Genomic DNA, 110,504 nt, shown 5'->3' with positions numbered 1-110,504 from the left:
CTTCCGTGGTGGCTACGCTGGTGATGCTGCATCTGTTTTTCCGCAAAGAGATCCCGGCAACCTATGACCTGGCGAAGCTGAAAGCGCCAGCGGAAGCTATACGCGACATGCGCACCTTTCGGGCCGGATGGTTTGTTTTACTTCTGCTGCTGGTCGGATTTTTCGGCCTTGAGCCCCTTGGAGTACCGGTCAGCCTGGTAGCAGCGGTAGGGGCGTTTGTTCTCTGGCTGGTTGCCCAAAAAGGACAGGTTATCGACACCCGCAAAGTGCTGAAAGGCGCGCCCTGGCAGATAGTCATTTTCTCGCTGGGCATGTACCTCGTGGTATATGGCCTGCGTAACGCCGGCCTGACGGATTACCTCTCTGCTGCTTTGAACCGTTTTGCTGAGCACGGCGTCTGGGGTGCCACACTTGGCACCGGCTTCCTGACTGCGGCACTCTCTTCCGTAATGAACAACATGCCTACCGTGCTGGTTGGCGCGCTTTCGATTGACGGCAGCACGGCTCAGGGTGTGGTGAAAGAGGCAATGGTATACGCCAACATCATCGGCTGCGATCTCGGCCCGAAAATCACACCCATCGGCAGCCTGGCGACACTGCTGTGGCTGCACGTGCTGGCTCAGAAAAACATCACCATCAGCTGGGGCTACTACTTCCGCGTGGGCATTGTGATGACCCTGCCGGTACTTTTTGTGACGCTGGCGGCGCTGGCCCTGCGCCTGTCTTTTCAACCTTAACCCCGGGGCTGCGTCTGTGCAGCTCCTTAACGGAGTACCGTTTATGACTGATATCACTATTTATCACAATCCGGCCTGCGGAACGTCCCGTAATACTCTGGCGCTTATCCGTAACAGTGGCGTGGAGCCAACAGTGATTTTGTATCTGGAGATGCCACCATCCCGCGACGAGCTTAAAAAGCTGATAGCTGATATGGGTATTAGCGCACGCGCCCTGCTGCGCAAAAATACAGAGCCGTATGAGCAGCTGGGGCTGGCAGAAGACCGGTTCAACGATGATGAACTGCTGAATGCGATGCTGGCTCACCCTATCCTCATAAACCGCCCCGTGGTTGTGACGCCGCTCGGCACAAGACTCTGTCGTCCGTCTGAAGCGGTTCTGGACATTCTGCCTGACCCGCAGCAGGGAGCATTTACGAAAGAGGACGGCGAAAAAGTCATTGATGAACACGGAAACCGGATGAGCCACTGATTTTTTCAGTGTGCTGCCGGCAGGAAGGGAGACGCAAAAACAGAAGCCGGCAGATGCCGGCTTTTTTCATATACTGCGCTGATTAACCCGCTCAGAGAGCTGCGCGGTACTTTCTTTCCTTTCGCTGTAGCGATCGGTCAGGTAGTCACTGCGCCCGCGCGTCAACAGAGTGAACTTCATCAGCTCCTCCATTACGTCCACGATGCGATCGTAGTAAGGCGAAGGCTTCATGCGACCATCTTCATCAAATTCAGCCCAGGCTTTTGCCACGGATGACTGATTCGGGATAGTAATCATACGCATCCAGCGCCCCAGAATGCGCATCTGATTAACTGCGTTGAAAGACTGCGAGCCGCCGCTGACCTGCATGACAGCCAGGGTTTTTCCCTGCGACGGGCGAACCGCACCTGACGTCAGCGGTATCCAGTCAATCTGCGCCTTCATGATGCCGGTCATAGCGCCGTGACGCTCCGGGGAGCACCATACCATGCCTTCCGACCAGAGAACCAGTTCGCGCAGTTCCACAACTTTGGGATGCGTTTCAGGGGCATCATCAGGCAGCGGCAGACCGGACGGATTAAAAATTTTGACCTCTGCACCCATTGCCGTCAGCAGCCGGGCGGCTTCTTCCGTCGTCAGCCGGCTATAAGATCGTTCCCGCAGCGAGCCGTAGAGCATCAGAATGCGGGGCGGGTGCGCCACTTCTGCAGCCCTCAGCTTATCTTCCGTCAGCGGCACGTCCAGGAGTGAAGTATCAACATTTTTCAGGGTATCGTTCATGTTATTCACAATGAGGTCTCTTTGTGAGTCGTCGCGGGTGACAGGCTGCAGCTACTGCCTGCGCAGCATTCCTCTGTAAGAAAGGCCATCAGTTGTTCAAGCTGCGTATAGCAAGGTCTGCAAAACAAGGTACGGCTCTGCCGTTCCTGGCTGATCAGGCCCGCGGACATCAGCGCCGAAATATGATGACTGAGCGTGGAGGGCGGAATACCGAGGCGCTTCTGCAGAACACCGACTGGCAGGCCGTCATGACCCGCTCTCACCAGCTCCCGGTATACGCTAAGACGGGTCGGGTGCCCCAGCTCCCGAAGCGCATTTGCTGCTGTTTTTAAATCCATACGCCCTCCTTGAACTATATTTCCAGAATAATAGAAATATAATCAGCGTCAAATATTTTTCCCCGGAATGGATGGCTCGCCCTTATCCCGGTTCGGTCCAGCAGAGGAAGGATGACGACGCCAGATCACTATGGAAATCGCCATGATGAACAGGGTAAGGATGGCAGATAAAAGCAGCGTGCCGGGTGTGCCGTATTGCTCCAGCAGTATTGCGTAAACTGACGGCGCGAGCGCCGCGAGCAAAAAAGCGGGTGACAGCAGTAAGCCTGTTTTACGGGCATACTGCTGCGGATCAAACAGCACAAGAGGCAGGACGGCCTTAATGATCGTACTCAGTCCGTTTACAGCCCCGTAACTCAGAATAAAGATGGCTGTAGCCACCGGGGTAACATTCCCTGCAAGGCCAACCAAAAAGCATAATGGCAGAATAATGCCGGTAAACAGGCTCAGACGGATCGCTGAAGTACGTGCACCGGAAGCCACGTCCAGCAGTCTGGCGCTCACCTGTCCCACCCCCCACAACATACCCGCTACGGCGGGCATACCATAAGCGGCCAGTATCTGAGGAAAATGAGCGGACACGCCGGTGGAAACAAAGCTTATCAGCGCTATCAACGTGGCGTACCACAGGCCGCTGATAAAGGCTTTCCGGTCTTCTGCTGGTCCGATCGCCTGAAGAGCGGGCTGCCCGGCAACGGGAGGTTGACGCCGATAACCTGCCGGAACGGTGGTCAAAAAAAGCAGGCTGACAATGCCTGCACAGCCGTAAACGATAATGGCATGCCGCCAGTCGGTAAAGTGCAGTAGCGCAGCGCCAGCAGGCCAGAACGCGACTGACGCGAGACCACCCAGCAGTGTGACCAGGGTGATTGCCCGGCGGGCCTCTGCGCCTGCAATTTCTACAAGCAGCGCAAATGCGGCATCATACAGGGCAAGTCGCATGCCAGCTCCCATCAGGAGCCAGACGGCAACCCACGATGTGGTTGAATGGGTAAAAGCCATCAGAAAACAACCGAGGACTATGACGAAGGTTCCCACCATCATCACCGTACGCCCGCCGGTACGTGCTATAAGGGGGCCGGTAAGTGGCGAGACAAGCCCCATAACAAGCATGGCAATAGTCAGCCCGGAGAATGTCACAACTGGTGACCGGCCTGTCTCCGACATGATGGCGGTCCCGAAGACCCCCGGCATATAGAATGTGATACCCCAGTTGATTAGCTGCGTCATGCCAATGCAGAAAATGGTGCGGCCTGTCAGATACCCGTCAGTCAACCCGTGCTCTCCGGAAATGTGGCGTCGCCCTGCCCGAGCGTACGCTGCAGGATGACCGTATCAAGCCAGCGTCCGTGCTTGAAGCCCACAGATCTGAGCGTTCCTGTAATGCTGAAGCCTGCCGCGCGATGCAGGGCAAGAGAGGCGCTATTTTCGCTGTTTCCAACTACGGCCACGAGCTGGCGAAAGCTACGGTCCTCTGCCCATGTGACCGCACTCAATAACAACTTTTTTCCGATCCCCTGGCCCTGAAAATTGGGGGCAATATATACAGAATTCTCCAGGGTGAATCTGTAGGCACACCGTTCCCGGTAGAGTGACAGGTAGCAGTATCCGCGGACATTGCCGTCCTCAACAGCCACAAACCAGGGCAGTCCTGCTGCACGCACCTTTTTCAGGCGGGCTGTCATTTCAGCCGGATCCGGCGGTTCAGTTTCAAAAGTGGCGGTGCCATGCAATACGTGATAAGCATAAATCTGCTGGATGGCAGGAATATGTCGTTCATCTGCTTCGGTTATTTCCATCGGTACGGCTCCTTCTGCGGTCATAAGCAGAGACTAACCGGAATGAACAATTTCAGACAGGCAGCAGGACTTATCAGCGGCATAAGGAAAATTTTGGCATGACAAACCTGAACCTCGATCACCTGGCTACTTTCAGACTGGTCGTCAGCCGGGGCAGTTTCTCCGGGGCGGCTGAAGCACTTGGTCTGTCGCAGCCGGCAGTGAGCCTGCATATAAGACAACTGGAGCAGGCGCTTCAGGTCCGGCTTATTGAGCGAACCAGCCGGGGAGTAAGGCCCACGCCAGCCGGGCTGACTCTCGTTGAGCACAGCATGAAAATTGATGCAGTGGTAAGTACAGCAGTTGAATCGGTGTGCCAGCATTCTGATGAGATAACCGGCACTGTTACTGTTGGCACAGGCGCAACGGCCTGTATTCATTTACTTCCCCCCTTACTACAGCAACTGCGGCAGGCCCATCCCCTGCTGAAGGTGGACGTACGCACAGGTAACACTTCCGATATAGTGCGGGGCGTGGAGGAAAATCGTATAGATATTGGCCTGGTGACTCTGCCAGCTGCAGGTAAAAACCTGAGCATCATCCCGCTGGGTACGGATGAGTTTGTTGTCATCATGGAAAAGGATGCATCAGAGCCGAGTGCGAAAATATGGAATCCGGGCGCTTTGTTGCCGCTGCCGCTGATTATCTTTGAACCGGGAAGCGGGACACGCGCCCTGATTGACCAGTGGTTCCGGGAGACGGGACATATTGCCTGCCCGGTCATGGAGCTTGGCAGTATCGAAGCTATTAAAAGAATGGTCCGTGCCGGTCTTGGCTACAGCATTGTTCCCAGAATGTCCGTTGCATGCATTGAGGAAAGATCGGGGCTCGATCTTTACTCTGTGACGCCCTCTCTTCACCGGACTCTCGGGACAGTCATGCGGGAAGACCGGATTGTAAGCAGAGGTATCAATGAAGTGCTGAAAAACCTAAACAGCAGTTTTGCAAAAAACGAAATCAGATAAATATTCTTCGATATCTAAACCGGACAGGTCTACTCTCTCCGGCGAAGTATCACTACAGCTTTTACCAGCTACCAACGTCCGCTTCTGGCACAGAGCGGACATTGACAGTACGCTCACAATGACGGTCAGTCTGGGAATAAATGAATCTCCTTTTAAATACTTGATAATTTCTGGATGTTTGTAACTACCGATTTAATATTTCTGATAGCTGGGAGTGTGCCAGATGGGTCCGAACAGACAGATTAGGCAATGACAGTGGTTTGCCCAACAATTCCCTACTGCTTACGACCCAGCCAAGGGCATTTTTATGACTCCGGTGACACTATGTGCCTATTCTGGGCTAACCAGTAAGACCAGATTTACCTTGGAAAGCGCGTTTCTCCGGTGCTCAACTTTATCGGTTCAGCTAAATGCCTTTTGTACTGCCTGAATAAAACTACGGATCTTCACCGTTTGGCGTAATCCCGCGGGTGTCAGCACATGCATTGGTCGCGAAGGTCCTTCGTAATCAGGCAACACCTGAACCAGTCGTCCCGCCCTGATTTCTTCACTCAGTACATCTTCCGGCCCCAGTGTGACACCGTATCCGTTTACGGCAGCGTGCAACAGCGCGCGCCAGTCGTTGGATCGCAGACGGCCTTCCGGCTGGGTCTCCTGCATTTTACCATCCTTATGAAATTGCCAGCGGCAGGGAGCCTGAGGTGACCAGATACCGTAAACCAGACACGAATGCGCGGCGAGCTCAGTAGGTGTTTCCGGCACGCCATTCTGCGCGAGATAATCGGGCGATGCACAGGCAATCAGCCGGTAGGGCCGCAGCGGATAAGCAATCATCTGGCTGTCGCTGAGTTCCCCAATCCGCAGAATCACCTCGTAACCTTCCTCAACCGGATCGACCATCCGGTCGCTGAGCGTCAGCTCCACCTGCGTTTCGGGAAATTGCGCCAGATAGTGCGTAATGAACGGCGCCAGCGATGACGTGCCGAATGTTACCGGCGCATTAACGCGTAGCGTGCCGGAGGGCGTGGCTTTCATTTCCAGCGCGATGGCATCCGCAGCCTCGGCCTCAGAAAGAACGATTTTACAGCGTTCATAATAGCTGCGCCCAATGTCTGTCAGGTGCTGACGCCGCGTCGTACGGTTGATCAATGCCGTCCCTAGCCGGGATTCCAGCCGCGCAATATGCTTCGCCACCATCTGCGGAGAAATACGTAACGCTTCTGCTGCTGACGCGAAAGAGCCCAGGTCAGCGGTTTTGACGAATACATTCATGCTGGTTAAACGATCCACGATTCCCTCTTATTTGTTGTTTGTCTGTGTCGATAGCGAACATTTATCAATATTGAGTGTGGAATTATTCTTAGCCTATCAACAACAAAATGAAAGGTGATAATCATGAAAATAGGCATTATTGGTGCAGGATTTGTAGGCAGAGCGGTAGCTAAACTGGCGATAAAAGCCGGATATCAGGTGATGCTCAGCAATTCTCGTGGGCCGCAAACGCTGTTCAGCCTTAAGCCGATGATCGGCAGTAAAATCGGTACGGCGGCCGAAGCTGCGGCATTTGGGGATATCGTGATGATTGCTGTGCCGCTGACGGCTATCGGGCAACTGCCGGTGGCGGAGATTGCCGGTAAACCGGTGATCGACGCGGTGAATTATTATCCTGAGCGCGACGGGCAGGTAGCTGAACTTGATAGCCGGAGCACAACCACCAGTGAATACCTCGCCGGTTTTCTGCCGCAGTCGAAAATCACCAAAGCGTTTAATGCGATTCAGATGACCGATCTCGAAAACGAAGGCTTGCCGGCTGGCGATCCACAACGTCGCGCTTTGCCGCTGGCAGGTGATGATACCGAAACGAAAAACGCAGTCATTGCGCTGTATGACGCCTTTGGTTTTGACGCTGTAGATGCAGGCGCTCTTTCCGAAGGCTGGCGCTTTGAGCGCGGAATGCCGACGTATTGTGTGCGAATGACAGACAGTGAATTAAGGGCGGCGCTGGAAGGGGCGGTAAGGCCACAATAGTTCTTACGGTGTAAGAAGACGCAGAGTTATGCGTCGCCTATGGTGCCGACGGGGTTATCCTCTCCAATCATGGGGGGCGTCAGCTTGAATATAACCTGGCACCGATTGAGACCCTGCCTGACGTCGCCAGCCGGATTGAGCAACCGATCCTGGTTGATAGCGGATTCCGTCGCGGATCAGACATCGTCAAGGCACTGTGTCTTGGCGCAGAGATGGCGTTATTGGGCAGGGCGACACTTTATGGGCTGGCAGCGCGCGGGCAGCACGGGGTTGACGATGTCATAAGACTGCTTAAAGAGGATATCGATCGCACTCTCGCTCAGATTGGCTGCACGTCAGTCGAGGATCTGTCACCCGCGTATCTCCGCCAGTCTGGCTGATGCGGGTGATGCCGGCCGCTCCGACGGCAGAATGGCATTGAGGCGCGCTGGACGCGCCCAATAATTGGGCTGGGCCGACCAAATAATGGCAATCCTTCGCCATTTAATGATCAATCCGGGCGATGCGCGGTCTCTTTGGCTTTCCATAAAGCAAACAGCGTAATCGCCAGCGCCAGGCAGACGTACAGGGAAACCCACAGCGTGCTACCCATCTCCTTGAATAACGTGGTGATGATCAGTGGCGCAAAACCGCCGCCGATAATGCCCGCCAACGTGTATGCCAGTGAGGAGCCCGCGTACCGCACGTGGTCAGGGAACTGCTCAGTGACAAACGCCGCCTGCGGGCCGTACATCATCGCGTGTATCAGCAATCCGCCAATGACTGCCAGCACGATCAGTACCGGTTGCGTGCTATCTAGCAACACAAAGAACAGAAACGACCAGACCATCGCCAGCAGCGCACCAGTGATGTACACCGGGCGTCGTCCCCACTTGTCTGAAAGCGCGCCAAACATTGGCACCGTAATCGCGTTACCTATCGCGCCCAGCATCGTTGCCATTAACGCCAACGGGCGCGGCAATTGCAGTACGGTCGTGACATAGGTCAGCGTAAACACCACCACCAGCGCGTAAAGCACATCCGAGCCAATACGTGAGCCACCCGCGATCAACAACTGCTTCGGGTAGTTGACGAACACCTCTTTCAACGGCGTGTGCGTGGTTTTCTCCTGGGCCTGCATCGCGACAAAGGTCGGTGTCTCTTCTACACCACGGCGCAGCCACAGGCCAAAGATCACCAGTAACAGGCTGAGCAAGAAGGGAATGCGCCAGCCCCATGCCTGAAACTGATCCGCGCTCATCATCACCGTGACCAGCGTAATAAAGCCGGTACCAATCAGCGTGCCGCAGGAGGGGCCGACCTGTGCAAACGAGGCATTACGCCCGCGTTTATTGGCATCACCATGTTCCATCGATAACAACACGGCTCCTGCCCACTCACCGCCCAGCGCAATGCCCTGCACAAAACGCAGTGCGACTAACAGAATCGGGCTCCAGATGCCCCATACCGCATAGCCGGGCAGCAGGCCCATTAACGCCGTGGTCACGCCCATGATGACCAGCGTGATGATCAACACGGCTTTACGCCCCGCCACATCACCAAGGTGCCCGAACACGAAACCACCCAGCGGACGTGAGATGTAGCCGACCGCATAGGTCGAGAACGCCAGAATGGTGCCAACCAGCGGGTCAAAACTGGGGAAAAACACATGGTTGAACACCAACGCGGCCATGATGTTGTAAACGGTAAAGTCGTACCACTCCAGCGCGGTGCCAATCGAACTGGCGGCCGCCAGACGCCCGGTTTGTGACTTGGTGCGCTCAGCGCGCACCGTCTGTTGCAGAGAAGGGGTATCAGCCATGTGCCAACTCCTGTTTCGTTAACTGCCAGTTGAGAGCGTAACGTTGGATGTCTCCTGCAAAAGCCTGTGCCGCGTCGGCGGCAAGGCGATCGCAACAGGGCGCATCGCTGCAATGAATCAACAGCATCGGCTGCATGGTGCGGTGCTGCTGGCTCTCCTTCGGTAATGGCGAACTCAAGTTGCCATCAGGCAGCAGCACGCTGGAGGCGATGTAGCCCGGCGTCTGGCTTATCTGCTGTTGCCAGGCGCTTAACGCATTGGCATCGATCGCTTGCAGTGTCAGCACCGCCAACTGGTTGCCCGTGCCCTTGCCATGCTTATGCACTATTGCGCTCACCCGGCGCATTGGGTTCACCATTTTTTGCAGATTCTTCACCGACCACGCCGTCTGGCGCGTGAAGGCGGCGTGATAATCGGCGCTGGTAAAGGCTTCCAGCGAGTCGGTTTCATACAAACCAAGATATTTACGCTCGGCGTTTACTGCCTGATACCGTGTCCCGCTCAAAAATCCCTTGATCGCTACGCGCTCCTCTACGTGTTCATGGTCATACCATTGGTTAAAGTCTGCTTCATCTTCAGCGCCAACGTTGGTGGCGACAAACAACATGCCGTGGGGTTGAGTCATTATCGGGATCTCCAGTTAAGGGCAGTTTCCACGGCCAGCGCCCAGCTGATTAAGCGGGCGTCATCACCATGAATCGAAGCAAGGCTCAGGCCAACCGGTGCACTGCCGGGTTGGTGGCAGGGTAAAGAGAGGGCACAACCGTCCAGCATGTTGATAATGCTGGGGTTACGTAGCATCAACGCGTTAACCTCCATGTAGCGCTGTGCATCATTGAGTGACGCAATGGTCGGTGCGATAAGAGGAACGGTGGGCATGATGAGCGCATTAACATCGCCCAATGCCGCGTTGATGCGTTTCTGCCAGGCGCTGCGCTGCTGGTAAAGCTCAGCCGCATCCTGCTCGGTGAGAGGGCTGCCGCGCTGGACGCGCGCCAACACATGGGGATCGTACGCATCAGGTTGTGCTTGGGCGGTGTTTTTATGCCACTGCCAGGCTTCATACGCCGTGATGCCGCCTCGCGCATTCATGGCGTTCAGCGCATCCAGCTCAGGCAAAGCGATGTCGATAATCGTAGCGCCAGCCTGCCTCAGGATAGTGATGGCACGCTGCCAGGCCTGCGCCACATGCTGATCCAGCCCCTCCAGCACACGCGTTTGCGGCACGGCAAAACGCGCGTCATGCAGGTCAAGCGACTGTAGCGCCAGTGGCTGGTCGGCAATGATGCTATCCAGCAACCAGCAACTGCGCACGTCATCAGCGATGACGCCAATGCTGTCGAGTGAAGTTGACAGCGGCAAGGTGCCGGTTTGGTTGATGCGCTTAGCCGTGGGTTTGAAACCGGTCAGGCCACACAGTGCGGCAGGAATGCGCACCGAACCGCCGGTATCGGTGCCCACCGCGCCAAGGCACATGCCCTCAGCCACCGCAACGGCGGCGCCAGAGGAGGAGCCGCCCGGAATGCGCTGCTGATCGCGCTGCCACGGATTGACTGGCGTGCCGTAATGGGGGTTGATACCCAAGCCTGAGAAAGCGAACTCCGTCATATTGGTTTTGCCGACGATGGCGGCACCCGCGTGCAGCAGCTTATCGACGACGCTGGCATTGGCGGCCGCAACCGGCGCATCAGCCAGCAAACGTGAACCGGCCGTTGTCGCCTCGCCTTTGACATCGAACAGATCCTTGATGCTGATCGGCAATCCATCGATTGCGCTTAACGCCTGCTTCGCTTGCCAGCGGGCCTTGGCCGGGCTGCCCGAGGCGGTGTAGCGTTGGGTGAACACCAATGCGCCCTGTTGTTCAGGATCGTGCGCGGCCTGCAACGCGGCTTCAGTGAAGGCGTCGGGCGTGGCATCACCGCTCTGCAACTGTTGGCTTGCTTGCCAGAGTGTGGTCATCGGCACTCTCCTTATGCCACCACCGGCAGTGCGCCGGTGCTATAAGCGTGTTCCAGCGTGCGGTTGAGCACCGGATCATGTAGCGCCATACGGAATTCGCTGGATGGGCGGATACCGCCAATTGCGCCCAGCGTGCCGCAGGACATTGCAACGCCCTCTTCCGCTACGCCGCCGTTGAGATAGCGTGCGAGCAAATCCTGTGGTGTTAGCAGTGATGCCAGCGTGCCCTGCTGATAAACCACCCATTCGCCCTGTTCTTTGATCCATGATGTAAGTTCAAGCGCATCCCAATGTGCGGCGACGTCACTCATGCGCCACGCAGTGCTGGCGACCGGCTTGATACACGCCTGCTTGGAGAGCGCGACACTGAAGGTTTCCAGATGGCGGTCGGTGTGATCCGACGTGAGGGAAACCCACAACTCGCCGCGGTATGAGAAGACAAACGGTTCGGCTTCGCCGGAGGTCTGCTCGCCAACCACTTCAAGTTGCGCTTGCTGGCTGAGCTGGTTGGTCGCGACGCGGTAAAAGAGCGGCACTGCACCGGGAGCGGGCACGCCGAGTGCCTCCAACTCCCTGATATGGTGCAGCACCGCCTCCATATCGCGGCCGGCCCAACCGGCAATAATGAAATGCGTAACGTTGACGTTCAGGGTGGTCGCGGCTTTGTCGCCGGTTATGAACTGCAAGTGCATGAGAAAACCTCCGATTGAAAAATTACAGTGAAATTTCACACTAATTTCAACTAAGCGATTTTCATGCCAGATTTTTGTGTACTATGTCTTCAGGGCAACAAACAGGATGGTGGTGATGAGTGAATCTATGGCGGCAAAGGTAAAATCAGGCAGTGTTGATAAGGCCCTCTCCCTCAATGAGCAAGCCTATCTGGCCTTCAGGCATAGGTTAATTACGCTGCGCTACAAACCCGGCGAGTACCTGAACACCGCGCAGGTGATGGATGATTTAGAGATCGGCCGTACGCCGGTGAATCAGGCGGTTCATCGCCTCGCGACCGAAGGTCTGCTGCAAATTATTCCGCGCAAGGGGGTCATGGTGGCACCCTTATCGATTGATGATGCGCTGGAGTTAATTGAGGTGCGGCTGGTCAATGAAACCCTCTGTGTTGAGCTGGCCAGCCAGAAGGTGGGGGAAGCACAGCTTCAACACCTGCGATACCTTAATCAGCAAATTGCCGAGGCAAGCCAGTTACGCAGCCGCGAGCAGATGATGCTGCTGGACCGCGAATTCCATCAGGCGTTGGCCGAGATTGCGGGCAATCGTCGTCTGGTCGATATCCTTAGCGTGATCCATGCGCAAGCACAGCGCTTTTGGGCCACTACCCTTTCCAACGTGGCACATATGGATGAAGTGATCGCCGAACATAATGAAATCATTGCCGCGCTGGCATCTGGCGATACGCAGCGCGCCGCCGAAGCCGCGCGGGCGCATATCTTCTCATTCAAGCGCGCCCTGCTCTCCGCATAACACCCACTGCGCCAGCATCTGGCAGAGGCGTAGCCCCTGCCAAAATGCGATAAGACCGCCACGTTGGGCGAGAAGCCCGATCCGCACTCTTCAGCTCCCCGGCATTTCCGCTGCCTTAACTCATTGAGCCACTATACTGACTAGTGCAGTTGCAATGTGCATACGAGGCTGCGCAGAGTGAATTACCTGCCCCCAGCCTCCCCATGACCATCAGGAGAGCAAAATGCAAAAAAGTAAAACCTTGAAAGGGCTGCTTGCCGCATCGGCAGTCGTGGCGATGTTCAGTGCTGTCGGCGTGCAAGCCCAGGCGCCAGCAAGCGCCGCGCAGGGCAGTGCCGCCAGCCAGGCCGCGTCGGGCGCCACACTCAGCGCCGGTGATGAAAAAGCGATAAAGGATATGGCGCAGGCCAATATCAACGAGATCGCCGCCGCCAAGATCGCGCTGAGTAAAGCCCAAAGCAGCAACGTCAAAGCATTCGCTCAGAAGATGATCGAAGACCACGGCAGTGCCTTGACCAAGGTACAGACGGTCGCCCAGCAAAAAGGCGTAGCACTGCCGACGGAGCCGGACGCGAAACACAAGGCCATGGCCACCAAACTTGAAGAGCAGAGCGGCAGCGAATTTGACAAGATGTATATGGAAAATGCCGGCACCAAAGACCACAAGATGGTGCTGTCGGAGTTGCAGAGTGACGCCAAAAATATCACAGACCCGGATGTGAAGGCACTGGCCGAGGCGCACACGCCGGTGGTTGAACAGCACCTGAAGTCCGCCCAAGAGATGTCGATGTAACCCAAGTCAGCGAACAGGTGGTTCGATGGGCATACGCGCCTGCGACATGGGCTGCCCTTGGTTAAACGTGTTGCAGAAAATCACGACAAGAGTGTCATTGTTGTCAGGGTGAAGCATCGGGACGGCCCTAAAGGTAAAAGTGCCGACCAATGCTCGCTCCTGTGCCGTCGCAAATTGGCACTCACTCTACGCTGCGATGTGAGGCCTCGCCTCAGCAGACAAAGCGTCATTCATTACATTAGGGGCGGAAAACCCTTAGCTCGGCGGCACGCGCGGGCGAAGCGGCTGCCATGTCGTCCAGCAACCAGCGTGATTCTTCCGGGCCAAATGCTCCCGTCTGCCGAACCAGCTCTGTCCGGCTAAATCCCCATAGAAAAGCAGCCCGCATGAGGGAGGGCATACGTGACAGCATCGCGATCATGTTCGGTCTGAAAGGGTGCCCGAGACTTTTCACCAGCGCAAAGCCAATGCCCCAGACTTTCTCCAATTTCCGCGCCTCGCGCCATGTCAGTCCGTAATTTCGGTTCCAGGTGCTAAGCGCGGCGAGAAAAAACGGTACGGCCAGCGCCACATGGCTGCGCAGAAAGGCGTCCATATCGCTTTCATATTCAGCCGGCAGACCTGCGTCTTTGAAAAGGCTGACCAGCGCATGATCCGTTAGCGTACTGACCATACCGGGGCCATCGGCCCGAAAACTCAACCGGTGATCATGCAGGGAAGCCGCCATATTCGGAAACCCGAACGCGAAACGCGCCACCCCTACCCCTGCCCGGTAAGGCTCACAGCCACGGAACGTGTTAAACATGAACAGAACCTGCTTCGCCGAACATGTTGATAGATCCGCCAAAAGGGGCTGAATCTGATGTTCTGGCACCGTGACGATGACCAGATCATACACAATGTCCGTTAAAAGCGATGAAACCGCCTTCACCGGCGCACAGTCACCCTGTGTGGTCATCAGGGTGCCATGACGCCTTAGATGATCGAAACGGGCACCCCGCGCCACCAGAGTGACATCATGTCCGGCCTTGCTCAGAGAAAAGGCTATTGCGCTGCCAATGCGGCCTGCGCCTATCAGTGAAATTTTCATGGCGGTGAGTTTAACGGGCGCTGTAGTATCCGGATATGCACATTAAAGGTAATTGAATTCCCGAATATGGAAAGACTCTCTTGGGACGATCTGCGTATCCTGCTCGCGATACACCGGCATGGAAGCTTGCTGGCCACCGGAAAAGCGCTACGCATCTCAACATCCACCACCGCCCGGCGTCTTGATGCACTGGAAGCAGCCGCAGGCAGGCAGTTGGTTCACCGCCACCAGTCCGGAACCACCCTAAATCAGGAGGCACTCCGGTTGGTTCAGCTAGCGGAGCGCTTTGAGTCCAGCCTTGCCGCGCTGGAGCGTGACCAGACTGAAATGGCTGGCACTATCCGTCTCAGCGCACCGGGAGGGTTGGTGCCGACGCTGGCTCGTGCACTGCTGCCTTTTCAGCGGGAGCACCCCCGGATCTGCATAGAACTCATTGGGGAGAGCCGGACGGCTGACGTCGCTGCGCGCGAGGCTGACATGGCGGTTCGACTGGTGCGTTCAGACTCAAACGTGCTGGTTGAGCATTTACTGGGCGAATTGCAGTTTGGTTTGTTCGGATGCCCGGAATATCTCAACCGCTACCTGCCGTCACGACGCCTCAGTGCGGAGACAGTGTCTGGGCTAACGTTTGTCGGTCTGGAAGAGAAGTGGAAGCATCTGCCGCACGAACAGTGGCTCAGGACGCTGGGAGCCACACGTTTTGTCTTTCGGTCGGACTCTGTTGAAACCTTGATTGACGCAGCGCGATCGGGAGCTGGCCTTGGTGCCTTTGCGCGCGCCGATCCGCGTATGGCAGATCTCATGCCGGTTGAAACGGCCATTACAGCGCCCTCCCAGTCCTGTTATCTGGTCTGGCACGGAGAGCTGCGCGGCCAGCCCCATATCCGGGCCGCGGTGGCCGCCGTCAGGGCTTATTTCGCCGACCATCTCTGAGCCAGCAGTAACCGATAATTCGCCAATAGAAACATCATCCTGCATTTGAGCGACTAGTCGGTAAATCTCTATCCCTTCAATTGACCAACTAGTCGCTCAAATGATAGCGTGCAGCTTTCGGGGTCTCCCGCTTCTTTGAGATGAAATCAAAATGACCGAGTGCAAAGCGTTTTTATCGATGCAAACCGAAGCGTTAAACCAAAGCCTGTCGCTGGCCGTTGAGGAAGGCGTGGCACCTGGCGTGGTCGCCATGGCGGCCACACCAGAGGGCGTGATTTATGAGGGTGCCGCGGGCCTCACCGGGCTGGGCAGCCCCTCGCCGATGACGCCCGATACCATTTTTTGGGTGCTTTCCATGACGAAAGCCGTGACGGCGGTTGCCTGTATGCAGCTTGTTGAGCAGGGCAAGCTGCACGTTGACCAGCTGGCGGCGGATTTTCTGCCGGAACTGGCGGCACCGCAGGTGCTGGAAGGATTCTCTCCAGACGGCACCCCCCTACTGCGCCCGGCAAAACGGCCAATCACAGTGCGCCACCTGCTTACCCATACCTCTGGCTATACCTATTCACTCTGGAGTAAAACCCTGGCCCGCTATGAAGAGGTGACGGGCACGCCCGCTGTCTTCTCCGGGCAAAAAGCGGCGTTAGGCGTGCCGCTGGAATTTGACCCCGGTGAGCGCTGGCAATATGGGATGTCGATCGAATGGGTGGGCATGCTGGTTGAAGCCGTCAGCGGGCAGGGGCTGGAAGAGTACTTCCGCGACAACATCTTTTTGCCGCTGGGTATGCATGATACCGGGTTCATGATCAGTGATGAGCAGCGTGCCCGCACCGCGACGGCGGCCCAGAGGGAAGCAGATGGCTCCTTAACCTCCGCGCCCTATGAATCCCCACAGCAGACCGATTTTTCACTGGCTGGCACCGGCCTGTTCAGCACGCCGCGTAACTATATGGCTTTCCTGCAAATGCTGCTTAATGGTGGCAGTTTTAATGGGGCTAGCATCTTGGCACCTGAGACCGTTGCCTCAATGTTGAGCAATCAGATGGGTGAACTGGATGTTGCTGAGATGGTGAGCCATTACCCCTCCCGCTCCAACAATTTTGACCTTTTCCCCGATATGCCGCACAAGTGGGGGTTTTCATTCGACATCAATACACAGCCCGGCCCTTATGGGCGCAGTGCAGGCAGTGCTGCCTGGGCAGGTGCGCTCAACACCCACTACTGGATCGACCCGGTCACCAAGGTGGCGGGCGCGCTGTTCACCCAAGTCTGGCCGTTTTACGATGAGCGGATCATGGCGCTATTCAATGGGTTTGAGCAGACGCTGTATCAGGGCGTTCAGAAAAACTGAACCGCCATACTTTTTGACAGGAAATGTTAGATGCCTAGATCACCAAAGCGTGAAAAATTGCTGGAAGCGACCAAAGAGCTTCTCTGGGAAGTGGGGTTCGAGTCCATGTCGCCGCGCGACATTCAGGAGCGCAGCGCGGCCAGACCCGGCAGCCTTTATCACCATTTTCCATCGAAACTTGCCCTCGCTGGCGAGGCCATGAATGAGATTGCGGAAAGTGATATAGCCCGCATCAATGCCTTTTTTGAGGAAGACGGCCCACCGCTTGAAATCGTACAGCGCTATCTGCAGCTTAAACGGGACAGTGTGCGCGGCTGCCGTTTTGGGCGGCTGGTCAATGAAGCTTCGATTGAGCACGATGAGTTACGCGGCCCGGTTAAGGCCTTTTTTGACGCGATACACACCCATTTGACGCGAAAACTCATGCAGGCCAAGGATGAAGGCGCATTGCCAGAACAGGTCAACCCGGAGCATCTGGCGGTTTCGCTGCTGGCCCTGATACAGGGGGGTGCCGTACTTGCACGCGCCTACCAGGATGAAGAGCGCTATGTGAAAGCCATCGACGGGGCGATCGCTTTGCTGAATGCCTCCCTCCGTCAAGCGAAGTGACACACAAAGACCCCGCCAAAAGGCTCGCCGTTTTCCAAGAGGGCTGAATTCAGGCGAGCCATGCACTTTCTCAACGATTAGTCAGATGCAGGGGGGAGCGTGAGCAATCTGTGCCCTCTCCAGAGCGGCGATGTGAAGCAAATTCATTCAACTCCCCTGCCCGCCTGCCGATAACCAACCTGTATACAATAATCACAATGAAAGGTTTACATGTTTTCCACTATTACATCAGGAATTTTGTCACGCCTTGCGTGGCAGAAAAAAACGCATTCAATGGCGACGCTGAGTTCGTTGAATGATTCCATTGCCATGATTGAGTTCACACCCGATGGCACCATCATTACCGCCAACCCGCTGTTTTTGGACTGCATGGACTATCAGGCCAGTGAGGTGATCGGCCAGCATCACAGCATGTTCTGCCCGCCCGATCTGGTGCACTCGGCGCAGTACCGCGATTTTTGGCAGCGGCTGCGGCGCGGTGAAAAATTCAGCGATAAGTTTATGCGGCTGGCAAAGCACAGCCGCCCGGTCTGGCTGGAGGCCAACTATGTGCCGGTGCCGGATCGTCATGGTCGCGTGATCAAAATCGTCAAGCTGGCGACCGACATCACTGCCAGCATCATTGATGCGCAGGAACAGCGCGCCATGACCGCGGCCATTGAGCGTTCGATGGCGGTCATCGCCTTTAACCTGAAGGGCGAAGTGCTGACCGCCAATGATAACTTCCTGAAGACCATGGGCTATCAGGCCAAAGAGATTGAGGGAGTGCACCACAGCCTGTTCTGTTCCGAGGCGCTGCGCACCAGCCCGGAGTACCGGACGTTCTGGCAAAAGCTCAACCGGGGCGAGTTTATCTCTGGCCAGTTCTCGCGCGTAGACAAGCAGGGGCGCACCATCTGGCTGCGCGCCACCTACAACCCGGTATTCGACAATAAGGGTGCGCTCTATAAAGTGGTGAAGTTCGCCACCAACGTCACCGCGCAGGTGGAGAAGAACAAGATGGAGCGGGACGCCGCCCAGCAGGCGTACCATACCGCGTTGCAGACCAACGAGAGCACGCGCCTTGGCGCGAACGTGATTGAAAACAGCGTGCAGAACATCAATGCGCTGGCTGGCGAACTGAATGGCATCTCCGGCGACATCTCCGATCTGAGCGACTCCTCGGAGCGCATTGGCAGCCTGGTGGAGAGCATCCGTAGCATCGCCAGCCACACCAACCTGATTGCCATCAACGCGGCGATTGAGGCGGCGCGTGCCGGAGCACAGGGACGCAGCTTCGCGGTGGTGGCGAATGAGGTGCGGACGCTGGCCGCCAACATCAACCGCTCCACCAGCGAAATTGAAAACATGGTGCAGCAGAACCACCTGCTGGCAGCGAAAGCGCTGAAGGGGATTGAATCTAACCTCAAGCGCGCCGATCAGGGGGTCGATCTGGCCCATCAGGCGGGCGGGGTGATCAGCGAAATCCAGCAAAGCTCTGAACAGGTGGTACGTGCCATCAGCAACGTCACCAATGCCCTCGAGCAGGAGTAAAAAGAAGCCGGCAATTGCCGGCTTTTTTGTACCCATTTCAGTCTATGCAGTGAATTTAGGCGTCGCTATTGCCACGCCCGCACGTTCACCGGGCGCGGTAGTCCCAGCGCAATGAACAGGCCAAGCACCATGCCGGCCGCCGCCAGATAGAAGGCGTGCTGGGCAACCAGCGCGAAACTGTGCGTCGCACCGTTGGCGCAGGCGATCAGGAGCGCGATGCCAATGGCGTTACCGACATTCAGGGTGGTGGAGGCCATGCCCGAGGCGACGCCCTGCTCCTGCGGGGTGACACCGGCGGAGGCCGCGATCCACATGGCCGTCCAGACAATGCCCTGCCCGACGCCCGAGATGATCAACCCCGGCACGATGGACGCATAGCCCATGCCAGCCAGCGCCGCCAATGCCAAACCCAGCGTGCCGGCAATGCCGGTGATGAAGCCCACGGCGAGGGCGGTGCGCACCGGCAGGCGGTTCGCCAGTCGCGCCCCACACTGCGTGCCAGCGAAAATCGCCAGCGAAGGCACGATAAACGCCAGCCCGGTCTGCAAGGCGCTGTAACCCCATACTTGCTGGAACAGCAGCGTCAGGAAGTAGGGCAGCGCGCCAAAGGTGCCCATGTAGACGAAGGTGATGAGCATGGCGATCACCAGATGGCGATTGGCGAACAGGCGTACCGGCATCAGCGGGTCATGGCTGCGGCGCTCGGCCACCACAAAGGCCAGCAGGGAAAAGGCCGCCAGCAGCAGCGCTGACAGAATCGGCGCGGAGCCAAAGCCCTCCTCCGGCCCCTGTACCAGCGCGTAGACCAGCAGGGTCGCGCCGACAGTGACGGTCAGCGCGCCAGCAAGGTCGAAGTGGCGGCGCACAGTGGGCAGTATATCTTTTGGCAGCACCACGCAGGCCGCCGCCATCGCCAGTGCGGCCAGCACCACGTTGACGTAGAAGACCGCCGGCCAGCCCCAGAGGCTGGTCAGCAGGCCGCCCGCCAGTGAGCCTAACGTCAGGCCGCTGGCCCCTGCCCCGCCCCAGATCGCCAGCGCCCGGTTGCGCGGCGGCCCTTCGGCAAACAGCCGGTTGATCAGTGACAGCGTGGCCGGGAACAGCAACGCCGCGCCGATGCCCTGCACCGCCCGCGCCACGACGATCACCATCGGGTTCCAGGCCAGCCCGCCCATCAGCGAGGAGAGCGCATAGATCGCCAATGCCACCATAAACATGCGGCGCTGCCCCAGCAGATCCGCCGCCCTGCCGCCCAGCAGCAGGAAACCGCCACAGCAGACGGTGTAGGCACTCACCACCCATTGCAGGGTCTGCCCGGAGAACCCTAGCCCCGCGCCGATCTCCGGCAGGGAGACAAAAACGATATTGATGTCCAGCGAGTAGATGAGCTGGGCGAAGGCCAGCAGCGCCAGGCTTCCCGTGCGGTTGGCAGCTAGCAAGGGCGAAGGAACAGTCATGAGGCAGATCTCCATATGCGGTTAAAGGACTACGGTACGAATACATTCGTACTATCAATGTACGTATATACTCGAACAATAGTCAATGGAGGAATTTTAAAGTAGATTACGTGGAGCGTGTCGAGTCCCTGGAGCCATTGATGATTGTGAACCACCCTGAGCGTGACCAGATCCGTCTGGAGAATGTGCTGACCGCGCTGGGCAACCCCCTGCGCCTGACCGTGGTGCGGGTGCTGGCCGGCGGCGGCGAACACCCATGCAGCGCCGTACTGAGCGGCATCCCAAAATCGACCCTTACCCACCACTGGCGCGTGTTGCGTGACAGCGGGGTGATCTGGCAGCGGCCCTATGGCCGGGAGAACTTGTTGTCACTGCGGCGGGAGGATCTGGACGCGCGTTTCCCCGGCTTGCTGGATGCGCTGTTGAATGCGGTTCAGGAAGATGCCCTGACACAGGCGGTCACCACCCAGAACCTGCCGCCACGTCAGGGCGCGTAACTACCCGCCGGGGCGCGGGGTTGGGTAATCCTCATCAATGCGCAGTGGCGCGGCGTAGGGGCTGTCCCATAACTGTTGGTAGAGCGCATCAAGCCGCCGCGCCATCGTTGCGTCATTCAAGACCAATTCCAGATTGCGCGAGTTGTCAAAATAGCCGCCGCTCCAGTTGCTGGTGCCAACCCAAGCCAGCTCGCCATCAATGGTCATGATTTTGCTGTGCACCACGCGGGCAAAAGGGATGAAACCGGCCTCAGCGGACGGCAGCGTCACCACTTTTATTGTCACGCCGGGCACCAGCGCCAGACTCTTCAGCCACGCAATTTCCGGCTTTTTGGTACCCCACGCCGAGACCATCAGCGCCACCGGCACGCCGCGCGCCGCCGCCGCGCGCAAGGCGCTATCAACCACGCCATAAAAGGGGCGCGATCGCTTTTCGCCATAGGCCAGCGGTGCGTACTCCATCACCTGCACCCGGATGCGGCGGCAGGCGGAGTCCAGCAGGCGCGGCAGTATCTCCTGGGCGTCTGCCACGCCGCGCGGGTTCCAGTCACGCGGGCTGGCTACCAGATAGTTACCCTGCCGCACGTCGCCTCGTGGGCCATGCCCTACATGCCGTGGCACCGTCTGGCCAGCCACCAGCCGCGCCTGCGCGCGCCAATCCTGCTCGAAGATGGCCGCCACCTGGGCCACCACCTCACCCCCGGTGATCAACAGGCCAGTCTCCTGAATATGCTCCAGCGCGCGCCAGTCAAGATTTTGGCTGCCGACAAATGCCTGCTGCCGATCCACCACCAGATACTTGGCATGGAGAATGCCGCCCGCCAATCGGCTAAAGGGAATCACTCGGAACGCCAGCCCCGGCATCGCCTGCAACTGCGCCAGCGTCTCCGGGGTGCTGAGTCCCACCCCCTTCTCATCGATCAAAAAGCGAATCTTTACGCCACGCGCTGCCGCACCTTCCAGCGCCGCCAGTACCGCGTCCAGCCGTGAGCCGGATTGCCCGGCCACATAAAACTGCGCGATGTCGATGCGCTGCCGCGCGCGGGCGAACATCTCGCACCACACCTCCGCGCTATTGCGCAGATCTGCCGCATGAAGCGTTGTCTCAACGGGTGCGTCATACACCAGCTCAAAACCGGAAGCCGCTGGCGTACCACGCACCCTCTGCCTCAGGCGGTGAAACAGGCGGGCCAATGGGGTGTCAGGCATGGGTCAAAACCTTTTCATGTAAATGCATCCATCCAAGCCCATATGGCGCCCAACATGGCGCACTGTTGAAACACTCCATTTTTAAGCCTCGAATGAGTGGTGGCCGATAAGCCATCGACTGTTTTGACAGGATACGGGGAGAAACAGCGCGATGCCGATAAATTTTCACGCTAAGAATAGTCCGTAAAAGCCGCCATGCTGCGATGATTCAGGTTGGCTGCCTGACGGGGTTTTCTCGCGTTTTTGACAGGCGGAGCCTTTTCGCATCACAGGCTTTTATGCTGTTCCCACGCAGATAAATGACATAAGAAAGGTATCTAAATGGCATCACAAAGGCACATTTATAGTACCAAAAATACATCACCAAGGCACCAATAGAGCATCATTTTGATTCCGCACTTTTCTGGTGTTTGCTCATCTTTTTTCACCCTGTGAGGGGGCGCGTCTTTACGATTCCTTAAGCTGTGCGGCATATACAGTCCCTGATGGAGCGACTATTTTTGTAGAGGGCGCATATATTCAGAACACTATTCCAAAAATGGCATCTCCCCGTGCCTGTCCTAATGCCCACTCTCTCCTGTTGACGTAATTGAACGGCACACAGCACCGGATTTCCCGCTCAGTAAACCAGAAGTTGTTAGCCATTTATGGGGCAGCCTTGTGATTGCCAAAAGGGGCAGTCGATGGTGTCTGCATTGTTGGATCACTGATTACGTGAGAGCTACCATGTTCTATCGACGTTTAGAGAGATTGATTGACGTTTTCCAGACCGCGCCCAGTGAAGCGCCGCCCAATAAAGTCCTGCCGTTCTATCTCTACTATCTGCGCCAGGTGTGGCCAAGTTTTATCGCGCTGCTGGTGGTCGGCCTCATTGGCGCATTGATAGAGGTGGTACTGTTCAACTACCTCAGCCGGATTATCAATATCGTCAACACCACCACCATGAGCGAGTTGTTTAGCGAGTATGGCGGCGAGCTGCTGTGGATGGCAGTGGTGGCAATGGTGATGCGCCCGCTCTGCGTCGGCCTGCATGATTTGTTGATTCACCAGACCATCAGCCCCGGCATGGGTAGCCTAATCTGTTGGCAGAACCATAACTATGTGATCAAACAGAGCGTCGATTTCTTCCAGCGCGACTTCTCCGGGCGCATCGCCCAGCGCATCATGCAGACCGGCAATGCCCTGCGTGACTCGGCGGTACAGGCCGTAGACGCCCTCTGGCAGGTGCTGATCTTTATCATCAGTTCGCTGGTGCTGTTCGCCTCCGCCGACTGGCGGTTGATGCTGCCGCTGATCGTCTGGCTGGTGTGCTACACCTTCACGCTCTACTACTTCATCCCACGCCTGAAGAGAACCGGCGTCCGCTCCTCTGATGCCTATTCGCGGCTGGTGGGCCGCATCGTGGACAGCTACACCAATATCACCACCCTGAAACTGTTTGCCCACACCTCGCTGGAGCAGCAGTACGTCCGTCAGGCGATTACCGACCAAACCCAGAAGGCGCAGCAGGCCGGGCGCACCATTACCACCATCGACACGCTGATTACGGTGCTGAACGGTATGCTGATTGTTGCCACCACCGGGCTGGCGCTCTGGCTCTGGACGCAATCGCTGCTCAGCGTGGGCGCGATTGCGTTGGCGGTTGGGTTGATGCTGCGGATTGTCAGCATGTCGGGCTGGCTAATGTGGGTCATCAATGGCGTGTTCGGCGGCATCGGCATGGTACAGGATGGGCTGGAGATGGTGGCGCAACCGATCCATGTCGCTGACCGCCCCCATGCCCCGGCGCTCACCATCCCGCGTGGCGAGATCCGCTTTGAAGCTATCCACTTCCATTACGACAGCTACAACTCCGTGGTGCAGAACTTCAATATGACTATCCATCCCGGCGAGAAGATTGGCCTGATTGGCCCCTCCGGTGCCGGTAAATCCACGTTGGTGAATTTGCTATTGCGCTTCTACGACGTCAAGAGCGGCCAGATCCTGATTGATGGGCAGAACATCGCCGACGTCAGCCAGGAGAGCCTGCGCGCACAGATTGGCGTCATCTCCCAGGACACCTCGCTGCTAAACCGCTCGCTGCGTGAGAACCTGATGTACGGCAACCCCAACGCCTCGGATGCGGCCATCATGGAGGCGCTGCGCCAGGTGCAGGCTGACGAATTCATCACCCAACTCAGTGATAGCGAAGGGCGCACCGGGCTGGATGCGCATGTCGGCGAACGCGGTACGCGGCTCTCCGGCGGCCAGCGCCAGCGCATCGCCATTGCCCGCGTACTGCTGAAGGATGCGCCGATTCTGGTGATGGATGAGGCCACCTCCGCCCTCGACTCCGAAGTGGAGGCGGCGGTGCAGGAGAACCTGGAGCCGATCATGGCGGGCAAGACCGTCATTGCCATCGCGCACCGTCTCTCCACCATCGCCAAGATGGATCGGCTGATCGTGTTGAACCAAGGGCAGATTGTTGAGATGGGCACCCATCAGGAGTTAATGGCGCTCAACGGGCTATATAGCCGACTATGGCGACACCAGATCGCCGGTTTTGTCAGCGAATCCGCCTGATGTTAAAACAGCGCCCTTTATGTGCCTTAACAGCGCTTTAATGGTACTAAAAGGGCATTACTTTTATGCATTTAAGGTGCCGAATTGGCACCCTGATTTTATGGCTGACTAGCTGGCTACAGCGTCAATGGAATGCTGGCTCAATCAGCGGATCCGCCTGATGACAAAACAGTGCCCTTTATGTGCCCTAACAGCACCTTAGTGGTACTAAAAAGGCATTAATTTTACGCAACCAGGGTGCCGAATTGGCACCCTGATTTTATGGCTTTCGTGAATGATTTTTAATCTTGGTATTGATAATAGTGATTGACGACCCTCAGCAAGTAGGTAGACTGGTCTACCTACTCATTTGCTTTGGGGGGTTGCCATGAGCGACACGCTGCACGAGAAACCGGAGAGCGCCCGTGACCGCCTGCTGGGCGCGGCGCGGGTGCTGTTCTACAACGATGGCATAGCCGCCACCGGCATTGACGCCATTACCAAACGGGCTGGCGTCGCCAAAAAGAGCCTGTATAACAACTTCGCCTCCAAGGCGGAGCTGATTGCCACCTATCTGCAAATCCGCCATGAGGAGTGGCTGGCGCTCTACGCGCTGCGCCTGCAACAGGCCACCACGCCACAGGAGCGGGTACTGGCGGTGTTCCTCGCCTATGAGGATCATGCGGAGTATGCCTATGAGCGCGGATTCCGCGGCTGCGGGCTGCTGAACGCCGCCGCCGAACTGCCCGCCGGTGCGCCGGGGCGGCAGGCGGTGCGCATCCACAAGGAGGAGGTGGAAGCGATTCTCGCCGGGCATCTGGCCGAGATGCTGGCCGGGGACAGGGAGCGGGCCGCGCTGCTCGCCCGCCACTTTGCCTTTTTGCTGGAGGGTTCGATCTCCCGCGCCGGGCTGGAGGGCAACGGTGAGTGCGTGCGCCAGGCCAAAACCATGGCGCTCGCCATGATGGAGGCGCTGTGAACCCGACACCACAACAGCGCCTGCTGGGCGTCGCCGGGGTATTGGTCGCCTCCCTGCTGTGGGGCACCACCGGCACTGCCGCCACCTTTGCGCCAGACGTCAGCGCCGCCGCCATTGGCGCAGCGGCGATGGGGTTGGGCGGCCTGTTACAGGCGGCCATTGCCTTTCGTGGCATCGCACGCCAGCGCGCCCACCTGCGCCATTCATGGCAGATGTTGCTGATGGGCGCGCTGGCAGTGGCAATCTACCCGCTGGCCTTCTACGCCTCGATGCGCTATGCCGGCGTGACCATCGGCACCGTAGTGTCGATCGGCTCTGCCCCGCTGCTCTCGGCGCTGATTGAGTACCGGTTGGATGGGCTGCGCCTGACGCCGCGCTGGATGGTGGGTGCCGCCCTTGGCGTTGGTGGGCTGGTGCTGCTCTGTCTGGCGGAAGCGGCGGTACATACGGATGGCGGCTCCAGCGGGGTGATGGTCGGCATGGCGCTGGGGCTGGTGGCGGGCTTTACCTACGCCTTCTACTCATGGTCTGCGCGGCGGATGATGCAGCGCGGCATCGCCTCAGGTGCGGCAATGGGCGCCACCTTCGGCCTTGGCGGCCTGCTGCTGCTGCCGGTGTTGCTGGTGACCGGTGCACCGCTGCTGGCCTCCTGGGGCAACGCCGCGGTCGGCCTCTACATGGCCACGGTGCCGATGTTTGTTGGCTATCTCTGCTACGGTTACGGGCTGGCGCGCATCCCGGCCAGCACCGCCACCACCATCACCCTGCTGGAGCCGGTGATCGCCGCGCTGCTGGCGGTGGTGATCGTCGGTGAGCGGTTGCCAGCGCTCGGCTGGGGCGGCATCGCGCTGGTGGTCGCCAGCCTGCTGGTGATCACCGTGCCGCTCAAGCGCCGCGCCGCCCGCCGCGCGACTGCCTGACACCTAACGCGCTGGCGGGGCATCATGCCCCGTCAGCGCCCCTCCTCCCCACTCTCGCCAGAACGCATCGCCGCCAGCCGCTCACGCAGCGCCGCCAGCTCCAGCGGACGATCCACCAGATAGCCCTGCATCTCGTCGCAATCCAGCATCTTGAGTTTGTCCAACTGCGCCTGAGTCTCCACCCCCTCGGCGGTGATGCTCAGGGAGAACGCCTTGCCCAAGCCAATGATGTTCTCCACCACCGCGTTGGCGTTCTCATCATGGGGCATCGCGTCGATAAAGGATTTGTCCAGCTTGATGCCGTCGAACGGGAAGCTGCGCAGATAACTCAGGGAGGAGTAGCCGATGCCAAAATCATCAATCAGCAAGCGCACGCCGAGCGCCTTTAGCTCCTGCATCAGCGCCAGGCTCTGCTGCGGGTTGTGCAGCGTCACCCCTTCCGTCACCTCAATCTCCAGCCGCTCGGGCGACAGCCCGGCGGCCGCCAAGGCTGCCTTGACCCGCTCAATCAGCCCGCGTGAGCCAAACTCCACGGCAGAGATGTTCACCGAGATGGCGAGATCGCCCAGCGCCTGTGCCGCGTCCCGGCAGGCGGTGCGCAGTACCCATTCACTGATGGCGCTGATAAGCCCGGTCTCCTCCGCCAGCGGGATAAACTGGTCAGGCATAATCACCCCCAGCTGCGGGTGATCCCAGCGGATCAGCGCCTCGACGGCCGTAACGCGCCGCGAGTGCAGATCGTAGCGTGGCTGGTAGACCAGCCGGAACTGTTGCAGGCGGATGGCGTCCCGCAGGCTCTCCTCCAGCTCGCGGCGCTGCACGATCTGCTGCTCCATCTCTGGCGCGTAGAAGCGCCAGGTGTTGCGGCCGGCGTTTTTCGCCTCATAGAGGGCGATGTCCGAGAAGCGCAGCAGTTCGCCCGCGTCCACCGCGTCCTGTGGCGCGAGCGCGATGCCCATGCTGACGCCGATGAAGATCTCATTGCCGCTGACGATGAATGGCTTGCGTACCTCAGTCAAGATGCGCGCGCAGATTGCCTCAATCTCCTCGCGCCGCATGATGTCCGGCAGGATCAAGATGAACTCGTCACCGCCCTGCCGCGCCACCAGATCATACTCACGCAGGCAACTGCGCAGGCGCGCCGAAACCTCGTGCAGCACCGCATCGCCCGCCGGGTGGCCGAACAGGTCATTCACCGGCTTGAACTTGTCCAGATCCAGGCTGACCATCGCCAGCGGGTGCTCGTTATCTGGCAACGCCTGCAATTTTCCCTCCAGGAACTCGCGCATCCGCGTGCGGTTTGGCAGGCCGGTCAGCTCATCGTGCAGGGAGAGGTACTGCACCCGCGCCTGTGCCTCCACCTCCAGCGTGACGTCGGTGGCGGTGCCACGGTAGCCCGTCGCCCCACTCTCGGTAATCACCGGTTTCAGGGCGATGTGGCAGTAACGTGGGTGCCCCTGCGCGGAGAGGTAGCGGCAGTGCAGCAGGCGGCGGTGGCCGGTCTGCCCCGGCTCGGTGATCCAGTCGCCCAGCGACACGTTGTCCGCCTGCATGAACTCCGTCACTGGCTGGCCCAGCCACGCGGCGATGCGGTGGCCAGTGATGCTGGGGAAGCGCTCGGAGAGGTAGGTGAAGTTAAGCTGGGCGTCGGTCTCCCAGATCCAGTCGGTGGTGGCTTCCGCCACATCGCGGAAGCGGCGCTCGCTGGCGGTCAGCGCCTGCCGGTGCTGCTCCAGCAAGAAGTTGTTCTCATCGTAGAGGCGCGCCTTGTTGAGGGCGCTGCGCATCATAAAGACCGCGCTGAGGCCGGTTATCACCCCCAGCGCCAGCAGCAGCGGCAGGATGTAGCGCAATAGCTGGCGGCCCGGCTCCGCGCTGCGCCACGCCAGCGTCACCTCGCCACTGGGCAGTGGCACCCGCAACGTCCCCAGCCGGGGGCCATGCGCGGTGTCGCCCTGTGCCACCCTCACCTGCTGGATGCCATACTCGTTCCCCAGCGCCGCCAGCTTCTGTGGCCCCAGCACGTCCACAAACACCAGCAGCGACGGCGGCCCCGTCACCGGGCTGACATGCCCCCCATTGCCCGCCGAGAGGGTGGAGGCCGCCAGCAGCGCCAGATTGCCGTTCAGCAGGAACCGCGCGCTGGTGGAGGACTCACTTTCGTCCGGCTTCAGGCCAGCATGGATCAGCGGCAGCGGATCGCTGCCCAGCCACTGCGTCAGGCTCAGGGAGGAGAGTTTGCCCCGGATGACGCTATAGCGGGTGTGGCCCTGCCCATCGATCACAAACAGCCCTTCGTAACCGAAATCCGAGTACTGGGAGGCACCCAAATTCTCACGGCTGTAGGCCCAATCGGTATTCACCTCAACATGCAGGTTCTCATAGGCTTCGCTCCACCACGCGTTGTCATTGGTGTGGGTCACCAGCCGCTCCAGCCGGTTGTCGAGGGCTTTTTTCAGCAGCAGCGCACTCTGCGCGTCGGCCTGATCGTTAAGGTTGTTGGCAATGCTGACCAGCGCGCCAATGGCGATGGCGAACAGCAACGCCAGCAGCGCCATCATCCAGCGCAGGGTGCGCCGGATAAAAGTGGTGGTGGTGTGATGGTCGCCGTCAGGCGCCAGAAAACGCTTCACAGAGATGTTTTTCTTCATTCACTCTTACCAAATCAGGTTTCGGATGGGTGCGAACAGCGGAGAGGCCGCGCGGCGGCTGGCCCCCTTCCGGCCAACTGCAAGGCGGGCCGCTCTGTTATCGGCACAGCGGGCGAAAGCCTGAAGGCTCAACGGATTAAGCTAAGTATAGTGAATGGCGGGCGGGCAGGGCCTGCCAGCGGCAGGCCCGTCAGGATCAGGGTTTCCAGCGGCGCAGGGAGGTGTCGGTTTCATAAGGCAGTGGTGAGGGCAAAGAGATCAGCTCAATCACACTGCCCCAGGGCGTCTGCCCGTAGCAGAAGAGGTTACCCTCGCCGCGCTCGGTCGGGAACATCAGCGGCTGCGGCGCGGTAAACATCTGCCCGCCCGCCGCCTCGAAACGGCTGACCGCCGCTGCCATGTCATCGACATAGACGGCGAAGTGTTGTAGCCCGTAGTCGCTGGGGCGTACCGGGTCACGCTGCTGGGGGCCAGCCATCTCAAACAGCTCCAGGCCCGGCCCGTGCTGGAGCGCCAGCATCCGCACCGCCTTGATGCGGGTGCCGGGCATCAGGTTAAGGGTGCGCTCGGTCTCATCGCCCTGTACATCGTCGGCAGCGGGGGCGACCGAGTCATAGATCACCTGCGCGCCGAACGCCTGCTGAAAGAAACGGGTGGCCTGCTCCAACTCCGCCACGGTAATGCCAATATGATCCATGCCGCGTACTGGGTGCTTCTCCATACCTTCTCCTTGGGTGAGGGCAGAAATCTGCCGAATGAATATCAGGGTTAAAGGTGGTATAGATATTAAGATTGATAAACACCGTTTCCGTCGCCACAGAGTCAACTTTATGTCTACCCTTTTTTCTGCCGAGTCCCTGCGCGGCCTCACCCATTTTGTCATTACGGCGCGTTCACGCAGTTTCACCGAGGCCGGCGAACAACTGGGCATCACTAAATCGGCGGTGGGCAAAAGCATTGCCCGGCTGGAGGAGCGACTGGGCACGCGGCTGTTTCACCGCTCAACCCGCAAGCTCAGCCTGACCAGCGACGGCGAAGCCTATTTGGCGAGCTGCCTCTCCGCGCTAGAGATCCTGGACGCCGCCGAACATACCCTCTGCCGCCGTCAGGCCAGCCCGGCAGGCAATGTGCGCATCGACATGCCCGCCGCGCTGGGGCGCACGCTGATGATGCCGATTTTGTTGGCGCTGGCGGAGCGCTACCCGGCGCTGCGCCTGATTTTGACCTTCAATGACCGGCTGATTGACCCGGTTGAGGAGGGGGTGGATCTGGTGTTGCGGTTGGGCGAATTGGAGAGCACCGATGAGCTGATCGCCCGGCGGCTGGCCGTCCAGCCATTGCGGCTGTATGCCGCGCCGGGCTACCTGTCACGCCACAGCGTACCTGAGACGCTGGAGGCGCTGAAAACCCATCGCTGCATCATGGGCTACCGGCGCGGTGCGCCGCTGGCTTGGCGGCTGCAATCGCCAGAGGGCAGAGAGATCCGTTTCACCGCCGCCAACGCGCACCAGATGGGTGACGGTGATGCCATGCTCAACGCCTGTCTGGCGGGGTTGGGCATCGCCCAGTTCCCGGATGCGATGGCGAGCGACCATGTGGCGCGCGGTGAGCTGGTCACGCTCATGCCCGCGTTTGCGCCCGCGCCGGTGGCGCTGCATGTGCTCTGGCCCCGCGCCCGGCACCTGCTGCCAAAGGTGCGCTTTATTGTGGATGAGCTGGTTACACTGGCCGCCGAAGGGCATTTCGGCCCGCAAAAGTAGCGTTTTTGTCGCCACTGCGACGAGCGCAGGGCGGTTTATCCCCCTTCCCCTCCCCTTTACACTTTTCGCCACGGGGCCATAACAGCCCCGGCAGACGCCGCTGGCGTGTGGCCATCTGGCGCACGCCCCGGCTTTCCTTTTGATTTAACACAGGATGATATGATGCCAGTCGCGCTCTGGGCGCTGGCGATAGGTGCATTCGGCATTGGTACGACCGAATTCATCATCGCTGGCCTGCTGCCCGTTATCGCCCACGATTACGGGATAACCATCCCGGTCGCCGGGAACCTTGCCACCTTTTATGCGCTAGGGGTCTTCTTTGGCGCGCCAGCGCTGATTGTGCTCGGCGCTCGCGTGCCGCGCAAAGCCATGCTGGTGCTGCTGATGGGGCTGTTCGTCATGGGCAATGCCCTGACCGCGCTGGCCCCCACGCTGGCGGTGGCCCTTGTGGGCCGCGTGGTCACCTCCCTTGCCCACGGTGCCTTTTTCGGCATTGGCGCGATTATTGCGGCGGATATGGTCGCCCCCTCCCAGCGCGTGCGCGCCATTGCCGCCATGTTTATGGGGCTGACGGTGGCGAACCTGCTGGGCGTGCCGGCTGGCACCTGGATTGGGCAGCACCTCTCATGGCGTGACACCTTCATCGCCATCGCTGGCATTGGGCTGCTGGCCGCCGCCAGCATCGGCTGGCTCATCCCACACCAGCCACGGCCGAAGAACCCGCGTTTTGCCCATGAGTTCAACGCGTTCCGTAATCTGGATGTGCTGCTGGCGATGGGCATTACCGTGCTTGGCCCCGGCGCGTTCTTCACCTCCATCACCTACATCGCGCCAATGATGACCAGTCTGGCCGGTTTCAGTGAGGGCAGCCTCACCTGGCTGATGCTGGTGTTTGGGCTGGGGCTGTTTGTCGGCAACCAGCTGGGTGGGCGCTATGCTGACCGGGCATTGATGCCGATGCTCTATGTCACGCTGGCGGCGCAGGCGGCAGTGCTGCTGCTGTTCAATTTTGTGGCCTATAGCCAGTGGCTGTCGGTGGTCTGCATCTTCCTGATGGCGGCCTTTGGCTTCGCCACCGTCTCCCCGATCCAGAAGCTGGTAATGGACAAGGCAAGTGCCGCTGGCGCGCCGACGCTGGCCTCGGCGGTGAACATTGGGCTGTTCAACCTCGGCAATGCCCTCGGTGCCTGGCTGGGTGGCTGGGTGATCGCAGCAGGGTTTGGTTTGCAGTCGCCCAACTGGGCGGGTGCACTGCTCTCGCTGGGGGCGCTGGGGCTGGCGGTGATCTCAGGCCGGAAGGCGCGATCGCCAGAAACAGCCGCCGCAACCAGCGGCCGGTGAGTTGACAGGGGGCGGCTGGCCCGCCCCCTGTCAACTGGCCCTCAGGCAAACTCCGCAATATGGGAGAAAAAGCTCTCTTCAGTAAACGGCACTACCGGCTTTTTGTTGCTGCCATCGATGATCGCCCACTCATCGAAATCCGCCCGGCTGTCATGCAGGCGGCACTCAAACAGCGTTCTCTCCTGCTCATTGATGCTCAGTGAAACCCGCACGCACCCGCGCACGCCACCGGGGAAGTAAAGCCCCCGAGGGGTGATGTGCAGGCGTTTGGTTTCATTGATGAGCGTCATGGCGGGCATGTGGTAGATCACGTCAGGTGCGCAACTCTCGATCAGGCTGTTCTCGGTCTTTTCGGTCTGGATATGGGTGTTCTGGAACCACTGCTGTACCATGCCCAGTAATCGCTGGGTCTCCTGGCGAAACTGGTCAATATCCTCTTTCAGGCCATCAGTGGCCGATCGCTTGCGCTTCAAATTCTCTTCCGCATGTTTAAAGAACATCGCTCTTGCAGACATACCCCCTCTCCTTCCCCCCGCTTAAGAGGTGCTGGTGGATCGTTTCTGGCTCGCCAGAGTGATTGATGCCATCGCAGGAGAAGTGAGGCGACAGAATAAACAGCAAATCAGAAATCGTCATTTCTCTGCAATTGAGGCAATTATAACCGCGCCGCCCCGCCGGCCCTTTGGCGGGCGGGCGATGTGAGGAAAAATGATAACAGTGAGAAATATGATAAGGCCGATCTCCTGCTGGAAACCGGCCCTAAAGGGGGCCATTGTCTGGCCGGGGAGGGATTAGCGGTGGCTGGGGAACGCGAACTGCGCCGCTTCCTGACTCTGCTGCGCGGGCCAGCGCTGGGTGATGGTTTTGCGGCGGGTGTAGAAGCGCACGCCGTCCGGCCCATAGGCATGGAGATCGCCAAACAGCGAGCGTTTCCAGCCGCCAAAGCTGTGGAAGGCGACCGGCACCGGCAGTGGCACGTTGATGCCTACCATGCCCACCTCAATCTCATTGCCAAAGCGCCGCGCCGCCTCGCCGTCACGGGTGAAGATGCAGGTGCCATTGCCATACTCATGGTCGTTGATCAGCGCGATGGCCTCCTCCAGCGAGGCGGCGCGCACGATGCAGAGCACCGGGCCAAATATCTCCTCCTGGTAGATGCGCATCGCTGGCGTGACATGGTCAAACAGGCAGCCGCCAAGGAAGAAGCCCTCCTCATGGCCCGCCACCTGGAGGGTGCGGCCATCCACCACCAGCGTCGCGCCCTCGGTGAGGCCGGTCGCGACATAGCCCGCCACCTTGTCACGGTGGGCGGCAGTCACCAGTGGCCCCATGTCCAGCCCGCACTGGCTGCCCGCGCCCACCTTCAGGGCAGTGATTTTCGGCGTCAGACGGGCGACCAGCGCGTCCGCCACCTCATCACCGATACAGACCGCCACGGAGATGGCCATGCAGCGCTCGCCACAGGAGCCATAGGCCGCACCCATCAGCGCGCTAACCGCATTATCCAAATCGGCATCCGGCATCACCACCGCATGGTTTTTCGCCCCGCCCAGCGCCTGTACGCGCTTGCCGCGCCGCGTGCCTTCACTGTAGATATACTCGGCGACCGGCGTGGAGCCAACAAAGCTGATGGCCTTAACGTCCGGGCTGTCGAGCAGCGCGTCCACCGCCTCCTTGTCGCCGTTCACCACGTTCAGCACCCCGGCTGGCAAGCCAGCCTGCTGGAACAGCGAAGCGATCAGCAGTGTGGAACTGGGATCGCGCTCGGAGGGCTTCAGCACGAAGGTGTTACCACAGGCGATGGCGAGCGGGTACATCCACAGCGGCACCATCGCCGGGAAGTTGAACGGCGTGATGCCAGCCACCACCCCCACCGCGTGGAAGTCGCTCCAGGAGTCAATCTCCGGCCCGGCGTTGCGGCTGTACTCACCTTTCAGCAACTCCGGCGCGGCACAGGCGTACTCAACGTTCTCAATCCCACGCTTCAGCTCGCCCGCCGCATCCTCCGGCGTTTTGCCGTGCTCCTCGCTGATCAGCGCGACAATCTCCTGCTCATGCGCCTCCAACAGCTGCTTGAAGCGGAACAGCACCTGCGCCCGTTTGGCCGGCGGCAGGTTACGCCATGCTGGCAATGCGGCCTTGGCGGCGGCAATCGCCTCCTGGACGGTGGCGGCGCTGGCCAGCTCCACCTGGCGGATCACCTCGCCGGTGGCGGGGTTGTAGACCGCGGCGGTGCGGCCATCGGCCGGGCGCATCTCGCCATTGATCAAATGGGTAAGGGTGGTCATGTCAGGTTCCTCAATCAATATGGTGCAGGGCGTCGCCCACGGCATCAAACAGCCGATCCAGCTCGGTCGGCGGGGTGTTGAACATCGGGCCAAATTGCAGGGTATCGCCGCCGAAACGCACATAGAACCCGGCTTTCCACAACGCCATGCCAGCATCGAACGGACGCACGATCGCATCGCCCTCACGCGGGGCCAGCTGGATGGCACCCACCAGCCCGCAGTTGCGGATGTCCACCACGTTCGGGCAGTGGCGCAAGGCATGGAGTGATGTCTCAAAGTGCGGTGCCAGCTCTGCCGACTGCGCGATCAGCCCCTCGCTCTCCAGTAAGCCAAGCGTCGCCAGCCCGGCGGCACAGGCCACCGGGTGCGCGGAGTAGGTGTAGCCGTGGCCAAACTCCACGGCGTGCTCCGGCAGCGGCTGCGCCATGAAGGTGTCATAGATCTCGCTGCTGGCGACCACGCCCCCAAGCGGGATCGCCCCATTGGTGATCTGTTTGGCAAAGTTCAGGAGGTCTGGCGTGACGCCGAAGTACTCCGCCCCGCTCCAGCGCCCCATGCGGCCAAAACCGGTGATCACCTCGTCGAAAATCAGCAGGATGTTGTGTTGCGTGCAGATCTCGCGCAGGCGCTGGAGATAGCCCTGCGGCGGCACAATCGCCCCGGCCGAGCCGGAGAGCGGCTCAACGATCACAGCGGCGATGTTGGAGGCGTCATGCAACTCAATCAGCTTCAGCAGCTCATCCGCCAGCGCCACGCCACCGCTCTCCGCCATGCCGGGGGTAAAGGCCAGGTGGGGTTGCAGGGTGTGCGGCAGGTGATCGACATCCATCAACTGCCCGAACATTTTGCGGTTGCCACCGATGCCGCCGAGGCTGGTGCCCGCCACGTTGACGCCGTGGTAGCCGCGCGCGCGGCCAATCAGCTTGGTCTTTGCCGGCTGCCCTTTGGCGCGCCAGTAGGCACGCGCCATCTTCACCGACGTGTCCGCGGACTCCGATCCAGAGCCGGTGAAAAAGACGTGGTTGAGCGTGCCCGGCATACGCGCGGCGATCTGCTCTGCCAACCGGAAAGAGAGCGGATGGCCGTACTGGAAGCCGGGCGAGTAGTCCAGCGTCCCGAGCTGTTTGGCAACCGCCTCCTGAATGTCGCGGCGGGTATGCCCGGCACCGCACGTCCACAGCCCGGAGAGGCTGTCATAGATCTGCCGCCCCTTGTCGTCGGTCAGCCAGCGCCCCTCGGCGGCAACAATAAAGCGCGGGTCACGCTGGAAATTGCGGTTGGCACTGAAGGGCATCCAGTGCGCTTTCAAGTTCAGTGATGAGGTGTCAATGGCGTCAGACATGATGTTTCCTCCCAACAAGTGTAGGAAGAGTTTGCATCCAAGCCTTAGGTAAGTTAAATCCATATAAACACATCTTTGGTTATGGAATTCCTCACCTATATGAAAAACAAATCGCTGGCTCAGGTGACAGATTTTGAGATCCGGTTATTGCGCATTTTCAAGGTGGTGAGTGAGTGCGGCAGCTTCTCGGCGGCAGAGGGATTGCTCGGCATTACGCGCTCGGCCATCAGCCTGCACATGAGCGATCTGGAGAAGCGGCTGGGGATGCGGCTGTGCCAGCGCGGGCGCGCCGGCTTTGCCCTGACGGATGAGGGGCGGGAGATCCTGCACCACAGCGACACCATGATGGCGGCGATTGAGACTTTCCGTCAGCAGGTCAACCAGATGCACAAGCATTTACGCGGTGAGATCAATATCGGCATCATCAACAATCTGGTGACGCAGCCGATGATGAAGATCACCTACGCGCTGGAGGCGCTGCGGGAGAAAGGGCCGGAGATCCGCATCAACCTTAGCATGAGCACCGCGGCGGAGATTGAGCGTGGCCTGATGGATGGGCGACTGCATGTCGGCGCACTGCCGTTCACTGCGCCCATTTCCGGGCTGGACTACCGGCAGCTCTATGATGAGCAGTCAAACCTCTACTGTAGCCATACCCACCCGCTGTTTGCGCTGGAGGGCGAGCCGGATGACGCGCAACTGGCGCGGCATGACGCCATCGCCCCCAGTTTCCGCATGACCGCACAGGCCATCGGGATGCACCAGATGCTGAACTGCACCGCCACCGCCTCTGACCGTGAGGGCATCGCCTTCCTGATCCTCACCGGCCGCTTTATTGGCTTTCTGCCTGACCACTACGCTGCCCAGTGGGTCGCCAGGGGGATGATGCGCGCCATCGCGCCCGAGCGCCTGACCTTCAGCAGCAACATCGCCATCGTCACCCGCAAAGTGCGTCGCGCCAATGCCATTCTGGAGCTGTTCCTGAACGCGCTTTAACCCCTGTGATTACCGGGGCTTCACCTTAGGAGGAGAAACGCTTCAGGTAATCGGCCTGGAACAGGCACATGCGCATGACGTCACGGTATTTGCCGTTGATAAAAAATTCCTGCTTCAGTACGCCCTCTGTTTCAAAGCCAATCTTGTTGTAGATATGGATGGCATGGGGATTCTCTTTATCCACGATCAGGTAGATTTTGTAGAGGTTCAGCACGCTGAAGCCGTAATCCATCGTCAATTTGATGGCCTGAGAGGCAATGCCCTTGCCGCCAAACTCCGGTGCCACGATGATCTGGAACTCCGCGCGGCGGTGGACGTGGTCTATCTCCACCAGCTCCACCAGCCCGGCATTCAGCCCCTGATGCTCAATCAGGAAGCGGCGCTCCCGCTGGTCATGGATATGCTCATCATACAGCGCGGAAAGCTCGGCAAAAGTCTCGTAAGGCTCCTCGAACCAGTAACGCATCACATTGGCGTTGTTGTCCAACTGGTGCACGAAACGCAGATCCTCCCGCTCCAGCGGACGCAGCTTAATTACTGGCGCGTTTTTCTCCTTGGCTTTGGCGGCCTCACCCTTCTTCGCCAGCTCGTTTTTTTCAGTGTTGGTTATTTCCATATTCCACTCTCCTGCCTGATTAGGGTCTTTTGGCAGTGTATAGCAGGGTGCGCCCGCGTTATACCACTTTTCCGAGACGGGCCGCCCGTGGACGGTGGGCGCGAGCGCTCCTATCATTAACGCTGGATCTGACGTGGAGGCATGATGAGCGTATCAATCAAGGCAGCGAGGTTTAACGATGGCAGAATGTGGCTGGAGTTGAGTGATGACCGTACCCTGGGGGTGCCCCTGAAGCTGTTCCCGCGCTTACGGGAGGCCAGCCCGGACCAGCTGAGCCAGTATGAGCTAAGCCCCCGGGGCATTCATTGGGATGCGCTGGATGAGGATCTCTCGTTGCAGGGGCTGCTCTCTACGCAGCCATTGGTCGATCTCCCTATCCGCCCCTGACAGCAAAAAGCCCGCAGATTGCGGGCTTTTTTCTATTGCATTACCAGTGGGCTGGCAGTCAGCGCCAACGGCGCATCAATCGATTCCGGTTTCAAGGTGTACATCCCGCCGTTGAACGGGTCTACCAAGAGGTAGCCAATCACATTGAAAGAGACCAGGTTACCACCGATGTACCAACCATTGGCCTCAGCCTTAATGGGCAGCGTGGTGGGTTGGTAGTTCTTTCTGGTAAAGGTGACCTGATAGCCCTTCTTGCCAAAGTAGTCACCGTTGGATTTTTCCAGCGTCACGTCCTGTGGAGTAATGCCTTGGGCAACCACTTTTCCTGTCTCATCGGAGATGGCAAAGTGCGCCCCGGTCGGGTTGCTGTTCACCTGCACCCGCTGCGTATCATCACACACAATGGTTGCACATCCTGTCAAAGACATTGAAGCCAACAGTGCCAACATCACTAAATATTTCATACTTATCCCTTTGATTATTTTCTATAAACTTGTTTTAACATTGAAAGCGGCACTTATAAAACCTGACAGTAAGTTTAATCCCAAGATAACTGGGCAAGTGTTTCGTGTCCGAATTGCAGGTTCGGCCAAAGATAGGCTCATCCTTTGCCCTAAGAAACAAGGTTCGGAGATATCCATTATCTGACGCAATATGCCGCCCGTTGAACATAAGCTGTAGTGAGTAATCTACTCACTACAGCTTATGTTGCTCACTACAGCTTATATCTCGGTGTTGCTCGCTTACCGGCACACAACGTCAGGGCATAAGCTGAAGTGAGCCGCCGGGCGCTGAACGGCAAGCAATTGGCCCGCTATAGCAGAGCTATCGGCAACCTTTGGGCGGACTTTAGGCGTTTGAGCGAGAAAGTGATCGGGCAATATAAGCTGTAGTGAGTAACCTACTCACTACAGCTTATATTCAAAATATCGGTGAGAAGCCTGTACCGCGTGGGGAGTGAAAGGGGGGCCAGCGCAGAGGCAGCGCGGCAGTGGCGGCAGAAGATAAGCTATAGTGAGTAGCCTTACTCACCAGCCACTATAGATAAGCTGTAGTGAGTAACGGCCTGACAAATGCCATTGCGTTACTCACTCCAGCTTATGCCGCTATTGGTTTTTGAATAGCTTTTCAAGGTCTTCCATGGTGATGCCCAGCTTTTCCAGCACCTGGAGCTTCTTCGCCAACGCTGGATCCTGTTCGGCCACGACGGCCGGGGTAGTTGGGATCACCTCTTCACTGGCGTTCTTTGGCGCTTTCAGCTTCGGCCGGCGGTAGTGGACGTTGAAAAAGACCGCCCGCCCGCGCTGCACCTCGGTGTAGTCCAGATAGCCAATCTCTTTGAGCTGCTCCATCGCCCGGCGCACCGTCTGGTTCTGGGAGAAGACCGGAGATTTCAGGTTCAGTCTGGCCCGCAGCCGCGCCAGTGAGATGGGGGCGGGGTTCTTCGGCAGGCTCTCAATAAACGTATAGATGGCCTGAGCCGACTCCCGGCGCTTCAGCACGTTGATGGCCTTGAGCTGCAAAAGGACTTTATGATCAAACTGATAGAGTTCAAACAGCCGCGGATCGGCCTGGAGGATCACAATATCTTTGGCGGTGTCGTAGTAGGCCGATTGAACGAGATGGGTGACGTACTCTTTTGTGTGCTCTTTGGTATTGGCAGTGAACGAGATCACCGTACCGGCAATCCGTTTCAGGGAGGGACTGATACGCTCCCGCAGCTTTTTGGACGAGCGACTGGAGGGAATGCCACACAGCTTGGCAAACTCGACAAACGGAAGCTGTACCTTATCGCCAATGACCTTATGCTTGGCAAAGGAGTGAATAATCCCCACCCACGTTTTGAAATCGTTGTCCATGTCCAGCCGGGGGCCGACAATTTCAACCTTATCAAAGCCTTCGGCCTTAGCCAGCGTCAGCCGTGACAGCTCTTCAGTGGCATCGGTGACTGACAGGGTGTTCTTTTTGCTGTTCTTGAGGGACTTGAGCGTCGGGACAAATACTCCCAGCCGCATCAGCGCCACCGGCTGCACCGTGTTGTTGGCATTGGGAGTCAGCGTCACCAACTCACCGGTGACCTTATCCACTTCCTGGAACAGGTTGTCAAAATCAATGCTGTCGTTATCCATGGGACTCCAGGTAGGTACGGTGGCCTGACTACAGCAGAAAATGGCCAATTAACGCCGCCTGTTGTGCGCCCCGCGCGGTGGGCACTTTACGGCAAATCTTGCAACAAAAGGGATTTCTGGAGATAAGCCATTGTAAATAAATGATAAAATCTATCCACCGGATGGATGCGACTTTTGCCCCTCCAGCTCACTATAGCTTATGTCACCCGCTAATTATAGCTTATATTCAGCCACCTACAGCTTATCGGTTACTCACTACAGCTTATATTCTACTGTTTTCCGCTTATGTGAACCCCCTGCCAGCCCAGACGTGGCGCGGCCTGCGGCGATCGGGGATCTCTTTTGGATCTTAAAGGGATCTTATACGGATCTTATTATTAGGATCTGGCCGGTGGATAAGTGGATAACCTTTTTGGCAAAAATGGCGTCGGCATCGCTAAAAAGCAGAAAGGTGCCCTGAACCTACCCAAGCCACTTTTGCTACGGCCATACACTCCAGTGTTCATCTCAGGCTATCAGGAATAATTATCCATCAATAAAACTTAACTGTCCCAGCATTGCTTTCTCTCGGAAATAATAACGGGCTGGATCAGGAAAAATTAAAGTGTTACTCAATTATGACATTTTCGTGACATCGTATCAGAGGGTATTGTGTTTTGTGTTAACAATGCTCTATTTTAGTAAGCCAAATTCGGTTTCAGTTGTAATAAAAGTTTAATAAAGGAGTATTCTGTGAGTGACATGACTTCTCTTACCATCAAGATCCCGGTGCCACTCAAAGAGCAACTGCGGGAATACGCAGAACAGGAGCAGGAAAGCTTAAGCCGTATTTCCGAACAGCTGCTGCTGTCAGCCCTGGAAAACCGCGGCGCGGCAGAGCTTATCAATGCTGAAGAAGTAGATAACCAGCATATTCAGGAAGCAGCTGAACCTGAAGACGCCGTGCTGACGGTCAAAGAGATCAAGGCGTTAAAGAAACTGTTGAAGAAAAAAAAAGGCTAATAAAAAGGCCGTCTCTTACCTGGCTTTGATAACGTGTGTTTCATAGACACGCCATCAACGGGTAACAGGAGATGATATTCAGGACGCCATGTTTTGGCGGCCAACAGGCTACCCAGGATGCTTAATCGCAGATTTACCCTAATCTGATATTCCAGCTCTCTTTCTTTAACGAACAATCCCCAAGGATTATTTCGTTACCGTGACACAGGTCGCAAGAAATAGGGCTGGAACTGCTTTCAATTATTTTCCCCTGCCCTTCCACGGTCGTTTCATTTCCTGTTTTTTGCCCCTCTGAGTTAAACAAAATCGCATAGTGAAGCCAGCCTGAGTTTTGTTAGGCTGATTATCAGGTTTCCCCTTCACTCATGGAGCATAATAACGATGGAATCCGCCTCTCTACTGCTTATCCAGGTTGGTACCCCTCCAGAGACTATCCGCACTGCCCATGGCGATCTGCCAGTGTGGTTTACCCGTGCGTTGGCGTGCGAACCCGCGTCCGTTCAGGTTGTCCGGGTGTTTGAAGGGGATCCCCTGCCCCCACCCGATGCCCGCAGAGTCGCTATCATCACTGGATCGTGGGCAATGGTAACGGAACGCCTTCCCTGGAGTGAACGCACTGCCGAGTGGATCCGTGCCGCGATGGCCATCAATATGCCGCTGTTTGGGGTCTGCTATGGCCATCAACTGATGGCACATGCACTGGGTGGTGAGGTGGATTATCACCCAAGGGGGCGTGAGATTGGCTGCCACCAGATCCGCCTGCGACCAGAGGCGAAAAGTGACCCAATGCTCTCTGGCTTGCCCCCACGCTTTGCCGCACACCTGACGCATATGCAGAGTATCATCCGTTTACCCCCCGGTGCCGAAGCACTGGCAGATTCCGATCACGATGCTTTCCAGATTGTCCGTTATGGGCCGTACGCCCTCTCCACCCAGTTCCACCCAGAATTCACTGCCGAGATACTGGCTGCCGTGATCACCATGCGCGCCGATCTGTTGCGTGCGGAAGGCAAAGATCCAGACGCACTCTTGCAGGCATTAGGTGGCACGCCCCACGCGACCCGCCTGATGCAGGACTTTGTCACGGCGGCGGTTGCCCCACCGGCGGCCTGAATGCAGCTCTGTCAGTAGGCCACTCTGTTCCTACTGGGAAACAAAACAGGGCATTGACAATCTTCCTGTTAAAATGGTTGTATTATACAACAATAATACAGCGAAGGTTTTCCATGTCCTCTAATCAACTGGTTGTAGAACATATCCGAGTCTCTTCACGCCTGATGGTGCGTGAGTTAGGATTTATGAATGCCACTCTGGCGGCAACCCCCTACTCTCCCTCTGCCGTCCATGCCTTGCTAGAAATAGAGAGCCATACGGCCATGACGGCCGTGCAGCTGGTGCAGTTACTTGGGCTTGAGAAGTCCAGCGTCAGCCGGATGCTCAGCAAATTGATCCAGTGTGGGGAAATTGAAGAAGTTGCTGCGCCAGATGATGCCCGCCTCAAACAGCTTCAGCTGACCCCCAAAGGCCGTGAGACGGTTGCCCGCATCAATGACTATGGCTCTATGCGAGTGCTTGACGCCTTGGCACATCTGGATGCCGCCCAGCAGCACTCCGTCGCCCAAGGGCTGGCGGCCTACGCACAAGCCTTGAAAGCCTGTCGGGATGAACCTGCTTCTCCCGTGCCGGCTGGCATAACAATTCAGGCCGGTTATCAGCCGGGCATGATTGGCCGGATTGCCGAGATGCATGGCCGCTACTACGCCAGGCATCATGGTTTTGGGCATTTCTTTGAAGGTAAGGTGGCTTCGGGTCTGGCGGAGTTTGCTGGCCGTCTGGAGGCCGCAGACAATAATATCTGGCTGGCAATTCATCGTGGCCAGATTGTCGGGTCAGTGGCGATTGATGGTGAAGACTTAGGTAACAATGAAGCGCACCTGCGCTGGTTTATTCTGGATGAGGGGTGCCAAGGGGGTGGCGTGGGCAGAAAACTGCTGGCTGAAGCGATGGCCTTCTGTGACCAGCGCGGGTTCTCCGCCGTGCATTTATGGACGTTCAGCGGCCTGAATGCTGCCCGCCGACTCTATGAGTCCTTTGGCTTCACGCTGACAAAAGAGTGGCAAGGCGACCAGTGGGGCAACAGCATGTTGGAGCAGCAATTTACCCGCTCCACCACCTGATCAAGCGCGATAACGGCCCCAACTTGCAGGAATCAAAAAGGCATCCTAAAGATGCCTTTTTAGTACCAATATGGTGCATTATTAGTATTTATTGGGTGCAATTTTGACTCATGAAATTCTGTCCCAAGCACTGACAATGCAATTGCGCCCCGAGCGCTTGGCGGTATAGAGCGCGGCGTCTGCGGACTGCTTAAGTGTCAGGGCATCACTGCCAGTAATAGAGGTACTGATACCGGCACTGAGCGTAATGATCTTCTCCGGTAACAGCGAGGCATGGTGCGGCAGCGCCGCCTGACGGATGGTCGCCAGAATACGTTGCGCCAGCTGTTCGGCAGCCTCAATGTCGGTGGCCGGCAGGATCAGCGCGAACTCCTCACCCCCGTAGCGGGCAACAATGTCAGTGCTACGGCGCGGCAAGTATTTCAATATATCTGCCACTCTTTTCAGGCACTCATCCCCGGCAACGTGGCCTCGGCTGTCATTGTAGCTTTTGAAAAAATCGATATCACACATGATCAAGGAAACTGGCTCCCCGGTCAGGGACGCACGGGCCAGACTCTGCTCCAGACAGATATCAAACTGGCGGCGATTGCCCAATCCGGTCAGCCCGTCAATCAACGCCAGATCGCGCAGTGTCAGGTTGGCGCGCGTCAGCTCATCCCGCGCCAGTAACAGCTCCTGCCGATGCTCGAGCGTTTTGCGGAACTGCTTCAGCATCAGGCGGCCCAACAGCACCACGGTCAGCAGCAGCAAGATATTGGGAAACAGGATAGCGATATTATTTTTGAGCCACTGGCGTTTCAATACGCTCTTATCCAGCCCAACCGCCACCACCAACGGATAACTGGTTCTTATAGGCACAACGGAAAATCAATAGTTTACGTTGTTTTTCATGGGCTTATATTGCCAGTATATACAATCGATTTGCCACAGTTAGCCAGTTTTGCCGCCATTTTGCCGCCACTCTGTATCAAGGGGATTAAGCTTTACAGCATCCTCTAAATGATCAGGCGCAAAGTGGGAGTAACGCATCGTCATCTTGATGTCAGTGTGTCCCAGAATTCGTTGCAATACTAAAATGTTACCCCCGTTCATCATGAAGTGAGATGCAAAGGTATGCCTCAGAACGTGTGTAAGCTGGCCCGCTGGTAGTTCAATTCCTGTGCGCGCAAGGGCCGACCGAAAGGCACCGTAACAATCACTAAAAAGGCGCGCGTTCCGATTGGGTAATGACTCATATAATCTAGGGCTAATAGGTACAGACCTATTTTTACGGCCTTTGGTGTTAGTGAAAGTAATTTTGTATTTTGAAAGCTGCGTTTTTTTCATGCTTTCAGCTTCAGACCAGCGCGCACCTGTTGCCAGGCACACTTTTACCACTGCCTCTAAATCTGGTTGATCAGACTTTCGACATTCATTAAGTAGAATATCAATTTGCTCTGTTGTCAGCCATGCCATTTCCATCTCTTGAATGCGGAAAGGGCGGACGTTTTTTAAAGGATTCTCCCCGCTCCACTCTCCTAATCTAGATAGCTCATTGAAGACTGCTCTAAAATGAGCCAGCTCTAAATTAAGGGTACGAGGTGAAACTTCCTTAACTCTATTCGAACGGGGGAAGTCACCCACAAGACGTCTCTGCCGATAACGTGTGAACATCTGAGCATTGAAATCAACAGCGAGCGGCTCACCCATGCACTCAAAAGCATGATGCATTGCTGATTGACGGTTTAACCCATCCTTCAATGTCACCCCGTGAGATTTATACCAAGCATCTACAAGATCTTTGACTGTACGGCGTTCTTCTTTTTCGCCCTGCCAAGGCTGATGTGCTGAATATTGTTCGAATGCAATCGCCTCTCCTTTAGTCGCAAACTTTTTTCTAATACGTTTACCATCGCGCCCGTTAGGGTAAATTTCGCAAACCCAACCACCTTCTGCATTTCTACGGATCGTCATTAACTCAACTCGCTGTATATGCCTATAACCCTACCTAGGGTTTTGATGTCATCAAAGGCGCAGTCAAATGATACCTTTCCACCAGTAACGTGTACTTTTTGACCTGGCAACACTGTTAACTCTCGAATGCATATGGTGCCGCCAATATCAACTAGCTTCATACCATCTGAGATAACAGTGGTTTCCTCTACAAGGTGAAGATTGTGTTCCGAGGAAACGCATATGATTTGAGCATTAGCTTTACCAATAACGCTACGGTCAATGCAGAAAAGGCTATCTTTAACCAACTTTCCTTCACTTAATGTGAACTTTTGAAGTTCAGCAAACTCACTGCCGTCATCATTTACTACTCCTTCTCCTTCAAAACGTTCGCCTTTACCCGTCAGAATCCACAGTAAGCTTGCGCCAGTTTCAAGCGCGCAAAGTGCTGCGAAATCGTAGGAAATGTTCCCTCTGGTGTAGCGATTCGATAGGGAACTAGCTGCAATCTCGAAATGATTCGCAAGCTGTATCTTCTGATGGAAGCCATACACCGAGCAGATCCGATCTAAGATTTTCACGTTGTCCAGATTTGAAGTATCGAATTTCATTGTCTAATCCAAGTTGACCAATTAGGAAATTGGTAGTAAATTTTGACGCAAGTGGAGTCCGCTGATGGCAAAAGTTGGCAAACAGTGGCAAGTAAAGGTTAAAAATTGTCAAACGGGGAATAATGCATCATGGCATCTGAAATCGCAATCATCAAACTACCCGCTCCTATCGTTTCTCTGCGACAGTTCGCAGAGTTAGAAGGCGTCTCTGAGCGTACTGTTTACCGCTGGACTACTGGCGATAATCCTTGTTTACCAATCGAACCACGCGTTATCCGAAAGGGCTGTAAGAAGGCTGGCGGCCCCATTCGCATTTACTATGCGCGCTGGAAAGAAGAACAGTTACGCAAATCGCTAGGTCATTCTCGCTTTCAACTCATTATCGGTGTTTGATTCACACTAAGGGAATAGGGGAAGTAAGGATATGTTTGATTTTAGGATTTCCACCCAATCACATTTCGATGATGCGTGTCGCAAATTCGCTTTAGCACATAACATGGCCGATCTGGCTAAGCGTGCCGGGATGCACACCCAGACGCTGCGCAATAAGCTCAACCCAGAGCAGCCGCACCAGTTAACCGCTGTTGAGGTGATGAAGCTCACGGACATTACCGAGGATGCAACGCTGGTTGACGGCTTTCTGGCCCAGCTTCAATGCCTGCCATGTGTGCCGGTTAATGAGATGGCCAACGAGAAGCTGCCTGTTTATGTCATGAAGGCCACCGCAGAAATCGGCCAGCTTGCAGCGGGTGCCATTAATACCGAGCGCCTGACTGAAAAATGTAAGCGTAGTCTACTTCAGAATGTGAACAGCGGTATTCGCTGCCTGACATTAGCGGCCCTGGCCGTACAGGCCCGTATTCAGGCCAATCCCACGATGGCCTCAACGATGGACGCCATTACCGGCCTTGGCGCAACCGTGGGATTAAGTTAATCACTATGCCCATCTCAATTGCGCCGTTATTAACGCGGCAAAGCCCGTCACCCTCTTATGGTCACGGTTGGATCATGGGGAAGCAAGGCAAGCGCTGGCACCCCGCCTGGCAACAAACCACTCTCACCCAGCATCGCAATGCGAAAATAAAGGAATCATCATGGCTATTGAAGCTGCTGCCGCCCTTGTGGAAATGAGCGCCGGAGAGCGTGCCGCCGGTTTAAATAAAGTGGCGTCATTACGTGCGACCCTGTGGGGCTGTGATAATGAGAAAAGTATTGCGCGCTTTTTCGCTGAGATGCGTGATGTGACCGATATTAATTACCAAGATAATAAAAGAGCATTGAGCGCTATTTTTTATCTGGCAAATATTAAAACCGAGCGCCACGACGTTGCATACAGTGAGCTGACCACTGATGAAAAGGCCGCGCTTATCCGTGCAATGAACCATTTTCGTGCAGTTGTGAGTTTATTCCCTAAGCGGTTATCACTCCCTAATTAACCCCAAATTTAAATAATGGCGTTAACTCGCCGGGCATTCTATTGCCAAAATTCAGGAAAATAACATGCGTAATAAACAAGTATTGAATATTGAAACCGGTAATGATGATGCAGGGTTTTTTAACCTGCTTGAGCAGACCCGCCTTGATGAGCGCCGCAACCGCGCCGAAGCAATGGCGGCCAGACTCGACAGCCTGGCGGCGCGCATCACCTCACGCCAGTTGAGTTATGTTGAGGCGGCAGAGCTGCTGCGCGCTGAAGCCGAGCGCATTAACCTTCAGGCGGCGGAGCTGCACTGATGGACACAATGGATCTGGCTCAACAGCAAGTCGCCGAAAACTTGGCTCATCACCTGGCCGTGGCAATCAGCCGCCCGCAACGTAGCAGCGCTTTTTTCTGCGAAGATTGTGAAGGCGTGATCCCTGAAGCCCGTCGCCGCGCAGTAATGGGCGTGGTCACCTGCGTCAGTTGCCAAGCAACCCGCGAAGCCTACGCCCGGTGATGAGCGAACAACAGTATGCCTACCCGTGGAATGCGCCACGGGAGGCCATCGCCAGTCCTTACCTGACCCATCAGGAAACCCACCGCCGCGACAAGATGATCGCGGCGCTTTCACATGCGCAGGCGCTGCTGAGCGTGCAGCCCAACATCGTGAAGCTGGATGTCACCCGCCGCACCAGTGAGCTGGAGAGCACGCACGGAGTTCAGCGAGCCAATGCCTACTTGACGAAGACCTTTGTCGAGCGGACATTGCCGCGCCTTGAGCTGATTAGCCAGAAGTACAGCCTGACCCTGAATGATCCGCAGCACTTTGCTGCAACGTCATTCCAGCGCCCGGCCAACACCACCGCCGATGTGCAGCTGATCCAACTGATGCGCCGTTTTAACCGCCTGCCGGATTTGGCCCGCGCCGACATTGACCTGCTGGCCGGCGACATTGCCAACTTCATTACCAGCGAGCTGATCCAGGTTAACGAGGAGACTCATCATGCCTCGGATTACAAAGTGCTGTTCTGCATGTATATGGCCGCCGCCCGCATCACCCGCCTGCTGGGCCAGGATGCGCCGCAGTGGGAACGTGTGACCGGCAAGTTATTCAATGAAGACGAAGTGACCCCGGCCATCCTGAAAATGAAGTCGGATCGTTGGTGGTTGAATCGGCTGCGTCGCGTGGCGGCAGAATGGCGCGAGCATATTCACATCGCACTCGCGAACGTCAGCAAAAAGATGACGCCCTACGCCAGCAACATGACCGTGCATGAGTGGCGCGAGCAGAAGCGCCGCACGCGTGACTTTCTCAAGGGCATGGAGCTGGAGGACGAGGAGGGCAACCGCATCAGCCTTATCGACAAATATGATGGCAGTGTTGCCAATCCGGCGATCCGGCGCTGTGAGCTAATGACGCGTATCCGCGGCTTTGAAAATATCTGTAATGAAATGGGCTACGTGGGGGAGTTCTACACCCTGACCGCGCCGGCCCGTTATCACGCCACCATCAAGACCGGCCACCGTAACCGCAAATGGAACGGCGCCAGCCCGGCAGAAACCCAGCGCTATCTGCGCCGGGTATGGGAAAAGGCCCGCGCCAAGCTTCACCGCGAAGACATTCGCATTTTTGGCATCCGCGTAGCTGAACCACACCACGACGCGACCCCGCACTGGCACATGCTGATGTTCATGCTGCCGGGCGACGTGGATCGCGTGCGCACCATTCTGCGCGATTATGCCAGTGAGCAAGACGCGCATGAGCTGACCAGTGATAAGGCTCGCAAGGCCCGCTTTCATGCCGAGGCTATCGACCCGGAGAAGGGGAGCGCAACGGGCTACGTGGCGAAATACATCAGCAAAAACATTGATGGCTATGCCCTTGATGATGAGCTGGATGATGAAAGCGGGAAGCTGCTCAAAGACTCTGCCGCCTCGGTGTCTGCCTGGGCGGCCCGCTGGCGTATCCGTCAGTTTCAGTTCGTCGGTGGCGCGCCGGTCACGGTTTACCGTGAGCTGCGCCGCATGGCAGACAGCGAAACCGCCCACGGGCTGTGTGTTGAGTTTGCCGCCGCGCATGATGCTGCTGATGCGGGTGATTGGGCGGCCTACGTGAACGCCCAGGGCGGCCCGTTTGTGCGCCGTGATGATCTGGCCGTACGCACCTGGTATCAACCTGCGACCGACCTTAATGAGTACGGCGAGGAAACTCACCGCATCCAGGGGCTGTATGCCTCATTGGTAGGTGATGGCTCGCCGATTCTCACGCGTCTGACGCAGTGGAAGATTGTGCCGAAGCGTGCCGTTGACCTGGGGGTTGACCTTCAGGGCGCGCCCGCGCCCTCTCGGAGTTCTGTCAATAACTGTACGGAGAGAGAAGGGTGTGAGGACATGATGAAACCGGAAAGTTATCAAGAGATCGACTTTACCGGCCTGGACAGGAAAGCGCAGCGACAGCTTTTGAACCGGGTAAGGGAAAGCAAGGTTAAGAAAGCACCAAAAATGCACCGGCGATCGGCTGCTGTTGAAGCCGCCTGTGAGCGGGCCATTGGTGAGATTAAGGATACAACCGGCGAAACCATCAGCCGGGCTTTAGCCGTGCGGGTAGTAAGTGGCATTAGCACGAAAATAAATGGGTTATGGGTGCGAGGCACCTATAGTGGTGAGGTATTCAGCGCTCCTACTTCTGTCAAAAAGCCTGATGCCGCGCAGATACTCGTCAGGTTCAAGCGATTAGCAGAGAGTGCTACCAAAAAATAACCACAATCTAACAAGCGGGTAAAGTTTGGCTTTAGTATCAGACAGATAATTGATTATGAAGCGTTTTGTCAAATTTCTTTTATAAATCAGCATGGCTATGCTACTGTATGCATAAACAGTACTAATAAAAAGGGGGGAGTTTTATGGATGACGAGTTAAAAGCGCAGGTAGTACTTGAACGGGTGGAGTTGATTGCGCGTCTTGCCGCTGAGAAGGTAGTGCAAGAAAGGGATCGGGAGATTGCATTAAATTTAATCGCTGATTTGGCGCAGGGTATGGCCTTGCAGGGCGGCGGTTTTCAGGTGGCTTTCACGGCTAAACAATGAACAAAAAAGAGAGCCAAGAAACTACTTCTTGAGGGGGCGGGGAAAATTTAGCGGTGCATGCATAAGTGCATGGATCTGCATGTAGCGCATCATGCTGACGAACGTCAAAGGCTCCAAGGCTGGGGCCTTTTTTATTGGGTTTTGCACCTGCATGAAAAGCGATGCACAAAGCGGGCAGGCGTGGCGGGGATAGCATTGCGCGCAGAGAGTGCAAACATGGCTGCTTAATGAAAGCGTTTATCTTATAATATAAAAAAATTCTTAATAGAGGTCTTGATAAATGCCAGCATTTTTAGTGAGTGATTGCCAGCGCTGTAATGCTAAGAATATTACTTTTACTATCTTTGGAGGAACTCCATTTAAAGATGAAATTGACCCAGATCTTCGGCCAACCGCTGAAATAGTTGGTATGTGCAAAGCCTGTTATAAGAGTTCGATATTCGAGGTGAGTCGAAGAGAGCAATTTTATTCACCAGCTGCTGTTGAATGGCGAACTGCAGATTATAATGTGTCCAGTGCTTGTAAGGTTATTGGTGTTATTACACCTGCAGATTTAGCGATTACTCCTTCTCCAAAACATTTGCCTTCTCACATAGAGGCTGCATTTAATGAAGGATCAAAGTGCCTGAGCATTCATTGTTATAATGCAGCCGCAACCATGTTTCGTCTTTGCCTTGATTTTGCAACTAAAGGACTCCTTCCGGATGGCGATGAGCCATCGGCAAAAGTACGCCGTAGCTTAGGGCTTCGCATGGAGTGGCTTTTTGATAAAAATATAGTGCCTAGCGCACTGCGAGACTTAGCGGAATGCGTAAAAAATGATGGGAATGATGGTGCTCATGAAGGTATTTTAGATCAAGCTTCAGCGTTAGATTTAGAGGATTTTACACGGATATTTCTTGAAAGAATTTATACTGAACCAGCGCGAACGAAAGAGGCTATGAATAGAAGGGCCGCGCGACACGGTAAGGAGTAAAAGCGGCTCTAAGTAGAGCCGTTAATGTTTAGTTTTCAATTTCGAGGCTATATGGCCTGAAGGTGATCACCTCCTGCCCCAGCCAGCTATTCAGCTCTTTCATGCGCTCTTGTAGCGGCGTCAGCTCATTGCGCACAAACACTTGCGCCGCCTTTACCGCATCCCCAAAGCCGCCGGAGTTGTCCGGGATAATGCCCATCATCTGCGGCGGCACGCGGTGCGCGCTTAACAGGTCGTCGCGGCTGGCCTTCTTGATGTTGAAAAAGTCGTCTTTGGTGGCGACCTCGCTGAGCGGTAAAATCTTGATGCCGTCCGGCTTGCCGTTCGGCGCGTACATGAACAGGTTGCGGAAGTTCCCCAGCCCTTTGGTGTCGCGCATCGCCTGGCGCATCCGCTCCACGTCGCTGCTGCTCTGCGCGGCGTCGGTCATATACAGGATGTACCCCGCGTGTGCGCCGTTCTGGTAGTACTTGCGACGAAACAGCGTGGCCGACTCATTCAGCCAGGCCGAATTCAGCGCGCTGAGGTATTCCGGCAGGCCGTACAGCTCCTGATTAATGTCCGGCTCTACCAGATGAAACACGCTGCCCGGCGCAAAGGCGTGCGGCTCCTTCCAGTCATGCACAAACCAGTATGCTCCCTCCTCAATGCCCCGGCGGGTAAACTTGGCCGGCGAGTTCTCCAGGCGCAGCGGCTTACCCAGGGCATTTTTACGCAGCTCCATAAAGGCATTGCCGAATACCAGGTAATCCAGCGCCATGCGGCTAAATTCCTGCTGCGTCAGCAGCGGGTGCGGGATAAAGGTCGAAGCCAGAATGTTGCGCTTCACATAAATCGGTGAGCTGTGATGCACCGCCGATCGCAGGCTTTTTGCCAGGCCGTGAAAGCTCACCGGCGGCTCATACCAGCGCCCGTTGCCGATGCACTCGGCATAATCCAGAATGTCGCGCTTGTCCATCACCGGCGTTGGCTCACCAAAGCTGAACGCCTGCGGGCCGGCGGCGGTGGCCGGGGCGACCTGCGGTGAAGGGAGTGCCTTGCGGCCTTTGCGTTTGCTCATCAGTAAAATTCCAGAATAGAAGGGGTCGCGCCGCCGTTCGCGGCGGTCAGCGGTTCGTTAAGCAGGGCGTGCATGATGGCCCACGCCACATCGGCGTGACTGGCGTCCTCACTGCGGCTGGCCTCGTAGGTGGAGCGGTTGCCGCTGGCCGTCATGGTTTTGCGGATCGCCATAAAAGACTGCGTGATGTCGGTGTGGCCCGCGTCATACTCCAGCCGTCCGCTGCTGATGGTGTCTTTGGCCTTCAGCACCATCGCGGTTTTAATCTCCGGGGTGTATTTGATTTCGCGGGCCGCCGGGAAAAACTGTCTGACCAACTGAAACACGCCCTGTCCGATGCCGGTGGCGTCCACGCCGATATACTCCACCGTGTATTTTTTAGTGAGTTCCTCAATGGATTTGGCCTGGGCGGCAAAGTCCATGCCGCGCCACTGGTGGCGCTCCAGCACCCGAAACTTACCGCCGGCAACCAGCGGCGGCGCAATCACCGCGCAGCCGGCGCTGTCACCGGTGTGCGAGGGATCGTAGCCAATCCATACCGGACGATAGTCGAACGGGCGCAGCGCGTAGGGGTTGAAGTCCGTCCACTCCTCCAGGCTGTCAATCATGCAGCCTTGCAGCTCCTTGAACGGGAACACGCTCGCCTCATCATCCACAAACTCGCACATCAGCAGGTTCTGGTACTCCGCCGGGCTGTACTCCAGCGAGAGCTGATCCAGGTCAAACAGGTTGCAGCCGCCGGTCAGCGCATCCTCGACCGTGACAATCTGCCGCCACTGACCATCCCCGCACAGCGCGCCGGTAGAGAGGTGGCTGTGGCTGAGATCCAGCTCAATGCGATCCGACTTATTGCGCCGCCCCTTGTTAAACAGCTCACCTGACCAGAACGGATAAGCGCTGTGCGACAGGCTCGACGGCGTGGAGAAGTAGGTAGAGCGCCATTTCTTGTGCAGGGACATCCCCGACGCCACTTTGCGCAGCTCCTGGAACTTGGGTATCCAGAAATATTCATCCAGGTACAGGTTGCCGGTGTAGCTCTGCGCGGTGCGCACGTTGGTGCCCAGGAATATCAACCGCGCGCCGTTGGGGAGCACAATCGGATCGCCTTTCAGGTCAACATCCACCTGGCGCGCAAAGTCGATGATGTAGTTTTTGAAAACGTGCGCCTGCGCCTTGCTGGCCGAGAGGAAAATCTGGTTGCGTCCGGTGGTCAGCGCATCAATCAGCGCCTCGCGGGCAAAGTAGAAGGTGGCCCCTATCTGGCGCGACTTGAGGATGTTGCGGATGCGGTGCGCCAGGCCGGCCCGGTGCCAGTTGCGCTGATACTCAAAGCAGTTGTCGATAAACAGCCGGTTGAGTTTATCGGTCTGCTCCTCGCTAAAGACATTTTTACTCGCCGGCTGGCGCTCGCCTTTGTTGCGGTTGCGCACGTTCGGATTGAGGTCAGCCTCATTGCCGGAGCTGCGATAACGCTCGACGCGGGCCAGGCGCTCAATCTGGCGGCCCAGCGCGTCTATCTCCTTGTAATCCCCATTGCCTTTCACCTCTTTCATGATGAGTTGGATCAACCGCGCTTCCATGCTGGCCTCGACGCGGCTGATAGGCGCGATGTCCTCCCAGGCGTCGCGCAGCTTCCAGCTCTGCACGGTTGGCGTTTTGATACTGAGCGTCTCCGCTATCTGGCGTACAGAAAAGCCCTGCCAGTAAAGCAGGGCCGCCTGGCGGCGCGGATCGCTAATAAGGGTGTTGGGCGTCGTTGTCATGACCGCAAGGCTACCGGGGCAACTTCCCCCGCGCTCGCTATGTCTGTTGTGTGACAAAACAACAAGATGGCTTTCGTTGAGAGGGCGGGCAAAGACAGGGACACTGCCCCTGAACTGATGACCCCTGACTAACCGGAGCCTGATTGATGGCAACAAAAGCAAAGCGTTTTCGCATCGGCGTAGAAGGTGCCACCACTGATGGCCGCATGATTTCCCGTGAGTGGCTGGTACAGATGGCCGCCCAGTATGACCCCGCCGTGTACGGTGCACGCATCAACATGGAGCACATCAAGGGCTATACCCCTGACAGCCCGTTTCGCCGCTATGGCGATGTCACTGCGCTGACCGCCGAAGAGATCACCGAGGGCGCGCTGGCCGGCAAGATGGCGCTCTATGCCGACATTGACCCCACCCCGGAGCTGGTTGCGCTTACCCAGGCCCGCCAGAAAATTTACACCTCAATGGAGGTCAACCCGGAATTCGCCGACACCGGCAAAGCCTACCTGGTGGGCCTGGCCGTGACCGACGACCCGGCAAGCCTTGGCACGGAAATGCTGAGCTTCAGCGCCCGCGCCCAGCTCAACCCGCTGGCCGCCCGCAAACAGGACACCGCCAACCTGTTTACTGCTGCCGAGGAAACCCTGATTGAATTCGAGCAGGTCGCCGATCCTGCGCCCTCGCTGCTGGAGCGCGTCACGGCCCTGTTTGCAGCCAAAAAGAAAACCGATGCCGAGCGTTTCACGGATGTGAACACCGCCGTCACCGCCGTGGCCGAGCAGGTACAGCAAAGTGCAGACGAGGCCGCGCAGCAATTTACCGTACTTGAAACCGCGCTGACCAGCCGACTGGAGGCCCTGGAGCAGCAGAGCACTGAAGACCGTGCCGCCGTGCAGGCGCTCACTGAGCAACTGGCCCAGACAGACGGCAGTTTTTCCCGCCGCTCGCGTGCCAGCGGCGCAGACGCCCACGCCGGCCTACAAACCGATTGCTGATAGACCTCAACCTAATAACGAACAGGAACGCCCATGCGCCCCACTACCCGCTTTAAATTTAACGCCTTTATGTCCCGTCTGGCCGAGCTGAACGGCGTCGACACCGGCGATATGAACAAAAAATTCACCGTGGAACCCTCGGTGACGCAAACCCTGATGAACCGTGTGCAGGAGTCCTCTGAGTTTCTGACGCGCATCAACATCGTGCCGGTGCCTGAGATGAAGGGCGAGAAGATTGGCATTGGCGTATCTGGCTCAATTGCCAGCACCACGGACACCGCCGGCGGCGATGAGCGCGAAACCGCTGACTTTGCCGCCCTGGACGCGGAAGGGTATGAGTGTGCGCAGGTGAACTACGATTTTCACATCCGCTATAACAGCCTCGACCTGTGGGCGCGTTATGAAGATTTCCAGGCGCGCCTGCGTGACGCGATTATCAAGCGCCAGTCCCTCGACCGCATTATGGTGGGCTTTAACGGCACCTCCCGCGCCAAGACCTCTAACCGCGTCAAAAATCCGCTGCTGCAAGATGTGGCCGTGGGCTGGTTGCAGAAGTACCGCGACCACGCGCCGCAACGGGTAATGAGCAAAATCATGGCCGAAGATGGCACCACCGTGGCCTCGGAAAAAATTCGCATCGGTCAAGGCGGCGATTATGCCAACCTCGACGCGCTGGTGATGGATGCGACCAACACCCTGATTGAGCCGTGGTATCAGGAAGATCCAGAGCTGGTTGTAATTTGTGGCCGCCAACTGCTGGCTGATAAATATTTCCCGCTGGTTAACCAGACGCAGGCCAACACCGAAACTCTGGCCGCTGACCTGATTGTGAGCCAGCGTCGTATCGGCAACCTGCCGGCGGTGCGCGTGCCGTACTTCCCGGCCAATGCCCTGATGGTGACCCGCCTCGATAACCTGTCGATTTACTGGCAGGAAGGCACTCACCGCCGCCTGTTGGATGAGGTGGCAAAGCGCGACCGCATCGAAAATTACGAGTCCATTAACGAGGATTACGTGATTGAAGACTATGCCGCCGGCTGCCTGGTTGAAAATATCGACGTGGGCACCTTTACGCCGGCCACCGGAGCGTAAGGCATGTTAAGCCCGGCCCAACGTCACCTGATGCGCCAGCAGGCCATTGACGCCGCCCAGCAGCGGGATAACCCGCTGCGCCATGCCAACGGTTACGAGCTGATGCTGATGCGCCTGAATGAGGACAAGCGCCGCCTGAAAAAACTGCACTCGGTTGAGCGCAAGGCGGCCCTCAAGCGCGAGCTGCTGCCCGAATACGGACCGTGGGTGGCCGGCGTTCTGAGTGAGGGACGCGGCGCACAGGATGCGGTGTTGATGACCGTCATGATTTGGCGGCTCGACACCGGGGACATTCCCGGCGCGCTGGACATCGCCCGCTATGCCCTGCATCACGGCCTGGTGCCGCCGGACACCTACCGGCGCAACAGCACGGCCTACCTGCTGGCCGAGGAGGTGGCCGACGCCGCGACCCGCGCCCGGACGTTGGCGCAGCCGGTTGATATTGACCCGCTGCTGGCAACCCTGGCGCTGACCGAGGGCGAAGATATGCCGGATGTGGTGCGCGCCAAGCTGCACAAAATCATTGGCTATGTGCTGCGCGACACGGACAGGGCCACGGAAGCCATGCAACACCTCACCCGCGCCTTGCAGCTTGATGACCGCTGCGGCGTGAAAAAAGACATAGAGCGACTGGCGACCGTGCTGAAAAAGCAGGCGCTCGCCCGCCGCTAACGAACGCGCCCCGCGCCGGGCGGCAGAGCAGCCAGTGCCAGCGGTATCTGCGCAGCTCTCCACCGCCCACCCTTTTAAGAAGGCCTTATATGAGCATTGTGATCCCCGCCCCGCGACCGGCAGACGCTGCCGAGCCGCCGATTGCCAATACCTTTTTTTGGCCGGATGTCGACGTGCAGCGCCTGCGGGAAACGCTGCGCTATGAAGGCACCGTGACCGCGCAGCGCCTGCGGCTTGCCATTAAAACGGCGATGTCCGAGGTCAACGCCGAGCTGCATGACTACCGCGCCGCGCAGATGGCGACCGGTTTCGCCACCCTGGCCGCCGTGCCGGCGGAGACGTTCGACGGCGAGAGCGAAAAGCTCGGCCACTACTTTGCCGCCGTCAGCGCCCTGACCGCCGCGACCATCGTCGAACGTTACCGGGGCTATGACGCCAGCGGGGCCAAAAAAGCCGCCGATGTGGAGGCGGCCGCCGATGAGTACTGGCGGGATGCGCGCTTTAGCATCAGCAAGCTGGCCGGCCAGCGGGCGTGCATCATCGGGCTGCTGTGATGAAGGTGTATGCCCAACAGGGCGAAACCGTAGACGAGATTTGTTATCGCCACTACGGGCGCACGCAGCAGGTGCTTGAACAGGTGTATGCCGCCAATCCGGGGCTGGCGAGCCAGGGGGCGATTTTGCCGCACGGCTACCCGGTTGCGCTGCCCACGCTGGCCTCGGCGGGCACCAAAGAAACCCTTAATCTGTGGGATTGAGTGAATGGATAAACACAGCTCGCTAATCAGCTACCTGGTGGGCATCGTCATGATGTGGTTTAGCCGGCACACCCTCCAGGACATCGCCTTTATGGTGGGGGCGGCGGTGGCGGTGGCAACGCTTTTTATCAACATCGCCACCTTTTTTGTGAACTGGCACTACCGCCGCAAAACCTACGAGCTGCACCGCCAGGCGGCGGAGGGGGTGACCAGTGGGCCAGACAGGTAAACGTTGCGCCGTGGCCGCCGTGCTGGCGCTGGCCGCGCTGCTGCACCAGGCGCCTCTGCTGAAAACCTCTGACACCGGGCTGGCGCTGATTGCCGATCTGGAGGGGTGCCGCACCTCGCCCTATCAGTGCAGTGCCGGCGTCTGGACAAACGGTATCGGCCACACGGCGGGCGTGACCCCGCACAGCCACCTTACCGAGCGTCAGGCCGCCGTTAATCTGGTGGCGGATGTGAGGCGCGTAGAACATGGCATTGATGCCTGTATGCCGGTTGCCATGCCCTCGCCGGTCTATGACGCCGTGGTGTCCTTTGCCTTTAACGTGGGCGTGCACGCCGCCTGCACCTCTACCCTGGCCGGCTTTATCCGACAACAGCACTGGCGGCCTGCCTGCGGCCAGTTGGCGCGCTGGGTGTATGTGCGCGGCAAGCGCAATCAGGGGCTGGTCAACCGACGCGCCCGTGAGACGGCGTATTGCCTAACGGGGGCCAGATGATGCGCGTGCTTGCCGTCCTGCTGGCCCTGGCTGTGGCCGGGCTGGCCTATACCCTTCAGCACGCCAGCGGCCTGCGCCGCGACCTGACCCAGGCGCAGGGCATCGTCGGCACGCTGTCCGCCGGCCTTGAAAGCCGGGATAAGGCGATTGCCCGCCTTCAGGATGAGGCCCGCACGCGGGCCGACCAGGAGCAGGCGCTACGCCAGGCGCAAAGCCAGGCCGGTGCGCTGGCCCTGCAACGCGAATTACAGATACAGAGAGAACATGATGCCGATGAGAGCCTGCGCGCCTGGTCTGCTGCTGCTTTGCCTGATGCTGCTAAGCGGCTGCACCAACGGCCCGCCTTCAGCAACGCCCGCGATTATCTGGCCTGGCTGTCCACGCGTGACCAGTTGCCCGATCCCCGCCAATAGCCTGCGCACCAACGCTGACCTGGCCGCCGACAACCGGCAGTTAGAGGCGGCTCTGGTGGCCTGCGGGCTGCAAGTTGAAACCATCAAAGCGTGCCAGGAGCGCCATGATCAAACCCACCCAACTGCGCGAGGCGCTAACGTGCAGCGTGCCGCTGCTGCAAAGCAGCCCTGACTGTCTGCATATGTTCATCGACCACGGGCGCATCGTCTCGACGCTGGCCGCCTCGCTGTCCTTTGAATATCAGTACCAGCTCAACCTGGTGATAACGGACTACGCCGGCGACATTGACCTGATTGTGGTGCCCGTGCTGGCCTGGCTGCGAGAGCACCAGCCCGACATCATGGCAACCCAGGAACGGCGCAACACCGGCTTTACCTACAAGGCCGATGTCATCAGCGATACCTTGTGTGACATCAGCATTGACCTGCAACTGACCGAGCGGGTATTGGTCAAGCAGGTAGAGGGCGCGCTACACGTTGACCATGTGCCGGAGCCGCCGATTCTGGCGGGGCAGGCATGAGCGAGTTACGCCCCTTTGAGGCCCGGCTGGCCGCCCTGATCGCCAACCTCTCCCCGGAGGCGCGCAAGGAGTTGGCAAAGGGCATCGCCCGCCGGCTGCGTGCCGGCCAACAGCAGAACATCAAGCGCCAGCAGGCCCCCGATGGCACGCCTTTTGCGCCCCGCAAGCCTGCGCCGCCGTCACAGGTGCGCACGAAAAAAGGCCGGGTAAAGCGGGAGATGTTCGCCAAGCTGCGCACGGCGAAATACCTCAAGGCCAAAGCCAACGTAAATGAGGCCGTGGTGGAGTTTACCGGCAACGTGCAGCGCCTGGCGCGGGTGCATCACTATGGCCTACGTGACCGGCCCTCCCGGCATGGCGGGGCCGTGCGCTATGAGGCCCGTCCGCTGCTGGGGATAAACGAGGCGGAGCAGCGCCTGATAGAGCAGGAGGTGATTGCTCACCTGGCCGGCTAATGTTGTTGTGCCTTTCTTCAGCGAGCCGCAACACATTGCGGCTATTCCCCCCCGACGTAACATTACCCCCATGAATGAAAAACTCTCTGACATCCAGCGCCTGCTGCGCAACCTGATCCGTATTGGCACCGTGTCCGCCGTCAATGTTGAGGCCGGGCTATGCCGTGTTGAAACCGGCGGTAACCTCACCACCTGGCTGCACTGGCTGACCAGCCGCGCCGGGCAGGTGCGCACCTGGCACGCGCCAAGCGTGGGAGAGCAAGTGCTGGTACTGGCCCTGGGCGGCGAGCTGGATACGGCCTTTGTGCTGCCGGGCATTTTCTCTGACCAGTTCCCGGCCCCGTCCGCCTCGGCGGACGCGGTTCACTTGTTGTTCCCGGATGGCGCGGTGATTGAGTATGAGCCGGAAACCGGCGCGCTGAGGGCTGAAGGCATCCAATCCGGGCTGATTAAGGCGGCCACGAAAATCACCCTCGATACGCCGGAAGTGGAATGCACGCAGCACCTGAAGGCGGCCACGCTGGAAGTCACCGAAGGCGGCACGATGAAGGGCAATGTCACGCACAGCGGCGGCCGCTTCAGCTCAAACGGCATTGTCGTGGACGCCCATAAACACGGCGGCGTACAGAGCGGCGGCAGCACATCAGGCGGCCCGCAATGAGCACAGAAAACTATATCGGCATGAGCCGGGAGAGCGGCAAGGCCGTGGCTGACCTTGAGCATATCCGCCAGTCGGTGCGTGACATCTTGCTGACGCCAATCGGCACCCGCGTGATGCGCCGCACCTACGGCTCGCTGTTATCTGCGCTGATTGACCAGCCGCAAAACGCCGCGCTGCGCCTGCAAATTATGTCGGCCTGCTACACGGCCATCCTGCAATGGGAGCCGCGCATCACGCTGACGGCCATCAGTTATGAATCGACCTTTGACGGCGGCATGGTTGTGGAGATTACCGGCAACCGCACCAACACCGCGCAAGGGTTTTCTCTTACCGTACCCGTGAGCTGACTATGCCAACCATCGACTTGAGCCAGCTCCCCGCCCCGGATGTGGTGGAGGCGCTGGACTATGAAACCCTGCTGGCCGAGCGCAAGGCCACGCTGATTTCCCTCTACCCGGCAGACCAGCAGGCGGCCATCGCCCGCACCCTGGCGCTGGAGTCTGATCCGCTGGTGAAGCTGCTTCAGGAGAACGCCTACCGCGAGCTGATTTTGCGCCAGCGCATCAACGAGGCCGCGCAGGCGAATATGGTGGCCTACGCCACCGGCGCTGACCTTGACCAGCTGGCGGCCAACACGGGTCTGGCCCGCCTGATCCAGACGCCCGCTGACCTCACCACCCTGCCGCCCACGGCGGCGGTGATGGAGAGCGACGAGGATTTTCGCGTGCGCACGGCGGCGGCCTTTGAGGGACTGAGCGTGGCCGGGCCAACCGGCGCGTATGAGTACCATGCCAAAAGCGCCGACGGGCGCGTGGCGGATGCGTCCGCTATCAGCCCGTCGCCGGCCTGCGTCACCGTCACGCTGCTGGCGCGCGAGGGCAATGGCGAGACCAGCGCTGACCTGCTGGCCGTGGTCACGGCGGCGCTCAATGATGAGGATGTACGCCCGGTAGGCGACCGCGTGACCGTGCAATCTGCGCAGATTGTGCCGTACCAGATAGAGGCCGCACTGTACCTCTACCCAGGGCCGGAGGCGGAGCCTATCCGGGCAGCGGCGGCGGCCAAGCTGGCGGCGTTTATCACCGCGCAGGCCCGCCTGGGCCGCGACATTCGCCGGTCTGCGCTCTATGCCGCGCTGCATGTGGAAGGCGTGCAGCGGGTAGAGCTGCTGCAACCTGTTGCTGATGTGGTACTGGATAAGACCCAGGCCGCCTACTGCACGGCCTATCAACTGACGGTAGGAGGGGTCGATGAGTGACCGCCTGTTGCCGGCAGGCGCCAGCGCGCTGGAAATGGCCGCCGCCACGGCCTGCGCCGAGATTGCGCGCATTCCTGTGCCGCTGCGCACCCTGTGGAATGCGCAAACTTGCCCGGTTGATTTGCTGCCTTATCTGGCGTGGGCCTGGTCGGTTGACCGCTGGGATGCCAACTGGTCGGAGAGCACCAAGCGGGCAGTGGTGGCGGACTCGGCCTATGTGCACCGGCATAAAGGCACAATTGGCGCGCTGCGGCGCGTAGTCGAGCCGCTGGGCTACCTCATTCGCATTACCGAATGGTGGCAGACCCATGAGACGCCCGGCACCTTTCGCCTGGAGGTGGGCGTGCTGGATACCGGCATCACCGAGACGATGTATCACGAGCTGGAGCGGCTGATTGCCGATGCCAAACCGTGTAGCCGTCACCTGGTGGGGTTGTCTATCAACCTGGATGTCACCGGGGCGCTGCCGGTTGCCGCCGCCTGCTATAGCGGTGATGAGCTGACCGTGTATCCCTATTTCCCTGAAACCCTGATTGTGACCGGCCCGGGCTATACCGGCGGCGCAGTCCACGTTATCGACAGCATGAGAGTGAACCCATGACGGCTAAATATTACGCCCTGCTCACCAATCTGGGCGCGGCCAAGCTGGCGAACGCTGCCGCCCTTGGCACTAAATTGCAAATCACCCAGATGGCCGTGGGTGACGGCGGCGGCACGCTGCCGACCCCGAACGCCACACAAACGGCGCTGAAGGGGGAAAAGCGCCGGGCGGCGTTAAATACGCTGAGTATTGATGCAGCCAACAGCAGCCAGATTATCGCCGAGCAGGTTATTCCTGAAAGCGAGGGCGGTTTTTGGATCAGGGAGATTGGCCTGTTTGATGCCAGCGGGGCGCTGATTGCCGTGGCAAACTGCCCGGAAACCTATAAGCCCCAGCTCCAGGAGGGGAGCGGGCGCACGCAAACCGTGCGCATGATTTTAATCGTTAACAGCACCGAGGCGGTGACGCTGAAGGTAGACCCGTCCGTGGTACTGGCAACGCGCAAATATGTCGATGATGCGGTGATTACCGTTAACGCCCACACCGACGATGCGATGGCCAAGCACCTGGCGGCTAAAGATCCGCATACGCAATATCTGAAGGCGGCCGGTCAGTTGAGCGAGATCAAGGCGCAGGGTAGCGCTGCGATGGCAAAGGCCCTGAACAATATTGGTGCCATGCCGTTTTATGCCACGGCCTTGAATGTTGACCTCAATACGCTCGGGCCGGACAGTGCCGGGGTGTATTACAAAGAAATCGACAGCTTAGCGACGCCTGAACTGCACTACCCCGAAAAGATGTCTGGCACCCTGTTAGTTATCCCATCCGGGTATGGGGTGCAGCAGGAGTACACGACGCGCATCGGCAATAAATACGTGCGTGGCTTGAGCGGCACCTGGAACGGTAGCGGGCCGTGGCGCGCGTGGACGCCCATCTATTCCTCTGGCAATCCGCCAAACGCCGCTGAGGTGGGGGCGTTGCCAGTGATCGCAACCAGCATCGGCAATACCAGTATTGATGCCTATGGGTTGGATCACCTCGGCATTTATCAGCAGTCCCTGGCGGCCAATGTCACCACGGCCAACGGCTTTCCTGCTGCGGCGACGGCGGGCGGCACGCTGGAGGTTATCCTTGGCCCCTATGTCGGCGGCGTGCTTCAGCGCTACACCGAAAAGCACACCGGGCGCACGTGGGTGCGTACGCTGACCGGCAACTGGAACGGCAGTAACGGGCCGTGGTCGGCCTGGGCGGCGATGTATTCTGAAAACAATCCGCCAAAGGCGTCTGATGTGGGGGCATTGCCATTAACGGGCGGTGATATCACTGGCGCGCTGGGCGTAGGTCAAAATCTCAACGTGAGCGGAGATATTTCTGTCACGGGCAGGCTCGTGGCAAATAATCGCGTGGTGTCGGCAAATTATGTTTATGCAGGCGGCGGCACCAGTTATCTGGCCGGGGATGGAAATATTTATGGAGATAAATGGGGCGGTTGGTTAACAGGCTATCTATTAAGGACTTACATCACCTCCGTGCGTTTTGGTGCGGCTACCTGGACAGATAACCTTGGTAATAATGCGTATAGCTTTGAGAGCGGCGTAGCGATAACCGGCATTCAGGCGACAGCAAACTATGCCACTAACCTGAAAGTGGCGTATCGGCCCATTCAGGTTTTCATTAACAACACCTGGTATTCCATCAACAGCCTGTAGGTTTTCTATGAAACTCATTTCACTTGTTAAATACACCCCTGACAATCCGCTTACTATTCCAGGACTAGATATTAATTATCTGCGCGATGAAAACGGTCACGACTGGTACGAGGCGCAAAAGGATTTTGCTATTGATACCCTGAAAATTGCCTATACCTCGGATGGCATTATTCGCCAGTGCAGTACAGATATTTCTGCGCTCTGGCCGGAGAATATGTCTGTTGATGAGATAGCAAGGCCGGAGGCCCCTGAAGCCTCACTGAACGATGGCAGTTGGTCATTTGATGGCGTCAACCTCACGCAGACGCCGACCGATTACGTGGCGCAGTCCACTGCCAAGAAGGCCGAGCTTATCGCGGATGCCACCTTGAACATTGACCCATTGCAAGATGCGGTCGACCTGGAGATGGCAACCGATGAAGAGGCGGCGCTCCTGGTCAGTTGGAAAAAATACCGGGTACTGCTGAGCCGGGTCGATACCGGTACCGCACCGGATATTACCTGGCCGCCCCTGCCTGAATAAGCCTTGGCGCCTATCGCGGCAGCGGCATAATCGAGGGTGCTCACATCGACAACGGCCTGGAAGATGATGCACTAGATATGTAGAAGCTCACACTGTGTGAGGGCATATGCACAGGCAGAGGCAGTGATGCCCCTTAGCCTAGATAAAAATTTATAAAAGAAACATTAAGTAATCAAAAAATAAGGCACTAAAAAAATGCCGCCAGAGGGACTGGCGGCAAACCATTCGAAAACGCTTCGTTCAACGATAGTGTGTGTCTATGCACATTTATAGAATAGTTGATATTTTTTTTCTTGCTAAGAAAAATCATTTTAGTTTTTAGCATCATTCTCCTGCTGTCACTTCAGTGTAACTTTAAATAATCACAAATAAAAACAACGTTCCTGGAGAGATAAAAATAGGCTTGCCTACCTCTTGCAAACGCATAAAGGAATCAAAGAAAAATCGAATCATTTAGTAAATAATACAATTTAATACCATTAGTTTCGATCAATCTTTTTTAGATTTCTTTGAGTTATAGCTCTCGTCGCCAATAGAAACCGCCAGCAATGCATCCCTTGCTATCGTAGCTATATTTTTCTCGCAGAAAGATAGATGCCTATACCCTTCTGGGCTGATGGCAATTAGCTCACCACTTGCTGCCATAAGACGCCACCGCCAACAACCCTCTTTATCTAAATAAATGTAATAATAAGGTATTTCAAAGATCTTCATAATTACACCCCCTTATCTGATTGTCTAGAAAGTTAACTATCCTTTCAATGCAATCATAATTACCACTGAATTTTATAATGCACTTACGAGAGCGCGCCAACATTATTTTTACAATTGCTGCCCAGTACACAATTTTTCGCATCACTTATTTTTTTAGGTGAATTTTTAAGTTTTACAATAGAGCCGCCAGCAATAAAAAATCATTCACAGCATTGTTTTCATAAAACGAAAAATATTACTTATTGATTGGAAAGTTAAAAATATATGTTGTGTCGATTACTAGCAAGATGCAATCACATGCGCCCGCCCCTCAGGCTTGGCACTCTACGTGCTCACACAACACGGAGCGCACTAGATGGCCGATTATCATCATGGTGTCCGCGTCGTCGAAATCAACGACGGCACGCGCACCATTTCCACCGTTTCCACTGCCATTGTTGGCATGGTCTGCACCGCTGAGGATGCGGACGCCACGGCGTTTCCGCTCAACACGCCGGTACTGCTCACCAACGCACAGGCGGCTATCGCCAACGCCGGCACGACCGGCACCCTGGCCGCCGCCCTGCAAGCCATTGCCGACCAGGCCAAGCCCGTCACCGTCGTGGTGCGCGTGGCCGAAGGCGCAACCCAGGCAGAAACCACCTCCAACATCATCGGCGGCACTGATGAAAACGGCCAATACACCGGCATGAAAGCGCTGTTGAGCGCGCCGACCCAGCTCGATGTGAAGCCGCGCATTCTGGGCGTGCCGGGCCTCGACTCGCTGGAGGTGGCGACCGCGCTCGCCAGCATCTGCCAGCAACTGCGGGCCTTTGGCTATGTGTCCGCCTACGGGTGCAAGACCCTGAGTGATGCCATGACCTACCGCGAGAACTTCAGCCAGCGCGAGCTAATGGTGATTTGGCCGGACTTTATCGCCTGGGACACCACCGCTAACGCCGCCCGCACCGCCTACGCCACCGCCCGCGCCCTGGGGCTGCGTGCCAAAATTGACACTGAAACCGGCTGGCATAAAACCCTCTCCAACGTGGGCGTCAATGGCGTCACCGGCATCTCGGCGGGCGTCTTCTGGGATTTGCAGCAGACCGGCACCGATGCTGACCTGCTTAACCAGGCCGGCGTCACTACGCTTATCCGCAAAGACGGCTTTCGCTTCTGGGGCAACCGCACCTGTAGCGATGATGCGCTGTTTGCCTTTGAGAACTACACCCGCACCGCACAGGTAGTGGCCGACACGATGGCCGAGGCGCACATGTGGGCGGCAGATAAGCCGCTGACCCCGACCCTGGTCAAAGACATCATCGGCGGTATCAATGCCAAGTTCCGCGAGTTGGTCAGCGCCGGCTATCTGCTGGGCGCAAGCTGCTGGTATGACGACAGCGCCAACGACAAAGACACCCTGAAGGCGGGCAAACTGCTGATTGATTACGAGTACACGCCTGTACCGCCGCTGGAAGATTTGACGCTGCGCCAGCGCATCACCGACTCCTACCTGGCGGATTTTGCCGCCGCGGTTAACAGCTAAGGAGCTGAATTAATGGCACTGCCGAAAAAACTGAAGTACCTGAACTTGTTCAACGATGCCAACAGCTACCAGGGCATTGTCTCCTCGGTGACGTTGCCGAAGCTCTCGCGCAAGCTCGACACCTATCGCGGCGGCGGCATGAACGGGGCCGCCCATATCGACAACGGGCTGGAAGATGATGCGCTAGATATGGAGTGGAGCATTGGCGGCCTGGATGAGCGTGTGCTGGGCCAGTGGGGCGGTGGCACCGTGCCGCTGCGCTTTGTTGGCTCTTACCAGCGTGACGACACCGGCGAAGTGATCGCGGTAGAGGTGGAGGTGCGCGGCAAGCATCAGGCGTTTGATTTTGGCGAGGCCAAGCAGGGCGAGGACACCGAAACCAAAATCACCACCAAGTGCACCTACTACAAACTGACCTGGAACGGCAAAGACCTGATTGAAGTCGACACCGTCAACATGATTGAGAAGGTCAACGGCACCGACCTGCTCGAGCAGCACCGCAAAAATATCGGGCTGATTTAACCCCTACGCCAGCGCCTGGCGCTGGCCCTCATAGAGAGCACTTACATGGAAAACCAAAACCGCATTACCCTGGAAACCCCCATTCAGCGCGGTGAACTGACGATTAGCCAGATTGAGCTGATGAAACCCAATGCCGGCACGCTGCGCGGCGTGCGTCTGTATGACCTGGTGCAGTCGGATGTCGATGCGCTGCTCACGATTTTACCGCGCATCACCACCCCCAACCTGACTAAAGCCGAGTGCCTGACGTTAGATCCGGTTGACCTGGTAGAGGTAGGCGGCAAGGTGATTAGTTTTTTGACGCCGAAGTCGGTGATGTGAAATGGCCAGCGGGCCTGACGGTCAATGACCTGATGGCCGACATCGCCATGATTTTTCACTGGCCCCTCTCTGACCTCACCAACCTGCCGCTGGCCGAGCTTCTCGACTGGCGGCACAAAGCCATGATCCGCAGCGGAGCAACACCGGATGAGTAACAGCCTGAAATTGCAGGTTCTGCTAAAAGCCGTTGACCAAGCCAGCCGACCTTTTAAGGCTATCCAGAACGCCACGCATACCCTGTCCGGGGAGATCCGTGACGCGCAGGCCAACATCCGGGCGCTGGATGCACAGGCGGCAAAAATTGACGGCTTTCGCAAAACCAGCGCGCAACTGGCGGTCACGCAGCGCGCCCTGGCCTCTGCCAAGGAGCGGGCCGCCGCGCTGGCCGTGCAGTTTCGCAACACCGCGCGCCCCACGGCGCAACAGGCCAAGGCCCTGGAGAAGGCCCGCCAGGCGGCGGCGGAGTTGCAGACCAAAACCAACAGCCTGCGCCTGTCTGTGCAGCAGCAACGTGATGCGCTCAATGCTGCCGGTATCTCAACGCGCAACCTGAACAGCGCCCAGCAACGCCTGCGCAGCGAGTCGGCGCAGGCTACCCTGGCGCTCAACCAGCAACGCCAATCCTTGCAACGTCTTGACCAGCAACAGGCGCGGCTCAACCAAACCCAAGCGCGCTATCGCCGGGGCCAGGAGTTGACCGGCAGCGTGCGCAATGCCGGGGCGGCCGGTGTGGGAACGGCGACCGTGGGCGCAGTGGCCGGCATGACCCTGTTAAAGCCGGGCTATGACTTTGCACAAGCTAACTCCACGCTTCAGGCCGTGTTGGGACTGGATAAGCATTCCGCCGAGTTTCAATCCTTGCGCACCCAGGCGCGCAGCATTGGTGACAACACGGCGGCCTCGGCCAACGATGCGGCCAACGCGCAGATCATCATTGCTAAATCCGGCGGTACGGTAGACGACATCCGGGCGGCGACGCCGGTCACGCTAAATATGTCCCTGGCGAACAACCGCACGATGGAAGAGAGCGCCAAGCTGCTGATGAGCACCAAAAGTGCCTTTGGCCTGGCAAACAGCGAAGTTGCACACCTGGGGGATGTGATTTCCGCCACGATGAATAAAACGGCGGCGGACTTTGACGGGCTGAACGACGCCCTGACTTATATCGCCCCGGTGGCAAAAAACGCCGGCGTCAGCGTAGAGCAGACCACGGCCATGATTGGCGCGCTGGCACAGGAGGGCACCACCGGCAGCATGGCCGGTACTGCCGTGCGGGCGATGTTGCTGCGCGTGCAGGCACCCACCGGAGAAGCCGGGAAGGCGATAAAAGAGCTGGGCGTAAAGACCGCCGACAGCAAGGGCAATATGCGGCCCTTCTTCTCGGTCTTGAAAGAGATGAAAAGCGCCTTTGAGAAAAATCACCTCGGCACCGCACAACAGGCGGAATACCTGAAAACCATTTTCGGGGAGGAGGCCGCCGCCGCCGCCGTCACCCTGATGAAGGGCGCCGCCAACGGCCAACTGGATTCGCTGACGCGCACGTTCCAGCAGTCAGACGGCAGCACCGCCAGGCTGGTAAGCGTCCAGCAGGACAACCTGGGCGGCGACCTGAAGGAAGGGCAATCCGCCGCTGAGGCCGTGGGGACTGACCTGTATGACCAGCTCGACGAGAGCCTGCGTAAGCTCACCCAGGACACCACGAAATATATTCTGAAAGTCGACCACTGGATACAGAACAACAAGGCGCTGGCCGGCGGGATCGCCAAGATAGCGATCGCCGGCACGACCTTACTCGCCATGCTGGGCGCGGTGGGCCTGATGGTCTGGCCGGTCATGGCCGGCATCAATGGGTTAATCGCCGGGGCGGGGATGCTAAGTGCGGGCTTTTCGCTTGCCGGCGGAGCCATCGCCACGGCGTTAGGGGCTGTCTCCTTGCCTATCGTGGCCGTGGGGGCGGCGATTGTGGGCGTGGGGCTGCTTATCCGCAAATACTGGGAGCCGCTCCAGGCATTTATCACGGGAGTGGCCGAAGGATTTACCGCCGCGATGGGGCCAGTGAGTGAAGCCTTTGCCCCGCTTAAGCCGCTGTTTACCTGGCTTACAGAGAAGCTGAGCGGGATATGGGACGGGTTTAGCAAGCTGATTGAGCCGGTGAAGTCCACCCAGAAAGAGCTGGCCGCCGCCGGCAACATGGGCCGGCAATTCGGTACATTGCTGGCAAACGGCCTGCAAGCCCCCATGAAGATTCTAGGCAAGCTGCGCGAGGGCATCGATTGGGTATTAGAAAAGCTCAACATTATCCATAAGGACTCCAGCGATCCAGAGGATAACGAGCCGGCGGCAGATGATGGCCCCGGTGCTAAGCCAGATGGCAGGCCGCTCGCTCTGGGCGGGGCGGGCTATAAACCTGTAGTCATGGCTTACCAGGGCGGGCCGGCACCACAAAACACTTACCAAAGCAGTTACGTGCTGAACATGCACCCCGGCATGACCAAAGATGATGCGCTGGCACTGATGGCCCAGCAGCGTGAGCGCGAGCAGCGCCAGGCCAATGCCCGGCAACGTAGCCAGATGGGGTGGGAGTAACGAACAATGATGATGGTTTATGGCCTGATGGTATTTATGCGCCAGACGCTCCCCTATGCCGAGCAGCAGCATACCGTTGATTACCGCTGGCCGACCAATAGCCGGGTCGGCGAGCGGGCGGCGGCGCAGTTCCTGGGGGTGGGCGATGAGAAAATTACGCTGACCGGGGAGCTATGCCCGGAAATCACCGGCGGCACGCTCTCGCTACTGACCTTCAAAGCAATGGCCGATGAGGGGTGCGCCTGGCCGCTGATTGGTGGCAACGGCACCATCTACGGGATGTTTGTTGTGGAGAGCATCAGCCAGACCCACAGCGAATTTTTCGCCAACGGCGCGGCGCGCAAAATTGGCTTTACCCTGAGCCTCAAGCGCGTGGATGAGTCGTTAACCTCCATGTTCGGCGATGTGAAACAGCAGGCCGATAGCCTGATAAGCGGGGCCGGCAACCTGCCGGGCCAGCTCACCACCGCCATGAATAACGCGGTATCCTCGGCGGGCGAAATGGTCGGGGGGCTGTTGGCATGATGGGAATAGGCGATCTGTCCTTTACGCCCAGCGCGCCCATGACGCCGGATTTTTTGCTGAGCGTGAATGCCAAGGATGTCACCACCAATATTCGGCCTCGTCTTCTCTCTCTGGCGCTGACCGACAATCGGGGGTTTGAGGCTGACCAGCTCGACATTGAACTGGACGACAGCGACGGCAAGCTGGAGATGCCGGCGCGTGGGGCCGTGGTGCGGCTGTACCTTGGCTGGAAAGGTGGCGCGCTTATCGACAAGGGCAGTTTCACCGTGGATGAAGTCGAGCACCACGGGGCGCCAGACACACTGACCATTCGCGCCCGGAGTGCTGATTTCCGTGGCACGCTTAACTCTCGGCGGGAGGTGTCTTACCACGACACCACCCTGGGGGCCGTGGTGGCCCTGGTAGCCGCCCGCAATCAACTTTCGGCCACCCTGGGGGCCGGGTTGGGTGAGCTGGCCGTGGTGCACATTGACCAGACCCAGGAGACGGATGCGGCCTTTTTAACGCGCCTGGCCTCGCTGTATGGGGCTGTGGCAGCGATAAAGGCCGGCGCGCTGCTGTTTATCCGGCCCGGTGGCGGCCTGACGGCCAGCGGCAAGCCCCTTCCCCAGCTCACCCTCACGCGAGAGGATGGCGATCAGCATCGTTTCAGTATCGCTGACCGGGGCGCATATACCGGCGTGACGGCAAGCTGGCTGCATACCAAAGACCCGGCCCCGAAAAAAGTGAAGGTACAGCGTAAGACGGCGGAAAAGCACCTGCGCGCCCTAGAGCATCCCGCCGCTAAAAAGGCCGCGACCACCGCCGCCAAAACCCCGGAGGCCAGCGAGGGCGAGTATCTGGCCGGCACCGAAGATAACGTGTTTGCCCTGACGACCGTGTACGCCACGCGGGCAGCCGCGATGCGCGCCGCCCAGGCCAAGTGGGAACGGCTACAGCGCGGAGTAGCGGAATTTTCCCTGACGCTGGCGCGGGGCCGGGCGGATCTCTTCCCGGAAACGCCGGTGCGGGTAAGTGGCTTCAAAGCGGTGATTGATGCGCAGCCGTGGATCATCAGCAAGGTGACACACAGCCTGAGCGGCAGAGGCTATACCACGATACTGGATTTTGAAGTGATGATTTCTGATATGGAATATTCAGCAGGGGAAGATTCCCAATAAGTGAATATTCTTTGCGTTTTTGGGTTTTTAGTGTATTAAGGCATCATTAGCTCAGGGAGACAAAAAAATGATGCATTGCCCACTTTGCCAGACTGCCGCACACGCTCGCACTAGTCGCTACATTACGCCTGAAACGAAGGAGCGTTATCACCAATGCACCAACATCAACTGTAGTTGCACCTTTAAGACTCATGAAGTAGTTGCAGGATTGATAGTTCAACCGGGGGACGTTAAGCCAGTGCCGCCGCATCCCAACGGTAGAACCCAACAAGGCACATTATGGATGTGAAAAAAGCCCTGCTAAGCGGGGCTTTTTTATGGGGAATTTAGACACGACTGAAAATCTGCCGCCATTTTGCCGCCACTCAAAAAAGACAGGAAAAAATACCGCATAGTTCTTCTTGCATAACATTTTGATCTTAAAGGTAAAATTTTTAGAATCTTATTGGGGTTGAACCGAATACCAAGAGATAACTGGTCAGTTGCGCATAACCAAAAATGCGCGTCACGCCATCAACGGGTGACCGCCAGGTGCCGCCGCCTAAGGGTGAGGCTTTCAGCAACTGGCGATAGAGCGGCGTCGAGGCCATGCTTCTATTAATGATGGTATCCGGGAATGGCCGGACATACAGCACGGTGGAATCCAGGTGGGTCAGGCCGAGCAGGTCGGTCGGGGCCATCTCATAGTAGCCGTAGAACTGGCGGAAAAAATCGACCCGCACGGTGCCGAGCACCACGCCGCGAAAGTGGCCCGTGGCATCATTTATTCTTAGGGAAACCGGGATAATCAGATCGCCCGTGGAGCGGCTGGCAATCACATGGCCAACATGGATATGGGCATCCGTATGGCTACGGTGCCAGCGGAAGTATTCACGATCGGCATTATTGGCATGGGGCAACATTTTTTTGCCAGAGGTCGCGAGCCAGTTCCCCTGCGCATCATAAACAAACAGGCCGTGCAGCTGCGGCAAGCGGCTTTTCTGGATACCCAACAACCCCTGTGGGCCAATATAGTGCTCAGGGTGGTTAAAGATGTCATCGCTATGGCGGAGGATATCCTCCAGCGTGATCTGCACTTGCAGGAAAGTGTCTTCGGCCTGACGCGAGAGGGAGACGGACTGGTTTCTGGCCTGCTTTTCGGTATCTTGCAGGGTGTGCTGCCAGGATTGCCACATGGACCACCCGACTACAGCAATCACGGCGACACTGATAATGAGCAGAAAAATTGCCATGACACGATCAGGCGATTTGAAGCGGGATAAAGCCAAACAGTCCTCCGGGAAGGTTAAACGTCGTGCGGCATCATGCCGCCAGTGCGTCCGGTTTGCAGCCTGCCGGCGTGATGAGCGCTGCGGCATCGCAGGCCCATTTCCCTCGGCCTGCCTTTTGAGGGCGCTACTTTAACAGGAAGTCATCACGAGAGTGGTTGGTTGAGCAGGGTTTCTCCCGGAGTTATCCACTGATTCTGTGGATAACCCTGATGGGCAGAGTACGGCGATACTCGTCAACATTGGCAAAAATGCCTACCTTTATCATACCAAAAAGGCACCTAATAGGTGCCTTTTTGGTACTAAAAATATGCCAAAAAAGTATCAAGACAACTCATTCAGGCCATGTTCGGCGTAGAAAGCCAGCGCGTAGCGGATCATATTGAGTTTGGAGCGCTGGGTCTTCTCACAGAGCGCTTCCAGCTGGGCAAACTCATACTCGTTGAAAGGAACGCGGATCGCCTTATAGTCACGCTTGGCATCCTTATCTTGCGAAGGTGCCACCGCCACACTGTTATCGGCTTGGGCGGCAAAGGCTTCAATTTTCTTCTCTACCGGTACAACCGGTGGCTCGCGACGTTTTACCATGTGATCAACTCCTGTACCAGACACTGGATTTCTGCTTTGGCCTTGCCATTATCCATCTCCACCACACCTTTACCTTCTGACATGCAGTCACGGTAAATTTTGCGATCGCGGATAACGGTGTTGAGCAGCTTCAGTACCGGGAAGTCGGCCAAATAATCTTTGGCTTCCTGAGTCTCATTGACCACCGGGTTGGTGGGCGCCATGGTCAGCACCGCGCAGGGGCGCAACGCATCATTAATATCCAAGGCCTGAGTAATGATGTCGTTCAGTTTCGGCAGGGTGTCGAGATCGGGTTGGGAAGGGCGGAAGGGTACCAGCAACACATCGGCGGCAGTCATACCGGTACGCAGTTCCCGGCTGTCGCGGCCAGCGGAGTCCACCACTACATACTCATAACGTTTGGCAAGGTCGAGCAGGGTTTCACGGATGTTGTCGAACTTCTGGATACTGTGGACAACCGACAGCCCCTCCTGACTATTGCGATCGGTCACCCAATTCGACGCGGTGCCCTGACGGTCAGCGTCCACCAGAATGACATCTTTCCCCTGACGTGCCAGCTCTGCACAGATATTGGCGGCCGTTGTGGATTTCCCACACCCGCCTTTTTGACTACCAATGAGTATAATCATGACACCTTCCTGGAGTTAAATGAGTGCTTAATTAGTACCAATTGAATATCAAAAAGGCTCATATTTCAACTTCTTTGATGACCGCCTGGATTGTCCGTGATGCGTTTGCTGGCAGCGGGAAAAGCATTCCCTATAAAGGAAGGGAATCAGGCACGCTGACAGTGCGCGCCTGAGGGAGGGTTTTCTTCTTCTATATAGAGGAGGAAAAAGGGATCAATTATCCGGCACGCAGACGCGCAGGCGATGCCCGTCAGGATCGCGTGCCACAAAAGTGCGGCCAAACACTGCATCCAGCGGTGCCTGCTCGATATCAACGCCGAGTGACAGCCATTGCTGATACAGCGCTTCTACTTTTTCAGGGCTTTCCACCATAAAGGAAAGCTCTGAACGATGGCCGCTGCCATCGGATACGAAGTCACGCGCCTGTTTAGACCACAGCCCCAGATGGAGGCCATTGTCAAAAGAGAAGGCGGCCCAGGTGGGAAAGCAGTCATCCGGCGCTTTGCCCAGCAGGCGTTGGTAAAACTCACTGCTTGCCACAGGATCATCGACATACAGGATAACGAGATTTGGCATCAACATAACGGCTCCTTGTCGTTACATGAGTGAAGGGTCAGGCACATTGTATGGCCGGTGGACAGTATCGTCATTATCCGTGCGCAGGAATACCACGCCCCCTGAAGTACAGTTTGCATAAAAATAGCGCCAATCGGGCACCTTTTAGGTATAGAAATAGTGGTGTAAAAACACCTTATTAGTACCAATATAGTGCCTTTTAGCGCACTGAAATGTGATAGGATTTGCGGTAGTGAGCAAATGCTTACTTGCGCCAAACATCTATCCTCATGTCATCTCCATCTGACCTCAACAGCACCTCCAGCAAGAGCCGCGTTTTCATTGGAAAGAGCAATATCCCCACAACGTCAAACGGGCAGTACTATAATAAGCATGAAGCAAGATGAAAAAAGTACCGCTTTGGCATGGCTTTAGCCCGTTTTTAGTACCAAAAAGGTATGATTTTGACGTTACTTTAAGGCTTAACGTGAGAAGATTTGCGGTCTCCAGACAACATCTGCGCCTTGCTGCTGCGATCGTCTTCACAAACGTGATAACTTTTCGGGCTTTCAACATCCCTCGGTAATTAATTAGTTAAATCAATAATATAAGCAAAAATAGTGCCGCGCGAAACGTGATAACTTTTGCGGTAAGGGGAGGCGGCCCGTATCGGCCACGGCGGCCAAAGGTGATAACTTTTGCGGTGATGCTGAAGATGGCCTTGCTGGACTGTCTTACCACAACAGTAAGCCCGGCCTTACGAAGTGATGCTTTATTGCACAGCGCACCTCTGGCCTGTCGTGGCGTTAAACGTGATAACTTTTGCGGTAGCTCGCAGGGGAGCTATCTCCGGAAACAGACCAGCCTTCGTTGTAAGTTTGTTGTAAAACGGTTGCAGAATAGGTTTTGCCAAAATCGGGGGGATCTCACTGGTACAAAAAACAAAAAAACAAAGCGAAGCTGCGTTAGTTTGTTTTTTTCTCTGTTTCTTGTTTCTCTTCTTTCTTGTTTCTAGGGGTGTTTTTCCTATTATGAATCAATCTATTACAAGACAATAGGTGATAGGATTTGCGGTCTCAGGTGATAAGATTTGCGGTCAGACGTGATACTTTTTGCGGTCTAAGGTGACATGATTTGCGGTCAAACGTGATCTCAGGATCTGTTGATAACTTTGGCTAAGGTGATATATTTTTGAAAAATATCACCTGCCGGAACACCCATGTCGAATAAGCTGGATGTTAAAAAACTGTATGTAACACAGGATAACAAGCTGCTTGAGGGTGCCTACAGCGCCACGCTGGACGAGATGCGCTTGCTCTACCTGGCACTGGTGCAAATTGACAGCAAAAAAGCCCAGCCTGACGGGCTGTATACGCTCTATCCCGCTGATTTTGAAAAGATGTTTGGTGTGCATCCTTCCCATACCCACCAGCAACTCAAGCGGGCCGCAGACTCTCTCGGCAGCAAGCCAATCGTGACCTACGAGTGGGACGAAAAGAAAAAACGCCTCGATAAGGTTAAGCGGTTTTGGTTCTCTTCGATTCGCTATGACGCCTCCGACAATACCGCCGATGTCACCATCCGTTTCTCACCAGACGTGGTGCCCTATCTCTATGACCTGAAACGCGAATTTACGCAGGTAGATTTCGAGCATGTGTCACGTCTGGACACGCCTTTCGCTTTCCGGCTTTACAGCTGGCTGGTAAAATTCAGGAAACTTACGCGCAATTCACGGGATCAGGGGATCATCGAGACGGATCCTTTCGAAATCGATTGGATGAAAGAGCGCACCGGGTTGGTGGGCAAGTACGAGGAGTACCGCTTTTTCAAACGTGATGTGCTGGTGCCAGCGATCGAAAGGATCAACGCCAATACCGACATTTCGGTCGATTGGCAGCCGGTTAAGTCGGGTCGATCCGTCAAGGCGATCAAATTTTTCTACGTGATCGAATCCAGCGCCAGTACAGCCAAACCCCTGCGCCCGCGTCTGCCGCGCCGGCCACATGTCCTGGCTGGCTCGGATCTGGAGGGCAAATGGGCGCGCCGCTGCATCGGCTTGATGGATGAGTACCGTACCAAGCTGGAAGCCTATGATCCCACTGAAAAAATCGCGCTGGCGGATCTGCGTAAGTGGCTGGATTGGTACGGGATCATCGGGGACGCCGCTAACATGACACGCTTGAAAGATGAGATAAAAGTACGCAGTAACCGCAAAAAGGGCGCCTGAGAGCGCCTGTAATGCATCCAGACGCGTTTTTTACCCCCACGCAAGGTAAGGGGAGCCGCAAGGAAGAAATCCCCGCCTAATGCGTTATAGTGCGTTTTAAAGCCATGATCCACAAGTGTCCCAAAAGGATCCTTTGAGCATAGATCCTTGGATCGTGCCAGGATCCGTCGACCTTCTCCCTGTCACAGCACGCCAATGCCGCCCTTTCCACCCTGATGAGAAAAAATGATTAAAGCTATTAACCAATACGCGGATGAGCGTTCCATCAGCTGATTTGACCATTCCCTACCTCGAAGCAGGTAATACCCCTCCCTCTACCCCTCAAATAGAGGGTTTCACCTTTTCACTTTACCCTCAATATTCTCAATAAGAAGTTATTTAAAGTATTAATATTTCAATTCCGTTATCATTTACTGCCATATTTCCTCTCACAAGCCTCAATTTTTCTCTTTTATTCACATCCACGTGATAAATTAAAGACAATTAAAAATAAATTATTCAAAGGTGAGTTGGTGAAATAAAATATTTTAGTTAATCTTACCTTGTTCCTTCAAATAACCTGATGGGGGGCGAGTGAACCACTGTAATACCACTGGATATTTAATAGGTAAGATTAAGGTGAAGATATGACATCCATTCCATACTTTTATATTTTTAAAGATCATGCCAACGAATGGCGTTGGCGTTTTAATGCCTCCAATGATGAGGTGATCGCAACCAGCTCAAGGGGTTATCACAAATTTGAGGATTGCGAACAGGCAATTAAGTTGCTGTCAGTAGACGCTAAACGCTCTGTAACCATTGGTGACAGGAGTTACGTCTCACACAGTGACAGCAGCCTTGGATTGTGATGTCTCACTACAGCGTAGAGAGCGGAGTGTTTGATTGAAATCAACAGCAGTGAGTTATGAGGGGCAGAGGTATAGGGATATATATCTGTGAGGGAAGGTAATCACACGCTCTTCCTTGGGCATTTAACGCACCTATTTGGCATTCAGGGTGCAGTCATATTTTCCATGCGCAAGGGCGTGACAATAATAGGGAACAATAGAACACTTTTGATGAATCATCCTGACGGGGACCGCATAAGCCGTGTGTCCCCCTTTGTTTTTCCTCCCCGCATCCATTCCATATCAATATCCCACCGGCACCAAAATTGGGTGCATCGAAATAGAAATCACAACAGGGTTCGTACAAGCAACCCATCGATAAAACATGAATTTGTTTTATGTGGCTATGCTTTTGATGCTGGAGCGCCATTTCTCGATCAGGGCACCGACACCCCCATTGCATGAATCACAAAGAGCAGATGGGATCGCCATCACACTCAAAATTTTTTTTCTATGTTTTTATTAGGCGGAATTTTAATTTCATTAAGGGAGTATAATGGACGCGCTATCACCCGCACTGCTGTTGCAGCAGGAAACCGAAAGCCGGTTGGCTCATTTTGATTTCTCGACGGCGTGGGCATTGGGTCGGCATCTTCACGATCGGGCAGCAGAGCGCGGCGCGCCGGTGGCGATTGAGGTCTATGCCTTTGGTCAGGTGCTGTTTCTCTCGGCGTTGCCCGGCTCCGTGCCTGATAATTTGGAGTGGATGCGGCGCAAGCGCAATACCGTGTTGCGTTACGGCCACTCCTCCATGTATGTCGGGATGTTGAACCAACAACGCGGCGAAGCGATGGCCCAATACGCTTTCCTCAGCCAGTCTGACTACACTGACCACGGCGGCAGCTTTCCGCTGCTGAACAGCAGTGGCGCGGTGCTGGGGGCGGTCAGCATCAGCGGCTTGCCGTCAGAGGAGGATCACGCGTTGGCGCTGTGGGGCATCCAGCAAGTGGGTCGCCAGGGTGCAAACAGCCAGTGATGCAGTGAGGGTAAAAAGCCTGATGGTCAATCAGGCTTGGGAAGGCGATAGGTTTATCCCCAGCCAAGCTGGGCTTTGATGGCACGCCGGTAGGGCGTATCCAGTTGGGCGGGCACCTGCTCCAGGTAATTCATCGCGTGCTCGCGGGTCTCACCGGTCAGGCTACTCAGGTAGGCCACCGCCTCCTCACTGGAGGGAATGCGCCCTTCAATATTGTGGATGCGTGGCGGCAGGGCCGTCCAAATCACCACATCAATGTCACGTGCCAGCGCCCACTCGGCCAGCGGCCCGACGGGCGACGCGGCCAAAAACAGCGCGCCTACGCCATCGTGCCGCTGCTCCGGGATCCCCTCACGCTCCCGCAACGCGGCAATGGCCTGATCCACCCCCTCTACCGCCAGCTCTGCCCAAAACACCTGAAGCAGCGGCGCATTCAGGGATACTGCCGTGGAGAGTTCGCCACTGTCTCCCACTCGCGAGAACTCTACCGGTACTTCCGGGCCATCACTGCGCCATTCGCCTGCCACTGGCAGTGGCCCCGGCTTCCAAATAAGCGATCCCCATCCCAGACAGGCAATTTTCATCGGTAACTCCTGTGCAATGTCATAAACAGCGGGGCCTGATGCTCCCGTTTGATCTATAGCATCTGCCTTGTCATCCCTCCACGCGCCAGCGTAAGTAGTGTGTAAAGAAATAAGAAACGCATCCGGTGGCTGGCCGGATGCGTGCGCCCTTGGGCGATCAGGAGGGCATTGGCTGCCCGGTGCGGTCGCGCAGTCCCCAGAGCGCCAGCAGGCCGAGCAGGGCGCCGCCCATCAGGTAGAGGGCAGGAATAATGGTCAGGCCGGTCTCCTTGATCAGCCAGGTGTTGATCAGCGGCGCGGTGCCGCCCAGCGCAGAGACCGAGACGTTGTAGCTGATGGCGAAGCAGCTGTAGCGCACGGTTGCGCCGAACATGGAGGTGAGCGTGGCGGGAATGGTGCCCTCGAAGAATAGCATTGCCAGAATCAGCACCGCCATGCCGAGGATAATCGCCGCCAGCCCCTGCGTCTGGATGGCCCAGAAGATCGGCAGTACGCAGAACAGCATCATCAGACAGCCGGTTACCAGCATCCGCTTGCGGCCAATGCGATCGCCGAGCATACCAAACAGCGGGATGAACAGCAGCAGCGCCAGGGTGGCGGTCATCGACAAGGTGGCGCTGAACTGCTCGGAGCGGCCAAGGAAGCTCACCAGATAACTGGGGAGATAGCCAAGCACAATGTAGTAGTTGATGTTGAAGGTGGCGACCAGCCCGGCGCTGCGCAACAGTTGCGGCCACTCGCTGGCGACCAATTTCCAGAAGGGGGGCCGGGCGGGCTGGTGCGATTTATTGGCCTGCATCTGCCGGAAGACCGGGGTCTCATCAACCCGCAGGCGAATAAATAGCGCCACGATGCCCATCAGCCCGGCAATCACGAACGGCACGCGCCAGCCCCACGCGAGCATGGTCTCCGCGCCCAGCAGGCTGCTGATCAGGTTGACAATCACCCCGCCGACCAAAAAGCCGGCGATGTTGCCAAACTCCAGCCAGCTGGTGAAGAAGGTGCGCCGTTTGTCTGGGCTATGCTCGGCGATGAAGATGCAGGAGCCGCCATACTCGCCGCCGGTGGAGAGCCCCTGCAACATGCGCATCACCACCAGCAGGATGGGCGCGGCCAAACCAATGCTGTGATAGCTGGGGATCAGCGCGATCGCCAACGTGGCCGTCGCCATCAGGCTGATGCTGGCGACCAGCGCGGTGCGGCGGCCATATTTGTCGCCAATCGGGCCAAACAGCAGCCCGCCCAGCGGCCGGATCAGGAAGCCGGCGGCGAAGGCGGCATAGATGGCGATCAGCTCGTTATAGCTGTTGCTGGTGGGAAAAAAGACCTTGGCCAGCAGTGTGGACATAGAGGAGTAGATGGCGAAGTCAAACCACTCCACCATGTTGCCAAGCGTGACGCCCGTGACCGCGCGGGTCAATGTCCGGTCGGGTGTGGCCGGGCCGCGATGATCCTTCACCTCTTCGGCAGTGCTTGCATCCAGTGTTATCTCTTTCATGGTGATGCCCCTGTCAGGTTAAAAGAAACCGGGAGTGCCGTCCCCTCAGCGCATATAGGCCCCGCCGGAGACCACGAAGGTTTCGCCGGTGACATACCCCGGCTCGGCGCTGAACTTCCATACCCAGTCAGCGATCTCCTCCGGCCGGGCGGCGCGCTGCAACGGCACCGCCTTCACCCCCTCTTGCAGGCGGCCGCCCGCCAGGGTGCCCTCGGTCTCCACCCAGCCGGGCGCGATGGCGTTGACCACCATGCCGCGTCCCACCAGCTCTATTGCCAGCGATTTGGTCAGGGAGACCACCGCCGCCTTGGAGGCGCTGTAGAGCAACTGGTTATGGGAGACGGCAAAGGCATCCACCGAGGCAAACAGCAGCAGGGTGGCGCCCGTCTCCGCCACCCGGTCGGCCGCCACCCGCGCGATGTTGAGGGAGCCAAGCACATTGACGTCAAAGATGCGGCGGTACAGCTCCTCGCTGTAGCTCTCCAGACTGGAGACCGGGAAGATGCCCGCCGCATGGACAGTGGCATTAAGGCGGCGATCGCCCAGTGCCGCGTCAAGGCGTGCCGCCAGCTCATCATGGCGGGTGATGTCAGCCTGCACCGGCGTCAGGCCGGGCTGCGGCGGCATCTCCGCCAGATCTACGGCGATCACCTCCCACTGGCGGGAGAGAAAATGGGCAGCCACGGCCCGGCCCATGCCAGAAGCTGCGCCGGTCACCAGTACCATAGGGGAAGAGGGCATTGTCATAGGATCCTCGCGGTGGTGGAAAGGGAAGGGGTGGCGCGGCGCTGCGGGTGCACTTTCTCCAGCAGATCCAGCGTGCGCCAGGTGTCGTCGTAATCTTGCTGCCACAGGCGGCGGACAATATCGATGCGGGCGTCATGCGGCTGTTGGCCAGCCAGCAGCCCGGCCAGATGGGTGATGCCGCCCTCTTGCAGCTGGATCAGGCGGGCAATCAGCCGCGTCTGTTGGCAGTAGACCGGCCACTGCGGGCCGCGCGGCGCGGCCAGCCCGACAAAATAGAGGTTCTCCAGCGTGGTGGGCAGCGTCATGGCCGCGGTGCGCAGCGGCACGCCCTGTTGCCAGCTCAGCAGGGACGCCTCGAGGAAGGGCAGCCGGGTATGGAAACCGGTGGCCCACAGGATGCTGTCATAGTCGGCACAGGTGCCGTCGCTGAAGGTGACACGCTTGCCCTCAATGGCGAGGATGCCGGGACGCACGCGGATGCGGCCATGCTGGATCCAGTAGAGCAGCAGGTTATTGACCACCGGCGGCTGCTTCTCCAGATCCCAGCTCTCCGGCTCCGGCATACCGGGGTAGTTTTTCCAGTTGCCGAGGGAGGCCATGATCAGCATCTGCGTCATGGCGTTCTGCAACTCGGGCGGCAACTGGTTGAGGAACGGCAGCTCGGCGCGCGGCAGGCCGAACAGCGCCTTGGGCTGGAACACCTGCCCCCGGCGGATCACCACGTCAGTCTCGAAGCGGTGCTGGGCGGCATCGACGGCCAGATCGCAGCCAGAGTTGCCGCAGCCAACCACCAGCACCTTGCCCTGCAACTGGCCGGGGTTGCGGTACTGGCAGGAGTGAAGTGAAATGCCGCTGAAGCGTTCGGCCTCCGGCGGCAGCGCCGGATCCCATAGGTGGCCATTGGCGACCAGCACGCCTTGGTAGCGGCGCGTTTGCTGATTGACCGTCACCTCCCAGCCCTCCTCGGCCTGTGCGCCGAGCGGGGTAAGGCGTTCCACCGGCGCATTGAACGTGATGTGCTGGCGTAGGCCAAAGTGATCGGCATAGCTGTCGATGTAGTGCCGCACCTGATCGCGGCTGGGGTAGAGCGGATAGGACTCCGGCATTGGGTAGCCGTCGAAACAGGACGAGTTCTTCGGCGTAATCAGATGCAGCGCGTCGTAATCGTGGTGCCAGTGGCCGCCGACGTGGTCGCTCTTTTCAAACACCTCCGCCTCAATGCCCAGATCGCGCAGCGTCTTGACGGCCGCCAGCCCGGCCGCCCCGGCACCGATAATGCAATAGCGTGGAACCTCACTCATAGCGCCCTCCTGCAATGGGTTTGCAACAAACGTGTAACCTTATTGACTCATTAATAGGCGGTTATGGCGAGGGAATGAATAAGCTTATTCGGTTGGTTCATATAGGCCGCGCCTATAGGCGCGGCCAGCCATCAATTTTCAATATGACGGTAACGCGCCTGAACCAAATTCAGGGACTGGCGCATCAGCTGCATCAGTTCACGGGTGGCGGAGGAGATGGCGGTATCCGCGCGATAGATAAAGGAAAAGACCTCGAAGATGGGCGGATCGACGGGCACCCAGCCCAAACGGTCATGGTAGCCGAGGTGGTGGAGGATGGGGCGGGTAGCGATAAGATCTCCCAATCCTTGGGCGGCCAGTTCGAAGGCGGTGCTCTGGTGCTCCACCTCGATCACCGGCTCAAAATTGCCGCGTACCTGCTGCGCCCGGCGGTTGAGCAGGGTACGGATCGGGTCAGTGTTGTGCCATTTGGCCTCGCTCAAAATCAGCGGGGCGGCCAGCAGCGCATGGATATCCTTCCGGCCCGCCAGCCGGGCGGGGTCAGCGCTGATATAACCGACCTGCGCTGACCACACCGGCTCACTGACCACCAGACTTTTATTGTTGACCGGCAGCATCACCAGCCCGGCCTCAATGTCGCCATTGATCACCGCTTCCGCCACTTCTGACGAGTTTAGCCCCACCAGCCGCAGCCGCATCTCCGGGTAGCGCCGCCGGAACTCGGCAATCAGGCCCGCCAAAAAGTACTGGTGGGCAGTACCAAAAGTGCCGAAAGAGGCCACGCCGCCGCGCAGCTCGCGCACCGATTGCACCGCCTCAAAGCCGCGCTGTGCCTCCATCAGGGTAGCGCGCGCGTAGGGCAGCAGCCGGCGGCCCGCCTCGGTCAGGATCAGCTTGCGGTTGGTGCGGATAAACAGGTGGGTGCCCATCTCCCCCTCCAGCCGCAGGATCTGTTCAGAGAGGGAGGGCTGGGCGATATGCAGCTGCTCCGCGGCGCGGGAGAGCGTGCCATGCTCGATGGCCGCCAAAAAATAGTGCAACTGTTGCAGGGTCAAGATGCTGGTCTCCGATAGGTGGCAGGGAAATGAACCATAAACATCAGGGCATTGCCTGCTTACCATACCTGAAACAGCGCGTAGCGCAGGGGATTATTTGCCGGGGGCGGGAAGGGAGCGCGCGCCGACCGGCGCGCGCGTCAATCACAGGCGGGTAAACAGCATGTAGAGCAGCGCGGAGATCAGGATGGAGACCGGCAGGGTCAGCACCCAGGCGATCAGCAGGTTGCGCAGCGTCGCCATCTGCAAGCCGGAGCGGTTGGCGGCCATGGTGCCCGCCACGCCGGAGGAGAGCACATGGGTGGTGGAGACCGGCAGGCCGAAAGCATCCGCCGCGCCAATGGTGGTCATTGCCACCAGCTCGGCGCTGGCCCCTTGGGCATAGCTGAGGTGGTTTTTGCCGATGCGCTCGCCGACGGTGATCACAATCCGCCGCCAGCCGACCATGGTGCCGAGGCCCAGCGCCAGCGCCACCACCACCTTCACCCACGGCGGGATAAAGCGGGTGGCATTGTCCAGCTCACGTTTCAGGGCGTCGAGGTTCTCCTGTGTCGCGGCAGGCAGCGCCACGCCAGCGTGCTTCAGCGCCCGGATGCTCTCTGAGGCCAGATACATATCATTACGGGTGTTGGCAACCAGCTCCGCCGGGATGCGATCCATCGAGCCATAGGGGCGGATTTGGCTGTTGATCTGGTGCAGCATCTGCCCCAGCGCTGGCAGTACCGCCGGGGTGTTCTCGCCGGAACTGACGAACTGGATCAGCACGTCACGCGGCGTGCCGTTTGGTGCCGGGGTCGCGCCATTCATCAATTGCTGCTCTGTCACTTGTGCCAGCGCCGCCACCCGTGGGATCTGCTCCGGCGGGATGGAGCGGTTGAGCGCATAGACAATCGGCATGGTGCCGACCAAAATCAGCATGATCAGCCCCATCCCTTTCTGGCCATCGTTGGAGCCGTGGGCAAAGGAGACGCCGGTACAGGTCAAAATCAGCAGGCCACGGATCCACGGCGGCGGCGGGCGCTTGCCCTCCGGCGACACATAGAGCTGGCGGTTGCGGATCACTTTTTTCATCAGCAGGAGCAGCAGCGCGGCGCAGGTAAACCCTACCACCGGCGACAGCAGCAGTGCATAGCCGACGTTCAGCGCCTGATCCCAGTTCACGCCATCCCAGCCGCTGCGGCCGTGGTTCAGCGCATTCGCCACCCCCACGCCGATGATGGAGCCAATCAAGGTATGGGAGGAGGAGGAGGGCAGGCCAAGATACCAGGTGCCGAGGTTCCAGATGATGGCCGAGAACAGCAGCGCGTAGATCATGGCAAACCCGTTGCCAGCGCTGGCCTGCAAAATCAACTCCACCGGCAGCAGCGAAATGATGCCGAACGCCACCACACCGCTGGAGAGCAGCACCCCCGAGAAGTTGCACAGCCCAGACCAGAGGATCGCCGCCCCCGGCGGCAGGGAGTGGGTGTAGATCACCGTCGCCACCGCATTGGCGGTGTCATGGAAGCCATTGACGAACTCGAAACCCAGCGCGATCACTAATGCCAGCCCCAGTAGCACAAACGGGGTGTAGCTGGTGACCACCTGGCCGGAGTCCGCCACGTCGCTGAACAGGTTGAAGCCGGCGAACGCCAGCCCCACCAGCGCCACCACCGCGATGACCACGCCATTCAACTTGCTGTTCTTGCTCACCAAATTGGGACGGGCGTCACCGGCGGTCGTTGCCGGCGGCATGACTATTTTTTCACTCATCTCTTCCTCGCCATTAAAAAAGGGTAAAGGTGTCCGCGCTGAGTGTTACCGGTTAACTATGACAGAGAGATGAAATTGTGAACGAAATTTGACTTAAGTGCGGCGGGGAAGGGAGGGAAAAACAGGGGGAAGGCCCCCCTGTGGTGTTCAGGATCAGTGGGCGAGGGTGTGGCGTACCTTCTCGACCTGCTCCGCCTTGACGGCCGGGGCGCTGTTGCTCCAACCCTGACGGATAAAGGTCGCCAGCTGGGCCACCTCCTCATCGCTCAGGCGGTTGGCAAAGCCCGGCATCGCCAGCGTGGAGGGCGCTTTGGCGGTGGAAGGTTGCTGCGCGCCCGCCAGGATGGTGTGGATCAGCCCGGTCGGGTCATCCGCCATCACGATGGAGGCTTGGTCAAGCTGCGGGAAGACGCCCGGCGCGCCCTGGCCGTTGACGAAGTGGCACGCGCCACAGTTGTCGAGGTAGAGGCGCTCACCAGTGGTGAGATGCTGGGCCGCGGTCAGCTTGGCCGCCGTGGCGGCCACCGCCTGCTCATCACGCTTCTGCAACGGCGGGTTGCCGCCAAGGAACTTCAGGTAGGCCGCGACCGCGTGCAGATCGGCGTCGGTCATGTGCGAGGAGCTGTGCTCAACCACCGATTTCATCTCGCCGCCGACCGCCGCCTGATCATTGCGCCCGGTTTGCAGGTAATCGACGATCTCCTGCTCGCTCCAGCGCGGCATACCACGCAGCGTCGGCACGCCCCAATCATTCAGGCTGCCGCCCGCCAGGAACTGGCTGTCGCCGCTGTCGAGCGCCTTCTCGTTCATGCCGAAGCCGCGCGGGGTGTGGCAACTGCCGCAGTGGCCGAGGCTCTCGACGATGTACGCGCCGCGGTTAACTTCGGCGGAGGCGCCGCCAATCGGCTTGAACGGGGTGTCCGAGGTGAACGCCCAGTTCCAGAAACGCATTCCCCAGCGCTGGCTGAACGGGAAGCTGAGGCTGGTCTCCGGCGGCTGCTCGGCGCTTGGCGCGACGCCCTGCATAAAGTAGACGTAGAGCGCGTGCATATCAGCGTCGCTGATCTTGGCGTAGTCCGGGTAGGGCATCGCCGGGTAGAGACGCGAGCCATCCGGCAGCACGCCCTTGCGCACCGCGTCAGAGAATTGCTGTTCGCTGTAGTTGCCGATGCCGTGCGCCTTGTCCGGCGTGATGTTGGTCGAATAGATGGTGCCGAGGTTCGACTCAATCGCCAGCCCACCGGAGTAGGCCGGTTTACCGGGCAGCGAGTGGCAGGCCATGCAGTCGCCAAGGCGTGACAGGTACTCACCCTGTTTGATCAGGGCCGCATTATCTTCCGCCTGCGCGTGGGCGGCCACGCCAGCCAGCAAAACCGGGGCGATAAAAAGGCTTTTCAGAGTTAAGGATTTCATACGCTTACACCTGCACCAATGGACCGGGGTTTTTCAGATACTGTTCTTTGATCGCCTGTGCCGCCATCAGGGTGATCGCGCCGATGGTGTCGGTCGGGTTCGCCTGGAAGTTCTGCGGGAAGGCGTTGCCGCCCGGCACGAAGACGTTGTGCACGTCCCAGCTCTGGAGGTAGCGGTTCAGCGCGGAGGTACGCGGATCGTCGCCCATCACCGCGCCGCCCACGTTGTGGGTGGAGACATACTTGGTGAGGTCGAAATTGGCGTCCATCGGCAGGAAGCTCATGCTCATACTGTCCGGGTTCAGCTCCTTGGCGATGTTGCCGACGATGCCCTTCAGGTACTGCTGGAGTTTCAGCTCGTTCTGCTTCCAGTTGAAGGTCATGCGCAACAGCGGTTGGCCGTGCTCATTGGTGTAGTTCGGATCGAGATCCAGATAGATGTCCCGATAGGACATGCAGGTGGTGGTGATGCTGATCTTCATCGAGTGGCCATACCACTCCTCCAGCCCCTCTTTCCAGCCCGCGCCCCAGCTCGGGGTGCCCTTGGGCAGCGCGGTGCCGATAGGCGTGCCGGTGGCCTGTGAACTGTGGATCTTGGCACCGCCGATGAAGCCCAGCCCAGGGCCATCAACGTTGCCCGGCGAGATGTCATTGAACATCTGCCCGGTCGGGCCGGAGGTGGCGAACGGGTTGAAGTTTTTGTCCTTGAAGAACAGGGTCGCGCCGCCGTTGCTCAGGAACGCATAGTTGCGCCCCACCACGCCCTCTTCCGTGATCGGGTTGTAGGGCTTGCCGATGCCGGAGAGCAGCATCAGGTGCACGTTGTAGAGCTGGAAGCTGCTCAGCACCACGATTTTCGCGGGCTGGAAGCACTCGTTGCCCTGCTCGTCGATGTAGATCACGCCTTTGGCGGTCTTCTTGTCATCATGCAGCACCACTTTCAGCACGTTGGCGTTCACTTCATAGGAGAAGTTGTCCATGCGCTTCAGGGCGTCCATTACCGCGGTCTGCGGCGAGGCCTTGGAGTAGTTCAGGCAGGGGTACTTGCTGCAATAGCCGCAGTAGTTACACGGGGCGATCTGGTTACCATACGGGTTGGTCCAGGCGCGGGAGACCGCCGCTGACGGGTTGGGGAACGGATGGTAGCCCAGCTTTTTCGCCGCCTCGGCGAACATCACGTTGTTGAGCGTATCCTCCAGCGCTGGCAGCGGCATCGGTTGGGAGCGCGGGCCTTCAAAGGGATCGCCGCCCTCCAGGATTTTGCCGCGCAGGTTGCCGGTGTTGCCGGACTGGCCGCAGATGCGCTCAAACTTGTCGAAGTAAGGCTCAATCTCATCCCAGGTGAACGGGAAGTCCATGACGCGCATGTCTTCCTGCAAAATGCCCGGCTTGTAGGCCTCATCGGCGTAGGTTTTCAGTTTCAGGTCGGTCGGCGTCGGGCGGATCAACACGCCCGTCCAGTGCAGGCCAGAGCCGCCCACGCCGCCGCCCGGCACAAACGCGCCCCATTTACGGGTCGGCAGCGCCGTGTCATTCATGGTGTAACGCACCGTCACCGCTGACTCGGCGGGCGTGGTCATCACGCGGTTGCGCACCCCATAGGCATACTCGTCCGCCGGTTTCGGGTAGGCGAACTCCTCATAACTGCGCTCCGGGCCTTTCTCCAGCGCGCGCACTGTCAACCCTGCCATTGCCAGTTCGATGCTCATCAGTGAGCCAGCCCACCCCAGGCCGACCACGACAACATCGACTTCTTTTTTATTTAGCTGTGCCATTGTTTTTTCTGCCAATCAAAAATAGAAATGTTCTGCCCACGCCTTAGGCGCGTTCGCCCTTGATGCTGACCGGGCCAAGCGGATAAGGAATGTTGTGCTGCTTGACCCACTCCAGGTAACTGGCGCGCGCGCCGGGGAACCCGATGGCGATCCAGGCTTTCATGCCTTTGTTGCCGCCATACATCGGGTCGGAGAGGTAGCCATGCTTGGTATTGGAGAGCAGCTCACTGAAGAACTGGGAGGCTTTCAGGTCTGGCTCGCCCAGCGCGGCAAAGTCCACGTCGTTTTTTTGCAGCTGGGTCAGCACCGCGTCTTTGTCCTGTTGGGAGAGGGCATGGAACGGCTGCTGGTGGGCCTGCTGGCAGTGCTGGCTGGTCAGGGCAATGCCCTTTTTCAGCACCTGCTGCGGGGTGTACGGCAGCTGATAGCCCATGGCGGCCGGGGCGTGGGCATTGAATGGCCCCTGCATGTAGATCTCCTGCCCCATGTCCGTGTGCATCTGCTGGTCGATGAAGATCGGCACATTGGTCTCCAGCGCGCCCGGTGCCTTGCCATTGCCGCCGGCCGGGATCAGCCGGTCAGTAGCGGCCAGCACAAACTGCCACTCATCGGGGGTAAAGAAGATCGGTTTATAGTCAGCCAGTTCCGGCGCGGCCATCTCAGCGGCTTGTGCGGCGGTCAGGCCCTTGAAGATCATGTCGCTGACGGGTAACGCGACAAGTGCCCCAAGCAAGAACTTGCGGCGGGTGGTTTCCTTCTGGAGCAGCATAAATCACACACTCTCACATTAAATAAATGTTAATTGTTTTTAGAAGTTTTTAAGAACGCGTTAGTTTACATTCTAAATAATTAACGTAAAGGCATGAAACGCAGGAGTGTTACGAACAAAAGTAACAAAATGATGCGGAATTTAACTAAATTATTTCATTAAAAATAGTTAACTTAGTAAACTGGTTTACCTTCTGTTGAACTATGGTGTGATTTCGAACGAAAGATGGTGGTTTATTAACCGGGTCAGGCGGGCAGTGGGGCGAAGATGTTACAGAGAGGGTCGGGAACGGAAATAATAGGCGGAAGCCAGAGCCTCCGCCCAGAAAATTATTTTTTGGTGCCGAAGCCCTGTTTAATCACTGCCGGCAGAACCTGCGGGAAATAGATGTTTTTATAATAGCCGCCGACGCTTTCGCTCCAGCTATCGCCATCATTACGGCCAATATTTTTCCAGTGCTGCTGGATGTCAGCGTTATATTTTTCGATCTGCTCAGCCAGGCCGTCAGTGCGGTAGGCTTCCTCATGGCGGAAGGTCGCCATCGGCAGGCGCGGTTTCAGGTGCGCCGGTTGGTCAACATACCCGATTGCCAGCCCCACCACTGGGAAGGTCAGCGTCGGCAGCGCCAGCAGCTCAATCATCGCCTCCGGGTCACGACGGATACCACCGATAGGCACCACGCCCAGCCCTTCCGCACGGGCGGCCGCCATGGCCGACGCCAGCGCGATACCGATGTCTGTGCTGCCGGAAACCAGCGCCTCAATGCTCTCATGGGCCAGCTGCTCACCGCCGTGGGCGCTGATCGCCTGCTCAGACTTGTGCATATCCAGCACAAAGGTCAGGAACAGCGGGGCTTGCTTGATCCACGGCTGGCCGCCTGCGATCTCAGCAATCTTATTGCGGTTCTCTTGGGCGCGGGTCACTACCACCGACACCTGCTGGGAGTTGACCGAGGTCGGCGCACGGTACGCGGCCTCAATGATATTGTTGATCACCTCTTCTGGAATGGCCTTATCAAGGTAACTTCTTTCGCTGCGATGGTTAGTCAAATTTTTAATTGTAGAATTCATTGTTATCTCCGGGTTTATTCATTGATCACTCTAGCAAGCAGCTTAGTGAATTAATTGTTTCATTGTGCGCAGCAATTAATTAACTTTTTTTCAAAATGTAAACTAAAAAATAAATAAACACGCAGTGAACAACGTAATAAAAGCATTACTGCAAACGCAGTGAAATAACGTTCCCCAAGACGTGATGACGCAGGCAACCACCGCGTTAAGGCCGTGGAGAAAACCCGGCCCCACTATGGTGAGGCTTCGGCCGGGAGTTCAGCTTTCATCCATGCCAGGAACTGTTTGACGCGCGCCAGCTGGCTGAAACCTCGTGGATAGACAATATGGTGCGCGCTCACTGGTACGCTCATCTCCGCCGGGAAGAGCCGCACTAGCTTGCCCTGTTGCAGGTAATCCTGCGCCAGCAGCTCGCTCTCCAGCACGATGCCGTGGCCGAGCGTGGCCGCCTCCAGGCTCATGTAGGAGCGGTCGAAGCTGAACAGCCACGGGGCGGAGGGTTGCGGCAGGTGATGCGCGGCGAACCACTGCGGCCACTGGATCAGCGGAGTCTCTGACAGGATCAGCGCCGGGTGGTGGCACAGCGCCTCTGGCGAGGGGACGGGCTGGCGGGCCAGATAGTCCGGCGAGGCCATCACTGACACCTGCTCGCGGCGGATGGTGCGGATCTCAAATGCCTGCCACTCCGGGAAGCCGTGGCGGATGGCGATATCAATGTTGTCGCGGCTGAAGGAGAGGTTCTCGTAGGAGCAAGAGAGCGTAACCTGCAACTCCGGGTGGCGCTCGCGGAAATCCTTCAGCCGCGGCAGCAGCCACAGCAACCCGAAACTGGGCGCGCAGTGGATGCGCAGGGCGCGCCGCTCCCCCTCGTTACTAATGCGCTCGGTGGCGTGCGTCAGTTGCAGCAGCAGCGCGCCGATCTCACGCAGATAGCTCTCGCCGGTCAGGGTCAGCGTCACGCCGCGCGCGCTACGGTTGAACAGCGATCCGCCCACCAGCCGCTCCAGCTTGGCCAGCTGGTGGCTGGCCGCTGACGGCGTGATGCTCAGCTCCTCCGCCGCGCGCGCCACGTTGCCAAAGTGCGCCACCTGTTCGAACACCTGCAAGGCCTTGATGGAGGGCAGGCCCCCGGCTTTTTTCTCTGTCATGCGACTTCTCTCCTGTGGGCGGGCGGCAATCGTCCCGGTTCATGTAGCAAAAATGTTAACCCCATCAAACCCTGAAGTGAATTCAGCATCAACTGAATTTTTTTATATTGCCTAAAAGGCCGCCGCCTTCAATCCTGAACGTGACCCTACCGGTAGCCACTACCGACATAACAAAATAATTCAGGAGTGAACCATGTTACTGACCGATAAAGTTGCTGTGATCACCGGTGCCGCCTCGCCACGCGGTATCGGCCGTGCCACCGCGCAGTGCTTCGCCCAACAGGGGGCGAGGGTGGTGGTGCTGGATTTGGATGAACAGGCTTCGCAGGCGGCGGCCGAGAGCGTTGGCAGCGGCCATCTTGGGCTGGCGGCCAACGTGGCTGATCCCGCCTCGGTGCAGCAGGCGGTGGCGCGCATCCTTGACCACTATGGCCGCATCGACGTGCTGGTGAATAACGCGGGCATCACCCAGCCAGTGAAGACGCTGGAGATCGGTATGCAGGATTACGACCGCATCCTGGACGTCAACCTGCGCGGCACGCTGCTGATGTCACAGGCGGTCATCCCGGCGATGCGCCAGCAGGGCAAGGGCAGCATCATCTGCCTCTCCTCCGTCTCGGCGCAACGCGGCGGCGGCATCTTCGGCGGGCCGCACTACAGCGCCGCCAAGGCGGGCGTGCTGGGGCTGGCCAAGGCGATGGCGCGCGAGTTCGGCCCCGACCAGATCCGCGTCAACTGCCTCACCCCCGGCCTGATCCAGACCGACATCACTGGCGGCCTGATGCAGGATGAGCGCCGCCACGCGATCCTCGCTGGCATCCCGCTCGGCCGGTTGGGTGCCGCGCAGGATGTGGCGAACGCCGCATTGTTCCTCGCCAGCGATCTCTCCAGCTACCTCACCGGCATCACCCTGGATGTCAACGGCGGCATGTTGATCCACTGACGGGCGCGCCCAACGCTGGCTTGCACTGGCCTCCCGCCGTGGTGGGAGACTCTCCGCCTGTCTCAGGAGTGAACCATGACAACGCTAAACATCAGCGCGGTTTCGGCCGCGCGCGATAACGCCTATCGCAAAATTGCCTGGCGGCTGATGCCGTTTTTGATGCTCTGCTACCTCTGCGCCTACCTTGACCGGGTAAACGTCGGCTTCGCCAAATTGCAGATGATGGACGATCTCCACTTCAGCGAGACGGTCTATGGACTGGGCGCGGGCATCTTCTTTATCGGCTACTTCCTGTTCGAGGTGCCGAGCAACCTGATCCTGCATCGCGTCGGCGCGCGCCGCTGGATCGCCCGCATCATGATCACCTGGGGGCTGATCTCCGCGATGTTCGCCTTCGTCGAAACCACCTGGCAGTTCTACCTGCTGCGCTTCCTGCTCGGCGTGGCCGAGGCCGGGCTGGCACCGGGGTTGCTGCTCTATCTCACCTACTGGTTCCCCTCCAGCCGCCGCGCGCGCATGACGGTGCTGTGGTTCATCGCCATCCCGCTGTCAGGGATGATTGGCGGGCCGCTCTCCGGCTGGATTATGTCGAGCGCCCACGGGGTGCATGGCTGGGCCGGCTGGCAGTGGATGTTCGTGCTGGAGGCGATCCCCACCCTGTTGATGGGGCTGGTGGTACTGATGGTGATGAAAGACCGGGTGGAGGATGCCCCCTGGCTGGATGAGCATGAGAAGCGGCTGGTGCGCGAGGATCTGGATGCCGACAACCAGCACAAGCATACCCACGGCAGCGTGGCGGCCTTCATTCGCGATCGCCGACTGTGGCTGCTGGCGATGATCTACTTCTGCGTGGTGATGGGGCAGTACGCGCTCACCTTCTGGCTGCCGACGCTGGTGAAGAACGCTGGCCTCTCCGCGCCGCTCGACATTGGCCTGATGACCAGCGTGCCCTACCTGTGCGCGATTGTGGTGATGCTGCTGGCCGGGCGCAGCGGCGACCGCCACCGCGAGCGGCGCTGGCACATGATCATCCCGATGTTCGCCGGGGCGGCCGGGCTGGTGCTGGCGACGCTGTTCGGCCACAACGTCATGCTCTCGGTTGGCTTCCTCTGTCTGGCGGCGGCGGGCATTCTCTCCGCCTCCTCGCTGTTCTGGATGTTGCCGACCAACCTGCTGGGCGGGGTCTCCGCCGCCGCGGGCATCGCCGCCGTCAACTGCTTCGCCAACCTGGCGGGCTTCTTCTCGCCCTATCTGGTGGGTGGCATCAGTTCGGCCACCGGTTCCCCAGCGTGGGGCATGTACCTGATCACCCTGATTCTGGCCGCCGGTGCCCTGTTGGTGCTGCGCATTCCGGCCGCCCAAGTTAACCGCTGATAGAGAGGTATTTCATGAGTTCAACCCAACCACAGCCACAGCCGCTCTCGCTGGCGCAGCGTGCGCTGAATATCCGCCGCCATGCCCTGTTGATGGGGCAGGTGCAGGGGCAGGGCTATATCGGCCAGGCGCTTGGCGTGGCCGATGTGCTGGCAGTCAGCTATTTCCATGCGCTTAACTACCAACCGCAGGAGCCGGAGTGGGAGGGGCGCGACCGCTTCTACCTCTCCATCGGTCACTACGCCATCGCCCTCTATGCCGCGCTGCTGGAAGCGGGGGTGCTGCCGGAGGAGGAGCGCGAGACCTACGGCACCGATGACAGCCGCCTGCCGATGTCCGGCATGGCCGCCTACACGCCGGGCATGGAGATCACCGGCGGCTCCCTCGGCCACGGGCTGGGGATCGCCGTGGGCGCCTGCCTTGGGCTAAAGCGCAAGGGCAATCCGGCCTTCGTCTATAACCTGCTCTCTGACGGCGAGCTGAATGAAGGCTCTACCTGGGAGGCGGTGATGTCCGCCTCGCATCTGAAGCTGGATAACCTGATCGCGCTGGTGGACATCAACAACCAGCAGGCGGATGGCCACTCCTCGGAGATTCTGGCATTCGAGCCGGCGCTGGCGCGCTGGCAGGCGTTCGGCTGGTTCGCCCAGCGGGTGGATGGCAATGATCTGGAGGCGCTGGTCAGCGCGTTTGATGCCGCGCGCCGCCATGATGGGCCGCAGCCGCGCGTGATCCTGTGTGATACCAAAATGGGCAAGGGCGTGGGCTTCCTTGAGAACCGAGAGAAGACCCACTTTATCCGCGTCGATGAACATGAATGGGACGAGGCGCTGGCGGTACTGGAGAGAGGAGGGAAGGCCCATGGCTGATTCTGTGAACCTGCAAGAGAGCAAAAAACGCCTGACGACGTCGGCGATGATCGCCTCCATCGCGGCGGAGGGGCAGCCAACGCAGGCCGCGCCTTTCGGCCATGCGCTGGTGGAGCTGGCGCGGCGGCGCGAGGAGATTGTCGGCCTCACCGCCGATCTCAGCAAATACACCGACCTGCACCTGTTCGCGCAGGCCTTCCCGGATCGCTTCTACCAGATGGGGATGGCGGAGCAGTTGCTGATGAGCGCGGCGGCGGGCATGGCGCGCGAGGGCTTCACGCCGTTCGTCACCACCTACGCGGTCTTCGCCTCACGCCGCGCCTATGACTTTATCTGCATGGCGATTGCCGAGGAGAACCTGAACGTCAAAATCGCCTGCGCCCTGCCGGGGCTGACCACCGGCTATGGCCCCAGCCATCAGGCGACGGAGGATCTGGCCATTTTCCGCGGGATGCCGAACCTCACCATCATCGACCCCTGCGACGCGCTGGAGATCGCCCAGGCGGTGCCCGCGATGGCGGATCACGACGGCCCGGTCTATATGCGGCTGCTGCGCGGCAAGGTGCCGCTGGTGCTCGATCGCTATGGTTATGAGTTCAAGTTTGGCAAAGCGCAGCGGGTGCGCGACGGGCGGGACGTGGTGGTGATAGCCAGCGGCCTGATGACCATGCGCGCGCTGGAGGCCGCCGAGGCGCTGGAGAGAGAGGGCGTCAGCGTGGCGGTGGTGCACTCGCCCTTTATCAAGCCGCTGGATGAAGAGACGATCCTGCGCGAGGCGGGGGTTGCGGGGCGATTGGTGGTAACAGCGGAGAACCATTCCATCGTCGGCGGGCTGGGGGAGGCGGTGGCCTCGCTGCTGCTGCGCAACGGCGTCACCCCCACCTTCCGCCAGATTGCGTTGCCCGACGCCTTCCTGGATGCTGGCGCGCTGCCGACCCTGCATGACCGCTACGGCCTCTCAACCAACGAAGTGATCCGCCAGATCCGCAGCTGGCTGTAACCCCTCTCCCGCCGGTTGCCCGGCGGGTTTTCTTATTAATGGATTCTCTAATAACCCTGCGTCACGATGCGTGCGGCGTCTGCCAGCACCGCTTTGTTGCCTGCGGCGTCCGGCAGGGGCTGGGTGAAGTAGGTGACCAGCACCAGCGGGGCGTGGTTTTTCGGCCAGATCACGGCGATGTCATTGGTGGTGCCGTAATCGCCGGAGCCGGTTTTGTCCGCCGTCTGCCACTCCGCTGGCAGGCCGGCACGGATGCTGGCCTTGCCGGTGGTGTTGCCCTTCATCCAGACCACCAGTTGTTCGCGCTGGGGGGCAGCGAGCGCACTGCCGAGTGCCAGCTTGCGCAGGCTCTCCGCCATCGCCACTGGAGTGGTGGTGTCACGCGGATCGCCGGGCAGGGCGGTGTTGAGCGTAGGCTCGGTGCGATCCAGCCGGAACTGGGAGTCGCCCAGCGTCCGGGCGAAGGCAGTAATGTGCTGCGGCCCGCCCAGCCCACCGAGCAGCTTGTTCATGGCGGTATTGTCACTGTATTGCAGTGCCGCGGCGCTCAATTCGCCCCAGCTCATGCTACCGCCGACGTGCTGCTGGGTAATGGGGTTGTAGTTCACCAGATCGCTGTCGTGGATGTCGACCCGCTGGCCCAGCAGGCCCGGCTCATGCTCACTCTGTTTCAGCAATTTCCCCGCCACCATAACCTTGCTGGTGCTGCACATCGGGAAGCGCTCCGCGCCCCGGTAGCTGAACTGCCAGTTATCGGCCGTATCAATTAGCGCCACGCCTAGCCGCCCGCCGCTGCGCTGCTCCAGCTCTGCCAGCTGCTGCTGGAGTTGTGAATGGGGAAGGGAACTTTTGGCCTGCAGTGCCGGTGCCGCCAGCAGCAGGGCCGTGGCGATAAAAAGTGAACGTCTCATGGTCATCCTTGGGGGTTATTGTGGCGGCAGCTTAAAGGGTTGAATGCAGGGAAACTATCTGAAAACGAATTACAAAAGCGGGTTAATACTCTAAACCCGCTCAGGGCAGGTTCTAGCCTCAAGCCTGTTTTTTGATATTTTCAATAAAGTCGGAGACAGGGGAGGTGTCGTCCAACGCTTTCTCTGCGGCCTGTACCTGGCTCAGACAGTCAAGCAAGTATTTCTTTTGTTCTGCTTGGGCAAATCGGTTGAGCAGGTCACGCACCATTGGCTGATAGCCGATTTCATGGCGGGCGGCAATCTCCTTGAGTTGGACAATCAAGGATTTAGGCAACCGGATTGAAATTGCCTGAAGACCCAGTTGGTCATCAATGGCTGCATCTTCCTTGTCAGGAACGACGGCAACGTGCTCTTCCGACGCACCCAGATCACGGTTTTCCCATTGTTCGGCATCTTTCGCAATAAGATCAAAGTCAGTTTTCATCATGTTATTCCTCTGAACGTATCAACACCCTATTCCGTAGGCAGGGCATTCAGACGTCGCGATTATATAGGGCGATAGCCATATTTCTGGTAGAGGGAAATCTCCTGCTCATTGGGAGGGTAAGCCGTTTTCAGGATGGGTTTACCCACCGGGTTTCCTTCGCCACAAGGAATAAAGCAGACCTTTATCCATCTTCCCCGGTTCGTCTCGGCAATGAACCATTGGGTCACAGGTACTGTCAGGTTTTTTTCCCGGGTATCATAAAGCAGTCGGCCAGTGCGGTTATAGAAACATTCCCTAACCTCATCCACGGAAACACCATGTGCAACCGTGATTTTGTGCTCAATGCCAGCATCAACATGAAGCTCCATATCTTTCCCCTTGATAAGTATAGCCCAACTGTATATACAATTGTAATTTTTAATAAATTGATTAATATCAATATATTAATCATTAATTTTTAATCTTTTATTATGATGTATATACAGGGTGCCATGCCGGGGATATTACGACCTCATCTCCTCCCCGTTGGCACCAGTACGCCGCTGGGGAAGTGGGTGGCCAGCGCGTCGATAAAGGCCCGGACGGCGGGGGGCAGGCCGCGGCGGGTGGTGAAGACCAGATGCACCAGCCCCTGCTGGCCGCGCCATTGCGGTAACAGGTGCACCAACTCCCCGGCCTCCAGCGCCGCGCGGCAGATATGGTCTGGCAACAGCGCGATGCCCAGATTATCGATGGCTGCCGCGCGTACCGCGGTAAAGTCGCCGCAGGTCATGCGCGGCTCATGGCGCAGGGTGTGGGTGTCGCCGGTGTCCGTCTCCAGCTGCCACTCCATCTCACCCGGTTCGTCATGGGTGCCGAGCGTGGGGAGGTGCGCCAGTGCCTCCACGCCCGCACCCAGCCGCGCGGCCAGATGTGGCCCGGCCACCAAAATGCGCCGGGAGTGGCCGAGGGAACGCATGATCAATTCGGCATCGCTGGTCAGGGAGGTGCGGATACGCAGCGCCACGTCAATGCGCTCGCCAATCAGATCGACTGGCCGGTCAAGCGCGATCAGCTGGAGCTTGACGCGGGGGTAGCGGTGGAGGAACGCTGAGACAATGCCGGAGACCACCTCCACCATGCCGGTCGGGCAGCTAAACCGCACGCGGCCATGTGGCTCGGCGCGGCTTTCCGCGATCGCCGCCTCGGCCCGCTCCGCCTCCAGTAGCATGGCGCGGCAGTGGGCATAGAATGCCTGCCCTACCTCGGTCACCTGAAAACGTCGGCTGGTGCGCTCAATCAGCCGCACGCCCAGCCGTGCCTCCAGACCCGCCACCCGACGGCTGAGCTTGGATTTTGGCTCATGCAGCGCCCGCCCGGCAGCGGCAAAACCGCCGTGCGCCACCACTTCCGCAAAGTAGAGATAGTCGTTCAGGTCAGTACGCATTGCCGCTCCATCGTTCCATGAAAAGAACGATGAGTACCATAATTGCCTACTATTTGCACGATCAAACCAGTGTTAGTCTGTTTTCAACGCAACACACTCCCCCAACACATCATGAGGAATACGAAAATGGCACAGACCTTCGACAATAAAGTAGTAGTGGTTACCGGTGGCACCAGCGGTATTGGTTTGGCAACGGCACAGGCTTTTGCGGCGGCAGGCGCCTCCGTGTTTATCACTGGCCGTCGTCAGGAGACACTCGACCGCGCAGTCAGCCAGATCGCCGGTAAGGTAACTGGCGTACAGGGTGACATGAGCAAACTGGCAGACATTGACCGGCTGTATGATGCCGTGCAGCAACAGCATGACCAGATTGACGTGGTGGTAGCCAATGCCGGCGGTGGGGAGTTCGCGCCACTGGGGGCGATCACTGAGGAGCACTACCAGCAGACCTTTGATACCAACGTCAAGGGTGTGCTGTTCACCGTACAGAAGGCGCTGCCTCTGCTGCGCGACGGCGCGGCGGTGGTGCTCACCTCCTCAACCACCAGCATCTCCGGCACACCGGCGCTGAGCGTCTACTCCGCTACCAAGGCGGCGGTACGCAACTTCGCCCGCAACTGGATTTTGGATCTGAAGCCGCGCCACATCCGCGTCAACGCCATCAGCCCCGGCGTCACCGAAACCGCTGGCCTGAACGAACTGTTCGGCGGTGGCGATCAGGCCGAGGGCACCAAAGCCTCCCTCTCTGAGCTGATCCCGGCCGGGCGCGTTGGCCAGCCCGAGGAGATCGCCAAGGCAGTGCTGTTCCTGGCCTCTGAAGATGCCAGCTATATCAACGGCGTCGAACTGTTTGTTGACGGCGGTATGGTACAGATCTGATGGTTGCGCCTCCCCCCTGATAGGCCGTCCGGCCTGTCAGGGGCCTCTCCTTTATGGGACGTTCAGGGCAATGCCCTCCCTTGCGATTTTTCCCTTTATCCGCACTGACCACAAATCCAGCAAAATGTACCCACATGATTCGAATGGGGTGAATTGGGCGGCAAAATAAGCAAATGAAAGATAAGGCTTACGACTCTGTTGTCACTGGAATGTTACACGCCATTCCGGCAGAATATTTCTCTGCATCCCTGTCATACCGGCATCCCTTTGTTCTTCCTCTCACTTCGGCAAAAGAATTACCGTTTTTTTGTAGCAAAATTGCTATTAACAGGTAGCCTTACTGTTATGGGTTATTCACTTTAATATGTACCAAGTGGTACACTCTTGCCGCTTTATGGGGCACCCCGCAGTTATCACTCTTTTTTGCCTCATGATGTGTTTACCTCGGAAACAATCCGTCTTTTTTATGTCCCGAAATAACGTGCTGAACATCCACGTCTTCGCCGTCCGGTGAAGGGATGGACGCCACGCGATTTCTCCAGGAGTTAGTGTTATGGCTGAAAATACTGCCCGCCGTTCTAAGGCGCTGGGCATATGGTCTGTACTGTTTGGGCTGGTGCTGCTCGCCACCGGCCTGTTCTTCGCCATCGGCGGGGGCAAGTTGGCTGCCCTTGGCGGGAGCTGGTACTTCCTGATTGCGGGTATCGTGATTGTGCTGTCGGCAATCCAGTTCTTCCGCCGCAAATCCACCGCAGTGGCGCTGTTCCTGGCGGCCTTTGTCGGCACCCTGATCTGGGCGCTGGCGGAAGTCGGCCTCGACTTCTGGCCGCTGGTTTCCCGCCTGATGGTGCCGGCGGGCATGATGGTCGTGGCATTCGCCACCTGGCCTGCGCTGCGCAAGCGTGAAGGCAAAGCGCCGCTGGCAACCTTCTCCTATGCTTCGGCGGTCGTGATCGCCCTCGGCATGGTGGTGACCCTGTTCCAGATGTTCCAGCCGCACCCGACAGTGGCGTTTGAAGGTAAACCGCTTCCGTTGGTGCCGGTTGAGAAGGCCAAAGAGCAGAAGAACTGGGAAAACTACGGCAACACGCCGGGCGGCAGCCGCTTCGCCGCGCTGGATCAGATCACCCGTGACAACGTGAAAGATCTGAAAGTAGCCTGGACCTTCCACACCGGCGACGTGCCAGAAAGCCCGACCGGCAATGGCGCGGAAGACCAGCAGACCCCGCTGCAAGTGGGTGACCGCATCTTCCTGTGTACTCCGCACAACAACGTGATCGCCGTGAATGCCGACAGTGGCAAAGAGATCTGGCGCCATGAAGTGAACGCGCAGGCGGAAGTGTGGAACCGCTGCCGTGGGCTGGCTTACTTTGATGCCACCCAGCCGCTGACCCAGCCCTCCGTGCCTGGCTCCACGCCAGTCCCGGCGCCGGTACTGCCAGCGGGTGACACCTGCCAGCGCCGTCTGGTGATGAACACCATTGACGCGCGCCTGATCGCCATCAACGCGGACAACGGCCAGATCTGCCAGACCTTCGGCAACAACGGTGAAGTTGATCTGAAAGCAGGTCTGGGTGATGCGAAAGACCCAATGTACCAGCTGACCTCCGCGCCGACCCTCGCGGGCACCACTGTGGTGGTGGGCGGCCGTATCGCGGATAACGTGCAGACTGACATGCCGGGCGGCGTGCTGCGCGGCTTTGACGTGATCACCGGTGCTATGCGTTGGGCGTTCGATCCGGGCAACCAGGATCCGAACATGCGTCTGCAACCGGGCCAGAACTACGCGCGCAGCACCCCGAACTCCTGGGCGCCGATGTCCTATGATCCGTCGATGAACACCGTGTTTATCCCGATGGGCAGCTCCTCCGTTGACCTGTGGGGCGGCAACCGCACCCCGCTGGACCACAAATACGCCACCTCCATCCTGGCGCTGGATGCCGCCACCGGTAAAGAGAAGTGGGTCTACCAGACCGTGCATAACGATCTGTGGGACTTCGACGTGCCGATGCAGCCGAGCCTGATCGACTTCCCGCAGAAAGCGGGCGGCAGCAAGCCAGCCGTGGTGTTTGGCACCAAGTCGGGCCAGATCTTCGTGCTGGATCGCCTGACTGGCCAGCCACTGACCGAAGTGAAAGAGCTGCCGGTCAAGAAGGGTGATATCAAGGATGAGCAGTACCCGGATACCCAACCCTTCTCGGTAGGTATGCCGCAGATTGGCTCGGAGACCCTGAAAGAGTCTGACATGTGGGGCGCAACGCCGTTTGACCAGCTGGTCTGCCGCGTGGCCTTTAAGTCCATGCGTTATGACGGCCTGTTCACCGTGCCGGGCACCGACAAGTCCCTCAGCTTCCCAGGTTCCTTGGGTGGCATGAACTGGGGTAGCCTGTCGACCGACCCGAACAACCACTACATCTTCGTCAACGATATGCGTCTGGGCCTGTGGGTGCAGATGATCCCGGCTGACACCAGCGCCATCTCCCGTGGCAGCAACGGTGGTGAGGCGATCAACACCGGCATGGGCGCGGTACCGCTGAAAGGCACGCCGTATGCGGTGAACAAAAACCGCTTCATGTCGCCGCTGGGCATTCCGTGCCAGAAACCGCCGTTCGGTACGCTCTCCGCGATTGACCTGAAGACCCAGAAGATCGTCTGGCAGGTGCCGGTGGGTACGGTGCAGGACACCGGCCCGTTTGGCATCAAGATGAAAGCCCAAATGCCGGTCGGGATGCCGACGCTGGGTGGCACGCTGGCAACCCAAGGTGGTCTGGTGTTCATCGCCGGTACGCAGGACTACTACCTGCGTGCGTTTGACTCCTCCACCGGTAAGGAAGTGTGGAAAGCGCGTCTGCCTGTGGGCAGCCAGGGTGGCCCGATGAGCTACGTCTCACCGACCACCGGCAAGCAGTACATCCTGATCTCCGCGGGCGGCGCACGCCAGTCCCCGGATCGTGGTGACTACGTGATCGCTTACGCACTGGATAAGTAATCGTCCACGCGTTGTGACCCTGACAACGGCCCTCCCTGTGGAGGGCCGTTTTTTTTGCGTTTCTTCCAGCGGCAAAATTTGTTATTGCTTAGCGCTTTTCCATCAAGAGGGAGGCTGCCATGCCGCCACTGCCCCCCACGCCGGGGATTGTTGAAGGGTGCCTGCCGGGCCACTACGCACAGATTGCGGCGCAGAACACCTATCCCGGCTCCTGGCTCGCCAACCAGTTTGAGGACTTCGCCGAGTGGCGCGCGCAGACGCGACAGACGCTGCGCGCCGCCCTGCTGATGCCGGAGTCGCACCGCCCCTTCCAGCCGAGGCTGGTGGATGACCAGCCACGCGGCAGCTACCGCGCCCGCAAGATCCACTTCAACATTACCGACGAGAGCCGCGTCCCGGCGCTGTTGCTGCGCCCCAACCGTCCCGGCCCGCGCCCGGCGGTGCTGCTGCTGCACGATCATGGCGCGGAGTTCAGCATCGGTAAAGAGAAGCTGATCCGTCCGTGGGGCGACCGCGCGCAGCTGGCCGCCGCCCACCTCTGGGCGGATCGCTACTACAGCGGGCGCTTTATCGGGGACGAGCTGGCGAAACGTGGGTACGTCGTGCTGGCGGTGGATATGCGCGGCTGGGGCGAGCGCGGCCCGTTAAGCTACGAGCAGCAGCAGGCGTTGGCCTGCAACTACTTCTGTCTGGGGCGATCGCTGGCCGGGGAGGTGGCCTATGAGGATATGCGCGCGCTGGCATTTTTGGCTTCGCTGTCAGGCGTCGATCCACAGCGCGTCGGCGTGCTGGGCTTCTCGCTGGGCGGGTTCCGCGCCTGGCAACTGGCGGCGCTCTCCGAGCAGGCCGCTGCCACCGCCGCCCTCGGCTGGTTCGGTAGCTATCCGGGGCTGATCGCGCCGGGCAATAATTTGCTGCGCGGGCAGTCAGCCTTCTACACCGTCCATCCCGGCATCCCGGCGCAACTTGATATCCCGGACATCGCCGCGCTGGCCGCACCGCGGCCACTGCTGTTGATCAATGGGGAAGAGGACGCCATGTTCCCGCCGGAAGCGGTCAGGGCAGGCTATGAAAAGGTGGCGCGCGTCTGGGCTTCCCAGCAGGTGCCGGAGCGGCTCGACACGCGCCTCTGGCCGGGGCTGGGCCACCGGTTTGACCGCCCGCAACAGCAGGCGGTATTTGAGTGGTTTGAGCGCTGGCTCAAACCTTAGCAGCGGGAGCCGGGCCTCAGTGTTTGGTGTTGCCGTGCTCCTGCCAGTGCGACTCGCAACGCTCGATGGCCTCACCCACCAAATCGCGCAGCGCCGGTGCGCTGTCGCTGTAGCCATAGTCCATGGTGCTACTGGCCTCCTGTTTCTCCTCCTGCACGGTCAGGCTCAGCGTCTCATGGCTCTCCACCCAGCTATGGCCATCGGGCTGGCGCTCCAGGATCAGCGCGTACTCCGGGGTCTGTTTATCGGTGCCGTAGATTTCATATTTATGGCTGGGGTGGTTGTCTTCACCAATCAGCACGGTCTCAATCAGTTGTACGCGTTTCATGGATGGCTCCTTCGGTTAAAGGGGTAAGTGTAGCAACCACCGGGAAAATCGGTGGCGAAGCATTACCCTGCAAATAATTACAACATACTTATTTATGCCAACAATGGGTGATTATTGCAGACATTAATGACAGCAATAAGTCGCCAAGGGCGACACCTTTGCGTCAGGCGGTCAACAGTGGTAATTGCGACAACCGGCTCAGCGTGCGCTGGATATCGGTCAGCTCCACGCCCTCGCCAAGCTGTGCCAGCGGGCAGGTGGAGGTGATAAACAGGCGGCACTGCTGTTCATACAGCACGTCAATCACGTTGATAAACCGCTGCTGCACCGCCGGGGAGACCGTGCCCAGCGGCGGCAGATCCTCAATCACCCACTGGTGATAGGTTTCGCACAGCGTGAGGTAGTCCATGATGGCGGTGGGCGCGTCGCACAGCGCCGCAAACGCAAAGTGCAAAAAGGCGTCGGGCGGGGAGAGGGTAAAGAGCGTGCGGCTGCCGACCGGCACCGGCGTTGGCTCCGCCGCTGGCGACGGAAGCTGGAGGGCATCACGCTGCGCCGAAGTGCCGGGCAACAGGTAGCCGCCCTGGCTGAAATCCCCGTGCGTCTCACTCTGGTGAGTGCGGTAGTCCGTTTCGCCATTGAGTGACACCACATCCATATGCTGTTTGATCAGCGCGATGCCGGGCAGGAAGCGGGCGTGGTAGAGCGGGTTGGCGAGCAGCCCATCGGGCGGCTGGTTGGAGGTGGCAATCAGCAGCATCCGGCGCTGGAACACCTGCTCCAGCAACTGCTTGATCAGCATGGCGTCGCCAATGTCATTGAGGTGAAACTCGTCAAAGCAGAGCAGTTCGCACCCCTTTAACTCGGTCGCCAGTACCTGCTCCAGCGATTTGCCGGTGACCGCCATCTGCCGGTGCAGATCACGGAAGAAGGCATGGAAGTGCACGCGCTTTTTGCTGGCGATGGGCGCGGTGGCAAACAGGTAATCGACGATAAAGCTCTTGCCGCGCCCCGGCCGCCCCCAAACGTAGAGGCCATCAAACGGCGGTGCGCCAGCCAGAAAACCCTCCACCAGTTGCGCCAGGTGCGCAATCAACACCTGCTGGTCAGCATCCAGTGTCAGGTGATGCGCCGCCGCATGGGCCTGCATGGCCTCGCCAAACTGATACTCCACGCTTCTCTTCCTGCGCCACATGGCTTCTCTCCTCCATTCATCCTTATGGTGAATAGTAACCGCTTCGCCATAAATGCGATAGCGGCGAAAATTGCGTCAATCAGACCACCCAAATGAAAGATGAAAGATTTTACCTTTCATTTAATCTTTCAAAATAAAAGTTTTTGGTGTCGTTTTGTGATCTGAATGCTTTTTTATGCTCGGTTTCTGATCTAACTTATCTTCGCGGTGAATAAGAATCTTCAGCTGTTCCCTACGCGAAGGAGTTTCACAATGATTGAAAGTATTACGCACGGCGCCGAGTGGTTTATCGGGCTGTTCCAGAAGGGCGGGGAGGTGTTCCTTGGCATGGTGACTGGCATCCTGCCGCTGCTGATCAGCCTGCTGGTGATCATGAATGCGCTGATCGTGTTTGTCGGCCAGCGCCGGATCGAGGCACTGGCGCAGCGTTGCGCTGGCAACCCGGTGTCACGCTACCTGCTGCTGCCGACTTTCGGCACCTTTGTCTTCTGCAACCCGATGACCCACAGCTTGGGCAAATTCATGCCAGAGCGCTATAAGCCCAGCTACTACGCGGCGGCCTCCTACAGTTGCCACTCCATGAACGGCCTGTTTCCACACATCAATCCCGGTGAGCTGTTTGTCTACCTTGGCATCGCCAGCGGCCTGACCACGCTGAACCTGCCGCTCGGCCCGCTGGCGATCAGTTACCTGCTGGTCGGCATGGTCTCGAACTTCTTCCGTGGCTGGGTCACTGACCTCACCACCACCTACTTTGAACGGAAAATGGGCGTGCAGCTTGAACGCCAGGTTCGTCTTTAAGCGCGGAGTGCAACATGGCCAACACCATTGAGATTCACAAGGGCGAGAGCGGCTGGGGCGGCCCACTGTTCCTGAACGCCACCCCCGGCAAAAAAATTGTCTACGTCACCGCCGGCTCCCGGCCAGCCATCGTCGATCGGCTGCGCGAGCTGACCGGCTGGGAAGCGGTGGACGGCTTCAAGGAGGGCGAGCCGCCGCTGGAGGAGATTGGCGTGGCGGTGATCGACTGCGGCGGGACGCTGCGCTGCGGCCTCTACCCGAAACGCCGTATCCCGACCATCAATATCCACGCTACCGGCAAATCCGGCCCGCTGGCGCAGTTCATCACCGAGGACATCTATGTCTCCGGCGTGCGCGCCACGGACATCCGCGCGGCCAATGACGCCGATGCGCCCGCGCTGCGGCCGGTGCCGGAGCGCGCCCCGGCCACCGGGCGGGAGTATGACAGCAGCAAAAAGATCACTGAGCAGAGCGACGGCCTGCTCGCCAAGGTGGGCATGGGCGTTGGCTCGGTGGTGGCGGTCTTCTTTCAGGCCGGGCGCGAAACCATCGACACCGTGATCAAAACCATCCTGCCGTTCATGGCCTTCGTGGCGGCGCTGATCGGCATCATCATGGCCTCCGGGCTGGGGGATCTGCTGGCGCACGGCCTGACGCCGCTTGCCAGCAGCCCGGTGGGGCTGGTGACGCTGGCGCTGATCTGCTCCTTCCCGCTGTTGTCGCCGTTCCTTGGCCCCGGCTCGGTGATTTCACAAATCATCGGCGTGCTGGTCGGCGTGCAGATTGGCCTTGGCAATATCCCGCCGCATTTGGCACTGCCAGCGCTGTTCGCCATCAATGCGCAGGCGGCCTGTGACTTCATCCCGGTCGGCCTGTCGCTGGCGAACGCCAAGCAGGAGACGGTGCGGGTGGGCGTGCCCTCGGTGCTGGTGGGGCGCTTCCTGACCGGCGCGCCCACTGTCCTGCTGGCGTGGGCGGTGTCCGGCTTTATCTATCAATCGTAAACAGGAGTGACCATGCAAACCCTTTATGAATCCACCTTTACCGCCGTCGGTGCCTGCGCGCGTGAGTCGCTGGAGGAGAACTTCCTTATCACCTTTGGCGAGGGCGCGCCGCAAGAGGTGGCGGAGTACTGCTTTATCCACCGGCCAGCCATCAACCAAGGCGGGCCAGTCGCGGCCGGTGCAGTGGTTGCCATCGGTGAGCAGCGTTACCCGGTCACGGCGGTGGGCGAGGTGGCAACGCAAAACCTGCGTGAGCTGGGACACATCACCCTGCGCTTTGATGGGGCAGCGGTGGCTGAGTTTCCGGGCTGCGTGCATGTCGCTGGCACCCTGCCGCGTACCATCGCACCGGGCCAGACCTTTCGTGTATTGAGCGATTAATCAGGAGATTAAAATGAATCAGGTTGCAGTAGTCATCGGGGGTGGTCAGACACTGGGGGCTTTCCTGAGTGAGGGGCTGGCAAAAGAGGGGTATCGGGTCGCGATTGCCGATCTGAATGTCGGCAATGCCCACGCGCTGGCGGAGGAGATCAACCAGCGTTACGGCGCGGGGCGCGCGGTGGGGTTGCGCGTGGATGCCACGGATGAAGAGAGCGTCATGGCGCTGGCGCGGGCAGTGGATGAAACCTTTGGGCGCAGCGATCTGCTGGTCTACAGCGCGGGCGTCGCCCGTGCCGCGCCCATCACCCAGTTTATGCTGAATGATTTTGACCTCTCCTTACAGGTCAATCTGGTCGGGTACTTCCTCTGTGCCAGAGAGTTCTCCAAGCTGATGATCCGCGACGGCAACGGCGGGCGGATTATCCAGATCAACTCCAAGTCCGGCAAAGTGGGCAGCAAACACAACTCCGGCTACAGCGCCGCCAAATTTGGTGGCGTGGGGCTGACCCAATCACTGGCGCTGGATCTGGCGGAGTATGGCATCACCGTCCACTCGCTGATGCTGGGCAACCTGCTCAAGTCGCCGATGTTCCAGTCGCTGATCCCACAATATGCGGAGAAACTCGGCCTCGCGCCGGGGCAGGTGGAGCAGCACTACATCGACAAGGTGCCGCTCAAGCGGGGCTGCGACTATCAGGACGTGCTGAACATCCTGCTGTTCTACGCCAGCGAGAAGGCCGCCTACTGCACCGGCCAGTCCATCAATGTCACCGGTGGACAGGTGATGTTCTGACCCATCCGGCAGCCGCGTGCTGCCGTTGTTTTCAGGAGGTAGGGAGTGGCATCAGTCAACGCGTTAATCCTCTGCGCCATGCTGGCGTGGTTGGGGCAGATTGGCCTCGGGTGGCTGCAAATCCGGCGCTTCAACCGGGCGCTCTCCACGCTGGCGGCACAGGGGCGGGTCGGCATTGGCCGTGCGGGCGGTCGCTTCGCCCCACGGGTGGTGGTGGCCGTCAGTCTGGATGAGGATGACCGGGTCAATGGCAGCTTTATGCTGCGCGGCCTGACCGTGTTCGCCCAGCCACGCCCCTTAACGGAAGTGATGGGCCTGCCGCTGGCGCAAATTGATCCGCCGTCACTCTTTCCGCATCACCCGGCGCTCTCGGACGCTCTGGCGTTAGCGATTTTAAATAAAAGATGATACCTTTCATTTTGAAAGCTTATCCCAGTCTGCGCGCCCGATTCGGGCCGCCCATGCCGCTGGGAAACGTCAGGATTGAAAGGGCCGCTTAATGAAACCAAAACAGCGTCAGGCACAGATACTCGAATACCTCCAGGGGCGGGGCCGCACCACCGTAGAGGAGCTTACGGTGCACTTCGCCACCACGGGCACCACCATCCGCAAGGATCTCTCCCTGTTGCAGCAGGAGGGAGCGGTGATCCGCACCTATGGCGGGGTGATGCTGAATCGGGATGAGGGGGACCAGCCCATCGACCGCAAGACGTTAATCAATATTGAGAAGAAGAGGCGCATCGCCGCCGAGGCCGCCGCGCTGATCAACGAGGGCGACTCGCTGATTTTTGACGCTGGCAGTACGGTGTTGCAGATGGTGCCGCATTTGGCGCAGTTCAACACGCTCACCGTGATGACCAACAGCCTGAGCATCGTCAATGAGCTGGTGGAGCTGGACAACGATCAGGTGATTCTGATGCCGGGCGGCACCTACCGCAGCACCTCCGCCTCCTTCCACGGCAGTCTGGCGGAGTCGGCATTCAGCCACTTCAGCTTTGACAAGCTGTTTATCGGCGCGGACGGCGTCGATCTGGAGGCAGGCGTCACCACCTTCAACGAGGTGTTTGCCGTCAGTCAGGCGATGTGCCGCGCCGCGCAGAAGATCATCCTGCTGGTGGACGCCTCCAAATTTGGCCGCAAAAGCCCGAACGTGGTCTGCCAGCTGGACGCGGTGGACGTGCTGATCACCGACAGCGACCTGCCGGAGGCCACCGCCGAGCGTTTGCGCGAGAAGGGCATTGAGCTGATTATCGCCGCGCCATCGGCCTAAACCGTCTCGCCCATCGACCGCTGGAGCGCATCCAGAAACAGCGTCACCCGCGTGGGCAGGTAGCGGTGGGAGGGGAACAGCGCCCAAATCGCCAGCTTCTGCGGGCTAACATCCTCCAGCGCGATCGCCACCAGCTCCCCACGGTGTAGCTCATCGCGCACGTCCCAGGCGGTGAGCTGCGCCAGCCCCATCCCGGCGGTGCAGAGCGCCCGCACCCCCTCCACGTTGCTGCTGCTGAACCGCCCCTCCACGCTGATGCTGGTGGGCTGCTCCCCATCCAGAAAACTCCACTGCAACACATTGGTCAGCCGCAAGCAGGCGTGGTGCGCCAGATCCTGCAACACCCTCGGCGCGTTATGTCGCTCCAGATAGGACGGGGCCGCGCAGAGGATGCGTGGATTGTCGGCAATCTTGCGGGCAATCAGGTTGGAGTCGCGCAGCGGGGCGATGCGGATCGCCACGTCATAGCCCAGCCCAACGATGTCCGTGATCTCATCACTCAATTGCAGGTCGATGCGCAGCGCCGGGTTGGCGGTGAGCAGCGCGGGCAGCAGCGGCATGATGGTGCGACGGCCAAACCCTGACGGCGCGGTAATGCGCAGCAGCCCGCTCGCGCCCTGTTGCTGCGGCGAAAAGAGGCCGAGCGCGCCCTGTTCCGCCTCGGCCAGCGTATGGGCATAGGGCAGGAAAGCCTCGCCCTCCGGCGTCAGGGAGATGGCGCGGGTGGTGCGGTGCAGCAGCCGGACGCCGAGCGTCTCCTCCAGCGCCGCCAGTCGGCGTGACACCGTCATCGGCGTCATCTCCAGCCGGCGGGCCGCCTGCGTCAGGCTGCGGGTGGTGCTGACCATCAGGAACACATGGATCTCTTTCAGGTTCAT

Annotated in this window: 119 protein-coding genes and 1 pseudogene (1 of these 120 running past the window's edge); 72 read left to right on the top strand and 48 right to left on the bottom strand. The window is 58.4% G+C overall.

Going from position 1 to position 110,504, the window contains the following annotated elements; all coding sequences use genetic code 11:
- Positions 1 to 737, top strand: partial view of an arsenic transporter gene (locus C1N62_RS18285; protein WP_019106253.1) — the 3' portion only. It extends 553 nt beyond the left edge of the window; only the last 737 of its 1,290 coding nucleotides appear in the window; the start codon falls outside the window, past its left edge; its stop codon occupies positions 735 to 737.
- 43 nt (positions 738 to 780) lie between these two features.
- A complete protein-coding gene (arsC, locus tag C1N62_RS18280; RefSeq protein WP_028722307.1) occupies positions 781 to 1,209 on the top strand; it encodes a glutaredoxin-dependent arsenate reductase in 429 nt (142 codons plus the stop codon).
- A 66-nt stretch (positions 1,210 to 1,275) separates the two neighbouring features.
- On the opposite strand, the gene arsH is transcribed toward arsC, so the two are convergent.
- From arsH to C1N62_RS18260, 4 genes are read right to left on the bottom strand one after another with little or no spacing between them, the layout of a single operon-like run.
- On the bottom strand, positions 1,276 to 1,989 hold the full coding sequence (gene arsH / locus C1N62_RS18275) for an arsenical resistance protein ArsH (protein WP_028722789.1): 714 nt from the start codon (positions 1,987 to 1,989) through the stop codon (positions 1,276 to 1,278).
- A 5-nt stretch (positions 1,990 to 1,994) separates the two neighbouring features.
- Positions 1,995 to 2,327, bottom strand: a complete 333-nt coding sequence (locus C1N62_RS18270) for a helix-turn-helix transcriptional regulator (RefSeq protein WP_028722790.1) — start codon at positions 2,325 to 2,327, stop codon at positions 1,995 to 1,997.
- Positions 2,328 to 2,375: 48 nt separating this feature from the next.
- Positions 2,376 to 3,602: an MFS transporter gene (locus C1N62_RS18265; protein ID WP_137765151.1), complete on the bottom strand. Its 1,227-nt coding sequence runs from the start codon at positions 3,600 to 3,602 to the stop codon at positions 2,376 to 2,378.
- Positions 3,599 to 4,126 carry a GNAT family N-acetyltransferase gene (locus tag C1N62_RS18260; RefSeq protein ID WP_014606056.1) on the bottom strand — a complete coding sequence of 176 codons (528 nt, stop codon included), beginning with the start codon at positions 4,124 to 4,126 and terminating at the stop codon, positions 3,599 to 3,601. Before C1N62_RS18260 ends, C1N62_RS18265 begins: the two co-directional genes overlap by 4 nt.
- 98 nt (positions 4,127 to 4,224) lie before the next feature.
- Here C1N62_RS18260 and C1N62_RS18255 point away from each other — a divergent pair, with 98 nt between their 5' ends.
- The gene (locus C1N62_RS18255; protein ID WP_101826943.1) at positions 4,225 to 5,130 is read left to right on the top strand and encodes a LysR family transcriptional regulator; all 906 of its coding nucleotides are present in this window, start codon (positions 4,225 to 4,227) and stop codon (positions 5,128 to 5,130) included.
- A gap of 402 nt (positions 5,131 to 5,532) precedes the next feature.
- Here C1N62_RS18255 and C1N62_RS18245 read toward each other — a convergent pair whose 3' ends face one another.
- On the bottom strand, positions 5,533 to 6,420 hold the full coding sequence (locus tag C1N62_RS18245; RefSeq protein ID WP_137765150.1) for a LysR family transcriptional regulator: 888 nt from the start codon (positions 6,418 to 6,420) through the stop codon (positions 5,533 to 5,535).
- Between the two features lie 105 nt (positions 6,421 to 6,525).
- On the opposite strand from C1N62_RS18245, the gene C1N62_RS18240 reads away from it, so the two are divergent.
- Both C1N62_RS18240 and C1N62_RS18235 read left to right on the top strand, forming a co-directional pair.
- Complete coding sequence (locus C1N62_RS18240; protein ID WP_137765149.1) at positions 6,526 to 7,158, top strand: NADPH-dependent F420 reductase; 633 nt, start codon at positions 6,526 to 6,528, stop codon at positions 7,156 to 7,158.
- A 14-nt stretch (positions 7,159 to 7,172) separates the two neighbouring features.
- Positions 7,173 to 7,538 (top strand): annotated as a pseudogene (locus C1N62_RS18235) (alpha-hydroxy-acid oxidizing protein); the annotation flags it as partial.
- 110 nt (positions 7,539 to 7,648) lie between these two features.
- Here the strand turns inward: C1N62_RS18235 and C1N62_RS18230 are convergent.
- From C1N62_RS18230 to C1N62_RS18215, 4 genes are read right to left on the bottom strand one after another with little or no spacing between them, the layout of a single operon-like run.
- The gene (locus tag C1N62_RS18230; RefSeq protein WP_137765148.1) at positions 7,649 to 8,959 is read right to left on the bottom strand and encodes an MFS transporter; all 1,311 of its coding nucleotides are present in this window, start codon (positions 8,957 to 8,959) and stop codon (positions 7,649 to 7,651) included.
- Complete coding sequence (locus C1N62_RS18225) at positions 8,952 to 9,584, bottom strand: DUF4286 family protein (protein WP_137765147.1); 633 nt, start codon at positions 9,582 to 9,584, stop codon at positions 8,952 to 8,954. The genes C1N62_RS18230 and C1N62_RS18225 overlap by 8 nt, the downstream gene beginning before the upstream one ends.
- Positions 9,584 to 10,918: an amidase gene (locus C1N62_RS18220; protein ID WP_137765146.1), complete on the bottom strand. Its 1,335-nt coding sequence runs from the start codon at positions 10,916 to 10,918 to the stop codon at positions 9,584 to 9,586. Before C1N62_RS18220 ends, C1N62_RS18225 begins: the two co-directional genes overlap by 1 nt.
- An 11-nt stretch (positions 10,919 to 10,929) precedes the next feature.
- Complete coding sequence (locus C1N62_RS18215) at positions 10,930 to 11,610, bottom strand: DUF2848 domain-containing protein (protein WP_137765145.1); 681 nt, start codon at positions 11,608 to 11,610, stop codon at positions 10,930 to 10,932.
- 115 nt (positions 11,611 to 11,725) lie between these two features.
- Between C1N62_RS18215 and C1N62_RS18210 the strand changes: the two genes are divergently transcribed.
- Together C1N62_RS18210 and C1N62_RS18205 are read left to right on the top strand one after the other, a co-directional pair.
- Positions 11,726 to 12,400 (top strand): GntR family transcriptional regulator, encoded by a 675-nt coding sequence (locus C1N62_RS18210; RefSeq protein WP_137765323.1) that lies wholly within the window; start codon positions 11,726 to 11,728, stop codon positions 12,398 to 12,400.
- Between the two features lie 223 nt (positions 12,401 to 12,623).
- Complete coding sequence (locus C1N62_RS18205; RefSeq protein WP_137765144.1) at positions 12,624 to 13,193, top strand: DUF4142 domain-containing protein; 570 nt, start codon at positions 12,624 to 12,626, stop codon at positions 13,191 to 13,193.
- Between the two features lie 238 nt (positions 13,194 to 13,431).
- Here the strand turns inward: C1N62_RS18205 and C1N62_RS18200 are convergent, their stop codons facing one another.
- Positions 13,432 to 14,283, bottom strand: coding sequence for a ketopantoate reductase family protein (locus tag C1N62_RS18200; protein ID WP_137765143.1), 852 nt, complete (start codon positions 14,281 to 14,283; stop codon positions 13,432 to 13,434).
- Between the two features lie 66 nt (positions 14,284 to 14,349).
- Between C1N62_RS18200 and C1N62_RS18195 the strand changes: the two genes are divergently transcribed.
- From C1N62_RS18195 to C1N62_RS18180, 4 genes are all read left to right on the top strand, one after another.
- On the top strand, positions 14,350 to 15,216 hold the full coding sequence (locus C1N62_RS18195; RefSeq protein WP_137765142.1) for a LysR family transcriptional regulator: 867 nt from the start codon (positions 14,350 to 14,352) through the stop codon (positions 15,214 to 15,216).
- A 151-nt stretch (positions 15,217 to 15,367) separates the two neighbouring features.
- Positions 15,368 to 16,567, top strand: a complete 1,200-nt coding sequence (locus C1N62_RS18190; protein WP_240775813.1) for a beta-lactamase family protein — start codon at positions 15,368 to 15,370, stop codon at positions 16,565 to 16,567.
- 30 nt (positions 16,568 to 16,597) lie between these two features.
- Positions 16,598 to 17,176, top strand: coding sequence for a TetR/AcrR family transcriptional regulator (locus C1N62_RS18185; protein WP_137765141.1), 579 nt, complete (start codon positions 16,598 to 16,600; stop codon positions 17,174 to 17,176).
- A 210-nt stretch (positions 17,177 to 17,386) separates the two neighbouring features.
- Positions 17,387 to 18,709 (top strand): PAS domain-containing methyl-accepting chemotaxis protein, encoded by a 1,323-nt coding sequence (locus C1N62_RS18180; protein WP_137765140.1) that lies wholly within the window; start codon positions 17,387 to 17,389, stop codon positions 18,707 to 18,709.
- Between the two features lie 65 nt (positions 18,710 to 18,774).
- Here the strand turns inward: C1N62_RS18180 and C1N62_RS18175 are convergent, their stop codons facing one another.
- Positions 18,775 to 20,166, bottom strand: coding sequence for an MFS transporter (locus C1N62_RS18175; protein WP_137765139.1), 1,392 nt, complete (start codon positions 20,164 to 20,166; stop codon positions 18,775 to 18,777).
- Between the two features lie 140 nt (positions 20,167 to 20,306).
- Here C1N62_RS18175 and C1N62_RS18170 point away from each other — a divergent pair, with 140 nt between their 5' ends.
- A complete protein-coding gene (locus C1N62_RS18170; protein WP_137765138.1) occupies positions 20,307 to 20,663 on the top strand; it encodes a helix-turn-helix transcriptional regulator in 357 nt (118 codons plus the stop codon).
- Here C1N62_RS18170 and C1N62_RS18165 read toward each other — a convergent pair whose 3' ends face one another.
- Positions 20,664 to 21,872: a phospholipase D-like domain-containing protein gene (locus C1N62_RS18165; protein ID WP_137765137.1), complete on the bottom strand. Its 1,209-nt coding sequence runs from the start codon at positions 21,870 to 21,872 to the stop codon at positions 20,664 to 20,666.
- A 726-nt stretch (positions 21,873 to 22,598) separates the two neighbouring features.
- On the opposite strand from C1N62_RS18165, the gene C1N62_RS18160 reads away from it, so the two are divergent.
- From C1N62_RS18160 to C1N62_RS18150, 3 genes are all read left to right on the top strand, one after another.
- A complete protein-coding gene (locus tag C1N62_RS18160) occupies positions 22,599 to 24,434 on the top strand; it encodes an ABC transporter ATP-binding protein (protein WP_137765136.1) in 1,836 nt (611 codons plus the stop codon).
- A 367-nt stretch (positions 24,435 to 24,801) separates the two neighbouring features.
- Positions 24,802 to 25,392, top strand: a complete 591-nt coding sequence (locus C1N62_RS18155; protein ID WP_137765135.1) for a TetR/AcrR family transcriptional regulator — start codon at positions 24,802 to 24,804, stop codon at positions 25,390 to 25,392.
- Positions 25,389 to 26,312, top strand: a complete 924-nt coding sequence (locus tag C1N62_RS18150; protein WP_137765134.1) for a DMT family transporter — start codon at positions 25,389 to 25,391, stop codon at positions 26,310 to 26,312. Before C1N62_RS18155 ends, C1N62_RS18150 begins: the two co-directional genes overlap by 4 nt.
- Before the next feature lie 32 nt (positions 26,313 to 26,344).
- Here the strand turns inward: C1N62_RS18150 and C1N62_RS18145 are convergent, their stop codons facing one another.
- A complete protein-coding gene (locus tag C1N62_RS18145; protein WP_370465609.1) occupies positions 26,345 to 28,951 on the bottom strand; it encodes an EAL domain-containing protein in 2,607 nt (868 codons plus the stop codon).
- Between the two features lie 208 nt (positions 28,952 to 29,159).
- The gene (locus C1N62_RS18140; RefSeq protein WP_137765133.1) at positions 29,160 to 29,684 is read right to left on the bottom strand and encodes a VOC family protein; all 525 of its coding nucleotides are present in this window, start codon (positions 29,682 to 29,684) and stop codon (positions 29,160 to 29,162) included.
- Positions 29,685 to 29,793: 109 nt separating this feature from the next.
- Between C1N62_RS18140 and C1N62_RS18135 the strand changes: the two genes are divergently transcribed.
- A complete protein-coding gene (locus tag C1N62_RS18135; RefSeq protein WP_137765132.1) occupies positions 29,794 to 30,723 on the top strand; it encodes a LysR family transcriptional regulator in 930 nt (309 codons plus the stop codon).
- 162 nt (positions 30,724 to 30,885) lie between these two features.
- On the top strand, positions 30,886 to 32,064 hold the full coding sequence (locus C1N62_RS18130; RefSeq protein ID WP_137765320.1) for an MFS transporter: 1,179 nt from the start codon (positions 30,886 to 30,888) through the stop codon (positions 32,062 to 32,064).
- Positions 32,065 to 32,105: 41 nt separating this feature from the next.
- Here C1N62_RS18130 and C1N62_RS18125 read toward each other — a convergent pair whose 3' ends face one another.
- The 3 genes from C1N62_RS18125 to C1N62_RS18115 form a co-directional block, all read right to left on the bottom strand.
- Positions 32,106 to 32,579 (bottom strand): hypothetical protein, encoded by a 474-nt coding sequence (locus tag C1N62_RS18125; RefSeq protein WP_137765131.1) that lies wholly within the window; start codon positions 32,577 to 32,579, stop codon positions 32,106 to 32,108.
- A gap of 276 nt (positions 32,580 to 32,855) precedes the next feature.
- A complete protein-coding gene (locus tag C1N62_RS18120) occupies positions 32,856 to 34,352 on the bottom strand; it encodes a CoA-acylating methylmalonate-semialdehyde dehydrogenase (protein WP_137765130.1) in 1,497 nt (498 codons plus the stop codon).
- Between the two features lie 10 nt (positions 34,353 to 34,362).
- On the bottom strand, positions 34,363 to 35,694 hold the full coding sequence (locus C1N62_RS18115; protein WP_137765129.1) for an aspartate aminotransferase family protein: 1,332 nt from the start codon (positions 35,692 to 35,694) through the stop codon (positions 34,363 to 34,365).
- Between the two features lie 99 nt (positions 35,695 to 35,793).
- On the opposite strand from C1N62_RS18115, the gene C1N62_RS18110 reads away from it, so the two are divergent.
- The gene (locus tag C1N62_RS18110) at positions 35,794 to 36,690 is read left to right on the top strand and encodes a LysR family transcriptional regulator (protein WP_137765128.1); all 897 of its coding nucleotides are present in this window, start codon (positions 35,794 to 35,796) and stop codon (positions 36,688 to 36,690) included.
- Positions 36,691 to 36,715: 25 nt separating this feature from the next.
- Here the strand turns inward: C1N62_RS18110 and speG are convergent, their stop codons facing one another.
- Positions 36,716 to 37,306: a spermidine N1-acetyltransferase gene (speG, locus tag C1N62_RS18105; RefSeq protein WP_137765127.1), complete on the bottom strand. Its 591-nt coding sequence runs from the start codon at positions 37,304 to 37,306 to the stop codon at positions 36,716 to 36,718.
- Between the two features lie 144 nt (positions 37,307 to 37,450).
- Between speG and C1N62_RS18100 the strand changes: the two genes are divergently transcribed.
- The gene (locus C1N62_RS18100) at positions 37,451 to 37,693 is read left to right on the top strand and encodes a DUF2442 domain-containing protein (protein WP_137765319.1); all 243 of its coding nucleotides are present in this window, start codon (positions 37,451 to 37,453) and stop codon (positions 37,691 to 37,693) included.
- Between the two features lie 32 nt (positions 37,694 to 37,725).
- Here the strand turns inward: C1N62_RS18100 and C1N62_RS18095 are convergent, their stop codons facing one another.
- Both C1N62_RS18095 and C1N62_RS18090 read right to left on the bottom strand, forming a co-directional pair.
- Positions 37,726 to 38,157, bottom strand: coding sequence for a hypothetical protein (locus tag C1N62_RS18095; protein WP_137765126.1), 432 nt, complete (start codon positions 38,155 to 38,157; stop codon positions 37,726 to 37,728).
- Positions 38,158 to 38,799: 642 nt separating this feature from the next.
- Complete coding sequence (locus tag C1N62_RS18090) at positions 38,800 to 39,780, bottom strand: RepB family plasmid replication initiator protein (RefSeq protein WP_137765318.1); 981 nt, start codon at positions 39,778 to 39,780, stop codon at positions 38,800 to 38,802.
- Positions 39,781 to 40,563: 783 nt separating this feature from the next.
- Here C1N62_RS18090 and C1N62_RS18085 point away from each other — a divergent pair.
- From C1N62_RS18085 to C1N62_RS18075, 3 genes are all read left to right on the top strand, one after another.
- Entirely contained in the window at positions 40,564 to 40,824 is a 261-nt protein-coding gene (locus tag C1N62_RS18085) for a hypothetical protein (protein WP_137765317.1), read from the top strand.
- A gap of 381 nt (positions 40,825 to 41,205) precedes the next feature.
- Positions 41,206 to 41,937: a glutamine amidotransferase gene (locus C1N62_RS18080; protein WP_137765125.1), complete on the top strand. Its 732-nt coding sequence runs from the start codon at positions 41,206 to 41,208 to the stop codon at positions 41,935 to 41,937.
- 113 nt (positions 41,938 to 42,050) lie between these two features.
- Positions 42,051 to 43,001 (top strand): helix-turn-helix domain-containing GNAT family N-acetyltransferase, encoded by a 951-nt coding sequence (locus tag C1N62_RS18075; protein WP_137765124.1) that lies wholly within the window; start codon positions 42,051 to 42,053, stop codon positions 42,999 to 43,001.
- A 108-nt stretch (positions 43,002 to 43,109) separates the two neighbouring features.
- Here C1N62_RS18075 and C1N62_RS18070 read toward each other — a convergent pair whose 3' ends face one another.
- The 3 genes from C1N62_RS18070 to C1N62_RS18060 all read right to left on the bottom strand — a co-directional run bounded on the left by C1N62_RS18070 (position 43,110) and on the right by C1N62_RS18060 (position 45,547).
- Positions 43,110 to 43,862, bottom strand: coding sequence for a GGDEF domain-containing protein (locus tag C1N62_RS18070; protein ID WP_137765123.1), 753 nt, complete (start codon positions 43,860 to 43,862; stop codon positions 43,110 to 43,112).
- Positions 43,863 to 43,934: 72 nt separating this feature from the next.
- Positions 43,935 to 44,957 carry a tyrosine-type recombinase/integrase gene (locus C1N62_RS18065; protein WP_137765122.1) on the bottom strand — a complete coding sequence of 341 codons (1,023 nt, stop codon included), beginning with the start codon at positions 44,955 to 44,957 and terminating at the stop codon, positions 43,935 to 43,937.
- Positions 44,957 to 45,547, bottom strand: coding sequence for a phage repressor protein CI (locus tag C1N62_RS18060; RefSeq protein ID WP_137765121.1), 591 nt, complete (start codon positions 45,545 to 45,547; stop codon positions 44,957 to 44,959). Before C1N62_RS18060 ends, C1N62_RS18065 begins: the two co-directional genes overlap by 1 nt.
- A 129-nt stretch (positions 45,548 to 45,676) precedes the next feature.
- Between C1N62_RS18060 and C1N62_RS18055 the strand changes: the two genes are divergently transcribed.
- The 9 genes from C1N62_RS18055 (at position 45,677) to C1N62_RS18015 (ending at position 51,029) form a co-directional block, all read left to right on the top strand.
- Positions 45,677 to 45,940: a hypothetical protein gene (locus tag C1N62_RS18055; RefSeq protein ID WP_137765120.1), complete on the top strand. Its 264-nt coding sequence runs from the start codon at positions 45,677 to 45,679 to the stop codon at positions 45,938 to 45,940.
- 31 nt (positions 45,941 to 45,971) lie between these two features.
- On the top strand, positions 45,972 to 46,481 hold the full coding sequence (locus tag C1N62_RS18050) for a phage regulatory CII family protein (protein ID WP_137765119.1): 510 nt from the start codon (positions 45,972 to 45,974) through the stop codon (positions 46,479 to 46,481).
- A gap of 5 nt (positions 46,482 to 46,486) precedes the next feature.
- On the top strand, positions 46,487 to 46,678 hold the full coding sequence (locus C1N62_RS18045; RefSeq protein WP_137765118.1) for a phage filamentation protein Fil family protein: 192 nt from the start codon (positions 46,487 to 46,489) through the stop codon (positions 46,676 to 46,678).
- On the top strand, positions 46,642 to 46,983 hold the full coding sequence (locus C1N62_RS18040; RefSeq protein ID WP_137765117.1) for a DUF5347 domain-containing protein: 342 nt from the start codon (positions 46,642 to 46,644) through the stop codon (positions 46,981 to 46,983). Before C1N62_RS18045 ends, C1N62_RS18040 begins: the two co-directional genes overlap by 37 nt.
- A 64-nt stretch (positions 46,984 to 47,047) precedes the next feature.
- Complete coding sequence (locus C1N62_RS18035) at positions 47,048 to 47,281, top strand: DUF2732 family protein (RefSeq protein ID WP_137764142.1); 234 nt, start codon at positions 47,048 to 47,050, stop codon at positions 47,279 to 47,281.
- Positions 47,281 to 47,484 (top strand): TraR/DksA C4-type zinc finger protein, encoded by a 204-nt coding sequence (locus C1N62_RS18030; RefSeq protein ID WP_370465608.1) that lies wholly within the window; start codon positions 47,281 to 47,283, stop codon positions 47,482 to 47,484. Before C1N62_RS18035 ends, C1N62_RS18030 begins: the two co-directional genes overlap by 1 nt.
- Positions 47,484 to 49,727: a replication endonuclease gene (locus tag C1N62_RS18025; RefSeq protein WP_137765115.1), complete on the top strand. Its 2,244-nt coding sequence runs from the start codon at positions 47,484 to 47,486 to the stop codon at positions 49,725 to 49,727. The genes C1N62_RS18030 and C1N62_RS18025 overlap by 1 nt, the downstream gene beginning before the upstream one ends.
- Before the next feature lie 143 nt (positions 49,728 to 49,870).
- Positions 49,871 to 50,053, top strand: a complete 183-nt coding sequence (locus tag C1N62_RS18020) for a hypothetical protein (protein ID WP_137765114.1) — start codon at positions 49,871 to 49,873, stop codon at positions 50,051 to 50,053.
- A 280-nt stretch (positions 50,054 to 50,333) separates the two neighbouring features.
- The gene (locus tag C1N62_RS18015) at positions 50,334 to 51,029 is read left to right on the top strand and encodes a DUF4145 domain-containing protein (RefSeq protein WP_137765113.1); all 696 of its coding nucleotides are present in this window, start codon (positions 50,334 to 50,336) and stop codon (positions 51,027 to 51,029) included.
- Positions 51,030 to 51,057: 28 nt separating this feature from the next.
- Here the strand turns inward: C1N62_RS18015 and C1N62_RS18010 are convergent, their stop codons facing one another.
- Entirely contained in the window at positions 51,058 to 52,089 is a 1,032-nt protein-coding gene (locus C1N62_RS18010; RefSeq protein ID WP_137765112.1) for a phage portal protein, read from the bottom strand.
- Positions 52,089 to 53,852 (bottom strand): terminase ATPase subunit family protein, encoded by a 1,764-nt coding sequence (locus C1N62_RS18005; RefSeq protein WP_137765111.1) that lies wholly within the window; start codon positions 53,850 to 53,852, stop codon positions 52,089 to 52,091. Before C1N62_RS18005 ends, C1N62_RS18010 begins: the two co-directional genes overlap by 1 nt.
- A gap of 146 nt (positions 53,853 to 53,998) precedes the next feature.
- Here C1N62_RS18005 and C1N62_RS18000 point away from each other — a divergent pair, with 146 nt between their 5' ends.
- From C1N62_RS18000 to C1N62_RS17920, 17 genes are all read left to right on the top strand, one after another.
- On the top strand, positions 53,999 to 54,844 hold the full coding sequence (locus tag C1N62_RS18000) for a GPO family capsid scaffolding protein (protein WP_137765110.1): 846 nt from the start codon (positions 53,999 to 54,001) through the stop codon (positions 54,842 to 54,844).
- Positions 54,845 to 54,877: 33 nt separating this feature from the next.
- On the top strand, positions 54,878 to 55,936 hold the full coding sequence (locus tag C1N62_RS17995) for a phage major capsid protein, P2 family (RefSeq protein WP_137765109.1): 1,059 nt from the start codon (positions 54,878 to 54,880) through the stop codon (positions 55,934 to 55,936).
- A 3-nt stretch (positions 55,937 to 55,939) separates the two neighbouring features.
- Positions 55,940 to 56,608 (top strand): terminase endonuclease subunit, encoded by a 669-nt coding sequence (locus tag C1N62_RS17990; protein ID WP_137765108.1) that lies wholly within the window; start codon positions 55,940 to 55,942, stop codon positions 56,606 to 56,608.
- 89 nt (positions 56,609 to 56,697) lie between these two features.
- Positions 56,698 to 57,162 (top strand): head completion/stabilization protein, encoded by a 465-nt coding sequence (locus C1N62_RS17985; protein ID WP_137765107.1) that lies wholly within the window; start codon positions 56,698 to 56,700, stop codon positions 57,160 to 57,162.
- A complete protein-coding gene (locus C1N62_RS17980; RefSeq protein ID WP_137764153.1) occupies positions 57,162 to 57,365 on the top strand; it encodes a tail protein X in 204 nt (67 codons plus the stop codon). The genes C1N62_RS17985 and C1N62_RS17980 overlap by 1 nt, the downstream gene beginning before the upstream one ends.
- A gap of 4 nt (positions 57,366 to 57,369) precedes the next feature.
- Positions 57,370 to 57,594 carry a hypothetical protein gene (locus C1N62_RS17975; RefSeq protein WP_137764154.1) on the top strand — a complete coding sequence of 75 codons (225 nt, stop codon included), beginning with the start codon at positions 57,370 to 57,372 and terminating at the stop codon, positions 57,592 to 57,594.
- Positions 57,578 to 58,087 (top strand): lysozyme, encoded by a 510-nt coding sequence (locus C1N62_RS17970; RefSeq protein WP_137765106.1) that lies wholly within the window; start codon positions 57,578 to 57,580, stop codon positions 58,085 to 58,087. Before C1N62_RS17975 ends, C1N62_RS17970 begins: the two co-directional genes overlap by 17 nt.
- Positions 58,084 to 58,500, top strand: a complete 417-nt coding sequence (gene lysB, locus C1N62_RS17965; RefSeq protein WP_137765105.1) for an Rz-like lysis system protein LysB — start codon at positions 58,084 to 58,086, stop codon at positions 58,498 to 58,500. Before C1N62_RS17970 ends, lysB begins: the two co-directional genes overlap by 4 nt.
- Complete coding sequence (lysC, locus tag C1N62_RS23370) at positions 58,400 to 58,672, top strand: Rz1-like lysis system protein LysC (RefSeq protein ID WP_240775812.1); 273 nt, start codon at positions 58,400 to 58,402, stop codon at positions 58,670 to 58,672. The genes lysB and lysC overlap by 101 nt, the downstream gene beginning before the upstream one ends.
- Positions 58,605 to 59,021 carry a phage tail protein gene (locus tag C1N62_RS17955; RefSeq protein ID WP_137765104.1) on the top strand — a complete coding sequence of 139 codons (417 nt, stop codon included), beginning with the start codon at positions 58,605 to 58,607 and terminating at the stop codon, positions 59,019 to 59,021. Before lysC ends, C1N62_RS17955 begins: the two co-directional genes overlap by 68 nt.
- The gene (locus C1N62_RS17950) at positions 59,018 to 59,476 is read left to right on the top strand and encodes a phage virion morphogenesis protein (protein ID WP_137765103.1); all 459 of its coding nucleotides are present in this window, start codon (positions 59,018 to 59,020) and stop codon (positions 59,474 to 59,476) included. Before C1N62_RS17955 ends, C1N62_RS17950 begins: the two co-directional genes overlap by 4 nt.
- 70 nt (positions 59,477 to 59,546) lie before the next feature.
- Positions 59,547 to 60,137, top strand: a complete 591-nt coding sequence (locus tag C1N62_RS17945; RefSeq protein WP_137765102.1) for a phage baseplate assembly protein V — start codon at positions 59,547 to 59,549, stop codon at positions 60,135 to 60,137.
- Positions 60,134 to 60,484, top strand: coding sequence for a GPW/gp25 family protein (locus tag C1N62_RS17940; RefSeq protein ID WP_137765101.1), 351 nt, complete (start codon positions 60,134 to 60,136; stop codon positions 60,482 to 60,484). The genes C1N62_RS17945 and C1N62_RS17940 overlap by 4 nt, the downstream gene beginning before the upstream one ends.
- 2 nt (positions 60,485 to 60,486) lie before the next feature.
- The gene (locus C1N62_RS17935) at positions 60,487 to 61,395 is read left to right on the top strand and encodes a baseplate assembly protein (RefSeq protein ID WP_137765100.1); all 909 of its coding nucleotides are present in this window, start codon (positions 60,487 to 60,489) and stop codon (positions 61,393 to 61,395) included.
- Positions 61,388 to 61,996 carry a phage tail protein I gene (locus tag C1N62_RS17930; RefSeq protein WP_137765099.1) on the top strand — a complete coding sequence of 203 codons (609 nt, stop codon included), beginning with the start codon at positions 61,388 to 61,390 and terminating at the stop codon, positions 61,994 to 61,996. Before C1N62_RS17935 ends, C1N62_RS17930 begins: the two co-directional genes overlap by 8 nt.
- Positions 61,993 to 63,645 (top strand): phage tail protein, encoded by a 1,653-nt coding sequence (locus tag C1N62_RS17925; RefSeq protein WP_137765098.1) that lies wholly within the window; start codon positions 61,993 to 61,995, stop codon positions 63,643 to 63,645. The genes C1N62_RS17930 and C1N62_RS17925 overlap by 4 nt, the downstream gene beginning before the upstream one ends.
- Positions 63,646 to 63,652: 7 nt before the next feature.
- A complete protein-coding gene (locus C1N62_RS17920) occupies positions 63,653 to 64,168 on the top strand; it encodes a tail fiber assembly protein (protein WP_137765097.1) in 516 nt (171 codons plus the stop codon).
- Between the two features lie 489 nt (positions 64,169 to 64,657).
- Here C1N62_RS17920 and C1N62_RS17915 read toward each other — a convergent pair whose 3' ends face one another.
- Positions 64,658 to 64,882: a DUF1508 domain-containing protein gene (locus C1N62_RS17915; RefSeq protein ID WP_137765096.1), complete on the bottom strand. Its 225-nt coding sequence runs from the start codon at positions 64,880 to 64,882 to the stop codon at positions 64,658 to 64,660.
- 355 nt (positions 64,883 to 65,237) lie between these two features.
- Between C1N62_RS17915 and C1N62_RS17910 the strand changes: the two genes are divergently transcribed.
- The 8 genes from C1N62_RS17910 to C1N62_RS17875 all read left to right on the top strand — a co-directional run bounded on the left by C1N62_RS17910 (position 65,238) and on the right by C1N62_RS17875 (position 71,810).
- Entirely contained in the window at positions 65,238 to 66,407 is a 1,170-nt protein-coding gene (locus C1N62_RS17910; protein ID WP_137765095.1) for a phage tail sheath protein, read from the top strand.
- Between the two features lie 12 nt (positions 66,408 to 66,419).
- On the top strand, positions 66,420 to 66,929 hold the full coding sequence (locus C1N62_RS17905) for a phage major tail tube protein (protein ID WP_137764167.1): 510 nt from the start codon (positions 66,420 to 66,422) through the stop codon (positions 66,927 to 66,929).
- 45 nt (positions 66,930 to 66,974) lie between these two features.
- Positions 66,975 to 67,250, top strand: a complete 276-nt coding sequence (locus C1N62_RS17900; protein WP_137765094.1) for a phage tail assembly protein — start codon at positions 66,975 to 66,977, stop codon at positions 67,248 to 67,250.
- Positions 67,247 to 67,405 carry a GpE family phage tail protein gene (locus C1N62_RS17895; protein ID WP_240775811.1) on the top strand — a complete coding sequence of 53 codons (159 nt, stop codon included), beginning with the start codon at positions 67,247 to 67,249 and terminating at the stop codon, positions 67,403 to 67,405. The genes C1N62_RS17900 and C1N62_RS17895 overlap by 4 nt, the downstream gene beginning before the upstream one ends.
- Positions 67,398 to 69,836: a phage tail tape measure protein gene (locus tag C1N62_RS17890; protein ID WP_137765093.1), complete on the top strand. Its 2,439-nt coding sequence runs from the start codon at positions 67,398 to 67,400 to the stop codon at positions 69,834 to 69,836. The genes C1N62_RS17895 and C1N62_RS17890 overlap by 8 nt, the downstream gene beginning before the upstream one ends.
- Before the next feature lie 6 nt (positions 69,837 to 69,842).
- Entirely contained in the window at positions 69,843 to 70,361 is a 519-nt protein-coding gene (locus C1N62_RS17885; RefSeq protein ID WP_137765092.1) for a phage tail protein, read from the top strand.
- A complete protein-coding gene (locus tag C1N62_RS17880; RefSeq protein ID WP_240775809.1) occupies positions 70,358 to 71,521 on the top strand; it encodes a phage late control D family protein in 1,164 nt (387 codons plus the stop codon). The genes C1N62_RS17885 and C1N62_RS17880 overlap by 4 nt, the downstream gene beginning before the upstream one ends.
- A gap of 67 nt (positions 71,522 to 71,588) precedes the next feature.
- Positions 71,589 to 71,810 carry a DNA-binding transcriptional regulator gene (locus C1N62_RS17875; protein WP_137765091.1) on the top strand — a complete coding sequence of 74 codons (222 nt, stop codon included), beginning with the start codon at positions 71,589 to 71,591 and terminating at the stop codon, positions 71,808 to 71,810.
- A gap of 145 nt (positions 71,811 to 71,955) precedes the next feature.
- Here C1N62_RS17875 and C1N62_RS17870 read toward each other — a convergent pair whose 3' ends face one another.
- The 4 genes from C1N62_RS17870 to C1N62_RS17855 form a co-directional block, all read right to left on the bottom strand.
- Complete coding sequence (locus tag C1N62_RS17870) at positions 71,956 to 72,696, bottom strand: hypothetical protein (protein WP_137765090.1); 741 nt, start codon at positions 72,694 to 72,696, stop codon at positions 71,956 to 71,958.
- Between the two features lie 417 nt (positions 72,697 to 73,113).
- Positions 73,114 to 73,377 carry a hypothetical protein gene (locus C1N62_RS17865; protein WP_137765089.1) on the bottom strand — a complete coding sequence of 88 codons (264 nt, stop codon included), beginning with the start codon at positions 73,375 to 73,377 and terminating at the stop codon, positions 73,114 to 73,116.
- Positions 73,371 to 74,006: an AAA family ATPase gene (locus C1N62_RS17860; RefSeq protein WP_137765088.1), complete on the bottom strand. Its 636-nt coding sequence runs from the start codon at positions 74,004 to 74,006 to the stop codon at positions 73,371 to 73,373. The genes C1N62_RS17865 and C1N62_RS17860 overlap by 7 nt, the downstream gene beginning before the upstream one ends.
- A gap of 213 nt (positions 74,007 to 74,219) precedes the next feature.
- Entirely contained in the window at positions 74,220 to 74,588 is a 369-nt protein-coding gene (locus tag C1N62_RS17855) for a VOC family protein (RefSeq protein ID WP_137765087.1), read from the bottom strand.
- Positions 74,589 to 75,780: 1,192 nt separating this feature from the next.
- Here C1N62_RS17855 and C1N62_RS17850 point away from each other — a divergent pair.
- From C1N62_RS17850 to C1N62_RS17840, 3 genes are all read left to right on the top strand, one after another.
- Positions 75,781 to 76,788 (top strand): replication initiation protein, encoded by a 1,008-nt coding sequence (locus tag C1N62_RS17850; protein WP_137765086.1) that lies wholly within the window; start codon positions 75,781 to 75,783, stop codon positions 76,786 to 76,788.
- Between the two features lie 626 nt (positions 76,789 to 77,414).
- Positions 77,415 to 77,639, top strand: a complete 225-nt coding sequence (locus tag C1N62_RS17845) for a DUF1508 domain-containing protein (RefSeq protein WP_137765085.1) — start codon at positions 77,415 to 77,417, stop codon at positions 77,637 to 77,639.
- Positions 77,640 to 78,174: 535 nt separating this feature from the next.
- Positions 78,175 to 78,654 carry a heme-degrading domain-containing protein gene (locus C1N62_RS17840; protein ID WP_137765084.1) on the top strand — a complete coding sequence of 160 codons (480 nt, stop codon included), beginning with the start codon at positions 78,175 to 78,177 and terminating at the stop codon, positions 78,652 to 78,654.
- A 53-nt stretch (positions 78,655 to 78,707) separates the two neighbouring features.
- On the opposite strand, the gene C1N62_RS17835 is transcribed toward C1N62_RS17840, so the two are convergent.
- The 11 genes from C1N62_RS17835 to C1N62_RS17785 form a co-directional block, all read right to left on the bottom strand.
- Positions 78,708 to 79,238, bottom strand: a complete 531-nt coding sequence (locus C1N62_RS17835) for a hypothetical protein (protein WP_137765083.1) — start codon at positions 79,236 to 79,238, stop codon at positions 78,708 to 78,710.
- 157 nt (positions 79,239 to 79,395) lie between these two features.
- Positions 79,396 to 80,736: an MFS transporter gene (locus C1N62_RS17830; RefSeq protein WP_137765082.1), complete on the bottom strand. Its 1,341-nt coding sequence runs from the start codon at positions 80,734 to 80,736 to the stop codon at positions 79,396 to 79,398.
- Positions 80,737 to 80,781: 45 nt separating this feature from the next.
- Positions 80,782 to 81,477, bottom strand: coding sequence for an SDR family NAD(P)-dependent oxidoreductase (locus C1N62_RS17825; RefSeq protein ID WP_240775808.1), 696 nt, complete (start codon positions 81,475 to 81,477; stop codon positions 80,782 to 80,784).
- A gap of 2 nt (positions 81,478 to 81,479) precedes the next feature.
- Positions 81,480 to 82,784: an NAD(P)/FAD-dependent oxidoreductase gene (locus tag C1N62_RS17820; protein WP_137765080.1), complete on the bottom strand. Its 1,305-nt coding sequence runs from the start codon at positions 82,782 to 82,784 to the stop codon at positions 81,480 to 81,482.
- Positions 82,785 to 82,915: 131 nt separating this feature from the next.
- Positions 82,916 to 83,839 carry a LysR family transcriptional regulator gene (locus tag C1N62_RS17815; protein WP_137765079.1) on the bottom strand — a complete coding sequence of 308 codons (924 nt, stop codon included), beginning with the start codon at positions 83,837 to 83,839 and terminating at the stop codon, positions 82,916 to 82,918.
- A 144-nt stretch (positions 83,840 to 83,983) separates the two neighbouring features.
- Complete coding sequence (locus C1N62_RS17810) at positions 83,984 to 85,591, bottom strand: inorganic phosphate transporter (protein WP_137765078.1); 1,608 nt, start codon at positions 85,589 to 85,591, stop codon at positions 83,984 to 83,986.
- Positions 85,592 to 85,744: 153 nt separating this feature from the next.
- Positions 85,745 to 87,004: a cytochrome c gene (locus C1N62_RS17805; protein ID WP_137765077.1), complete on the bottom strand. Its 1,260-nt coding sequence runs from the start codon at positions 87,002 to 87,004 to the stop codon at positions 85,745 to 85,747.
- A 4-nt stretch (positions 87,005 to 87,008) separates the two neighbouring features.
- The gene (locus C1N62_RS17800) at positions 87,009 to 88,778 is read right to left on the bottom strand and encodes a GMC family oxidoreductase (protein ID WP_137765076.1); all 1,770 of its coding nucleotides are present in this window, start codon (positions 88,776 to 88,778) and stop codon (positions 87,009 to 87,011) included.
- Positions 88,779 to 88,821: 43 nt separating this feature from the next.
- The gene (locus C1N62_RS17795) at positions 88,822 to 89,547 is read right to left on the bottom strand and encodes a gluconate 2-dehydrogenase subunit 3 family protein (protein ID WP_137765075.1); all 726 of its coding nucleotides are present in this window, start codon (positions 89,545 to 89,547) and stop codon (positions 88,822 to 88,824) included.
- Between the two features lie 329 nt (positions 89,548 to 89,876).
- Positions 89,877 to 90,617: a nitroreductase family protein gene (locus C1N62_RS17790; protein WP_137765074.1), complete on the bottom strand. Its 741-nt coding sequence runs from the start codon at positions 90,615 to 90,617 to the stop codon at positions 89,877 to 89,879.
- Between the two features lie 233 nt (positions 90,618 to 90,850).
- Entirely contained in the window at positions 90,851 to 91,765 is a 915-nt protein-coding gene (locus C1N62_RS17785) for a LysR substrate-binding domain-containing protein (RefSeq protein ID WP_137765073.1), read from the bottom strand.
- Positions 91,766 to 91,958: 193 nt separating this feature from the next.
- Between C1N62_RS17785 and C1N62_RS17780 the strand changes: the two genes are divergently transcribed.
- From C1N62_RS17780 to C1N62_RS17765, 4 genes are all read left to right on the top strand, one after another.
- Complete coding sequence (locus C1N62_RS17780) at positions 91,959 to 92,708, top strand: SDR family NAD(P)-dependent oxidoreductase (protein WP_137765072.1); 750 nt, start codon at positions 91,959 to 91,961, stop codon at positions 92,706 to 92,708.
- 75 nt (positions 92,709 to 92,783) lie between these two features.
- Positions 92,784 to 94,082, top strand: coding sequence for an MFS transporter (locus C1N62_RS17775; RefSeq protein WP_137765071.1), 1,299 nt, complete (start codon positions 92,784 to 92,786; stop codon positions 94,080 to 94,082).
- Between the two features lie 14 nt (positions 94,083 to 94,096).
- Complete coding sequence (locus C1N62_RS17770; protein ID WP_137765070.1) at positions 94,097 to 94,951, top strand: transketolase; 855 nt, start codon at positions 94,097 to 94,099, stop codon at positions 94,949 to 94,951.
- A complete protein-coding gene (locus C1N62_RS17765) occupies positions 94,944 to 95,951 on the top strand; it encodes a transketolase family protein (RefSeq protein ID WP_137765069.1) in 1,008 nt (335 codons plus the stop codon). Before C1N62_RS17770 ends, C1N62_RS17765 begins: the two co-directional genes overlap by 8 nt.
- A gap of 47 nt (positions 95,952 to 95,998) precedes the next feature.
- Here the strand turns inward: C1N62_RS17765 and bla are convergent, their stop codons facing one another.
- The 4 genes from bla to C1N62_RS17745 form a co-directional block, all read right to left on the bottom strand.
- A complete protein-coding gene (bla, locus tag C1N62_RS17760; RefSeq protein WP_168195904.1) occupies positions 95,999 to 96,868 on the bottom strand; it encodes a class A beta-lactamase in 870 nt (289 codons plus the stop codon).
- A 112-nt stretch (positions 96,869 to 96,980) separates the two neighbouring features.
- On the bottom strand, positions 96,981 to 97,349 hold the full coding sequence (locus C1N62_RS17755; protein ID WP_137765067.1) for a hypothetical protein: 369 nt from the start codon (positions 97,347 to 97,349) through the stop codon (positions 96,981 to 96,983).
- A gap of 59 nt (positions 97,350 to 97,408) precedes the next feature.
- Positions 97,409 to 97,717 (bottom strand): ADP-ribosyl-(dinitrogen reductase) hydrolase, encoded by a 309-nt coding sequence (locus C1N62_RS17750; protein ID WP_137765066.1) that lies wholly within the window; start codon positions 97,715 to 97,717, stop codon positions 97,409 to 97,411.
- A 143-nt stretch (positions 97,718 to 97,860) separates the two neighbouring features.
- Positions 97,861 to 98,775: a LysR family transcriptional regulator gene (locus tag C1N62_RS17745; protein WP_137765065.1), complete on the bottom strand. Its 915-nt coding sequence runs from the start codon at positions 98,773 to 98,775 to the stop codon at positions 97,861 to 97,863.
- Between the two features lie 126 nt (positions 98,776 to 98,901).
- Between C1N62_RS17745 and C1N62_RS17740 the strand changes: the two genes are divergently transcribed.
- The 3 genes from C1N62_RS17740 to C1N62_RS17730 all read left to right on the top strand — a co-directional run bounded on the left by C1N62_RS17740 (position 98,902) and on the right by C1N62_RS17730 (position 103,854).
- Positions 98,902 to 99,654: an SDR family NAD(P)-dependent oxidoreductase gene (locus C1N62_RS17740; protein ID WP_137765064.1), complete on the top strand. Its 753-nt coding sequence runs from the start codon at positions 98,902 to 98,904 to the stop codon at positions 99,652 to 99,654.
- Between the two features lie 553 nt (positions 99,655 to 100,207).
- Positions 100,208 to 102,643: a glucose/quinate/shikimate family membrane-bound PQQ-dependent dehydrogenase gene (locus tag C1N62_RS17735; protein ID WP_137765063.1), complete on the top strand. Its 2,436-nt coding sequence runs from the start codon at positions 100,208 to 100,210 to the stop codon at positions 102,641 to 102,643.
- A 119-nt stretch (positions 102,644 to 102,762) separates the two neighbouring features.
- A complete protein-coding gene (locus C1N62_RS17730; protein WP_137765062.1) occupies positions 102,763 to 103,854 on the top strand; it encodes a dienelactone hydrolase family protein in 1,092 nt (363 codons plus the stop codon).
- 16 nt (positions 103,855 to 103,870) lie between these two features.
- Here C1N62_RS17730 and C1N62_RS17725 read toward each other — a convergent pair whose 3' ends face one another.
- Together C1N62_RS17725 and zapE are read right to left on the bottom strand one after the other, a co-directional pair.
- Positions 103,871 to 104,182 carry a hypothetical protein gene (locus tag C1N62_RS17725; protein ID WP_137765061.1) on the bottom strand — a complete coding sequence of 104 codons (312 nt, stop codon included), beginning with the start codon at positions 104,180 to 104,182 and terminating at the stop codon, positions 103,871 to 103,873.
- 163 nt (positions 104,183 to 104,345) lie between these two features.
- Positions 104,346 to 105,377 (bottom strand): cell division protein ZapE, encoded by a 1,032-nt coding sequence (gene zapE / locus C1N62_RS17720; RefSeq protein WP_370465607.1) that lies wholly within the window; start codon positions 105,375 to 105,377, stop codon positions 104,346 to 104,348.
- Between the two features lie 252 nt (positions 105,378 to 105,629).
- Here zapE and C1N62_RS17715 point away from each other — a divergent pair, with 252 nt between their 5' ends.
- The 6 genes from C1N62_RS17715 to C1N62_RS17690 all read left to right on the top strand — a co-directional run bounded on the left by C1N62_RS17715 (position 105,630) and on the right by C1N62_RS17690 (position 109,626).
- Positions 105,630 to 106,178, top strand: a complete 549-nt coding sequence (locus tag C1N62_RS17715) for a PTS glucitol/sorbitol transporter subunit IIC (RefSeq protein ID WP_137765060.1) — start codon at positions 105,630 to 105,632, stop codon at positions 106,176 to 106,178.
- 14 nt (positions 106,179 to 106,192) lie between these two features.
- Positions 106,193 to 107,182 carry a PTS glucitol/sorbitol transporter subunit IIB gene (locus tag C1N62_RS17710; protein WP_137765059.1) on the top strand — a complete coding sequence of 330 codons (990 nt, stop codon included), beginning with the start codon at positions 106,193 to 106,195 and terminating at the stop codon, positions 107,180 to 107,182.
- A gap of 12 nt (positions 107,183 to 107,194) precedes the next feature.
- Positions 107,195 to 107,563, top strand: coding sequence for a PTS glucitol/sorbitol transporter subunit IIA (locus C1N62_RS17705; protein WP_137765058.1), 369 nt, complete (start codon positions 107,195 to 107,197; stop codon positions 107,561 to 107,563).
- 13 nt (positions 107,564 to 107,576) lie between these two features.
- Positions 107,577 to 108,356 carry a sorbitol-6-phosphate dehydrogenase gene (gene srlD / locus C1N62_RS17700; RefSeq protein ID WP_137765057.1) on the top strand — a complete coding sequence of 260 codons (780 nt, stop codon included), beginning with the start codon at positions 107,577 to 107,579 and terminating at the stop codon, positions 108,354 to 108,356.
- Positions 108,357 to 108,401: 45 nt separating this feature from the next.
- On the top strand, positions 108,402 to 108,764 hold the full coding sequence (gutM, locus tag C1N62_RS17695) for a transcriptional regulator GutM (RefSeq protein WP_137765056.1): 363 nt from the start codon (positions 108,402 to 108,404) through the stop codon (positions 108,762 to 108,764).
- A 91-nt stretch (positions 108,765 to 108,855) separates the two neighbouring features.
- Positions 108,856 to 109,626, top strand: coding sequence for a DNA-binding transcriptional repressor (locus C1N62_RS17690; protein ID WP_137765055.1), 771 nt, complete (start codon positions 108,856 to 108,858; stop codon positions 109,624 to 109,626).
- Here the strand turns inward: C1N62_RS17690 and C1N62_RS17685 are convergent.
- On the bottom strand, positions 109,623 to 110,504 hold the full coding sequence (locus tag C1N62_RS17685; protein WP_137765054.1) for a LysR family transcriptional regulator: 882 nt from the start codon (positions 110,502 to 110,504) through the stop codon (positions 109,623 to 109,625). The two genes, C1N62_RS17690 and C1N62_RS17685, sit on opposite strands and share 4 nt — an antisense overlap.

It is taken from the genome of Nissabacter sp. SGAir0207, from assembly GCF_005491205.1.
Taxonomy (GTDB): Bacteria; Pseudomonadota; Gammaproteobacteria; order Enterobacterales; family Enterobacteriaceae; genus Chimaeribacter.
Note: the sequence above shows the minus strand (reverse complement) of the source record. Positions and strands in the feature narration are given on the sequence as shown.

Excerpts from the sequence above, each read along its gene's own strand:
- C1N62_RS18170 (WP_137765138.1), top strand. The coding sequence starts at position 20,307 with ATGATTGTGAACCACCCTGAGCGTGACCAGATCCGTCTGGAGAATGTG.
- C1N62_RS17830 (WP_137765082.1), bottom strand. The coding sequence starts at position 80,736 with ATGAAAGAGATAACACTGGATGCAAGCACTGCCGAAGAGGTGAAGGAT.
- C1N62_RS17845 (WP_137765085.1), top strand. The coding sequence starts at position 77,415 with ATGACATCCATTCCATACTTTTATATTTTTAAAGATCATGCCAACGAA.
- C1N62_RS17705 (WP_137765058.1), top strand. The coding sequence starts at position 107,195 with ATGCAAACCCTTTATGAATCCACCTTTACCGCCGTCGGTGCCTGCGCG.
- C1N62_RS18215 (WP_137765145.1), bottom strand. The coding sequence starts at position 11,610 with ATGCACTTGCAGTTCATAACCGGCGACAAAGCCGCGACCACCCTGAAC.
- C1N62_RS18200 (WP_137765143.1), bottom strand. The coding sequence starts at position 14,283 with ATGAAAATTTCACTGATAGGCGCAGGCCGCATTGGCAGCGCAATAGCC.
- C1N62_RS17915 (WP_137765096.1), bottom strand. The coding sequence starts at position 64,882 with ATGAAGATCTTTGAAATACCTTATTATTACATTTATTTAGATAAAGAG.
- C1N62_RS17855 (WP_137765087.1), bottom strand. The coding sequence starts at position 74,588 with ATGTTGATGCCAAATCTCGTTATCCTGTATGTCGATGATCCTGTGGCA.
- C1N62_RS17785 (WP_137765073.1), bottom strand. The coding sequence starts at position 91,765 with ATGACAGAGAAAAAAGCCGGGGGCCTGCCCTCCATCAAGGCCTTGCAG.
- C1N62_RS18015 (WP_137765113.1), top strand. The coding sequence starts at position 50,334 with ATGCCAGCATTTTTAGTGAGTGATTGCCAGCGCTGTAATGCTAAGAAT.
- C1N62_RS17775 (WP_137765071.1), top strand. The coding sequence starts at position 92,784 with ATGACAACGCTAAACATCAGCGCGGTTTCGGCCGCGCGCGATAACGCC.
- C1N62_RS17790 (WP_137765074.1), bottom strand. The coding sequence starts at position 90,617 with ATGAATTCTACAATTAAAAATTTGACTAACCATCGCAGCGAAAGAAGT.
- C1N62_RS17870 (WP_137765090.1), bottom strand. The coding sequence starts at position 72,696 with ATGTGGCAATCCTGGCAGCACACCCTGCAAGATACCGAAAAGCAGGCC.
- C1N62_RS18110 (WP_137765128.1), top strand. The coding sequence starts at position 35,794 with ATGAAAAACAAATCGCTGGCTCAGGTGACAGATTTTGAGATCCGGTTA.
- C1N62_RS18095 (WP_137765126.1), bottom strand. The coding sequence starts at position 38,157 with ATGAAATATTTAGTGATGTTGGCACTGTTGGCTTCAATGTCTTTGACA.
- C1N62_RS17820 (WP_137765080.1), bottom strand. The coding sequence starts at position 82,784 with ATGAGTGAGGTTCCACGCTATTGCATTATCGGTGCCGGGGCGGCCGGG.
- C1N62_RS17975 (WP_137764154.1), top strand. The coding sequence starts at position 57,370 with ATGGATAAACACAGCTCGCTAATCAGCTACCTGGTGGGCATCGTCATG.
- C1N62_RS17685 (WP_137765054.1), bottom strand. The coding sequence starts at position 110,504 with ATGAACCTGAAAGAGATCCATGTGTTCCTGATGGTCAGCACCACCCGC.
- C1N62_RS18195 (WP_137765142.1), top strand. The coding sequence starts at position 14,350 with ATGGAAAGACTCTCTTGGGACGATCTGCGTATCCTGCTCGCGATACAC.
- C1N62_RS18130 (WP_137765320.1), top strand. The coding sequence starts at position 30,886 with ATGCCAGTCGCGCTCTGGGCGCTGGCGATAGGTGCATTCGGCATTGGT.
- C1N62_RS17690 (WP_137765055.1), top strand. The coding sequence starts at position 108,856 with ATGAAACCAAAACAGCGTCAGGCACAGATACTCGAATACCTCCAGGGG.
- C1N62_RS17955 (WP_137765104.1), top strand. The coding sequence starts at position 58,605 with ATGATCAAACCCACCCAACTGCGCGAGGCGCTAACGTGCAGCGTGCCG.
- C1N62_RS18165 (WP_137765137.1), bottom strand. The coding sequence starts at position 21,872 with ATGCCTGACACCCCATTGGCCCGCCTGTTTCACCGCCTGAGGCAGAGG.
- lysC (WP_240775812.1), top strand. The coding sequence starts at position 58,400 with ATGCTGCTAAGCGGCTGCACCAACGGCCCGCCTTCAGCAACGCCCGCG.
- C1N62_RS17885 (WP_137765092.1), top strand. The coding sequence starts at position 69,843 with ATGATGATGGTTTATGGCCTGATGGTATTTATGCGCCAGACGCTCCCC.
- C1N62_RS17840 (WP_137765084.1), top strand. The coding sequence starts at position 78,175 with ATGGACGCGCTATCACCCGCACTGCTGTTGCAGCAGGAAACCGAAAGC.
- speG (WP_137765127.1), bottom strand. The coding sequence starts at position 37,306 with ATGGAAATAACCAACACTGAAAAAAACGAGCTGGCGAAGAAGGGTGAG.
- C1N62_RS17755 (WP_137765067.1), bottom strand. The coding sequence starts at position 97,349 with ATGATGAAAACTGACTTTGATCTTATTGCGAAAGATGCCGAACAATGG.
- C1N62_RS17780 (WP_137765072.1), top strand. The coding sequence starts at position 91,959 with ATGTTACTGACCGATAAAGTTGCTGTGATCACCGGTGCCGCCTCGCCA.
- C1N62_RS18175 (WP_137765139.1), bottom strand. The coding sequence starts at position 20,166 with ATGACTGTTCCTTCGCCCTTGCTAGCTGCCAACCGCACGGGAAGCCTG.
- arsC (WP_028722307.1), top strand. The coding sequence starts at position 781 with ATGACTGATATCACTATTTATCACAATCCGGCCTGCGGAACGTCCCGT.
- C1N62_RS18225 (WP_137765147.1), bottom strand. The coding sequence starts at position 9,584 with ATGACTCAACCCCACGGCATGTTGTTTGTCGCCACCAACGTTGGCGCT.
- zapE (WP_370465607.1), bottom strand. The coding sequence starts at position 105,377 with ATGTGGCGCAGGAAGAGAAGCGTGGAGTATCAGTTTGGCGAGGCCATG.
- C1N62_RS18230 (WP_137765148.1), bottom strand. The coding sequence starts at position 8,959 with ATGGCTGATACCCCTTCTCTGCAACAGACGGTGCGCGCTGAGCGCACC.
- C1N62_RS17940 (WP_137765101.1), top strand. The coding sequence starts at position 60,134 with ATGAGCACAGAAAACTATATCGGCATGAGCCGGGAGAGCGGCAAGGCC.
- C1N62_RS17825 (WP_240775808.1), bottom strand. The coding sequence starts at position 81,477 with ATGCCCTCTTCCCCTATGGTACTGGTGACCGGCGCAGCTTCTGGCATG.
- C1N62_RS17730 (WP_137765062.1), top strand. The coding sequence starts at position 102,763 with ATGCCGCCACTGCCCCCCACGCCGGGGATTGTTGAAGGGTGCCTGCCG.
- C1N62_RS18205 (WP_137765144.1), top strand. The coding sequence starts at position 12,624 with ATGCAAAAAAGTAAAACCTTGAAAGGGCTGCTTGCCGCATCGGCAGTC.
- C1N62_RS18045 (WP_137765118.1), top strand. The coding sequence starts at position 46,487 with ATGCCCATCTCAATTGCGCCGTTATTAACGCGGCAAAGCCCGTCACCC.
- C1N62_RS17710 (WP_137765059.1), top strand. The coding sequence starts at position 106,193 with ATGGCCAACACCATTGAGATTCACAAGGGCGAGAGCGGCTGGGGCGGC.
- C1N62_RS18100 (WP_137765319.1), top strand. The coding sequence starts at position 37,451 with ATGAGCGTATCAATCAAGGCAGCGAGGTTTAACGATGGCAGAATGTGG.
- C1N62_RS17735 (WP_137765063.1), top strand. The coding sequence starts at position 100,208 with ATGGCTGAAAATACTGCCCGCCGTTCTAAGGCGCTGGGCATATGGTCT.
- C1N62_RS18220 (WP_137765146.1), bottom strand. The coding sequence starts at position 10,918 with ATGACCACACTCTGGCAAGCAAGCCAACAGTTGCAGAGCGGTGATGCC.
- C1N62_RS17950 (WP_137765103.1), top strand. The coding sequence starts at position 59,018 with ATGAGCGAGTTACGCCCCTTTGAGGCCCGGCTGGCCGCCCTGATCGCC.
- C1N62_RS18190 (WP_240775813.1), top strand. The coding sequence starts at position 15,368 with ATGACCGAGTGCAAAGCGTTTTTATCGATGCAAACCGAAGCGTTAAAC.
- C1N62_RS18140 (WP_137765133.1), bottom strand. The coding sequence starts at position 29,684 with ATGGAGAAGCACCCAGTACGCGGCATGGATCATATTGGCATTACCGTG.
- C1N62_RS18030 (WP_370465608.1), top strand. The coding sequence starts at position 47,281 with ATGGACACAATGGATCTGGCTCAACAGCAAGTCGCCGAAAACTTGGCT.
- C1N62_RS18020 (WP_137765114.1), top strand. The coding sequence starts at position 49,871 with ATGGATGACGAGTTAAAAGCGCAGGTAGTACTTGAACGGGTGGAGTTG.
- C1N62_RS17865 (WP_137765089.1), bottom strand. The coding sequence starts at position 73,377 with ATGGTAAAACGTCGCGAGCCACCGGTTGTACCGGTAGAGAAGAAAATT.
- lysB (WP_137765105.1), top strand. The coding sequence starts at position 58,084 with ATGATGCGCGTGCTTGCCGTCCTGCTGGCCCTGGCTGTGGCCGGGCTG.
- C1N62_RS18155 (WP_137765135.1), top strand. The coding sequence starts at position 24,802 with ATGAGCGACACGCTGCACGAGAAACCGGAGAGCGCCCGTGACCGCCTG.
- C1N62_RS17980 (WP_137764153.1), top strand. The coding sequence starts at position 57,162 with ATGAAGGTGTATGCCCAACAGGGCGAAACCGTAGACGAGATTTGTTAT.
- C1N62_RS18050 (WP_137765119.1), top strand. The coding sequence starts at position 45,972 with ATGTTTGATTTTAGGATTTCCACCCAATCACATTTCGATGATGCGTGT.
- C1N62_RS18025 (WP_137765115.1), top strand. The coding sequence starts at position 47,484 with ATGAGCGAACAACAGTATGCCTACCCGTGGAATGCGCCACGGGAGGCC.
- C1N62_RS18075 (WP_137765124.1), top strand. The coding sequence starts at position 42,051 with ATGTCCTCTAATCAACTGGTTGTAGAACATATCCGAGTCTCTTCACGC.
- C1N62_RS17765 (WP_137765069.1), top strand. The coding sequence starts at position 94,944 with ATGGCTGATTCTGTGAACCTGCAAGAGAGCAAAAAACGCCTGACGACG.
- C1N62_RS18035 (WP_137764142.1), top strand. The coding sequence starts at position 47,048 with ATGCGTAATAAACAAGTATTGAATATTGAAACCGGTAATGATGATGCA.
- C1N62_RS17740 (WP_137765064.1), top strand. The coding sequence starts at position 98,902 with ATGGCACAGACCTTCGACAATAAAGTAGTAGTGGTTACCGGTGGCACC.
- C1N62_RS18240 (WP_137765149.1), top strand. The coding sequence starts at position 6,526 with ATGAAAATAGGCATTATTGGTGCAGGATTTGTAGGCAGAGCGGTAGCT.
- C1N62_RS18080 (WP_137765125.1), top strand. The coding sequence starts at position 41,206 with ATGGAATCCGCCTCTCTACTGCTTATCCAGGTTGGTACCCCTCCAGAG.
- C1N62_RS18040 (WP_137765117.1), top strand. The coding sequence starts at position 46,642 with ATGGCTATTGAAGCTGCTGCCGCCCTTGTGGAAATGAGCGCCGGAGAG.
- C1N62_RS17880 (WP_240775809.1), top strand. The coding sequence starts at position 70,358 with ATGATGGGAATAGGCGATCTGTCCTTTACGCCCAGCGCGCCCATGACG.
- C1N62_RS18255 (WP_101826943.1), top strand. The coding sequence starts at position 4,225 with ATGACAAACCTGAACCTCGATCACCTGGCTACTTTCAGACTGGTCGTC.
- C1N62_RS17905 (WP_137764167.1), top strand. The coding sequence starts at position 66,420 with ATGGCACTGCCGAAAAAACTGAAGTACCTGAACTTGTTCAACGATGCC.
- C1N62_RS18160 (WP_137765136.1), top strand. The coding sequence starts at position 22,599 with ATGTTCTATCGACGTTTAGAGAGATTGATTGACGTTTTCCAGACCGCG.
- C1N62_RS18180 (WP_137765140.1), top strand. The coding sequence starts at position 17,387 with ATGTTTTCCACTATTACATCAGGAATTTTGTCACGCCTTGCGTGGCAG.
- C1N62_RS18210 (WP_137765323.1), top strand. The coding sequence starts at position 11,726 with ATGAGTGAATCTATGGCGGCAAAGGTAAAATCAGGCAGTGTTGATAAG.
- C1N62_RS17890 (WP_137765093.1), top strand. The coding sequence starts at position 67,398 with ATGAGTAACAGCCTGAAATTGCAGGTTCTGCTAAAAGCCGTTGACCAA.
- C1N62_RS18055 (WP_137765120.1), top strand. The coding sequence starts at position 45,677 with ATGGCATCTGAAATCGCAATCATCAAACTACCCGCTCCTATCGTTTCT.
- arsH (WP_028722789.1), bottom strand. The coding sequence starts at position 1,989 with ATGAACGATACCCTGAAAAATGTTGATACTTCACTCCTGGACGTGCCG.
- C1N62_RS17935 (WP_137765100.1), top strand. The coding sequence starts at position 60,487 with ATGCCAACCATCGACTTGAGCCAGCTCCCCGCCCCGGATGTGGTGGAG.
- C1N62_RS18185 (WP_137765141.1), top strand. The coding sequence starts at position 16,598 with ATGCCTAGATCACCAAAGCGTGAAAAATTGCTGGAAGCGACCAAAGAG.
- C1N62_RS18120 (WP_137765130.1), bottom strand. The coding sequence starts at position 34,352 with ATGACCACCCTTACCCATTTGATCAATGGCGAGATGCGCCCGGCCGAT.
- C1N62_RS17910 (WP_137765095.1), top strand. The coding sequence starts at position 65,238 with ATGGCCGATTATCATCATGGTGTCCGCGTCGTCGAAATCAACGACGGC.
- C1N62_RS18115 (WP_137765129.1), bottom strand. The coding sequence starts at position 35,694 with ATGTCTGACGCCATTGACACCTCATCACTGAACTTGAAAGCGCACTGG.
- C1N62_RS17810 (WP_137765078.1), bottom strand. The coding sequence starts at position 85,591 with ATGAGTGAAAAAATAGTCATGCCGCCGGCAACGACCGCCGGTGACGCC.
- srlD (WP_137765057.1), top strand. The coding sequence starts at position 107,577 with ATGAATCAGGTTGCAGTAGTCATCGGGGGTGGTCAGACACTGGGGGCT.
- C1N62_RS18125 (WP_137765131.1), bottom strand. The coding sequence starts at position 32,579 with ATGTCTGCAAGAGCGATGTTCTTTAAACATGCGGAAGAGAATTTGAAG.
- C1N62_RS18010 (WP_137765112.1), bottom strand. The coding sequence starts at position 52,089 with ATGAGCAAACGCAAAGGCCGCAAGGCACTCCCTTCACCGCAGGTCGCC.
- C1N62_RS18065 (WP_137765122.1), bottom strand. The coding sequence starts at position 44,957 with ATGACGATCCGTAGAAATGCAGAAGGTGGTTGGGTTTGCGAAATTTAC.
- C1N62_RS17805 (WP_137765077.1), bottom strand. The coding sequence starts at position 87,004 with ATGAAATCCTTAACTCTGAAAAGCCTTTTTATCGCCCCGGTTTTGCTG.
- C1N62_RS17900 (WP_137765094.1), top strand. The coding sequence starts at position 66,975 with ATGGAAAACCAAAACCGCATTACCCTGGAAACCCCCATTCAGCGCGGT.
- C1N62_RS18085 (WP_137765317.1), top strand. The coding sequence starts at position 40,564 with ATGACTTCTCTTACCATCAAGATCCCGGTGCCACTCAAAGAGCAACTG.
- C1N62_RS17860 (WP_137765088.1), bottom strand. The coding sequence starts at position 74,006 with ATGATTATACTCATTGGTAGTCAAAAAGGCGGGTGTGGGAAATCCACA.
- C1N62_RS18135 (WP_137765132.1), top strand. The coding sequence starts at position 29,794 with ATGTCTACCCTTTTTTCTGCCGAGTCCCTGCGCGGCCTCACCCATTTT.
- C1N62_RS17995 (WP_137765109.1), top strand. The coding sequence starts at position 54,878 with ATGCGCCCCACTACCCGCTTTAAATTTAACGCCTTTATGTCCCGTCTG.
- C1N62_RS17875 (WP_137765091.1), top strand. The coding sequence starts at position 71,589 with ATGATGCATTGCCCACTTTGCCAGACTGCCGCACACGCTCGCACTAGT.
- C1N62_RS18260 (WP_014606056.1), bottom strand. The coding sequence starts at position 4,126 with ATGGAAATAACCGAAGCAGATGAACGACATATTCCTGCCATCCAGCAG.
- C1N62_RS17990 (WP_137765108.1), top strand. The coding sequence starts at position 55,940 with ATGTTAAGCCCGGCCCAACGTCACCTGATGCGCCAGCAGGCCATTGAC.
- C1N62_RS17795 (WP_137765075.1), bottom strand. The coding sequence starts at position 89,547 with ATGCTGCTCCAGAAGGAAACCACCCGCCGCAAGTTCTTGCTTGGGGCA.
- C1N62_RS18005 (WP_137765111.1), bottom strand. The coding sequence starts at position 53,852 with ATGACAACGACGCCCAACACCCTTATTAGCGATCCGCGCCGCCAGGCG.
- C1N62_RS17945 (WP_137765102.1), top strand. The coding sequence starts at position 59,547 with ATGAATGAAAAACTCTCTGACATCCAGCGCCTGCTGCGCAACCTGATC.
- C1N62_RS17925 (WP_137765098.1), top strand. The coding sequence starts at position 61,993 with ATGACGGCTAAATATTACGCCCTGCTCACCAATCTGGGCGCGGCCAAG.
- C1N62_RS17835 (WP_137765083.1), bottom strand. The coding sequence starts at position 79,238 with ATGAAAATTGCCTGTCTGGGATGGGGATCGCTTATTTGGAAGCCGGGG.
- C1N62_RS17750 (WP_137765066.1), bottom strand. The coding sequence starts at position 97,717 with ATGGAGCTTCATGTTGATGCTGGCATTGAGCACAAAATCACGGTTGCA.
- C1N62_RS17745 (WP_137765065.1), bottom strand. The coding sequence starts at position 98,775 with ATGCGTACTGACCTGAACGACTATCTCTACTTTGCGGAAGTGGTGGCG.
- C1N62_RS18270 (WP_028722790.1), bottom strand. The coding sequence starts at position 2,327 with ATGGATTTAAAAACAGCAGCAAATGCGCTTCGGGAGCTGGGGCACCCG.
- C1N62_RS17850 (WP_137765086.1), top strand. The coding sequence starts at position 75,781 with ATGTCGAATAAGCTGGATGTTAAAAAACTGTATGTAACACAGGATAAC.
- C1N62_RS17800 (WP_137765076.1), bottom strand. The coding sequence starts at position 88,778 with ATGGCACAGCTAAATAAAAAAGAAGTCGATGTTGTCGTGGTCGGCCTG.
- C1N62_RS18060 (WP_137765121.1), bottom strand. The coding sequence starts at position 45,547 with ATGAAATTCGATACTTCAAATCTGGACAACGTGAAAATCTTAGATCGG.
- C1N62_RS17920 (WP_137765097.1), top strand. The coding sequence starts at position 63,653 with ATGAAACTCATTTCACTTGTTAAATACACCCCTGACAATCCGCTTACT.
- C1N62_RS17770 (WP_137765070.1), top strand. The coding sequence starts at position 94,097 with ATGAGTTCAACCCAACCACAGCCACAGCCGCTCTCGCTGGCGCAGCGT.
- C1N62_RS17930 (WP_137765099.1), top strand. The coding sequence starts at position 61,388 with ATGAGTGACCGCCTGTTGCCGGCAGGCGCCAGCGCGCTGGAAATGGCC.
- C1N62_RS17725 (WP_137765061.1), bottom strand. The coding sequence starts at position 104,182 with ATGAAACGCGTACAACTGATTGAGACCGTGCTGATTGGTGAAGACAAC.
- C1N62_RS17715 (WP_137765060.1), top strand. The coding sequence starts at position 105,630 with ATGATTGAAAGTATTACGCACGGCGCCGAGTGGTTTATCGGGCTGTTC.
- C1N62_RS18000 (WP_137765110.1), top strand. The coding sequence starts at position 53,999 with ATGGCAACAAAAGCAAAGCGTTTTCGCATCGGCGTAGAAGGTGCCACC.
- C1N62_RS17985 (WP_137765107.1), top strand. The coding sequence starts at position 56,698 with ATGAGCATTGTGATCCCCGCCCCGCGACCGGCAGACGCTGCCGAGCCG.
- bla (WP_168195904.1), bottom strand. The coding sequence starts at position 96,868 with ATGACCATGAGACGTTCACTTTTTATCGCCACGGCCCTGCTGCTGGCG.